This window comes from Microbacterium bovistercoris, assembly GCF_003387575.1.
In the GTDB taxonomy this organism is placed as follows: Bacteria; Actinomycetota; Actinomycetes; order Actinomycetales; family Microbacteriaceae; genus Microbacterium; species Microbacterium bovistercoris.
Genome location: NZ_QUAB01000048.1, coordinates 56,368 through 167,729 on the forward strand (window position 1 = coordinate 56,368; position 111,362 = coordinate 167,729).

Here is a 111,362-nt window from a genome sequence, read left to right on the forward strand (position 1 = left end):
CTCGTGGGCGAAGGCTGCGTCCGCGGCGATGACCCGCGCGGATGCCGGGCGCCAGGTGCCGGTGGTCAGGTCGGCCTTCGCAGGTTGTGGCAGTGCCGACCAGATCATCCCTTGACGCTGCCCTCTTCGACGCCCTTGAAGAACTGCTTCTGCAGCACAGCGAACAGGATGATGATCGGCACCAGGGCGATCATCGTTCCCGCCGCGATCACGCGCGGGTTCTGCCCGAACGTGGAGTTCAGGTAGTCCATGCCGACGGTCAGCGTGTAGTTCGCGGGATCGGACAGGACCACGAGAGGCCAGAGGAACTCGTCCCACGATCCGATGAACGCGAACAGGGCGACCACCGAGACCATGCCGCGGATGTTCGGCCAGACGATGTGACGCAAGCGCTGCAGGGTGTTCGCGCCGTCGATGGTGGCCGCGTCGAGCGTGTCCGCCGGGATCATGCGGCACGCGGCCGCCATCAGCAGCACGTTGATCGCTGCGATCGCCCCAGGCAGGAACACGCCCCACAGGGTGTTCGCGAGTCCCAGCGACTTGACCGTGAGGTACTGGCTGGTCAGTGTGACCTCGCCGGGGAGCAGCAGTGTGGAGAAGAAGATCGCCATGACGATGCCCTTGCCGCGGAACTTCAGGCAGCCGAGCGCATAGCCGCCCAGAGTGGCGAAGATCACGTTCGTGATCACGGTGCCGACGCCGATGAGCAGTGAGTTGCGGGCGTAGTCGAGCACCGGAATGGTGCGGAACACCTCGGCGTAGTTGTCCCAGTTGGGTGCGCTCGGGATGAGCGAGGGCGGGAACGAGTAGATGTCTTCGGCGTTGCCCTTGAACGAGGTGGACAACTGCCACACGAACGGGAAGACCATGATGACGAAGATGGCCAGCAGCAGCGCGTACTTGCCGATCAGGCCGCCGAGCGACGGCTTCAGGATGTCGGCGGAGCCCTTGGTGCGATAGGGCTTCTCGCGGTGCCGGGGCTCGCGCGGGGCGCGTCCCTTCCGCACGGCGTTCTCGGTCTGCTCCAGCAGTGCCGCGTTCTCGCGGGAACCCATCAGGCTCATGCCGACACCTCCTCAGCGCGCTTCGCGGCGCGCTGCGCACGGCGCACGCGGCGATTCGTCGCCATCTCCTTCAGGACATCGCCGTTGTTGGCGATGCCGACCACGAGCAGCGGCACCAGGGTCAGCAGGAACAGCACGATCGAGATCGCCGAGGCGTAGCCGATCTGACCGTTCAGGCCCTTGCCCATCGACTGGATGAGCATCACCATGCTCATCGACTGGCCGCCCGGCCCGCCGGAGCCGTGCGAGAGCACGTACAGCTCGGTGAACACGCGGACGGCGGCCACGCAGATCAGCACCGAGACGAGCATCATCGGGCCGCGCACGCCGGGAACCGTGACCGACCAGAATCGGCGCCAGGCGCCGGCGCCGTCCATCGCAGCCGCCTCGTGCAGCTCGCGCCCCACGTTCCCGAGCGCGGCGAGGTAGACGACCATGTAGTAGCCGAGGCCCTTCCAGACCGTCAGGCCGATGGCGCAGAAGATCAGCAGCCAGCGATCGGAGAGGAACTCGATCGGCCGGTCGGCGAGGCCGAAGAACTTCAGCGCCGAGTTGATGGTGCCTGTGCTGGAGAAGAGGAACTCCCAGACGATCGCGACCACGACGGCCGAGGCGATCACCGGGAAGTAGAAGGTCGTGCGGAAGAACCCGATCGCCGGGATCTTGCGGTGCACGAGCAGTGCCAGCAGCAGCGGGATGAACGTCAGCAGCGGCACGCAGACCACGACGTAGACGAGCGAGGTCGTCAGAGCGAAGCCGAAGCGCTCATCGGTGCCGAGCTTGGCGAAGTTGTCCAGTCCGACGAACTGGACGGGACGGAGAGGGCGAGCATCGGTGAATGCGAGGAACACCGTGTTCAGGAACGGCCACAGTGCGAACACCAGGACCCAGATCACGCCGGGCAGTACCAGGAGGTACGGCGTGTACCAGCGCTGTCGTCTCATCAGCTCACCCTCTCCGCTTCACGTCGGTTTACTCGGTGACGTTCTCGTTGGCGTAGTCCTGCCCCTTGGTCAGGGCCTCCTTCGCCGAGATGTCACCGCGGACCGCGAGCGCGATCTGCTGCTTGGCGTAGGTGTTCATCGCCTCGGTGAAGCCGGGGGCACCCGGGATGCGCGCGGCGTCCATCTGCTCGGCCGCGTACTTCGTCGCCTCAGCCTGCTCGGGGTTCTGCGCGGTCTCGGCGAACTTCGACGGGTCGGCGTTCGCCTCCTTGGTGCCGGGGAAGAAGCCGGCGGCCAGCTTGACGAACTCGATCTGGTTCGGGGTGTTCGTGACGAACTCGGCGAAGGCCAGCGCGGTCGCGGCGTTCTTCGACTGCGACGAGACGCCGATGCCCTGCAGGAACAGCGGAGCGTCGCCGAAGCCGCCGCTCACCTTGACGTTCGGCAGCAGGGTCGGGGCGTTGACCGCGAGGTTCTTGTCGATGTAGTTCGGGCCGGCGGTGGTCCACGCCACGGTGCCCTTGTTGAAGTTGTTGACGTTGTTGTTCGCCTCACCCGCGCCCTGAAGCGCTTCAGGGCTCACGCCGCCGGCCTTGTAGAGCGCCGCGTAGCGCTCGATGATCTTCTCAGCCTCGGGGGTGTCGAAGACGAACTCGCCGTCCTTCTGGAAGGGGTACTCCCCGCCCATGTCCGAGACCATCCACTGCAGCGCCTTGACGTCGGGGATGTCCGACATGGTCTGCACACCGGCCGCGGCGAGCTTGTCCGCGTCGTCGAGCGTCGTGGCGAAGTCGGCCGGCGGAGCGGTGATGCCGGCCTTGCCGAGCAACTCCATGTTCCAGTAGTTCAGGTTGGTGCCCAGGTACCAGGGGAACGCGTACGTGCCCTCGAGACCGTCGTAGCTGTAGCCCTCGACACCGCCCTCGACGTAGTCGCCGAGCACCTCGGAGTCCTTCTTCAGGTCGACAAGCTGGCCGACCTTGGCCAGTTCAGCGGCGAATTCCGGAGGCAGGTTGACGACGTCGGGCAGTTCGCCGGACTCGGCCTGCTGCAGGATCTTGTCCTCGTAGCCGTCGGCCGGCTGGTCGATCCAGTTGACCTTCACGCCCTCGTGCTCCTTCTCGAACGCCGCGATGACGTCCTCGAAGTACGGGGTGAACTTGTCGTTCTTCAGCGACCACGTCTGGAACGTGATGTTCCCCGTGATCTCGCCGTCCGTCGAGCCACCGCTCTGCGGGGCGCCGCCACCGGTGCAACCGGCGAGGACGACGGCGACCGACGCCGCGACACCCGCGGCGAGAATCGATCGGATCTTCATGGGCATTCTCCTTCGAAGTGGCCGAGGACCCCGTCGCAGTCGCGCTCCGGCATCCTTTACTAAAGCGATATAGTACGGTAAGTATGACACAACGTCTACCGAGGGGACAACGATGACCGGCGACCGCCGCCCGAACTTCGTGTTCGTGCTCACCGACGACCACGCACCCAACGCGATCAGCGCGTACGGATCGGTCGTCAACAGCACGCCGGGCATCGACGCCGTCGCAGACGCCGGGATGCGCTTCGACCGCGCACTGGTCGAGAACTCTCTCTGCACCCCCAGCCGCGCCACGATCCTCACCGGCACCTACAGCCACACCAGCACGGTGACCACGCTGGCCACCCACCTGACGAACGATCACGAGACGTTCATCACCGCGCTGCAGGCCGCCGGCTACCGCACCGCGATGTTCGGCAAGTGGCACCTCGGCCACGGCGAGGGCTACGACCCCGCGGGCTTCGACCACTGGGAGGTGCTTCCCGACCAGGGTGAGTACTTCGACCCCGAACTGATCACCGCCGAGGGCCGCGTGCGGCACGAGGGCTACGTCACCGACATCCTCACCGAGCACGCACTGGCCTGGATGGCCGAGCAGGGCGACGAGCCGTACTGCGTGCTGGTCTGGCACAAGGCTCCGCACCGGTCCTGGCTGTACCACCCCCGGCACGCGGAGCTCTTCACCGACCCGATCCCCCTGCCCCCGACGTTCGACGACGACTACTCCGGCCGGGGCACGCCCGCGCACAGCGCGACCATGCGCATCGCCGATCACCTCTACGACATCGACCTCAAGCAGGACCCACCCGCAGAGCTCGCCTATGAGGAGCGCGCGGTGTGGAAGTACCAGCGCTACATGCAGGACTACCTGCGCTGCGTCGCCGCCGTCGACGAGAGCGTGCAGGCGCTCACGTCGTTCGTCGCCGAGAGCGACCACGCCGACGACACCGTCACGATCTACGCCTCGGACCAGGGGTTCTACCTCGGCGAGCACGGCTGGTTCGACAAGCGGTTCATGTACGAGGAATCGCTGCGGATGCCGCTCATCCTGAGCTATCCCGCCCGCGTGCCCGCGGGGCAGGCATCCGAGAACCTCGTCTCGAACGTCGACATCGCGCAGACGATCCTCGACTTCGCCGGCGTCGAGGCGCCCGCCGGTATGCAGGGCACCAGCCTCGCACCGATGCTGACCGGTGAGGACCCGGCTCCGGTGCGCGACGCCCACTACTACCGGTTCTACGAACACGACGATCACATGCACCACGTCTGGGCCCACTACGGAATCCGCACGGATCGCTACAAGCTCATCTACTTCTACGCCGACGGGATGGAACTGCCGAACACCGGCAACCTCACCTTCCCGCCGGAGTGGGAGCTGTTCGACCTCGAGAACGACCCCCACGAGCTGCACAGCGTGCACCTCGACCCCGCCTACGCGGACGTCCGCCGCGAGCTGACTCTCAAGCTGTGGGACTTGCAGCTCGAGCTCGGCGACACCCCGCATCCCCGCCAGCCCGCTCCGGAAGGACGCACGCGATGATCACCCCTCTGCGTTTCGGCGCCAACTACACGCCGGCCACCGAGTGGATGCACTCGTGGATGTCGCTGGACCTCGATGACGTGCGCCGCGATTTCGCCGGCCTGGCGTCGCTCGGGCTCGACCACGTGCGCATCTTCCCGCTCTGGACGGTGCTGCAGCCGAACCGCACCCTGATCCGCGAACAGGCCGTCGCCGATGTGCGCGCGGTCGTCGATGTGGCTGCCGAGTTCGGCCTGGACGCCAGCGTCGATGTCATCCAGGGGCATCTGTCGAGCTTCGACTTCGTGCCCTCCTGGCTGTTCACCTGGCACGACAAGAACATGTTCACGCACCCCGATGCGCTCAGCGGGCAGGTCGCTCTGGTCGAGCGGCTCGGCGAGGCACTCGGCGGGGCGGAGAACTTCCTCGGCTTCACCCTCGGCAACGAGACCAACCAGTTCTCCGCCGAGACGCACCCGCACCAGTGGCCGGTCACTCCGGACGAGGCCGCGAACTGGATCACCTCGCTGCTCGACGCCGCAGATCGCTCGGCGCCGCAGCAGCAGCACGTGCACAGCGAGTACGACGCCGCCTGGTACATGGACGGGCACGGCTTCACCCCCGCGCACGCGTCGCGTCTGGGTGCGATGACCACCGTGCACTCCTGGATCTTCAACGGCACCGCCCAGCGGTACGGCGGCCGCTCCGTGGCATCCGACCGGCACGCGGAGTACATGATCGAGCTGTCCCGCGCGTTCGCCACGGACCCGGCCCGGCCGATCTGGCTGCAGGAGGTCGGGGCGCCGTCGAACTGCCTGACGGCGGATGAGATGCCCGGGTTCCTCGAGGCGACCGTGCGCTCCTCGGCCCGGACCGAGAACCTGTGGGGCGTCACCTGGTGGTGCTCCCACGACGTCAGCCGGAAGCTCGCCGACTACCCCGAACTGGAGTACTCGCTGGGCCTGATCTCCAACGACGGCGACGTGAAGCCGATCGGGCGGCGGTTCGCCGAGATCATCCCGGAGCTGCGTTCGCGCACCGCTGCACCGGCGCGCACGCTCGGGATCGTCATCGACGTGGACGACGACGAGATCCCGGTCAGTCGTGGCGCGATGAGCCCCGGCGGCGCGATCTTCCAGGCCTGGGTCGACGCCTGCACCGACGGCCTCGACCCCGCGTTCGTGACGTCGAAGGATGCCGCGGATGCCGGCATCCTGGCCTCCCGCGGGATCACCGAGCTGGTGCGGCCCGACCTGTCGACGGGCGTGGGCACCTACTCCTCGAACAACACGGTGGTGAGCTGAGCATGAGCCGTCCGAACGTCGTCGTCATCTATGCGGACGACCTGGGCTACGGCGACATCGGATGCTTCGGCTCCGACGACATCCGCACCCCGCACCTCGACCGGCTCGCCGCCCGCGGCGTCCGGATGACGGACTGGTACTCGAACTCGCCGGTGTGCTCGCCGTCGCGCGCGTCGCTGCTGACCGGACGGCACCCGGTGCACGCGGGCGTGCAGGAGATCCTCGGCGGCAAGCGCGGCACCCCCGGCCTGCCCGAGCAGCCGACCCTGGCGTCGCGCCTGCGGGACGAGGGCTACCGGACCGGCATCTTCGGCAAGTGGCACCTCGGTGTGGGCGAGGGCTACCGCCCGATGGATCGCGGCTTCTCGCGGCACTTCGGGTTCCTCGCCGGCTGCGTGGACTACTACTCGCACATCTTCTACTGGGGTCAGGGCCTGAATCCCGTGCACGACCTCTGGGACGACGAGCGCGAGGTCTACGACAACGGCCGCTACCTCACCGAGGTCATCGCTGAGAAGGCGGTCTCGTTCATCGCCGCTGCGGAGGGCGAGCCTTTCTTCTGTTACGTGCCGTTCAACGCGCCGCACTACCCGATGCACGCGCCGAAGGAGTACGTCGACCGGTTCCCGGAGCTGCCCGACGACCGCCGCATCATGGCGGCGATGATCTCGGCGATGGACGACGGAGTGGGCCGCATCCTCGATGCGCTCGACGCCGCGGGCGTCGCCGACGACACCATCGTGTTCTTCTCCTCGGACAACGGACCGTCGACCGAGAGCCGCAACTGGCTGAACGGCGAGGAGATCTCGTACGAGGGAGGCTCCACCGGCGGACTGCGCGGCAACAAGGGTTCGCTGTTCGAGGGCGGCATCCGGGTGCCGGCGATCATCTCGTGGCCGGCTGGGCTGCCGCAGGGCGTCTCGTTCACGGCGCCCTCGGCCATGATGGACGTGCTGCCGACCGTGCTCGAGGCGGCGGGGCTGCCCACGGCCGATGGCATCGACGGGCAGAGCGTTCTCGAGCCGCTGCGCGGAGCGGATGCCGCGGAGCGCACCCTGTTCTGGGAGTACGGCCCGCAGCTGGCCGCGCGGTGCGGCCGGTTCAAGCTGACGCTCGCGGCCCGCGAGCACCTCGGCGGCCCGTTCGACCCGGCATCCAGCTTCCTCGCCGACCTCGACGCCGACCCTGCCGAGACGACCGACGTGTCGGTGCAGCATCCGGAGATGGCGGCGAGCCTGCGGGCCGAGCTGATGGCCTGGGCCGAGAGCTTCGACTGGGACCCGACCCCCTGGCTGCCCGCCGCCTGACGTCGACTGTCAGGTCGAATTGCGACCTGAACGAACGGATGCCGCGCACACCGGCACAAAGCGCGACCTGGCTGCGCGGGCGCCTCCGCTCAGGCGCGCGGGCGGGCCGTGCTCTCGCGCACAGTGAGCGTCGGCCGGGGGCCGGGGCGATCGCCGGGAGCATCCGGCGAGTCGAGCCGCTCGAGCAGCAGGTCGGCCGATCGAACGCCGAGCTCGAAGGTGTCTCGCGTGAGCGACGTGATCGACGGATGCACCAGACCCGTGACCACCGAGTCGTCGAAGGACGCCAGGGAGAGGTCGCCGGGCACGGCGACGCCCATCTCCTGGGCGACGCGCAGCCCGGCGATGCACATCACGTCGTTGTCGAACACGATCGCCGTCGGCCGCTCCGCTCGGCTGAGCAGCCGGCGTGCGGTGGCGGACGCCTGCACAGGCGAGAAGTCGGTGGCGATCGTCTCGCCGGTGACACCACGGGACTCCTGCCCTGCCAGCACGGCGGCGCGGATGCGGGTGTGCTGGAACTCGGCCGGACCGGAGACGTAGGCGACCCGCGTGTGCCCGAGGCCGGCGAGGTAGTCGAACACGGTGTGCGCGGCGTCGTCGTCGTCGAGCCAGATGACGGCTGTGTCGTCGTCGGTGTCCTCGGTCGGCATCCTGCTGCCGATGACGACCGCGGGCAGCCGCAGGTCACGCAGAGCCTCGAGCCGGGGATCGTCGTCGCGGGGGTCGAGCACGATCACGCCGTCCACCTGATTCGCGCTGCTCCAGCGCCGGTAGGTTGCGATCTCCTCCTCGATCGTGGGCACGACCACGATCTGCAGGCCGATGCGGCGGGTCGCGAGAGACGACTGCACGCCGGCGATCAGTTCGGTGAAGAACGCCTCGGTGCCCAGCGTGCGGGCGGGGCGGTTGACCGCGAGACCGATGACGCCGGCCTTCGCGCCGACCAGTGCCCGTGCCGTCGAGCTCGGCTGCCAGCTGTGCTGCTCGGCGATGGCGAGGATGCGCTGCCTGGTCTGCTCGCTGACACCGGGGCGCCCGTTCAGCGCGAAGGACACCGCGCCGGGCGACACTCCTGCCTCGCGCGCGATGTCCGAGATGGTGACACGCTTGGACCGTGACATAGACTCACCGTACTAGATCGTTTTAGTTGCTCGTTCCCCAGCGGCGAGCACACCCACATTCTGGCATCCGAAGGACAGACACCGATGCATGAAGACACCTCCCTCACCGTCGGCCGGGTGAAGCGCGTCCTGACCGAGCGCGTCGTCCCCGCCATCCACTCGGCACGCGTTCCGCTCGAGATCGCCGCCCATCAGCTGCCGGGCGAGCCCATCGCCCCCGTCGAGGGCCTCGCCCTCGACTTCGAGCCGTTCTCCGCGGGCAGCATGTGGGGTCCCGCCTGGGGCACCACCTGGTTCCGTCTTCGCGGCGAGGTGCCCGCCGAGTGGGCCGGCAAGAAGGTCGAGGCGCTCATCGACCTCGGCTTCGACGTGAACATGACCGGCTTCCAGTGCGAGGCGCTCGCGTATCGCCCCGACGGCACGCCGGTGAAGAGCCTGAACCCGCGCAACCAGTGGCTGCCGGTGGATGCCGAGGCCGGCCAGGCCGTGGAGTTCTACCTCGAGGGTGCGTCGAACCCGGTGCTGCTCGACTACCATCCCTTCCTGCCCACGCAGGAGGGCGACATCAAGACCTCCTCCCACGAGCCGCTGTACCGGGTGCGGCACATGGACCTCGCGGTCTTCGAGTCCGAGGTGTTCGAGCTGTCCCTCGACCTCGATGTCCTCCTCGAGCTGCAGGCCGAGCTGCCCGAGACCAGCCCCCGCCGCATGCGCATCCTGCAGGCCCTGGACGACGCGCTCGACGTGCTCGACCTGCAGCGCATCATCGAGACCGCGCCGGACGCCCGCGCACAGCTCGCCGAGGTGCTGGCGGCGCCCGCCGAGGCCAGCGCCCATCAGATCGCCGCGATCGGTCACGCCCACATCGACTCCGCGTGGCTGTGGCCGGTGCGCGAGACGGTGCGCAAGGTCGCCCGCACCACCTCTTCGATGACGACGCTCATCGAGGAGCAGCCTCAGTTCAAGTACGGCATGTCCAGCGCGCAGCAGTACGCGTGGATGAAGGAGCACCGCCCCGAGGTCTACGAGCGGATCAAGGCCGCCGTCGCCGAGGGCAAGTTCCTGCCGCTGGGCGGCATGTGGGTCGAGTCGGACACCGTCATGCCCACGGGTGAGTCCCTCGTGCGCCAGTTCTCGCACGGTCAGCGCTTCTTCGAGCGCGAGTTCGGCATCCGGTCGAAGGGCGTGTGGCTGCCGGACAGCTTCGGCTACTCGCCCGCGCTGCCGCAGCTGATGCGCCGTGCCGGCTTCGAGTGGTTCTTCACGCAGAAGATCTCGTGGAACCAGCGCAACGTCTTCCCGCACCACAGCTTCCTGTGGGAGGGCATCGACGGTTCGCGCATGTTCACGCACTTCCCGCCGATGGACACCTACAACTCGCAGCTGTCGGGCATGGAGGTCGCGAAGGCGTCGCGCCAGTTCAAGGAGAACCGCGTAGCGACCCGCTCGATCGCCCCGGTCGGCTGGGGCGACGGCGGCGGCGGCACCACCCGTGAGATGACCGGCAAGGCAGCACGCCTGGCCGACCTCGAGGGCTCCGCCAAGGTCGAGTGGAAGCACCCCGACGAGTTCTTCGACGAGGCGAAGGCCGAGCTGACCGACCCTGCGGTCTGGGTCGGGGAGCTGTACCTCGAGCTGCACCGCGGCACGCTCACCAGCCAGCACGCCACGAAGGCGCTGCACCGCTGGGCCGAGCAGTCGCTCATCGAGGCCGAGCTGTGGGCGGCGACCGCCGCCGTGCAGAAGGGCGTCGAGTACCCCCACGAGGAATTCGACCGGCTGTGGCAGATCGTGCTGCTGCACGAGTTCCACGACATCCTGCCCGGCACGTCGATCGCCTGGGTGCACCGCGAGGCCGTCGAGGTGCTCAGCGGCGTGCTGACGGATGCCGAGACGCTGTCCGCCGCCGCCCGGAAGGCGCTGGCAGGCGAGGGCGATCGGGTGCTTCGGTTCACGCCGACGTCGGTCGGCGAGGGGCGCGCACTCGGCGCGTCCTTCGACGATGGGTCCCTGAGCCTGTCGAAGGGCGAGATGGCCTCGCTCACCGAACTGCCCGACGGCTTCCGTCTCGAGAACGACCTCGTCGCCGTCACCGTCTCGGCCCAGGGGCTCATCACCTCGGCGGTCGACAAGGCGACCGGACGCGAGACGATCCCGGCCGGCAAGCCCGCGAACCTGTTCCAGTTGCACCAGGACTTCCCCAACATGTGGGATGCGTGGGACATCGACCGCTACTACAAGAACCGGGTCGACGACCTGACCGCCGTGGCCGACATCTCGGCCTCCATCGTCGACGGCGCCGCGACCGTGCTGGTCAAGCGCGAGTTCTCCGAGTCGCGGATCACGCAGACGATCGTGCTGCGCCCCGGTTCGCGGACCGTGATGCTGCTCAACGACATCGACTGGCACGAGACCGAGAAGCTGCTCAAGCTGGCCTTCCCGCTCGACATCTTCGCGCGCGAGACCCTGGCCGAGACGCAGTTCGGCTTCCAGCGCCGCGTCACCCACGTGAACACCAGCTGGGAGGCTGCGAAGTTCGAGACCTCGATGCACCGGTTCGTGCTCGCACAGGAGGACGACGGCTTCGGCGCCGCCCTCGTGAACGACTCGATCTACGGCTACGACACCTCTCGTGAGGTGGACGGCGACGACGTCACCACGACGCTGCGCCTGTCGCTGCTGCGCGCTCCGCGCTTCCCCGATCCCGACACGGATCACGGCCACCACGAGATCGAGGTCGGCTTCGTGATCGGAGCGGATGCTGCGATCGCCACCGCCGAGGGCATCCGCCTGAACGCCCCGTCGACGCTGGTCCGCGGTGCCGACGAGGTGGAGCCACTGGTCTCCGTCTCGGGCGACGGCCTCGTCGTGTCGTCGGTCAAGCTGGCCGATGACCGCTCCGGCGATGTGATCGTGCGCGTGTACGAGGCGCTCGGCCGCCGGGCATCCGGCGAGCTGACCGTGGGCTTCCCGCACTCCGGCATCCGCGAGGTGTCGCTGATCGAGGACGACCTCGACGACGCGCGCACCGGCGGTGCGCTGTCACTGCGGCCGTTCGAGGTCCGCACCCTGCGCATCGTCCGCGCCTGACGTCCGCATCCCCGCGTGGCGTTCGCGCCACGCGGGGATGCTGTACGTCAACCGTCCAGCTCGAGCAGGCGGATGATCTCCTTGACCTCGTCCTTCGGACGCCGTGCCAGCTCGACCACGATGCCGTTCTCATCAGGCTCCAGCGGTTCGAGGGTGGCGAACTGCGAGCCGAGAAGGCTCTGCGGCATGAAGTGATCCAGCCTGCTGCTGAGGCGAGCGGCGATCGTCTCCTGCGACCCTTCGAGGTGGACGAACACGACGCCGGGGCCCGCGAGGCGATCGCGGTAGGTGCGTCGCAGAGCGGAGCAGGTGACGACGCCCGGCGTCCCTGATTCGGTGTGCACCTGGATCCAGGCCGCGATCCTGTCGAGCCACGGCCGGCGGTCCTCGTCGGTGAGCGGAATACCGGCCGCCATCTTCGCGACGTTGCCGGCCGGGTGGAGGTCATCGCCCTCTTCGAGATCCCAGCCGAGTCGTCCCGCGAGCATCCCGGCCACGGTGGATTTCCCCGAGCCGGACACGCCCATCACGACGAGCACGATCGGCGGATCGCTGCGCTCCCCGATCGCCATGATCACACCACCAGGTCGAGCAGCAGCACGCCGGCGAGACCGACGACCGAGATCAGGCACTCGAGAACCGTCCAGGTCTTGAACGTCTGCGGCAGGTTCGTGCCGAGGTACTGCTTGACCAGCCAGAACCCGGCGTCGTTGACGTGCGACAGGAACACCGAGCCCGAGCCGATCGCGAGCACCAGCAGTGCCACCTCGGGCGACGGCAGCGTGGCGGCGACCGGCGCCATCAGTCCGGCAGCCGTGATCGTCGCGATCGTCGCAGAGCCGGTCGCGATGCGCACGAGCACGGCGACGACCCAGCCCAGCAGCAGCACCGAGATGCCGCTGTCGAGCACCGCCCGTGTGATGACCTCGCCGATGCCGGTGTCGATGAGCACCTGCTTGAAGGCGCCACCTGCACCCACGATCAGCAGGATGCCTGCGATGGGCGGGAGGCTGCTCTCGAGCGTCTCCGCGAGCGTGGTGCGATTCATCCGGGCGGGAACACCGAGCAGGAAGATCGCGGCGATCAGCGTGATCAGCAGCGCGATCGTCGGCGTGCCGACGAAGTCGATCGCCACCTTCCAGGGACCGTCGGCGTCCGGAGCGATGACGGCCATGAGCGCCTTGCCCATCATCAGCACGACCGGCAGCAGGATGCTGGTCAGCGCGGCGCCGAACGACGGGCGGGGTCGCGCGGCGATGTCCTCGCCTTTGTCCTCCGCGGTGACGAACATCGCGGGAACGGGTACGGGCGCCCATTTCGCGGCGAACCGGCTGAAGACCGGGCCGGCGACGATGATCGTCGGGATCGCGACGATCACGCCGAAGGCGAGGGTGGTGCCGAGGTTCGCGCCGAGCGCGTCGATCGCGATCAGCGGGCCCGGGTGCGGCGGGACGAGGCCGTGCATCGCCGACAGACCGGCGAGCGTGGGGATCGCGATGCGCATCAGCGACAGTCCGGAGCGGCGTGCGACAAGGATGATCACCGGGATCAGCAGCACGAGTCCGATCTCGAAGAACATCGGAAGACCGATCACGGCGCCGACGACGCCCATCGTCCACGGCAGCATCTTCGGGCTCGACCGCGCGACGAGCGTGTCGACGATCCGGTCGGCGCCGCCGGAGTCCGCGAGCAGCTTGCCGTACATCGCGCCGAGGGCGATCAGCACGCCGACGCCACCCATCGTGGCGCCGAATCCCGTCGTGAAGCTGGTCAGTGCCTGTCCGGTGTCCATACCCGCACCGAGCCCGACGCCGAGCGCGCCGATGGTGAGGGCGAGGAACGGGTGCACCTTCAGCCAGGTGATCAGCACGATGATCACGGCGAATCCGATCAGCGCCGCCGCGATGAGCCGCGCGTCCGATCCGACGGGCACGATCTCCGCGCCTGCCATCGGATGGAGAGTCAAGGGAACCATCATTGTTCCTCCGCTACGAGAGGCGCCGTGGAAGCCGCAGCGCTTCTGTCTGATATTTGAAAGCACTGTAATTGAATAATCCGACTATTACAAGTGTGGGGAGGAATTCATGTGATCATCGGCTCTAGGCTGACCTCATGCGTCAGACACGCCTGCACGATGAGATCGTCGAACGATGGGGGTCCGAGATCGGCTCGGGCCGTCGCCCAGCCGACAGCAGGATCGTCATGGAGGATGCGATCGAGGAGTTCGGCGCCTCTCGAAGCGCGATCCGCGAGGCGGTTCGCGTGCTCGAATCCGTCGGCATGGTGCAGTCGCGCCAGCGCGTCGGGATCACTGTCACTCCGGTCGAGCAGTGGAGTCCCTACGACTCGCGCGTGCTGCGCTGGCGGCTCGAGGGTCCGGATCGCGTCGCCCTGCTGCGCAGTCTGAGCGAGTTGCGCAGCGCCGTCGAACCACTCGCGGCGCGACTCGCCGCCGAGCGCGCGACACCCGAGCAATGCGGCGCGCTCACCGCGGCACTGGTCGGAATGGCGTCGACGGCGCGAGCCGCATCCGACGATGAATACCTTGCGCACGACGTCGACTTCCACAGCGTGCTGCTGGAGGCCTCGGGCAACGTGATGCTCACCGGCCTGCGCACGATCGTCACCAGCGTGCTGGAGGGTCGCACGCACCACGCGATGATGCCCACGACGGCGAACGCCGAGGCGCTGCGCCTGCACGGAGAGGTCGTGGCGGCGGTTCAGGCCGGCGACGGCGACCTCGCCGAGCGGTCGATGCGCGCGATCGTGACGGAGTCGACGGCTGCGATCTCAGCGATGGCGGAGGCGGCTTCATAACAGATCCGAAAGAAGCACACTTCTTTCAGTCACTCTCGCGCGAAAGACCCAACGATCACCCCTGAGACTGGTATCAAGCCACTCATTCAAGCCCAGGGAGATCCTCATGGACCGCGACGACAGCACTGAACTCTTCGACATCGACGCCCACCAGCACTTCGGCCGTCCGTACTGGTTCGACAAGCACCCCTCGCAGGCCGAGGGCGAAGACTTCTGATCGTCGCCCCGAACACTTCCCGCCCCGCCTGATCGCTGCCGATCACGCGGGGCGTCGGCTTTCCGGCGTCAGTACACGACGACGGATGCCGGGTCGCGCCGCGTCGCGAGGACGATCGCGAGCACGCCGAGGAACCCGGTCGCCGCGATCGAGATCAGCGTGAAGAGCCCGCTGACGGCCAGCAGAGCCGCCTGCCCGACAGCGAAGGACGCCACCACGATGATGTTCTGCAGCACCTGGACCGCCACTACGGCGGAGAGCGCCCACAGCGGCGCCCAGTTCCACGGGCGCGGCACGACACGGATGCGACCGATCTGGGTCACGGCGATGACCACCAGGATGAGGGCGACGACCTGACCGGTGGTGCCGAGCATCCGCATCGCGGCGAAGTACTCCTCATCGTCGGTGCCGGGGTAGGTGAACAGGCTCATCAGCCACCACGGCCAGACGAGGTCCCAGACCGCGAAGGCGATCAGTGCGCCCGTGCCCAGCGGGCGGCGCGCGGTGACGCTGCCGCCGCGGCCGAGCCCGATCGCGAAGATCACCAGCGACGCCGCGAACAGCAACTGCGGCAGCACACCGGTCCAGACGCCGGGCATCGTGTTCGTCACCACCTGGAGCAGCACGGATGCCAGCAGCAGCACTCCCGCGGTGATCCAGGTGCGCCGACGCTGGACGCTCGCTGCCCCGCTCGCATCGACGTCGATCATGCGCTCACCCTAGCCTCCGGCACCGCTGCGCGGCATACGTCATCACCCCCCACCTGGCGGACGGATCTGCAGACGGCGGATGCCGGATGCCGGAATCAGCCGCCGACCGCAGAATCCTCCGCCGGCTGCGACGATGCCGGATGCCGGGTCGCCCGCGCGCCGAGAACGATCGCGAGCACTCCGAGGAACAGCACGCCCACGCCTGGAAGTTCGAACAGGATGCGGCCGGCGACACGAGCCGCCCCGTCGGCCGTGACGAACCGGAGGGACGCGAACGACGAGATCGCCGCGATCGCGAGCACCCCGGCGGGAGCCCAGTTCCAGGGTCGCGGAACTGCGCCCGCCAGCCCGATCAGGATGACCGTCGCGACTGTGAGCACGAGCACCAGGCCCAGATACGGGAACGTGACGGCGATCTGGGCGTCCTCCTGCTCGTAGAGATTGTCGGGGATCTGCGGGACCAGGCTGCTCACGAAAGCAGCCGTGAGCGGGTTCGCGACCGCGAGCTGGAGCAGAACGGTGGTCGTGGCGAGCGGCCGGCGGCCCGTGATGCTCCCGGCACGCCCCAGCCCGATCACGAGCACCAACACGCCGAATGCCCAGAGCACGTTCTGCGCGGGATGCATCCACGCGCGCTCGAACCGGGCCACGAAGCCGACAAGCGCGGCGAGCACCAGCAGGAGGCCGCCGATCACCCAGGTGCGGCGCTGCGCTCGGGCATCCTTCGCGGCATCCTGATCGCTCATCCCGCTCACCCTACCCGGGCCCCGCCTTGCAGGCGGCGGAGCATTCTGCGCACGGCGGACGGCACGCGGCGGCATCCGCCGCCATCCGCCAATCGGTCCGCCACCCGCAAATGGCTAACCCCCGTACCGCGCGACGATCTCCTCGGTGAGCGGCGGCCAGATGCGCTTGTGCTCGTCGCTGAACGGGACTCCGGAAAGGAACGCGGCCGCGAGATCGCGAGACCGGTCGACGAACAGGAAGCTGCCCAGCGCTCCGAAATGCCCGGCCGTCTCGGGCGGGAACGAGTCCGCCAGCCAGTGCGGGCTCTTGACCCCCTTGAGCTCGAACCCGAGTCCCCACTGGCAGTCCGCGAAGCCGCCGTAGCCGGGCACGACGCCGCGCAGCCCCTGGTGCGAGACCGTGAGTGCCAGACCGCGCAGCGCGCCCGGCACCAGGGTCGGCCGCAGCACCTCGCGGGCGAAGATCAGCAGATCGTGGATCGATGAGCGGGCGCCGGCCGACGGACGGCCGCTGACGTCGGTGTCGTCCATGCCGAGGGGAAGGATCACCTCGCGCAGCATCCAGTCGGCGAACGGCATGCCCGCGGCATCCGCGACGTGCGCGCCGAGTGCGTCGATGCCGGCGTTGGAGTAGATGCGCCGCTCGCCTGGCGCGCGCTGCGGCTCGGCGCCCTCCATGGGCAGGCCGCTGGTGTGGTCGAGCAGGTTCAGCACGGTCGCGCCCGCCGGTCCGGCGTGCTCGTCGAGATCGATCAGTCCACGCTCGATCGCGACGAACACGCCCCAGGCGGTGAGCAGCTTGGTCACGGATGCCACCGGCATGACCACGTGCGGATCACCCTGCACTGCCAGGGTCTCGGCGGAGTTCGTGACCCCGATCAGGGCCGGATGCGGGAAGCCGGCGGTCGCGGCGAAAGTCGTGGTCTCCACTGTCCCATCGTTCCATGTCGCCCGAACTCCGGGTTGCGCCGTTCGTCGGCGAGCATCGCGCTGAGCGGGGAACGCGTCAGCGCTTCTCAGCACGCCGGGCGGGACGGTCCTTGAGCCATGTCGCGACGAAGAGCACCATGAGCACAGCGATGATCCCGCGCACGATCCACAGGCCGGGCTCCCACAGCACTTGATAGGGCCCGGGGATCCCGAGGATGGACAGGATGACCGGGATCGTGGCGGCCTTTCCGACGGTTGCGAAGTCGGTGGACAGGCCGCCGACGATGCACAGGGCTCCGATCAGCAGCAGCACGATCGGCCAGACGTACATCGCCGGTGCGCCCTCGCCGCGCAGACTCGCTCGAACCGCCTTCACCAGCAGAGCGACCGGGAACACGAAGAAGAACCAGACGACTCCGCCGAGGAGCAGTGCCACTGCGACGAAGATCGGAAGCCAGATCAGCATCCACGGGCCGTCGCCGAGGAAGTAGTCCGGTTCGCGCAGGATGGCGAAGACCGCCCCGGCGAGGACCCCCACCGGCAGCACGAGAAGGATCCACCACAGGAACGACCTGCTGACGCGCTGGGCGTCCTGCATCTCCTCCAGCGCCTGCATGGGGCGCTCGGCCCGGATGCCCGCAGCCGCCGACAGGTAGAACTGGACCACGATGGCTGCGGCGATCATCGGGATGCCGAACAGGGCGATCATCACCGCCGCGCCATCGTTGTCGCGCAGGTCGAGCACGACCAGCATCAGCAGGGCGACACTCAGCGCGAAGAGTACGACCGCCGCCGTGGGGCGGGCGATCGACACCGTCGGTGCAGGGTCGGCCGGGACAGTCCGGTTCCGCGCCCTCGGTTGCGTCACGGCAGGCGCCGCTCAGGCGCCGCGCAGGCGCTCCGCGAGGTAGGCGTGCAGGTTCGCGAGCGGCACGCGCTCCTGGCCCATGGTGTCGCGGTCGCGCACGGTCACGGCGTCGTCGTCGAGCGAGTCGAAGTCGACCGTCACGCAGAACGGGGTGCCGACCTCGTCCTGGCGACGGTAGCGGCGGCCGATCGCGCCGGCGTCGTCGAAGTCGACCGTCCACTGGCCGCGCAGGCCGTCGGCCACCGAGCGGGCCAGGGGCGACAGGCGCTCGTTGCGCGACAGCGGCAGCACGGCCACCTTGACCGGCGCGAGGCGCGGGTCGAGCTTGAGCACGGTGCGGGTGTCGGTGCCGCCCTTCGCGTTCGGCACCTCCTCCTCGACGTACGCGTCCACGAGGAAGGCCATCATCGCGCGGGTGAGGCCGAACGACGGCTCGATCACGTAGGGCGTGTACCGCTCGCCGGATGCCTGGTCGAAGTAGGTGAGCGACGTGCCGGACGCCTCGGTGTGCGACGACAGGTCGTAATCGGTGCGGTTGGCGACACCCATGAGCTCGCCCCACTCCTTGCCCGCGAAGCCGAAGCGGTATTCGACGTCGATGGTGCCGGCGGAGTAGTGTGCGCGGTCCTCTTCGGGAACGTCGAACTGGCGGATGTTCTCGGGGTTGATGCCGAGGTCGATGAACCAGTTCCAGCAGGCCTCGATCCAGTGCTCGAACCACTCCTGCGCCTCGGCCGGCGGCACGAAGTACTCGATCTCCATCTGCTCGAACTCGCGGGTGCGGAAGATGAAGTTACCCGGGGTGATCTCGTTGCGGAACGCCTTGCCGACCTGGCCGATGCCGAACGGCGGCTTCTTGCGCGAAGCGGTCAGCACGTTCGAGAAGTTGACGAAGATGCCCTGGGCGGTCTCGGGGCGCATGTAGTGCAGGCCCGACTCGTCGTCGACGACGCCGAGGTAGGTCTTCACCAGGCCGGAGAACGCCTTGGGCTCGGTGTACTGGCCCTTGTTGCCGCAGTTCGGGCAGGGGATGTCGGCCAGGCCGTTCTCGGCCTTGCGGCCCTTGCGCGCCTCGAAGTCCTCGATGAGGTTGTCGGCGCGGAAGCGCTTGTGGCAGCTCAGGCACTCCACCAGCGGGTCGGTGAAGGTCGCGACGTGTCCGGATGCCTCCCACACGCGCTTGGGCAGGATGATCGACGAGTCCAGGCCGACCATGTCGCCCCGGCCGCGCACGAACGTCTGCCACCACTGCCGGCGGATGTTCTCCTTCAGCTCGGTTCCGAGGGGGCCGTAGTCCCATGCCGAACGGGAACCGCCGTAGATCTCACCCGCTTGGAACACGAACCCGCGGTGGCGGGCGAGGGCGATGACCTTGTCAAGACGGGACTGTTCGGCCACGGTGGCTCCAATGGTCGGATGCTGCGGGAGAACGCCCGTGATCACGGGCTTCCTCAAGTCTATCCGCGGTCCTCTACCGCACGATCCCGCGAGGGCGCTAGCGTCGAGTGCATGACGACTGTTCGGGGGGAACGAGCGCGCGGAGACAAGGACACCCGGTTCTTCGGGCAGCCCTGGGAGCTCGCGCACATCTTCGGTGTCGAGATGTGGGAGCGGTTCAGCTTCTACGGCATGCAGGGCATCCTGCTCATCTACATGTACTTCTCGGTCGCCGACGGCGGCCTCGGCGTCGACAAGGGCGTCGCCACCGGCATCGTCGGCGCGTACGGCGGCACCGTCTACCTGGCGACGATCCTGGGCGCCTGGCTGGCCGACCGGCTGCTCGGGTCGGAGCGGGTGCTCTACTACAGCGCCTGGGTGATCATGGCCGGTCACATCGCGCTCGCTGTGCTGCCGAACGTCTGGGGCCTGGGTGTCGGCCTCATCCTGGTGGCGATCGGCTCGGGCGGTCTCAAAGCCAACGCCACCGCCGTGGTCGGCACGCTGTACAGCCCCGACGACGTGCGCCGGGATGCCGGGTTCTCGCTGTTCTACCTCGGCATCAACCTCGGCGCCTTCCTGGGCCCTCTCATCACCGGCATCCTGCAGGACAAGGTCGGGTTCCACTGGGCGTTCGGCGCGGCCGCGGTCGGCATGGCGCTGGGCCTGATCCAGTACTCGTTCGGGCGGAAGCAGCTGCCCGAGTCGGCCAAGGAGGTGGCCAACCCGCTCCCCGCGAACCGGTACGGCATGTGGATCGGCATCGCGGCTGCGGGCCTCGTACTCATCGTCGCGCTGGTGCTGACCGGCGTGATCCGCGCCGACAACCTCGCCGGCGTGGTGATCCTGGTGACGGCAGTGGCTGCCGTCGCGTACTTCCTCGTCATCGTCTCGTCGAAGCAGATCGACGGCACAGCACGGTCGAGGGTGATCAGTTTCATTCCGCTGTTCATCGTGAACGTCGGCTTCTGGTCGCTGTACCAGCAGCAGTTCACGGTGCTGACGATCTACTCCGACGAGCGGCTGGACCGCGTCGTGCTCGGTTTCGAGATGCCGATCTCGTGGATCAACTCGATCGCCCCGATCTTCGTGATCCTGCTCTCCGGCACCTTCGCCGCCATCTGGACCAAGCTCGGCGCCAAGGCTCCGTCGGCACCGGTGAAGTTCGCACTGGGCGCGATGATCATGGGCCTCGCGTTCCTGCTGTTCCTGCCCTGGGCGAACGGGGCGCCGCACTCCACGCCGCTGCTCGCTATCGTGCTGATCCTGTTCGTGTTCACCGTCGCCGAGCTGTTCATCTCTCCCCCAGGGCTGTCGGTGACGACCAAGCTCGCTCCCGAGAAGTTCCACACCCAGATGGTGTCGCTGTACTTCCTCTCGGTGGCGCTGGGCACTGCGATCGCCGGCTGGCTGGCACAGTTCTACGACCCCACGAACGAGGTGCCGTACTTCTCGATCCTCGGCGCCATCGCGATCGCGATGGGCATCGCACTGCTGCTGTGCGTCAAGCCGGTGCTGGCGCTCATGAAGGGCGTGCGCTGACATGGATCAGCGCGTGAGCTTCATCACCCTCGCGGTCGCCGATGTCGCGGCATCCCGCGCCTTCTACGTGGACGGACTGGGCTGGAAGCCGATCTTCGAGGCCGACGACGTGCTGATGCTGCCGGTCGCCGACCGGGTCATCCTGTCGCTGTGGAGCGTCGAGGGTTTCACGGCCGAGATCGGCGAGGCCCCGGCATCCGGCGTCGCCCCTCTGACTCTCGCGCACAACCTTGCCACGCCTGCGGAAGTGGATGCGGTGCTCGCCGAGGCGGCGGCGCTGGGCGCACGTGTGCACCCCGCGCAGCACAGGGAGTGGGGCGGATACTCCGGCTACTTCGCCGACCCCGACGGCTTCCGCTGGGAGATCGCGGTCAACCCGGGCGACACCGGGAAGTTCGTGCTGCCCACCTGACGGCTCAGCGGTTCGGAAACGCCTCGCCGCCGCCGGCGGCGAGTGCCTCGGCGACGATGCGGATGTGGTCCTCGCCCATCTCCTGCGGCATCTTCGGCAGCATCTCGTCCCAGAACGCGAGCGCCGCTCCGCGCCCCTGCATCATGCCGGCCGGGCGGGCCAGCGCCCAGAGGTGCAGATGCGCCGAGCCGTCGTTCCACCGCGCGAAGTGGCTTCGGGCAACGCCGGGGATGCTCTTCACCGCCTGGGAGATCCGCTGCATGAGCGGGCCGTAGGCGGCCAGCACCTCGTGCGGCGCATCCTCGAGAAGCCAGTGCTCGCGCGGCGAGATCGCCCCGACGAAGGGCAACCCGCCGATGTCCCAGCCGGCACGTACCTGCCAGAGGTCGTCCTGCCAGATGGTGTGCTCGCTGGGTCTGCACGACGAACAGTTCTCCGGGTCGGCCTCGCCCCCGCGCGGCTGCTCCGGCACGAGCATCGGCTCGAGCGGCCGCATCGTGATCTGCTCGAACGCCCACGGCAGCCCCTCGGTGAGCGGCGTCGCGTCGAGACGCGCACCGATCGGGAGACGGGCGTGGAAGGCGGTGTCGGCCGGATGCTGCGCGAAGGGCTCTGTCATGCCCCCCAGGATGGCATGCCGCCTTGGTGTCGCGCCCCGGGCCGTGAGGAGTTCAGGCGGGCAGCACATCGAGGTAGGGCCGGGGATCCGGTGCAGCCGCTGTGCCGTGCAATACGACGCTGTCGGCGCCGGCCTCGCCGAGTGCGCCGACGCGGTCGGCGATGCGTGCCTCCAGCGCATCCAGCCCGGGATCGAGCTCGGTGTAGACGATGATGCGCGTGCCGCCGGGACGGCCGCTGTGCGCCCTGCCCGCGTCGACGATCTCCTTCGCCGCGCGCACGATGGCGGCCTCGTCGCGCCCGTCGGATGCCGAGAGCACGACGCCGTCGCCCAGCTCGCCCGCCAGCCGCAGGGTCTTCTCGCCGGTCGCGCCGATCACGATCTCCGGTGCCGACACCGGAGGCCAGTCGAGGGCGACCCCGTCGAGCTGCACGTAGCGTCCTTCGACGTCGACCGTCTCACCGTCGAGCAGGGCACGCACCGCCGTCAGATATTCGCGCAGCAGAGTGAGGGGCGAGCTCTTGCGCGCACCGACCTGCCCCATCCAGGACAGCACGCCGTGCCCGAACCCGGCGATGAGCCGGCCCGGGGCGAGGCGTTCCAGGGTCGCCACCTCCATCGCCGCGAGAGCGGGGTTGCGCAGCGGGACCGGCAGCAGCCCGATCCCGACCCGCGTGCGCTCCGACCAGGCGAGCGCCGCGGCCGCCGAGGCGATCCCGCCTTCGAGGAAGCAGTCCTCCCACAGCCACAGTTCAGCGACTCCCGCCGTATCCGCCGCCCTCACGATCGGCTGCAGGTCCTCGGGCGGCGACTGCGGCCGGAAGGTGATGCCGACGGTGGGCTGCGAACCGGAGGGATGGGTGCCGCTCATGGCGTCAGCCTACGAGAGCTCGGGCCTGCGCTCACCGGGATCGGGTCAGACCGCGCGCAGGGCGTCGCGATCGAGCTGGTCGAACTCGGTGACTCCGGCGAGTCCGAGCCGCGACCCGGCGCGGAGGTCAGTGGGTGATCGTGCGCCCGTCGGGGTCGCCGGGGCGCATCGGGCGCAGCCTGTCGGGCAGGGGCCAGGGCAGGGTGAAGCGCTCGGTCGGCGGTCGCTGCATGTCGCCGAAGTCGTCGACCTTCACGACGATCCGGCCTGGTTCGGTTCCTTCCGAGGGCGTGACCTCGACGAACTTCACGCGCAGCGGCGCGGGACCCTCGCCCTCCAGCATCCAGGCGTCGGCCAGCCAGCGCAGGCCGACCTGCTCCAGCGCGTCCTCTGCGGCGAGCCAGTCCAGACCTTCGCCCGCAGTGCGGCCGAGCACGTCGATCGCGACCCAGTCGTCACCTTCGGCGCGAATCCATCCGATCAGCTCGCCGTCGTCACGGCGATGCGGGATCCAGTCTTCGGGAAGCATCCCTCGACCCTACTCGCGCGGACTCACCACCCGGTCTGCAGCAGCGTCTGCACGACGATGGCGAAGACGATCTGCACGGCCAGCGCGGCTCGCCGCACCCGGCCCGAGTACAGACTCAGCCCGAGTAGCGCCCACGGTACGAACGGCAGCCAGATGCGCTCGACCTCGGCCCTGCTCATTCCCGACAGGTCGGCGACCAGGACCATCGCCCAGCCGGCGAGCGTGAGCAGCAGCGCGGTCCGGATGCCGAGGTGCTCCCGCTCTGGAACCGCCGTCCTGTCGCGCGAGCGGGCGGCGGTGCCGATCGCTGCGGCGAGTGACGCGCCGACCATCGGACCGGCGCTGATCGCGAAGGCCGCGAGGTTGCCCCACAACCAGTACTCCGGCGGACGCCTCGACGCGACGCCGTCCCAGTAGCGCTGATGCAGCACCGGGAACGCCTCCCACCAGGCGAATCCGGCAGCGGCGAACGCGAGCACGACCGCGAGCGCCGCCCCGGCGGCGATCGGCAGGGGCCGCCATGAGCGACCGGCGATCAGCACCGCCACGGCGAGTACGCCCAGCAGAGGCAGACCGTACGAGAGCATCACGCAGTAGCCGAGCAGCAGCCCGGCGAGCACCGACCAGGCGGCCATCGCTCGGCGATCCGCCGCCCGCGCCGCGTGCGCGAGCGCCCAGATGCCCCAGGCCGCGACCGCGGCGAACATCCCGTCACCCGACACGGCGACCCAGATCGCGGCGGGCCCGAACACCAGCAGTGCCGCCGCCCGGCGTGCGAAGGTCTCCGCGCCGAGCGTGCGCATCGTGCCGAGGACGGCGACGGGTATGGTCACGCCGATCACGGTGACCACCACACCGGCGGCGAGGCCGCTGCCCAGCCCGATCCGCACCAGCACGTAGAAGAACAGCAGCGCCCCCGGCGGATGCCCGGCGATGTGCACCGGCCAGTTGTCCGGACTCGAATATGGGATGCGGGAGACGTACTCCCTCAGCGTCGCACCGAAGTCCGTGATCTCTCGGGCGGTGCCCAGGTACTCGTAGCGGTGGTTCAGGATCGATCCGATGCCGTCCAGCCCGTCCACCAGCGCGAGCGAGAGCAGCCAGCCGAGGGCAGCCGAGAACACCAGCGGCTGCAGCATCCGCCAGCTCAGACGGGTGGCGATGCGATCGCCGAAGACGATCGCGAGCACCCCGAGCGCGATCGCGACGGCGGTCGCGGGGCCGACCCGCGGCAGCCACTCGGCGTGCAGGGGCGGGAACCAGCGGACGCGCACGTTCCAGCCGGTCAATGCCGGAACGGCGACGGCGGCAGCGATCAGCACGCCGGCTCCCGCCCCGCCCCAGATCGCAAGACGGGCGCCGGGCCGCGCCCCCCGGTGACGGCCCGGCGCACTCATGGACGCCCCGCAGGGGGACGCAGCGCAGCGCTGGCGAATTCCCGCACTCCCGCGTCGAAGGGCACCTGCGGCCGCCATCCGAGTTCGGCCCGGATGCGGGCGGAGGACGCGGTGATGTGCCGCACGTCGCCCATCCGGAACTCCCCCGTCACGACAGGGGCGGGTCCGCCCATCGCCTGTGCGAGAGCTGCCGCGAACTCCCCGATCGTGTGCACCTCGCCGCTGGCGACGTTGAAGGCCCGCACCGTGCCAGCATCGACGCCGGCGGTCCAGTCCGCTGCGGCGAGGTTCGCTCCGGCGACGTCGCGCACGTGCACGAAGTCGCGCCGCTGGCGTCCGTCCTCGAAGACCCGCGGAGCTTCACCCCGCTCCAGCGCCGAGCGGAACAGCGAGGCCACGCCCGCGTACGGCGTGCCCTGCGGCATGCGCGGTCCGTATACATTGTGGTATCGCAGCAGGGCGGCGCGACCGCCCGTGCTCCGCGCCCAGTCCCTGGCGAGCAGCTCCTGCTCGTACTTCGTCGCGGCATACACGTTGCGCGGATCACAGGCCCGGTCCTCGTCGATGAGTGCCGGCTCCAGGGGCTCTCCCGAGCTCGACGTCGGTTCGAAGCGGCCGGCTTCGAGCGCCTCCCGGGCACGCGGAGGGGCCGCCACCAACCGGTCCCCGTCGCGGTAGAGGCCCTCGCCGTACACCACCATCGACGAGGCCATCACGAGTCGTCCGACCTGCGCGTCGCGCATTGCCGCGAGCAGCACGGCGGTCGCGAGCGAATTGGATGCGACGTAGTCGGGGGCGTCCGAGATGTCGACGCCGAGTCCCACCTTCGCCGCCTGATGACAGACGACGTCGACCTCGTGCAGGCAGCGGTCGACGACCCGCCGGTCGCCGACGTCGCCGACGACCAGCTCGGCGCCGGGCGTCTCCATGACGGCGTCGTACGAGTCGGAGGCGTGCACATCCGGCCGCAGCGAGTCGAGCACGCGCACCTGCCACCCCGCGGCGAGCGCGGCTGTGACCACGGCGCCGCCGATGAACCCGGCACCGCCGGTGACCAGCATCCGCGGGGCCATGGTCACTCCGCCGCGGGCTGAACGGGGCGGGCGAGGATGCCTGCGGAGACTTCGCCGGGCAGCATCGGGGCACCCGGAGGATCGAGCGGCAGGTCGGCGACGATGGCCTGCACGGCCGCGACCAGCCGGGGCGTGGCCGCCGCCATCACGGCGAACACGCGCTCCGCGGTGACGGACGTGTCCTCCCCGCCCCCGCCGTGCTCGGTGTCGGTGTCGGTGATGATCGCGATGTTGAGATGCGCCAGGCCGAGCTCGGCGGCGAGCGAGGCCTCGGGCAGCTGCGTCATGTTCACCAGCCCGGCGCCCATGGCCCGGTGCCAGTCCGCCTCGGCCCTCGTCGCGAAGCGCGGACCCTGGATGACGACGCTGGTGCCGTCGGGATGCACCCGTTCTCCGAGGCGCTGCAGCGAGGCGAGGGCCCGCTCGCGCAGCTCCCGGCTGTAGGGCTCGGCGAACGGCAGGTGCTGCACGCCGCCCTGCTCACCGTCGAAGTACGTGTCGGCTCTGCCGGTGGTGCGGTCGATGAGCTGGTCGGTCAGTGCCAGGTCACCGGGCCGCTGCGTGGGCAGCAGCCCTCCGACCGCGTTCGTGGAGACGAGCACGCGCGCACCGAGCGACGCGAGCGCCCACAGCTGCGCACGGCTGTTCAGCCGGTGCGGCGGCACCGCGTGCCCGGCGCCGTGTCGCGCGAGGAAGGCCACGCGTCGCCCGCCCAGCTCGCCGGTGGTGATCCCTGCGACCGGCCCGTGAGGCGTCGCCACCGGGTCGAGCGGCACGGCACCGCGCAGCGGAAGGGCGGAGAGGCCCGAGCCGCCGACGATGGCGACCTCGACCGGAGTGTTCGCGTGTTCCATGCATCCAGCCTGCGCCCCCGCCCCGCGCACAGGCGAGTGATTTCCTTACGCACCGGTGACAGCACCGGGTGCGCCGGGCGCACTGTCACCGGCTCGTAAGCGGATGCCCGGTGCCGCGGCGGCTCCCCGATCGCACACTGTGATCATGAGCGCGTCAACAGACCCCGCGACGGGGCGTCACGCATCGGTGACGGACCGGCTCTCGGGCGCGCTGCAGGGCCGAACCGCGAGGATGCAGCGGGTGCTCGGCTCTCCCGTGCGCGACACCAGGATGGCCGTCGTGCTGGGCAGGATCCTCGGGATCGCGTTCGCCCTCTGCTTCCTCACCGGCCTGTACAGCCATGTGCTGCAGAGCCCGCTGCCCTGGCTGCCGCTGCCGACACGACCGACCTGGCTGTACTCGTGGACGCAGGGCATCCACGTGATCGCCGGCACCGCGCTGGTGCCGCTGCTGCTGGCGAAGCTGTGGACTGTCTATCCGCGACTGTTCCGCTGGCCGCCGGTGCGCGGCCCGCTCGATGCGCTGGAGCGCGCGTCAGTGGCCCTGCTGGTGGCGACCGCGCTGGTCGAGCCTGTCACCGGCATCCTGAACGTGCTGCAGTGGTACCCGTGGTCGTTCTCGTTCCGGCGCACGCATTTCGCGTTGGCGTGGGTGCTGATGGGGGCGCTGCTGTGCCACATCGCCGTGCAGCTGCCCTCGATCCGGCGGTACTGGAGAGCCGGAGCCGCCGACGCGCCGGCCGATGAGGAGGCCTCGGATGCCCGATGAGCGGACCCGCATCTCACGGCGCCGGTTCCTCACCGGGGTCGCCGCCGGTTCGACCGTGCTCGGCACGCTCGCACTCACGCACACCGCACTGCCGTGGGGACCGTTCAGCCTCGACGAGCAGCGCCGCCGGCTGGATGCCCCGCAGCAGCTGCCGGTGAACCGATCCGCACGCGAAGCCGGCATCCGCACCGGCGACATCGACGACTCGTGGCGGCTGGTGCTGCGTCGTGGCGAGCGCACCGTCGCACTGTCGGCGGCGGACCTCACCGCGCTGCCGCAGCGCACCGAGGAACTGCCGATCGCGTGCGTCGAGGGATGGACGGCGACGGCGACCTGGCAGGGGGTCCGCCTCTCCGAGCTGATGATGCTCGTCGGCGCCGCCCCCTCGGACGATCTGCGGCTGCGCAGCCTGCAGCGCCGCGGTGCGTTCGGCGTGACCACCATGCCCGCCACGTACGTGCGGGACCCTCTGACGCTCATCGCGCTGCGGGTCAACGGAGAGCGGCTCTCGGCCGACCACGGCTACCCCGCGCGGGTGATCGCGCCGGGTCGGCCCGGCGTGCTGCAGACGAAGTGGCTGACCGAGATCGAGGTGATCTGATGCGCGCGACGCGGATCGTGCTGCTCGCCCTGGGTGCGGCGGGCATCGTCTACGGCGCCTGGCTGCTGGTGACGACGCAGCGGCCGGACCAGTTGCTCTCGGTGGCGCTCTGGCTGGCAGGCGCGATCATCGCGCACGACTTCGTGCTGGTGCCGCTGCTGACACTGGCCCGCGGCTCTCGCGGCTCCCGCGGCTCGGCCACGTCCTGACGCCGCTGTCTCCTTGAATGCTCCGGTCTCGATGGATGCGGCTCGTCCGGTGCCCACACCCGCAACGTGTGAGACCGGAACGGGGAATGCCCGGTCAGCGGCGCAGCCGCGCGAAGACCCGGCCGGAACTGACCCAGCGCTCCTGCACCCCGAGGCCGGCACGGCCGGCATAGCCGAGGAGGGCCCGGCGGCCGACCTCGTGCCAGGGGAACGGTGAGCTCGTCCGCCCGCCGGCGTCGACCAGCCGGGCGAGGAAGCCGCGATCGCGATCGCCGTCCTCGTGCAGCTCGGCGAGAATCGATCCGCCCGGAGCGAGCAGCGTCGCGCACCGCTCGAGCAGGGCGCCGGGGTCGCCGCCGATGCCGATGTTCCCGTCGATCAGCAGCACCGTGTCCCACTCCCCCTCTCTCGGCAGCGGGTCGAACACCGAGCGCCGCAGCACGGGCAGCCCCTGGGCCGTGGCGTGGTCGACCGCGGCGGCCGAGACGTCGAGCCCGAGGGTCAGATGGCCGGCGACGATCGCCGCGCGCACCATCCGGCCGGGTCCGCACCCGACGTCGAGCACGGTGCCACGCGCACGGTCGACGACCGAGTCGTCCGCGGCGTCGGCCGCGGCGAGGAACCGGCCGATCTCGACCGGCGACCCCGTGGGACCGTCGTGCTCGACGAGCTGCAGTGACCCGCCCCCGCTGCGCAGCGCGACGTCGTAGGGCGCGTCGCCGCCGGCGCCGAAGTGCCCGGATGCGGTGTGCGCACCGAATCCGGCCGCCGCGACGCGTCCCGCCACGACCCGTCCGGCATCCGCCTCCACGGCCCTCCGCATCATGATGCCCTCCGCATCCATGCATCCGACCCGCCGGCATCCGACCGCCGGGCGTCCGGCGCCTTCGCGCCGAACCCGCCGAGCTCCGCCACCACCGCCGCGACGCGACCGCCCTGGTCGACCAGCCGTCCGACGCGCGTCAGCGAACTGATGTCGTCGACGTCCTCGAGGGCGATCACGTCGTGCACGCGCAGGCCGGCGTCGACCAGCCGCGCGCGCATCATCGCGCCGGTGTCGTCCTGCGACATCGGCACGCCGCGCACGAGGTCACCGCGACGCCGGACGTGCCCGGCGAGGCCGAGCAGCCAGAAACCGCCGTCGACAGCCGGGCCGAACCAGGCGTCGACGTCAGCCGGCCACTGGTCCGCCAGCCGGGCAAGCAGGCCGGGGTCGAGCTGAGGGGTGTCCATGCCGATCAGCAGCACCGGCCCGTCGATCTGGTCGAGCACGGCGCCGATGCGCTCGTCGAGGCCGCCGTCCCCCTGCGCGACCTGCTCGAAACCCGGAATGCCAGGCAGGACGCCCTGCACGCACAGCACCCGCCGGTCACCGACGCGGCGGATCCGCGCGACCGTGTCATCCAGGCACGCCCGCGCCACGCGTGCGGCCTGCTCCAGGCTCAGCGGCGGGTGAAGCCTCGTCTTCACCCTCCCCGGCCGGCACTCCTTGGCCATCACGATCAGGGTGGTCATGCATACCTCCGCAGCATCCTCGACATGTCGCGCACCGCCTGCAGCGTGCCGCGAACCGTGCCGGTGACCTTCGACCTGCCGATGCGGGGCAGGTAGTCCACCGGAACCTCCCCGATGCGCCAGCCGGCCCGCCGCGCGCGCAGCAGCAGCTCGAGCGGATAGCCGCTGCGACGGTCCTCCAGGCCGAGCGCCAGCAGACGCGCCCTGTCACCGGCCCGCATCGGCCCGAGATCGTGCACGTCGACGTCGAGCCGGCGGCGCACCCACCACAGCAGCGCGGCGTTCGCGAATCGCGCGTGCACGGGCCAGGCTCCCGACCGGACGGGCACCCGTCGGCCGAGCATGAGGTCCTCGGTGCCGGCACGCACCGGCGCCACCACGCGCTCCAGCTGCCGCGTGTCGAACGAGCCGTCCGCGTCGCAGAACGCCACGATCGGCGCGGTGGCCGCCGTCAGCCCGGCGTGCACCGCCGCACCGTATCCGCGCTGCGCCGCCGGCACGACGGTCGCGCCGAGCCGGGCGGCGATCTCGGCCGATCCGTCGCTCGATCCGTTGTCGACGACGATCGCCCGCCATCCGACCGGGATGCCCGAGAGCACGCCCGGCAGCGCATCCGCCTCGTTCAGGCAGGGAAGCACGACGTCGACTGCGGAGTCCATATTCCGACCGTAGGAACATCCGCGTCGCCGTACCCCCGTCCATTCCTTACGAACCGGAGAAGCATGGTCGGAAAGGCGCCTCCAACCGGCATCCGCCGTCCTACGCTGGGGGCATGTCCCGCCCGCAGATCCCGGAGAAGGCGGCCGACCTCACCGATCGGCGCGTCCTCGTCGTCGAGGACGACGCGACAGTCGCCGAAGTGGCCGTGACCTACCTGCGCGCCGCCGGCTTCCTGGTCGAAGTGGCCTCCGACAGCTTCTCGGCGCTCTCGGCGGTCGAGCGAACTCGACCCGACCTGATCGTGCTGGACCGGATGCTGCCCGGCATCGACGGCGCCGAAGTGTGCCGGCGCATCCGCGCGACGTCGCAGGTGCCGATCATCATGCTCACCGCCCTCGGATCGGCGGAGGACCGCATCTCGGGACTCGAGGCGGGCGCGGACGACTACCTCGCGAAGCCGTTCTCGCCGCGCGAGCTGGTGCTGCGGGTGCAGTCCGTGCTGCGTCGCAGCCTCGCGCCGCACACGCCGGAGGCGCCGTTCGACATCGGGCCGTTCCATCTCGACGCCTCCGCGAGGCGGGTCGCGCGCGGCGGGGCGGACCTCGACCTGTCGGCTCGCGAGTTCGACCTGTTCTCGTTCCTGCTGAAGCATCCGCGGCAGACATTCGACCGGCAGACGCTGCTGCGCAGCGTCTGGGGCTGGGACTTCGGCGACCAGTCGACCGTGACGGTCACGACCCGCCGGCTGCGGGAGAAGATCGAAGCCGACCCCGCCAATCCGGAGATGCTCGTGACCGTGTGGGGCGTCGGATACCGTCTCGACGTCGGGGAGGCATGATGCCGCTCCCCGACCTGCTCTCGATCATCGGGATGTCGCTGGGTGTCGCCCTGCTGACCGGGGCCATCGGCCTGCTCGTCCTGCACGCGCTGCGCAGCAGGCGCCTGCTCGTGCAGCTGGTCGTGGTCGTGCTGGCCGAGGCGCTCACCCTCGCCTCCGGTGTGCTGGCGGTCGCGCAGGCGATGTACATCTCGGCGCATGACTTCCTCGTCGTGGTGGTGGTCACCGCCGTGTCGACGCTCATGGCGATCGGCATCGCGCTGGTGCTTGGGCTGCGGCTCTCCCGCGCTGCCCGTCGGCTGCAGGCGCTCACGCACTCGGTCGGCGACGGCGAGATCGTGGCGAGCGGGGATCCGCTGCCTGCCGGCGGTGAGCTGCAGCGGATCGCCGAGGAGCTCGCCACCACCAGCGCGCGCCTCGCCGAGGCGCGGGCCCAGGTGCGTGCGATCGACGAGTCCCGGCGCGAGCTGATGACGTGGATCTCGCACGACCTGCGCTCTCCGCTGAGCGGTCTGCGCGCGATGACGGAGGCGCTGGAGGACGGCATGGCCGAAGATCCCGCCCGGTTCCATCGCCAGATGCGGCTGCAGGTCGACCACCTCACCTCACTGGTGGACAACCTGTTCGAGCTCTCCAAGATCTCATCGGGCACCCTTGTGCTCACGCCGGTGCCCCTGTCGCTGCGCGACCTGGTCAGCGACGCCGCGGCCGAGCTGGCCCCGGTGGCGAGAGCGAAACGGATCGAGCTGGTCGAGAACACCAGCCCCGACCATGTCGTCGTCGCCGATCCGGCCGAACTGTCGCGCGTTGTGGCGAACCTGCTCATGAATGCGATCGAGCACACCCCCGAGGGCGGCGTGATCCGCATCCGCACCGAGCAGAGCGCCGACACTGTCACGCTGTCGGTGCACGACTCCGGCGCCGGCATCGCCGACGAGGACCTGCATCGCATCTTCGATCCCGGCTGGCGAGGCACGCGCGCGCGAACGCCTGACGCCGCCGGCGCCACGGGCGCAGGCCTGGGGCTGGCGATCGCGCAGGGCATCGTCGAAGCTCATAGCGGGCGGATCACCGCCCGGAACGAAGACGTCGGATGCCGCTTCGAGGTGGAGCTGCCGGTCTGACTCCTGGCCGGTCCGCACTCAGTGCGTGTACTCCATGAGCTCGACGCCGAGCGTGCGGAACGCATCGTGCGCACGCAGCCGATGGCTGATCGAGAGGTCGTCGAAGCAGACGATCAGGGCGTAGACCACTCCGGCGCGCGGGCCGCCGAGCACGCCGGCCTCGACGCGCACGCCGCGGTCGCGACCGGTCTTGTTGATGAAGAGCAGACCGTGCGCGTCCTGGTCGTGCGCGAACGGGTCGAGGCCGGTGGATGCCGCCACGAGGCTGAGGTCGTAGTTCAGGTTCAGCCATTCGGCGACCTGCGCGCTGACGGTCGCGTCGATCACGGCGGAGTTCACCAGCGACGAGAACAGCAGCGCCAGTTCCTGCGTGGTGCCGACGGCGACCTGCGGCGCGTCATCCGGTCCGCGCTGGTCGCGGAAGCGGTCGAGCAGTGCGGTGCGCGGCATCCCGAGCGAGGCGATCCGCGCGCGGATCCGCTCGTGTCCGACCCGCTGCAGCAGCGCGTTCACGGCGTTCGGGTCTCCGACGGTCGCGGCGAGCACCGCGAGGTCGACGATCGGCAGCGCGGGTGCGCGCAGATGCCGCCACAGCCCCGACGACGAGACGAGTTCGAGATCCGCCCTGTCGATGATCTCGAGGGCGTCGATCGTGCCGGCCTCGATTCCGGCCGCGACCTCGATCAGCAGCGGGACGATGCCCAGCCCTGCGATCGGCATGGTGACGTGGTCATCACCGCGCAGCACCGGCGTGGCGCTGTCCAGATCGGCGACGTGCACCGAGACCTGCGCTCCGGCATCCGCGAGTTCCTCGAGGGCGCGCAGCGTCGAGGTGAACGAGCGACGGCCCGCGGCGGCGCGCCGCGGCACACGGCGACCGCCACCACCGCGCGACGAACGCCGCACTGTCGTTGACGAGCCTTCGACGGGCTCAGGGACCGGGGCGGAGGAGGAACCCACGCTGTTCCTTCCACGTAGGGGGGTTGCGGAGGATGACGGGTGCCTGGGCGGCTTCCGCGCGTCGACGTGCGGAAATTCGTCCCCAGGCTCCTTCGCTATCGTAACCCCCGCCCGTGACCGTCACGGACGGGGGCCCAGGACGGTCACCAGATCGTGACGCGCTGCCCCTCGGGAAGGTACAGACGATCGCCCTCGGTCACGTCGAACGCGTCGTAGAACGCGCCGATGTTGCTGACGATCTGGTTGCAGCGGAACTCGTTCGGCGAGTGCGGGTCGATCGTGAGCAGGCGGATGGTCTCGGCGTCGCGGCTCTTCTGCTGCCAGACCTGCGCCCAGCTCAGCAGCAGGCGCTGCACACCGGTGTAGCCGTCGATCTCCTGGGCTGCTGAGCCTGCCGAAGCACCCAGCGCGATCTCGTACGCCTTCAGCGCGATGCCGAGGCCGCCCAGGTCGCCGATGTTCTCACCGATGGTGAGTGCGCCGTTGACCTTGTTCTCCTCGCTCAGACCGACCGGCACGAGCGCGTCGTACTGCGCGATCAGCGCCTTGGTGCGCTCCTCGAAGGCAGCGCGGTCTTCATCGGTCCACCAGTCCGCCAGACGACCCTCGTGGTCGTAGCGGCTGCCCTGATCGTCGAAGCCGTGTCCGATCTCGTGGCCGATCACCGCGCCGATGCCGCCGTAGTTCGCCGCCGCGTCGCGCTCGGCGTCGAAGAACGGGTACTGCAGGATGGCCGCCGGGAACACGATCTCGTTCATCAGCGGGTTGTAGTACGCGTTCACCGTCTGCGGCGACATGAACCACTCGTCGCGGTCGATCGGCCGGCCGACCTTGCCGATCTGACGGTCGTGCTCGAAGTGCGTCGCGTTGCGGACGCTGCCGATCAGGTCGGCCGCGTCGATCTCGACGGCGTCGTAGTCGCGCCAGGTCACCGGGTGGCCGATCTTCGGGCGGAAGGTGTCGAGCTTCTGCAGCGCGCGCTGGCGCGTCTCCGGGCTCATCCACTCGAGCTCGGTGATGCTCTGGCGGTACGCCTCGATGAGATTCGCGACCAGTTCGTCCATGGCCGCCTTCGCGGCCGGCGGGAAGTGCCGCTCGACGTAGATCTTGCCGACCGCGTCGCCGAGCGAACCCTCGACGAGCGAGACGCCGCGCTTCCAGCGCTCGCGGATGGTGGGCACCCCGGAGAGCTCGGTGCCGTAGAACGAGAAGTTCTCCTGCACGATGTCGTCGGTGAGGTAGGCGGCAAGACCGTGCACGACCTTGGCGCGCAGCCAGGCCTTCCAGTCGTCGAGACGCTCCTCGACGAGCAGCGAGCCGAGGCCCTCGAAGAAGCTGGGCTGGTAGGCGACGACCTCGGCGAACGCCTCGGGGTGCGCCACAGCGACCGCGTCGCGCCACGGCGACAGGTCGACGCCGACGAGCTGCTGCAGCTCGTCCCAGGTCTTCAGGTTGTAGGTCTTCACCGCGTCGCGGGATTCGACGTTGTCCCAGTGGTGGGCGGCGATCTCGTGCTCGAGCGAGAACGCGCGATCCGCCGTGGAGGCGGCATCCGCGACGCCCGCGAGCGTGAGCAGGCGCTCGAGGTGCGCGCGGTAGGCGGCGCGAGTGCCCTCGAAGCTGTCCTGACGGTAGTAGCTCTCGTCGGGCAGCGACAGACCCGCCTGCAGCACGAACGGCACGTACCGCTCGGGGTTGCCCGGGTCGGGCTCGACGAAGACGCCGATCAGGGCTGCGACGCCGTCGCGGTCGAACTCGCCGACGGCGGAGAGGAACGACGGGATGCCGTCGATCCCGTCGACCTTGGCGAGGGCCTCCTCGAGCGGGGCGACGCCGAGCGCGGCGATGCGCTCGGTGTCCATGAAGGCCGTGTAGAGGTCGCCGACCTTGCGAGCGAGGGTGCCGGGAGCAGCATCCTGCGACTCCTCGATGATCGCCCGCACGTCCTTCTCGGCCTGCTCGGCGAGCTGGTGGAAGGAGCCCCAACGGGCCTTGTCGTCGGGGATCTCGGTACGGTCGAGCCACGCACCGTTGACGTGGCGGTAGAGGTCGTCCTGGGGGCGGATGCCGGAGCTGAACTCGGACAGGGCGAGGCCGGAGGGCAGAGCGTCAGTCATGCGGTCCAGCCTATGCCGGGTGGCAGACAATCAGCCCGCGGCGCAGGCGGCCGATGCCTCGACTCCTTCGAGCCTCTCGGCGGTCCAGGCGAATGCGTCGTCCATCGCCGGCGAATCGGCCTCGACCAGGGAGAGGTGGCCGAGGTCGGGGTATGCACGGAAGTCGATGTACGTCCCCGCCCCGCAGAGCGCTCCGGCATAGCCGGACTGCATCGTGAAGTCGATCAGCTCGTCGGCCATGCCCTGCCCGAGCAGCACCGGGATCTCGGGCTGCGCGGGCGGGATGTTCTGCGTCAGCCGCTCGCCGAGCGGGCCGGTCGCCGGATCCTTGCGGAAGATCTCGGGGTCGTCGGTGAGCGCGAGCACGGACAGCACCGAGACGAGCATGTCGGGTGCGGCCAGGCAGCGCCGCGCCATCTCGCGCACGGTCACCTCGGCGCCGGGGCGGATGTACTCGCGGAACGTGACTTCGGGGTACACGCCGCTGTATCCGCTCATCACGAACGACGCGAACACGCTGCCGCCGGTCACGTCGGGCAGGTGCGCCACGAGCGCGGTGAGATCACTCGCGGGAGCGAGCGCGACGACGCCGTCCAGTGGCACGTCCGGGGCGTAGTCCTCTGCGATCGCGCTGCTCCAGAGCGCGGCGCCGCCACCCTGCGAGTGGCCCCAGGCGACGGTCTGCTCAGTGAGCCGCGTGCCGTCCATGTCGCGCGCTGCGCGCACGGCGTCGAGCTCGGCGCGGGCGCTGTCCTCGCCGATCAGGTACGGGTGCGGGCCTTCGGTGCCGAGGCCGATGTAGTCGGTGGCGACCATCGTCCAGCCGCGCGCGATCACGTCGTCGAGCACGAACATCGCCCCGGATCCGAACGGGTCGGTGGCCAGCGACGGCGCGCAGGACTCGTCGAAGCCGGTGGTGCCGTGATGCCAGGCGATCACCGGGTGCGCGTCGCCGTCGCCGGGCGCGACGACGATGCCGCTCGCGACCGCGGGGGAACCGTCGCCATGGGTGGTCGTGTAGAGGATGCGCCAGGCCACGGCGCCGTCGGGGATGCCGCGGGTGAACGCCTCCGCGCGGATCAGCTTCCCCGGTTCACCGGGCACCGTGCGCGGTGCGGCGTAGAACTCGTCGACGACCGGGCTGCCCTCGCGCAGTGTGACACCCGCGACGAGGGCGCCCGCGGCGAGCGCGATCGCGCACAGGGCGCCGATGGTGCGCATCCAGCGCCGCGCGACGGTCTCGGCGCGCGGCTCGTCGGGGCGCGGTTCATCAGGTGTGGATTCGTCCGGCGCGGAACCGTCGGATGCCGGTTCGCCGGATGCCGGGACGTCGGATGCCGCATCGCGGCGCTTCCGCCACAGCGCGACGAGCGCCCCCATGCCGGTGAGCGCCAGCGTCGCGCCGAACACGACGGCGACGACGAGCAGGGTGATGTCGGGCCAGACCAGGGCGAGGATGCCGAAGACGATCGCTGCGAGGCCGAGCAGCGTCTCTGCGATGCGCCGGTCGAGCGTGATGCCGCGCTCGGTGAGCGCGAGCACGGTGCCGATCGCGCCGCGCACGATCAGGGCGATCCCGACGACCAGCGCGAGCCCGCGCACGGTCAGCCCCGGCAGGCCCAGCACGACGAGCCCCGTGAGGACCAGGGCGATCGCGACAAGCATCCGCAGTCCAGTGCGGCGGATGCCGGGCAGCGCGAGTTCCAGGAGACCGGCGACGACGAGTCCCGCACCGAACAGCAGGGCGAGCACTCCGAGCGAGGTAGTCGGCCGCACGATCAGCACGGCGCCGAGCATGACGGCCGCAACGGCGAGGACGGCGCCGACCGGCCACGGCACGCGGGCGAGCCACTCCGTGGCGATGCGCCGGCTCCGGGTGATGATGCCGGCGCGGTCAGCGGGGTGAGAGGTCACTGCGTCAGCGGGATCCGGGGTCACGGCGTCAGCCTAACGGCCCGCCGGACACGGCCTGACCGGCGTGAGCGGCAGGCGCTCCGTCGTTTGCCGGGCGTCCGCAGTCAGCCGGCCAACAGAACCGCGACCAGCGCGCCGGCCAGCATGGACGGCCCGAACGGGAGTGAACCGCGCAGGGTGGTGCGCCTCGCCGCGAGCATGACGATGCCGATCAACCCACCGCAGATGAAACCGGCCAGCAGGCCGAGCAGCCAGGTGCTCAGGCCGAACCAGCCCAGCAGCAGACCGATCGGGGCGGCGAGCTTCACGTCGCCCATGCCCATCGACTTCGGCGAGATGATCGCCAGCAGCAGATACACGGCGAACATCGCCACGCCTCCGACGGCGGCCCACGCCAGGCGCAGCCAGTCGCCGGTCAGGGCGGATGCCAGCACGAGAGCGGGTGCGAGAAGGCCGAGCAGCCACAGGATCAGGGTGTTCGGCAACCGTCGCTCGGCGACGTCGACGATGCCCAGCATGGTGCCGAGGGCGGCGAAGATCAGGACGGCGGGCAGGATTGCGATATCCATCCGCCATGCGAGAAGGGCGAAGGATGCTGCGGCGAGGACGGCGGATGCGACGCGGGACGGCGTGCGGAGAGTGGCGGTCTTCACGGACGTGGTCGCCCAGACGAACAGGGGCCACCAGCCGAGGGCGGCGCCGGCGGCGGCCGCGCCGAGGGCGGCGGTGATCTCCGGGAGCATGGGAGTCATCCGGTGCGACTGAGCGCATCGATGATGCCGGCGACGGCCGGTGTCAACACCACGATGAACAACACCGGCAGCAGGCAGAAGATCAGCGGGAACAGGATCTTGACGGTCACCTTCTGCGCCTGCTCCTCGGCGCGCTGACGGCGCTTCAGGCGCATCTCGCCGGCCTGCACCCGCAGCACGTCGCCGAGCGCGATGCCGTAGGCGTCGGCCTGCACGACGGCGCGCACGAAGCGGCGCAGCTCTTCGACGCTGGTGCGCCACTCAAGCTCATGGAAGGCATCACGTCGAGTCCGTCCGAGCGCCATGTCCTGCTGCACGCGCACCAGTTCGTCCGCCAACGGCCCAGTACTGCCGCGCGCGGCCTTGACCATGGCCGCGTCGAATCCGAGACCCGCCTCGACGGCGATGGTCATCTGGTCGAGGAGGTCGGGCAGCGCCTTCCTGATCGTCTCCTGCCGGTCGTGGGCGCGGGAGTTGATCAGCACGTCGGGCAGGAAGAACAGTAGGACCACCGCGAAGAACACGAGGAACACCATCAACGGTGCTCCCCCGGTGCGGGTGAGCACCAGCATTCCGAGCACGACTCCGGACAGCGGCAGCAGGATCTTCCACACCGCCATCGCGTTCGGTGTCCACCCGGCGGGTCGGCCGGCGAGCACGATCTGCTTCTCGATCCAAGCGATGTATCCCTGCGGCGCGGCGGCGACCAGGCGCGCGCCGAGCGACGGCTGCTGCACCGGTCCGACCTCGGGCACGACGACGGCCCCGGCGGCCTCCGCCTCGGCGACCTCGGCAGCGGCCCCCTTCGGCTTCCCCTTCGGGAACAGCAGGAAGACGAACAGGCCGAACAGCAGGGCCGTGGCGACGGCGACGGCGACGGCGAGCACGGTGATCGGCATCAGAACTCCACCCGTACCGCGCGAGACACCCAGATGGTGCCGATGCTCAGCAGGATGAGCGCCACGATCAGGGCGATGATGCCCATAAAGTTCGAGAAGAAGAAGCCGACGTAGGCCGGGTTCAGCACCAGCAGGAGCAGAAAGACGCCGACCGGGAGGCAGACCAGGATGATGGCCGACAGCCGTCCCTCGGCGGAGAGGGCCTTCACCTGACGGCGGATCTGCCCGCGCTCACGGATGGTCGAACCGACCTGATCGAGCACCTCGGCGAGGTTTCCGCCGGTCTCCTGGCTGATCGCGATGGCCTGTGTGACCCACTCGAAGTCGGGGCTCTTCATCCGCTCGGCGACCGTGCGCAGGGCGTCCGCGAGCGGCCGTCCGAGGCGGGTCTCGTTGACGACGCGCGTCAGTTCTTCGGATGCCGGTTCCTCGGCCTCTGCGGCGACGGCGGCGATCGCCCGGTTCAGCCCGTGCCCGGCGCGCAGGCTGCCGGCGATCATCTGCACGAGGTCGTCGATCTGCTCGCCGAACTTCGCCTGCCGCGCGGAGGTGCGCGAGCTGACGATCAGTTTCGCGATCACCGGCCCGAGCAGGCCGAAGATAATCGCGAGCAGCAGGGGCGATCCGCTGGAGAGCCCGAGCAGGGCACCGAGCACCGCGAGTACGGCGGAACCGGCGATGACGAGGATGAGGAAGCCGGACGGCTCGGTCTTGATTCCGGCGAGTTCGAGCTCCTCCGCGCCGAACAGCCGCCGGCGGCGCTTCGCGCCCGCGGCATCCAGAGCATCCGTCGTGCGCTGCGTGAAACGCGTGAGCGCACTGACGTGCTCCTGTCCGGGGGCGAGCCTGCGCGACCGCGCCACGCGCGGCGCCGCTGGCGCGATCACCATGAACAGCAGTGCGAACAGCGCCAGCGTTCCGAGCAGGATGCCGCCGAACAGCAGCGTCGGGCTCATCGCGGCATCCCTGGCTGTGGGCTGTCGAAAACGTGCTCCTGGAACAGCGACATGGGCAGCGTGATGCCGGCGTCCGCGATGCGCTCCGCGAAGCGGGGCCGCACGCCGGTCGGCTTGAGTCGCCCGAGCACGCGGCCCTCGTGGTCGTAGCCGGCGGAGTGGTCGAAGGCGAAGGCGTCCTGCAGGGTGATGATCTCGCCCTCCATGCCGTGCACCTCGGTGATGTGCGTCACGCGGCGACCGCCGTCCTTGTGGCGCTGGATCTGCACGATCACGTCGACGGCAGAGGCGATCTGCTCGCGGATGGCACGCAGCGGCAGGTCCATGCCGGCCATCAGCACGAGGGTCTCCAGGCGGCTGATCGCGTCGCGCGAGGAGTTCGCGTGGATGGTGGAGATCGATCCCTCGTGACCGGTGTTCATCGCCTGCAGCATGTCGAGCGACTCGGCGCCGCGCACCTCGCCGACGACGATGCGATCGGGGCGCATGCGGAGGGAGTTGCGCACCAGGTCGCGGATGGTCACCTCGCCGCGACCCTCGATGTTCTGCGGGCGGGCTTCGAGGCGGACGACGTGCTCCTGCTGCAGCTGCAGCTCGACGGCGTCCTCGATGGTGACGATGCGCTCGTCGCCGGGGATGAAGGCCGAGAGCACGTTCAGCAGTGTGGTCTTGCCTGTGCCGGTTCCGCCCGAGACGATCACGTTGAGCTTGGCTTTGACCGCGGCATCCAGCACGGCGGCGACCTCGGGGGTGAGCGAGCCGAAGCGGATCAGGTCGCTCACGGTGTACGGCGTCGCGGCGAACTTGCGGATCGTGAGCGAGGAGCCGTCGACGGCGAGCGGCGGGATGACGGCGTTCACACGCGAGCCGTCTTCGAGTCGGGCGTCGACCATGGGCGAGGCCTCGTCGATGCGGCGGCCGACGCGGGCGACGATGCGCTCGATCACGCGGCGCAGCTGCGGCTCGCCGGTGAATCGCGTCGCGACCGGCAGGATGCGGCCGCGCACCTCGACGTAGATCTTGTCGAAACGGTTGACCATGATCTCGGTGACGTTCGGGTCGTCGAGAAGGGGTTCGAGCGGGCCGTAGCCGAGCACATCGGCGCTGATGTCGTCGATGAGGCGCTTGCGTTCGGCGACGGTGAGGGCGAGCTGCTCGCCGGCGACGATCTCGGCCAGCTCCTTGCGGGCGAGGTCGTGCAGCTGCTCCTCGGTGAGGGACGAGTCGTTAAGGCGGGTGCCGATCCGGCCGAACAGCTCCTGCGCGGCCTTCTCCTTGACTCCCGCGAGCGGGTCGACGACCGGCGCACTCGGGATCGCTGGGTCCCTGGGCTTGTCGAAGGGCCCCTCCCCCGAAGCTGGGTCACTGAGCTTGTCGAAGTGCCCCTCAACGTCTGGGTCTCTGCCCTCGTCGAAGGGCCGCGCATCCGTCACTTCCACCGGCGGCGGCAACGGCGTCGGCGCTCCGGTCGGAGGCGGCGGCATCGGTGCATCCTGCGGGGTGGGCGCCTCCGGTGCCGGGAGGGGGGAGAGCACCGGAGGCGCAGTCATCGCAGCATCCGTCGTCTGCGCGTTGCGGGCGGCGTTGAGCCGGTCGTAGAGGCTCATCGGCGGGCCTTCCTCGCTGATCGGGACTTCGCTTCGGGAGCGATCTGCGTGACGAGCGTCATCATCGCGCGCGCCGCGGCGTCGCGCGGGTCGTCGTCGATGAGCGGCACGCCACGGTTGCCGGCGAGGACGACGGCGCTCGATCGCGGGACTTCGACGCCCACGGGAGCGCCGATGATCTGCTCGGCGTCCTTCACGGTGATGCCGACGTTCTTCTCGCTCTGGTTGACGACGATGCGGCGGTTGGCGGGAAGCAGGCCGATGGTGCGCAGCATCTCCAGCTCGGTGCGCAGTGCGCGGAGTGCGGGCACGCCGAGGTTCGCGACGAAGACGGCGTCGGTGACGTGCTCGATGACGGTGAGGGTCTGCTCGCCGAGACCGGGCGTCGTGTCGACGACGACGTAGCGGAAGATGCCGCGCAGCTGCTCGATGAGCCGGCCGAGCGCCTCGGGCCGGATGGCGTCGCCGAGCTCTGGCGAGGGTGCGCTCGCGACGACGAAGAAGTCGCCGCGGTGGTGGGTCAGGGTCGTCTTCAGGATGAGTTCGTCGGATGCCGCATCCGAGGTGGCCTCGACGATGGTCCCTTCGGGGCGCAGGTCGAGGGCCGCGGTGATGTCGCCGAACTGGGTGTCGGCGTCGACGAGCACGACCGAGTTCGGCGCGATGCGGGCGAGGCCCGCGGCGAGGTTGATCGAGACGGTGGTCTTTCCCTGGCCGCCCTTGGGGGCGACGACCGCGAAGGCCTCGGGGCGCTGGTCGGACTCGAGGGGAGGGAACTCCCAGACCTGAGCGGGGGCCTCGGGTTCGGGTTCGGGTTCTGGCTCTGGCTCCGGATCGGGATCCGTAGGGATGCCCATGAGCTCGGCGAAGGCGCGCGCGTGCGGGTCGATGCCGGCGGCGCGCGGACGGAACTCGTCCATGGTCGCCTTGCCCTCGACGATGAGCCAGCGCACGACATCGACGATGAACATCTTCAGTTCGTCTTCACCGGCGAGCGGGCTGACGACGGCGTGCAGCTGCAGTTCGTCGGCCCAGTCCTCGAGGTCGCTGCTCTGCTCGCGCACGACAACGAGGGCGACATCGGGGTAGCGAGCGTGGAGTTCATCAGCGACGGATCGGGTCTCGTCGAAGTTCACCACCGGGCCGATGAAGGCCACGCGCGGCTCTTCGACGACCTGCGCGATGGTCGCCTCGGCTCCGAAGGCGAGGAACGCCCCAGGTACCACGGCCAACCGTCCGCCGAGCAGTTCTCGCAGGCGCGTCTCGAACTCGGCGGATCGGCTGATGAGGAGGAACGGCGTGGTCACCAGGCGTTCGCCCCAGTCACCCAGCGGGTTCCGGAATTGTCGGTATCCGGGTTCTCGAGAGTCAGCCAGATGTCGACGTATCCCCGGTCTTCGTCCTCGTTGTCCCCCTCGGTGAACCACACCCACCGTTCTGCGTCGGGAGCAGAGAGCGCGATCGTGAGCATGATCTTGGAGCCCGCGGCCTGCTCGGCGGACTCCCCTTCCTTCGCGGGCTTGCTCACACCCTGCACCCTGGTGACGAGCACGTTGTGGAAGGCGAAGTGCGACTGCGGGTTGAGTACGTCCTCCGCGTCGCCAACCTCGTCGGGGTCTGCGGTTCCAATCATGCCGATGTAGTCTCCGGCTTTGATCTCACCACCGACGGCGCGATCGGCTGGAACGGTGAATGACAGCTTCTGCATGCCCTTGGGTACCGGGATCTCGCCCGTCGCCGCAAGACCCTCGGGGGTGACGAAGCGCGCCGAGCTCAACTGCTCTCCCGGAAGCAGCTTTGCCGAAGCGATGAGTCCCTCAAGATCGGCGAGATCCGTGACAGCGTCGGGTACCTCGTTGCGCTTGGGCACGGTGTCGGTGACCACGAAGTCCTTGACTGCTTCACCGGAGGTGCCGCGCGGGATCTCGGTCTTCACGACGTAGACCTCCGTGAGCTCCGCGCCCTTCTGGGCGCGGGCGTTCGCACCGTTCACATAGGCGATCAGGAAGAACGCCCCAGCGATCGCGAGGACGAGGGCGAGGACGGCGCCGATGATTCGGGTCTTCATTGAGCGTGGTGCTTTCGAGTAGGTCTGGAGTGGCAGCCGGTCAGGTCGTCAGCCGGGAGAGTTCGTCGTCAGTGATGATGAGCCGGACCACCTTGACCGTCGCAGACTCCTCGTCGCCGTCGCCGAGTGTGAAGTCGAGGTCGTCCACGGCGACGTACTTGACGAAGTTGCCCTGGAGGTAGCCATTCGCCTTGCCATCTGCGGGATCGCTCGCGTCAGCGTAGGGATCCTTCTCTGTGAAAGACCCCAGCTTCCCGCCGGTGAGATAGAACGCTGCGAACCGGCTCACGTGATAGCAGTGTTTCGGACCGTCGTCTGGCGTAGTCGCAGAACAAGCCGCGTTCGCTTTGATCCCCTTATAGTGATCGAAGACGGGGATCAGCATGACCGTGTGTAGCTTCTTTCTCAGGAAGGCATCGGCGTTGCCACAACCGGAGTCTCCACCGCCAGCGCCGTCGTTGCCCCCCAGCCACAGCTCGCTGTCCGGGCCCTCGAAGTTGATTTCCACTTCGCACGCGGCGGCGTCCAGCCATCCGAACCCACCCGGGTTGTCGGTGGGTTCGCAGCCTTCGCGGTCCTTGACGCCGAACTCAATCGTGACGCGATTCTCGGTGTCGCCCGGTTCGGAGAGCACGGCGTCTTCGAACTCACAGACGCCGAACCCGATGGGCAGGACGCCACCTGCTACGGGCACACCCCATTCGGCCGACCCAGAGGCGTAGACCTCCTCACCGTTTCCTTCGACACCAGGGAGTACCCCGGCGAGAAGGTGATGCACATTCCTTTTCGCGGTGACTGTCACGGTGTTCTCGCTGATGTCGGGGAGCGCCGTCAGAGTGACCTCGTCGGCAAGCTCGCCCCAGGCCACTGAGGCATTGGCATCAACGTAATCCTCGGCGACACTCGTCGCGTCCGCTCCACAAGCCGACTCGTCTTTCGCGCATTGCGCTGCGATCGCGAGCGCTGCACCGTCGACACCATTCTGGAGCTGCGCACGCTCGGCGTAGAGAGCGCCGACGTCGATAGCCAAGGCTGCGATGCCCAGAAGGGGCACGAGGAGAATCCCGACGAGGACTGCGGTGGCACCTCGCTCATCACGGAAGCGCTTGCTCAACCGCCGCATACCATCTGCCCCGATCCGGTGAGGGTCAGCGTGCTGGCTCCGCCCAAAAGCTTGAGGAAACCGGGAAACAGCAGTTCTGCGTGATACTTCACGTCCGCCGTGACCACACAGGGCTCCTGCTCTGTTGCCCCCACGGTCAACTGCACTTGATCGCGGCTAAGATCGGGCCCGATCACCGGGACGAACGCGCTGACCGCTGCGTCTTGTGCATTCCCCTCGGCACCGTCCTCACCTTCTTGTATCGCCATAACTCGCGCAGCCTCCCGCGCCGCATTGGAAACACTGACCTGCGCATTAAAGAGCAACCCGAACTGGATGATCCCGAGAACGATCAGCATCAGCGGCAGCATGATGAATGCGAATTCGACCGCAGCCGCGCCTCGCTCATTCCGCGTCCACGTCATGTTCCTCACCCGTACCTGCAATCTGCGAACAGCAGGAGGTCGGCGGCGTGAACTCGGTCCCACCACCGACCTCCGAGCAGCCATCAGGGAACGACGACCTCGCCGATCTTGTCCGCGATGTCCTGGAACATGGTGCTGAGGTTGCCGCCCAGGGCGATGACAGCGACGATGATTGCGACAGCGATGAGGCCGACGATGAGGCCGTACTCTACGGCGGTCGCGCCCTCCTCGTCCTCGACGACGCGACGAGAGTTCAGGTAGGCCTGCGCCTTTGCGTATGCCTTGAGCATGGGAAATGTCCTTTCGAGTGGGTTGGGTAACGCACTCTGCAGACCGACGCATATCCCCAGATACGCCAAACGTCCGGATCTCCCCGGCCCCCAGAGCCAGATCAAGACACCCGCTCCCCAGCGGGCCCTATCCCTGTTCAGCATCATGGACCTTGGAGTTCGCTGAAAGCAAGTTCCATTCGTAACTATCTTGTTTCGGCGGTCGCGCCGCCGTGACGTTAAGCAGTCTGATCTGGCGTTTCCCACCGAGCCCGCGGGCGGTCGTCGAGGGACGAAGGCAGCGGCACCTTCGGCGGGCGCCGCTTGACCCGTTTCGGCATCCGATCCGGCATGCCGGGGCGCTGCCAGCGGGCGGTGTCCATCGTGCCGTGCCGGACGGCGAGACTAATCAGCCAGTACGTGCCCCACAGCGCCAGGAACAGAATCCCGAGGTACAGCACCAGCATCACGAAGAAGCCCACGCCGGCGAGCATCCCGAGTACCGGCCAAGGGTCCGGCGCGTATTCGATCGGCGCGACCGGAGCAAAGAATAAGGGGCCTCGGCGTATGCCGGGCCCCTTATGAATAAGCACCGATCCGCGTGGCGTCCGGTGTTTGTGCCTCTAGTCTAGCCGGTATGCCGCCGATCGAGCCTGTGAGTTCACGTTTCGTCGGCGAACCACGGCTGCTGCGGCTGCTCGCGGACACCGACGGGGATCTGCTCCTATCCCAGGAGCTGTTCGCGTGGAACGTGCGCGCGTCCGGCGCCGCGATGGAGGCCATCCATGTCTTCGAGTTGATCCTGCGAAACGCGATCGACCGGGAACTACGCACCTGGAACGAGGGCATGGATGGCACGCCGGAGTGGCTGCTACACCCGCATCCGTACCTCTTGCGCGCCCTGAATCCGAGTGAACTATCGAAGACGGTGTCGCGGGCGCGCCGGATCGCCGCGGAGCACGGCCGGCCTGTGAACCACGACGACGTGCTCGCCCAGATGTCGCTCGGTGCGTGGCGGTACATCCTGCCGTCAAAGGCGAACAAGTCGAAGCAGAAGCTCTGGAAGGTGGCGATCAAGAACGCCTTCCCCGCCTGGCCCGGGAACTGGCCCGCCGAGAGCATAGTGACCCGTGTGGCAAACGTGCACGGTCTCCGGAACCGCGTCGCTCATCTCGAGCCTCTTCACCGCTACGACCTTCGGCGAGTCCGACGTGACATGCGCAGCGTGTGTCACGCCGTCGGGCCTGACGCCGCCCGGTTCTTCGTCCAGACCGAACGACTCCTGCCGATCATCGAATCGAACCCCGCGAGTCCGATCTGATCCCCGCTCCCCCGCTCACAGCGCTGCGTCACCCAGAAACATCAGCGGGATCGGGTGTTCCCGGAGCGCCTATGGGGAGGGCCGCTGACGGAACAACTATGCGCGTGCCACGATGTCCACATGAAAGCGTCAGAAATCGCGGCCCGCGTGAATGGGATCAGTACCCCGTTCGGCGGCATCTCCTGGACGCCTGCAGTCTCCGACGTACAGGTGGCCCGCAGAGCAATCGCCTTCATCGAAGTGCGGCGAGTGCTCTTCGGCACCTACGCGAACGAAGTTCCCGACCAATGCGTCCAATCGGTGATCGATATCCGCAATTTCCTCACCGAGGTCATAGGCAGCGGCGGCCTCGCAGCAGAGCTCGAACAACCGTTGCGGCTGGCGCGCGGCTTTTGCGTGCGCTTTCTCGATCGAGTCGGCGCGACAGAGCGCGCCCTGCCGGACGACGCTGGCGCACGTCATCTGTTCGCTCAACCCGACTGGCGGATGCACGACTATTGGTTCGGCGAGGCTCTTGGAGAACTACGCGCCGGCGTGGCCGTTCAAGTTGGATTCATCGCCGCACGATACAAGCTCGGAGTCGAAGACGACCTAGCTTCGATACTCCCAGACGCCACGTAGATCGACACTCATCAGTGTCGGCTGGCGTAGGAACGCACGCACATCCCCGCCGTTGTCATCGCCGCGCAAGCTGTCCCGTCAACGCCTCGACCACGGTCGGCAGGGCAGGCTTGTCGAACCCGCCGGGAACGAGCGCGAGCCGGTGAGCCTGTTGCTCGCCGTTCTCCGCACGCCCGTCATCGTGTCGATTCCTCTCTTCGACTCTTAGCAAGCCGAACCAGTCGAGGGTCTTGCGCGCTGAGGAGAAGACGTCCCTGTGAATGCCGTAGTTCTGCAACCGAACTTTCGGATCCATGACGAGTAGCCCTGGTTCCCGCCAGCCACCGCTCTCGCAAGCCACCATGAGAAGGATCGCGATCTCGGAGTCCTCGAGGACGTGGAGCCACCCGTTGGCGACGAACCCGCCGGGCATAGTGAATATCGACTCGGCCTTCGAGGGCACGCGGTACTCCTGCTGCTCCCCGACCGCGTCGACGCCGCGTTCATCGAGGAGGACGAACTTCTCAAAACGGTTGCGCTCGCTCAGCGCGCCCGGAATATCGACCAACCCGGCTTCCGCAAGAGCGATCAGCGCGTTCCGCACACTTCGTGCGCGCTTGTCGCGCGCCGTCAGGTAGACGCCACCTCGATTGCTGTTGGTCGCATCCGTGACGATCAGGTCGGCCCAACCGCGCGCAGTCCGGTGACCACCTACTTCGAACCCGAACTCGACCAACCTCGCTTTGGCTCCCGGTCTACGCGCGGTCTGCACGAGAGAGAGCAACGTCAACACAAACCGCAATGTCGCTCCACGGCTGCTCATGAGGCGCGTCGCCGGAGGACGCAGCTCGCGTGGTAGAGCCTTGCGGTCGGAGGCATTCGAGTCGGCAATTCCGTCCCGGAAGGAGAAGCCCGTGCGGAGCGTGAGGCCAGCGGGAGGCAACTTGCCGCCGATCGACTCGTAGACGCGATCGATCGCGGCGCGCTGTCCGGGTCTCTCTAGCCGTTCCAGCCTCGACTCAAACTTCGGACGCTCCTTCGCTGTCGGCGGCCGCGAGAAGTCAACAGAGATAGGCACAAGCAACACCTCTTACGTCGAATCAGTCTGAACGTCTTAACCAGCCAGAAGGCTCTCTACAGGAGTAGATCAAAGGTAGATTCCTGGCCGGTTAAGACGTGAACCAAGCATACCTGCAGAACCCCTCGCTCTGTGCGTTACTTGATGACCAGGAACGCCAAGTCCAGCGCAAAAGGAGGTGCATGTCGATGGGGGCGAAGGCCGCGACCAACACAGATCAGGGCCAAAAGATCGGGATGTGGACTGCTATCTCCGAAGCCGTCGAGGGCGGATGGGGATCCACATCGCGTCTCTTGGTGGTCTTCCTGCTTCGGGGCGTAATTATGCTCTGCATTGCCGTCGCCGTCGGCCACGGGGATCTCCCCGCGACGATCGCGAAGTTGTTCGGCGAATAACGGCTCCGACTTCCCCCGAGATCATGACGATTCCACAAAGCCCGAAGCGCGACGTCCGTTCGTACCGCAGCCCGTTTCGTCTCGCTCCCCCGCCGCTTGCTCAACGACCGAACGAACTCAACCACCCGAACGCCGCTCCCGCCAGCTCGCGACCTCGGCATCCACGTCGCGCGTCTTCGTCACGACCGGCGGCCCGCCCAGCAGCTGCCGCCGTGCGTCGATGACGCGCCGGTTGAACTCCTCGAGATACTCTCGCACGTCTTCCTCGCGCCGGAACTCGTCGAGCGTCTCCTGCATCCGCCGATCCTCGTCGCGCAGCATGATCGCCGGCGGCCCGAGGCCGGTGAGGTTCTCGGTCTCGATCTTGCGCCGGATCCACCAGTCCGGATCGTGGTGCGTTCCGAGCCCCTCGATCGGCTTGCCGGCGCCAGGCAGGTTGTCGAATGCACCCTGCCGGATGGCGATCTGGATCGCCGTCTCGACCTGCTCCGCCATGTTCTGCGCGTTCAGCGCCGAGCCATGAGGGGCCGATGCCGCAGCATCCTGCTCGTCCTTCGGATCCGTCATGACGCACCTCCGTGACCGCCAGCCTACGACGTCATCGACTGCGCCACTTCTTGACGAGAGCACCGCGTATCGACGTCGACAAGCGGTGTGCTCGACGGCAGGCGGTTCACTCGCGAGGCGCCCCGCACTCACCCCACGGATGCCTGCAGCAGATTGCTCCACGGATCGTCGAAGCTCACGGTGCGGCCGTCGTCGCGCACGGCGAAGCCGTGATCGCGCAGCCGCTCGCTCAGCGCGCCCAGGGCGTCCGCGTCGGGGAGCGTCAGATCGACGCGACCCAGACCGAGTGCAGGCATCCGTCGTCCCGCCCCGCGCGACTCCCACACGTTCATCGCCATGTGGTGGTGATACCCGCCCGCGCTGACGAACAGCGCGCTCGACCCCAGCGACGCCGTCGCATCGAAGCCCAGCGCGTCGACGTAGAAGCTGCGCGCCGTCGCGACATCGCCCACAGACAGGTGCACATGACCGACGGATGCCGCATCCTGCGCCGTCGATCCCTGGATGACAGCCTCGGTCAGATGCTCGCCGAGGTACGCGTTCGGGTCCAGGTGCAGCGTCGCCATCTCGACCTGTCCGTGCGTCCACGACCACTCGGTTCGCGCCCGGTCCCAGTACAGCTCGATGCCGTTCCCCTCCGGATCCGTGAAGTAGAAAGCCTGGCTGACCAGGTGATCCGCACTGCCGGTGAAGGTGCCGGGCGCGTGCCTGGCCACCGAGTAGACGGCGGCGGCCAGCGCCGCCTGCGATTCGAACAGGATGGCCGTGTGATAGAGCCCCGCGGAGCCGGATGCCGCGTGCCGCAGCTCTGCCGCATGGCGCAGCACGACGATCGGAACCCCGGCCCTGCCGAGCGTCACAGTGTCACCCTCGGCCCCGAGCACCTGCAGCGTGACGACGTCACGGTAGTACCGCGTCATGGCGTCGAGGTCACCGACGAGCAGGGTCACCGCGCCCATGCGGGTGGCGTCGGCGAGGCGGTCGGATGCTTCGGATTCCATACGCGTTGCAACCTCAGCCACCCTGGGCGCATTCCTCTGCATGGAGATCACCTGGGTCCGGCGATGTCTCACCCCCGCCGTAGTGTTGGCTCGAGGGGGGTGCGATGAAGAATCCACGGAGCGCGAAGGGCCGCCATCCGACGCTGGCGAGAAGCAGTTACGCGATAGGCGTCCTGGCACTCCTCGCCGCCCTCGGCCTGATCGGCATCACCACAGCCGGCGCAGACCTGCTGGACATCGCTCCTCGACGAGCGTGGGCCGGTTGGTTGCACTGGGCCTTCGACTCCGAGCCCTGGTGGTTCGCCCTCGCGCTGGGAATGGTATTCATCGGGGTGCAGATGCTGGCGTCGCCACGACTCCACGGCGGCGGCGCAGGCGAGCAATCAGTGCGCAACTGGATCGCCGGCATCACGATGGCAACCGCCGTCGGCACGATCGCCGCCTGGTTGTTGGCTGTGGTCGGGGGCATCTTCTGGGCTGTCACCGTTCGCCCGCTGACAGTGCTGCCCGTGGCCGCAGTCGTGTTCACCGGGTTCGCGACAGCACTGGTTGCCGCCGGCGGTGTGCTGGCCGGGCGGTATTACTTGCCGCGCGACTCGGCCGCGAGGCTCAGCGACGAGATCCGCGATCTGGAGCTCGAAGTCGAGTTCCGGGCAGAGGACCTCCGCCTCGTCTCCCGTGACCATCCCGTGCTGATGGTCTGCGGTGGGCTTGCAGTGTCGATCGCGCTGGTCGTGGGTCTCGCGTTCCTGTGGCATGTCACCGTACCGACACTCCCGGCGTCGACTGTCGGCATTGTGCTCGGATCGGTGCTCGCGTCACTCACCATGCTCATCGACACCCCCGGATACCCCGCGCAGCAGCGCGGACTGATCGGCGGGCTGGCATGGTTCTTGCACACCCTGTCGAGCGTCGGGGTCGCGTTTGTCGGCACGGCGGCGCTGGCGGACCCTTTGGATGACGCGCCGTTGTGGGTGGGCAACACGGCCGGAATCAGTGTCCTTCTCGGCCTGTTCCTCCTCTCGATGTGGGCCGGATACGCCGTCCAACGCGGAGCGCGGAACCACGGCTTCCAGAATCGGCTACTGACGTGGATATTCCCGTTCACCATGCTTCTCCTCTCGTCGGTGAGCGCGGCGAATCGATTGGCTGCGCGGAGAAGTGAACTGGCCGCTACCGTCGGAGGAGACAACACCGACTCCGACGAAGCAGAGCAGATCCGCGCATGGCTGACAGGTTGAAGTCATCGGCTCTCGACCAGATCTTCACCATTGACATTCGAAAATTTGTTCGATACTCTGGATGCATGACAACGCACCTGTCGGCACTTCTCGAGACCGTCACCGGTCTCGAGATGGCGTGGGCGGATGCTGCGGACGCGACTGAGATGACTCGCGATCAGCTGATGCGGGCGAGCGAAGAACTCACGCTGGCACGGCGCCAGATGGATGCACTGCTCGCAGAGGTCGCGGCCGAGATCTCGCACGAGTCCCGAGCCGAGCTCGGTCCGGAGGGCCTGGCGAAGCAGCAGGGATATCGCAGCACCACGCAGCTGATCGCGGCATCGACCCGCGGCACCACGGGTGAAGCGGCCCAGCTGGTCAGGGTCGGCGAGGCGATCGCGCCGCGCTCCAACCTGCTGGGCGAGAAGCTGCCGGCGAAGTACCCGTTCCTGCAGCGGGGAGTCGCCTCCGGCGAGCTGAGCATGGCCGCCGCCGCGCAGATCATCGCGCTCCTCGACCGCGTGCGCATCAAGATCGGTGCCGAGCGGACAGCCGAGGCGGAGCAGTTGCTGGCAGCCCGGGCAGCGGGGCAGTCGCTCGACAATGTGCGCAGGATGATCGTGCACGCCGAGGCGCACCTCGACCCTGACGGCATCGAGCCCTCCGAAGACGAGCGGCGTGCCCAGCGGTCGGCGACGATGTTCGAGCGCGACGGCAACCTGCACGTGCACCTGGTCACTCCGGCCGAAGAGGGCGCCGCGATCCGCGCAGCCGTGCAGGGCTATGTGTCCGCGCAGTTCGCCGCTCGCAAAGACGCAGTGGACCCCAACGGACCAGACGCCGACCACCGCACCGTGCAGATGATGCAGGCCGACGCCTTCACGCTGTTCTGCCAGCACATGCTCTCCTGCGCGCACACCGACGTTCCGCTGCACGGCGCGACCGTCATCGTGCGCATCGACCTCGAAGAACTCACCTCCGGCACCGGTCACGGCACGATCGACGGCACCGACGCCCCGATCAGTGTCAGCGCGGTGCGGCGGATGGCCGCCGGCGGCGGCATCATCCCGTGCGTGCTCGGCTCGGAAGGCGAGATCCTCGACTGGGGCCGTGAGCGGCGGCTTTTCACCAGGGCACAGAAGCTCGCGCTGGCCGAACGGGACGGCGGATGCGCGATGTGCGACCTTCCACCGTGCATGACCAAGGTCCATCACCTGCGATGGTGGCAACGCGACGCAGGTCCCACCGACCTCGACAACGGCATCCTGCTCTGCGAGAGCTGCCACCACCGCATCCACGACAACGGCTGGGAGATCCGCATCGACGGCACCGGCACGAGTGCCCGTGTCTGGTTCCTCCCCCCTCCGCACGTCGACCCGTCTCGCACGCCGCGCCTCGGCGGCCGGGCGCGCTACGCGATCGCGGCCTGACGCGACTGCCCCAGGCTCCTGAGCGAGCGATTCCGTTCACTGGGCCGGCGCCCAGCACCGGCTCCTGAGCGAGCGATTCCGTTCACTGGGCCGGCGCCCAGCACCGGCTCCTGAGCGAGCGGAGCGAGACGAAGGACCGGACCTGCGCTCGAATAGGCTCGTACCCGTGCCGAAACCGACCCTGAACCGCGAGATCCTGCGGCTCGCCGTGCCCGCGCTCGGCGCGCTCGTCGCCGAACCGCTGTTCCTCATCGTCGACGCCGCGCTGGTCGGTCACCTCGGCACCGTTCCCCTCGCAGGGCTCGGCATCGCCAGCGCCGTGCTGCAGACCATCGTCGGCCTGATGGTCTTCCTCGCCTACTCGACCACCCCCGCCGTCGCCCGCCGCTTCGGCGCGGGAAAGCCCGGCGACGCGGTCTCGGCCGGCATCGACGGGATGTGGCTCGCCCTCGGCCTCGGTGCGGTGCTCGCCGTCGTCGGCGCGCTCGCCTCACCATGGCTCGTCTCACTGTTCGGCGCTTCCGAGGCCGTGGCATCCCAGGCGATCACCTACCTCTCGATCTCGATGTGGGGCCTGCCGGCCATGCTCATCGTGTTCGCCGCCACGGGCCTCCTGCGCGGCATGCAGGACACCGTCACCCCGCTCTGGATCGCCGGCCTCGGCTTCGCTGCGAACGCCCTGCTGAACTGGCTGTTCATCTACGGCTTCGGATGGGGCATCGCCGGCTCAGCCTTCGGCACCGTGCTCGCCCAGTGGGGCATGGTCGGCGCCTACGCACTCGTCGTGCAGCGCCTCGCCCGTCGGCACGGTGCCTCGCTGCGCGCGCACCGCGACGGCATCCGCGGCACCGCCCGCTCAGGCGGCTGGCTGTTCCTGCGCACGGTCAGCCTGCGGGTCGCCCTGCTCGCCACGGTCGGCGTCGCGACCGGCATCGGCACCGACGAGCTCGCCGGCTGGCAGATCGTGTTCACCATGTTCTCCACCGCAGCGTTCGCGCTCGACGCCCTCGCGATCGCCGCGCAGGCGCTGATCGGCAAGTCCCTCGGCGCCGGCGACGACGGCGAAGTGCACCACGTGCTGCGCCGCACCGTCGCCTGGGGCGCCTGGTTCGGCGTCATCGTCGGAGCGATCATCGCCGCACTGTCCGGAGTGCTCGGGCTGCTCTTCACCGGCGATCCCACCGTCGCCGCCCTCATCCAGCCCGCCCTCATCGTGCTCGCGATCGCGCAGCCGATCGCCGGCATCGTGTTCGTTCTCGACGGCGTGCTGATGGGCGCGAACGACGCGAAGTACCTCGCGATCGTCGGCGTGCTCAACCTCGTGCCGTTCCTGCCCGCGCTCTGGATCATCGCCGCGACCGGCGTCGACGGCGCCGCCGGTCTCGTCTGGCTCGCGGTCGCCTTCTTCGGCGTCTACCTGCTCGCCCGCCTCGGCACGCTCGGCTGGCGGGTCAGGACGGATGCCTGGATGCGGATGCCCGCCTGACCCGAAGGCCAGACGGGCACCCGCCCGCAGTGACGCAGCGTGCCCAACTTCGGATGCTGCGGCGCGATCCGCCGGCGTCAGCAGCCATCCGCCGGCGGGTCGCCTCCCGGATCCGAAGCTGCGCACAGATTCCGCAGCCGCGCCTCCCGTCAGCGCCGCCTCACGCCTCCCGGCTCTCATGCAACTCGAGCTCATGCAGCAGGCGCGAGCGGAGCGCAGCATCCGCCTCGCGCCGCCCGGCGGCCTCCGGCTCGACCGTCGACTCCTCGGCCCGGTGCATCGCGTACCCCCAGGCAGCCAGCCCCAGCGCCGGACCCCACAGCCAGAACGGGAACACGATGAGGAACTCGATCTGCGCACCGGCACCGACCGGCGCGAAGCGCCCCTCCAGCACCGACGTCAGGAACTCCGCACCACCGGCGACGAACAGCACGGCCACGATCATCGCAGAGATCACCGGCAGGCCGACCGGCACGGTCCGCCCGCCGATGCCCGCGAACCATCGCGGGAACCGCTCGCCGAACGGAAGCACCAGCCCCAGCGTGAGCAGCCCGGCCATCAGCATCCCGAAGCCGAGCGAGAGCCCGATCACCATCACATCGGACGACTCTGCCAGCACCTCGGCACCAGGACCGAACAGCGGCCACGGCGTGAGCCAGGTCGCCCGCACGAACGCGTAGGGCGCCGCGCACGAGGCGGCGATCACCGTGATGGCGACGCGGTGCGCGAGCACCCACCGAGCGACCCCTCCGCGCCCCGTCCCGTCGCCGATCGCACTCAGCACGATGCCGGCGGCGAGCACCAGGTACGCACCGGTGACCGCGATCCGCGGAGCCTCGACGATCAGGCTCGCGAGCACGTCCGGCAGCAGTGGCTCGCCGCCCAGCCGGATCGTCGCGTACCCGCCGATCGCGACGAGCAGAGCGGCCACAGGGATCCCCGCGAACGGCCGCCGGATCGCCAGCAGCGCCGTCCCGACGATGACGAGTCCCATCGCGGTCAGGGCGAACGCGTAGCCGGCGACCGGGATCGCGTTACCCGGGGCGAGCACGAGTGCGGCGGCGGTGACGACGACTGCCGCGACTTCCATCGCGCCGGGGATCTCGCGGCCGCGCGCCCTGGCGAACAGCGCCAGCGAAACGACGACACCGACGGTGCCGACGAGCAGGCCGACCAGGGCCGCGAAGAACGGATCCACGACCCGGTCGAGCAGGCTCGGCGACAGTCCGGAGTACCAGGCCGCGAATTCCGGGGCCGCCAGCCGGAGCAGGGAGAGGGCCGCAATCGCCGCAGCGCACAGGGCGGCCAGCAGGGGCAGTGTCGTTCTCGTCCGAATGTCCATGACTCGACGGTAGGAATCAGCGGCATCTGCCCGCGTCGCCCTCGGGGGCGATCGTCCTCACCCTGGCGGGTGACTCCCCGGTTCACCGCCCGGCGCACCGCCGGGACGCAGGATCCCGTTCTCATAGGCCCAGATGACGACATGCAGACGATCGGGCAGGCCGAGTTTCGCGAGCACCGACTTCACATGCGTCTTCACCGTGTTCTGCGACACGAACAGCCGCTGCGCGATCACCTCGTTGCCGGCCCCGGTCGCCAGCAGCCGCAGCACGTCCTGCTCCCTCGGACTCAGCGCGGCGAGCGCGGCATCCGCGTTCCCTACTGCAGCCCCCTCGCGCACGAATCCCACCATGGCCGCGATCGCGGCATCCCCCATCGCCGCCTCGCCGTCCGCCACCGCGACGACGGCGTCGGCGACCGCCTGCGGCGTGGCGTCCTTGGTGAGGAACCCGCTCGCACCGGCGCGGATCGCGCCGAACACGTACTCGTCGAGGTCGAAGGTCGTCAGCACGAGAACCCGGGTGGAGGGGCGGATGCGGCGCACCTCGGCGGTCGCGGCGATGCCGTCGGTCCCCGGCATCCGCACGTCCATCAGCACCACATCGACCGCACGCGCGTGCACGAACGAGATCGCCTCGTCGCCGGACCCCACCGATCCGACGATCTCGATGCGCTCATCCCGCGCGAGCATCATCGCGAGCGCCTCGCGCAGCAGCTCCTGGTCGTCGGCGAGCAGTACCCGCACCGTCATGCGTCCTCCTCCACCGGCAGCACGGCGCGCAGCCGCCAGCCGTCCTCGGTCGGCCCCGAATCGAACGATCCTCCGGCCAGGCGCACGCGCTCGGCGATTCCGGCGAGGCCGGTTCCCGTTCCGAGCCCCGCCCCGGATGCTCCTGAGCCGCCGTCGTCGTCGATCGTGACCACCAGGTCCGATCCCCATTCCAGCCTCACCTGCACGGCACGCGGCGGAGCCGTGTGCCGGATCGCGTTGGTCAGCCCCTCCCGCACCACCGGCAGCAGAGCGAGCAGCACTGGCGCGGAGAGCACGCGGCGCGTGCCGTGCTCGCGCAGATCGATGCGGGTCTCCGGACTGCGTGCACCGGCGATGATGCCGCCCAGAGCGTCGAGGCCCGCGGCGGGCTGCAGCGGTGCATCATCCCGCACGATCCCCCGCATGCCGCGCAGGGCGCTGCGACCGCTGTCGAGCACGACGTCGAGGGCGCGCTCGCTCACCTCCGGCCGCTCACGCAGGAATCCGCGGGCGACCTCGGCCTGGGCGAGCATCACGGTCAGCGAGTGCGCGACGACATCGTGCAGCTCAGCGCTGATCCGCGTCCGTTCATCGGCGAGCGCCTCGCGCACCCGCGCCTCCTGCTGCTCCACCGCCTGGGCTCGGCGCAGCCGCTGCAGAAGCCCGAACGCCCATGCCGCGGCGTTCGCGGCGACGAGGCCGAGGAAGGCGCCGAGCTCCCAGATCGGGTCGATGAGTTCCGGAGCGGTGAGCACCACGAATCCCGCCCCGACGACGGCGGTGGCGATCGCGAGAAGCGCATACCGGCGGTCGCAGCGCACGGCGACCTGGTGCACGCAGACCAGATACGCGAGCGCCGACGGATAGAGGGCCGTGGTGACTCCGACGGCCACAGGGAAGACCGCGAGCAGCAGCATGATCGCGCTCGCGGCGACGAACGCGCCGAGCGGATACCGGGAGGCGAAGAACGAGACGACGTGCAGGGCGACGAACAGCGCGCCGGCAGCGAGCGCGAACGGCAGCGTGAGCGCGGTCGGCTGCTGGGCGAGCGCGACCAGCGACGCCGGAAGCAGGATCACCGCGAGCAGCCCGGGGACGAGCAGGTCGAGCCGGAGGGAGGCGCGCGGCATGCCCCCATGCTGTCATGCGCCTCGGCGCAGGTGCATCACCCCCGCGGGTGAGTGCGACTCGCGCTCCACATGCGCGAATACCAGGACGTCGTCCACGGAAAGGGTTCTCTCCGCGCTGTGCGCCCGCCGGCCCTGGCATCCTCGTTCACAACCGGTCATCATGAAAGGGTGCTGACCATTACCGAGCCCCAGGCGTGGACCCTGATCGGCGTCTTCGCCGCAGGGCTCTTCGGCATGATCACGCTGATGTCGACGATGTTCGTACGCATCATCAAGACCGAGATCGGCTCGGTCCGCAGCGAGATCGGCTCCCTGCGCTCCGAGATACACTCCGAGTTCCGCGGCGTGCACCAGCGCATAGACCGGCTCGACAGCGACGTCAACGCGCTCATGAAGCACACCTTCGGCATTCAGCGCGACTGATCCGTTCAGGAGTGCCGGCGGCACCACTCGTACATCACGACGGCCGCGGCGGCGCTCGCGTTGATCGAGCGGGTCGAGCCGTACTGGGTGATCTCGATGTGACCGGATGCCGCTGCGAGCGCCTCCTCCGACAGGCCGGGGCCCTCCTGGCCGAACAGCAGCACGCACCGCTCGGGCACCTCGGCCCGATCGACGGGCACGGCTTCGCCGACGTTGTCGACGGCGATGATCGGGAGGCCGGCACCCGTCGCCCAGGCGGCGAACGTCGCGACGTCCTCGTGGTGGACGACGTGCTGGTACCTGTCGGTGACCATCGCGCCTCGCCGGTTCCACCGGCGCCGGCCGATGATGTGCACGGTGTCGGCGAGGAACGCGTTGGCGCTGCGCACGATCGACCCGATGTTCATGTCGTGCTGCCAGTTCTCGATCGCGACATGGAACGGATGCCGCTTCGTGTCGAGGTCGGCGACGATCGCCTCCATGCGCCAGTACCGGTAGCGGTCGATCACGTTCCGGGTGTCGCCCAGCTCGAGCAGTTCGGGGTCGTACTGCGGTCCCTCCGGCCACTCGCCCTGCCAGGGGCCGACGCCGTATCCCGGCTGGGCGGTCGAGCCCGCGGGGGCGTCGGAGGTCTGCTCATCCATCCCGACCAGCGTAACCGCGGACGCACGAGGACTGACTTTTAGGTGCACCGAAAAGTGAGTAGGATTTCGGCATGCCTAAAACTGCGACGACGCCCTTTCCCGCACCAGCTCGCGGTGTGCGGCGTTCGCCGCTGCGCGGGATCTGGCTGCTCGGACCGGCGCTCGTCGCCGGCGTCGCCTATCTCGACCCCGGGAACGTCGCCAGCAACATGACCGCCGGCGCACGCTACGGCTACCTGCTCGTGTGGGTCGTGCTGGTGGGCAACCTCATGGCCTGGCTGATCCAGTACCTCTCCGCCAAGCTCGGCGTCGTCACCGGACGGAGCCTGCCCGAGGTGCTCGGCGAGCGCATCCGCAACCCCTGGGCGCGTCGCGCCTATTGGCTCCAGGCGGAACTGGTCGCGATGGCGACCGACATCGCCGAGGTGCTCGGCGGCGCGGTCGCCCTGAACCTGCTGTTCGACGTGCCGCTGCTGCTCGGCGGCATCATCACCGGCGCCGTGTCGATGGGCCTGCTCCTGGTGCAGTCCCGCCGCGGCCCCCGGCACTTCGAGTTCGTGATCATCGGCCTGATGTCGCTGATCGTGATCGGCTTCGTGGCCGGCCTCTTCGTCGCCCCGCCCGATCCGGCCGGCGTCGCGAGCGGCCTGATCCCGCGCTTCACCGACAGCGGCTCGGTGCTGCTGGCCGCCTCGATCCTGGGTGCGACGATCATGCCGCATGCGATCTATGCGCACAGCGCGCTCGCCCGCGACCGCTTCGGCGACCCCCGTGACCCCAACCCGCCGAGCATCCGCACGCTCATCACCGCGACCCGGTGGGACGTCACCGTCGCGATGATCATCGCCGGCTCGGTGAATCTGGCGATCCTGCTGCTCGCCGCGGCCAACCTCGCCGGCGTCGACGGCACGGACTCGCTCGAGGGCGCCTACGCGGCGATCAGCGAGAACCTCGGCGCCGTGATCGGCACCCTGTTCGCGGTGGGTCTGCTCGCCTCGGGGCTGGCATCCACCTCGGTCGGCGCCTATGCGGGGGCCGAGATCATGCACGGCCTGCTCTCCGTGCGGATCCCGCTGCTCACCCGCCGCCTGGTCACCCTGATCCCGGCGCTGTTCATCCTCGCCGTGGGGTTCGACCCCACGCTCGCGCTCGTGCTGAGCCAGGTCGTGCTGTCGTTCGGCATCCCCTTCGCGCTCATCCCGCTGGTCGCGCTCACCGCTCAGCGCCGCACCCTCGGCGGCTACGCGAACCGGCACCTGACCACCGTGCTCGGCGTGATCTGCTCCGTACTGCTGATCGCACTCAACACGACCCTGCTCGTCCTGATCGCGAGTGGCGCCTGAACCGGAGCGAGGCACGGCGCCCCGCTCGGCATCCCGCGGCTGCACCAGATCCTCGCGGCTGCACCAGCTGCCGTCGAGTGCACCGGTTATTGACGTCGACAGATGGTTCAGCGGTCGGCAAGTGGTTCAGCGCGGCGAAGTAGGCTTGTGGAGTGTCCGCCACCCAGAACCGAGACGACTCCGATGCGCGCCGCGCGATGCGCCTGTGCACCTGGTTCTCGCTGGGCACCGGTGCACTGGGCGTACTGCTGCTGTTCATGCCCTATCTGCTCCCGTTCGGCGGCCCGTGGGTGCAGCTGGCGCTGGGCGTGATCACCCTGATCCTCGCGTTCCGCGCGCGCCGCATCGGCACACAGGGCGTCGAGGACTACGACGGCCGCCTCTCGCTGCTGGCCGCGATGGCCGGCTTCGCGATCTGCTTCTTCGCCGGACAGGTGGCCTTCGGCGAGATCATGCGTCTGGTCGGACAGGGCTGATGGCCTCCCCCGCTGCGGACGACTATCTGAAGACCGTCTACTCGCACACCGAGTGGCAGGACGCGCCGATCACCCCGTCGCAGCTCGCCGCGAAGCTCGGCATCGCCCCGTCCAGCGTCACCGAGATGGTCAAGAAGCTGGCATCCGCCGGCCTCGTATCGCACGTCCCCTACGGGGCCGTGAAGCTGACGGATGCCGGGGAGCGCCGCGCCCTCGAGATGCTGCGCCGGCACCGGCTCATCGAGACCTGGCTGGTGCGCGAGTTCGGCTACGCGTGGGACGAGGTGCACGACGAGGCCGAGGTGCTCGAGCACACCATCAGCGACCGGCTGCTGGAGGGCATCGACGAGCGGCTCGGCCGCCCGCGGTTCGACCCGCACGGCGACGCGATCCCGGATGCCGCCGGACACGTCATCCGCGAGCCGTTCGTACTGCTGGCGGATGCCGCCCCCGGCCACGCCGGCCGCGTGCTGCGCGTCGACGACCGCGATCCGGAACTGCTGCGGGCGCTGGAGGCGCTCGGCATCGACGTGGCATCCGAGCTCGTCGTGACGGCCGCCGGCGTCGAGCGGGGCGGGCGCACCGTGGCGCTGCCCGAGGGCTCGGCGGGCGTGATCTGGCTGAGCGCCTGACCCGCATCGCACCGGATGGGCAGTTCTCCCCATCTGTCGGGTTCCGCACCTGGCCCTAAGCTGGACGGAACCGGGGGGTGCGTCTCAGTGACACAGGATTTCAGCGTCACGCTGCCAGTGCTGTCCACGCACCGTTCTGAACTCGAGATCGCGGCCCGCGAGCTCGGCTCGCAGATGGACACCGCGCACGCGTCGGACACGGGCGTCAAGGCGCCGGTGGGGCGCACCTCGCTCCGAGAGATGCTGGAGGGCGCGATCGGCGAGTCTCGGGCGCTGGTCCTCGCCGGACAGGACGACGTCGGCAAGGTGGTCGCCAGGCTGATGAACCTCGAGACCCAGTCACAGGAGCTCGATCTCCGTCTCGGGGCCGGCTGGGAGGACCTGCCGCTGTGACGACATCGCCCAAGGGATATCCGTTCGAGCACATCGAGTACGACGTCGGCCAGATGAACAGCCTGCACGGCAACCTGGAGGATGCTGCCGAGAAGGTCGACGTGATGCAGCTCGTGCTGCGCAACGTCACCCACCATCTCGAAGGACGTGGCCAGGCGCTGGACACGGCACGCAGCATCGCGGCAGAGGTCGCGGACGCGTTCGCCTCTCCGGGCGCGCAGATCCGTCGGCTCAAGAGCATCGTCATCGACTACGGAACGGCCGCGGAGGAGCACGGCGGATCAGCCAACCGCCTCATGTCCGCAGTCACCGACGCACAGACGTCGCTCGCGGCGGCGGAGTCCGACCTGCTGGACGCGAACACGGATCTCGGGGCGTGGGTGAACAGTGACGAGTACGCGTCGTGGCAGGCAGGTGAGGAGACGAGCAGGGCGGCCGGCACGCTGCGAGCTCAGGACACCCGCTATCGCGACGAGGTCGAGTCCGCCACGACGACCCGCGACACCGCCGCATCAGATCTCTCCGAAGCCTGGACTGCCTGGGAACGCTCCTTCGAGTCATGGGATGACGCGTACGCCAGAGCGGTCGCAGCTCTTGCGAGCATCGACCGGGGCTACGTGTCGGCGGCGGACGCCGCGACGCTGGCCGCACTCGCCGACGCGGATTCACCGGAAGAGGTCGCTGCCGTCTGGGACGCCCTCGGCGATGAGGAGAAGGCACTGCTCGCGTCGCGGTTCCCCAGTCTGATCGGCAATCTCGAGGGCATCCCCTACGAGTACCGGATCGCGGCGAACATCACCGCTCTCGAAGCCGCGAGCAAGACCTCATGGGGAGACCCCACCGACCATGAGATCGCCGTACTCCTCGATGAGCTGCGTCGAGGCGGCGTGCCGGTGTCGCTCAACCTCTTCGACAACAACCAGGGCACGGCGGCGATGCTCTACGTCGACGGCTTCAGCTATCAGGAGGGTACGTTCACCGACCCTTTGTCCGGCGTGGCGAACGTCAACGTGCTGCTCGGCGGGATGCTGACGGAGCTCGGCGGTCTCGGCGACTGGGGCACCACCGCCAGGACCATGAACGAGGCCGTGCCAGGGCGCAGCGCGACGATCGTCTGGTTCGGCTACGACACACCCAACTACGGCACAGTCGGCAGCCTGGATCAGGCGGTGACCGGTGCCCAGACCCTGACGAGCTTCCTGAGAGGGCTGGATCAGGTGTCGCCCGCCGATGCCGTGACGACCGTGATCGGGCACTCCTACGGCAGCACGACGGCGTTCCTCGCGGTCGGGAGCGCACCGGACAGCCTCGGCGTCGACAACCTCGTCGCCATCGGCTCCGCCGGCCTGACCGATCGCGCCCTCGGAGACGACCCCGATTCCCGCGTCGACTACTCGGGCACGAACATCTACGCCTCCACATCCCCCGAGGACCGCTGGGCCGAGAAGGGGCGCTGGGCCCCTCCGCTCACGAATCTGTTCACCTGGGGCACGCATCCGATCGATCCGGGCAGCCTCGACGGCGCCGTCAACTTCGACAGCAACGGCGGATACGGCCCCAACCTGGACGGGTCCGAGCCGACCGAGCAGCACCACGACGGTGAGCCGCTGGTGCAGACTCCCGGGCACGGAACCCACTCCGAGGGCGACTTCCCGATCGGGAACACGGACTACCCCGGCGGATATCTTCAGGACGGATCCGAGTCCTTCGCGAACATCGTGGAGATCATCAAGACGGGCGATCCCCTGACCACACCGGGCGGATACGGCAGCGACGACTGGTGGCTGTGGTGAGGCGCCCGTTCGCATGGAGACGACTGCTGGCGACGCTCGCGCTGGCGATGACAGGAGCTGTGATCTTGACCGGATGCGACACGGACGCCCCCGCACCTTCCGGCGACGCGCTCTACGCCGACGCCGAGCAGACCTACCTCGAGTACCGGGAGTTCGTGAACGGCGTGCAGTCCGTGCTGTCGACCGATCCGTGGACCATCGGGCAGATCGGCCGATACGGGATGCAGCCCGGCAGCTGCGACGGCGACACCGGTTACCAGTTCGATCTCGGTCGCACGCTGCAGCTCGGTCGCACGCTGCAGATGGATGCCGCCGACCGGGACGCGAACGCGGAGGCCGTCACCCGTCACCTCGAGGAGGCCGGGCTGTCGCCGCGACAGCGCACCCTCGGCGACGGGGACAAGTCCCTCGTGCAGGTCGCCGTGCGCGACGAAGGCGGATTCGAGCTTCTGCTCGTCGAGTTCGGCTACGACGGCACCGTTCGCGTCTCGGCCACCACGGCGTGCCGCCCCGGCGACGCGCTGGCGCTGTCGGATCTCATCTTCGGCGACGTGCGCTTCCTCGGCGGCTACCTGCCCGACGACGTCGAAGCCCCCACCGACCCACTGTTCTTCGGCATCACCCCGGGCGACCCGCAGTTCGTCCGCGAGACGCCCGCGCCCTAGCATCCGCAAATAGGCTGTGCGCATGGGAACGCGCTTCTTCGACGTCGGCACCGCGCAGCTCGCATTCGACGCTCATGGTGAAGGACCGGTCGTCGTCATCGCGCACGGCCTGACGATGAGTCGCGCTGCGGACCGCGAGCAGGCGCTCACCGAGTGGGACCGGCTCGTGAAGAAGGGATTCCGCGTCGTCGCGTACGACGCCCGTGGCCACGGCGAGACCGCCGGACGCGACGAGCCGGACGACTACCGCTGGGAGAACCTGGCGACCGACCTGCTCGCACTCGCCGAGGCGATCTCGCCCGACGAACCGGTGCACGCGATCGGCTCATCGATGGGAACAGCGACGATCCTGCACGCACTGACCCGCCGTCCGGAGCGCTTCCGCTCGGTCGCGCTCACCGCGCCGCCGACCGCGTGGGAGACCAGGAAACTCCAGCAGCGCGTGTACGAGGCGACCGCCGCAGCGGCCGAGACGATGACGCTCGACGACTTCGTGGCGGCATCCGCAGCAGCCCCCGTGCCGGAGATCTTCGCCGAGCGCTGGAACCCCGGCCCGCCGAGCATCGACATGGCCGTGCTGCCCGCGGTGTTCCGCGGCGCGGGCGTCAGCGATCTGCCCGCACAGGAGGAGGTCGCCCGCATCGAGACCCCGGCGCTGATCCTCCCGTGGGCGACGGACCCGGGGCATCCGCTCTCGACCGCGGAACGGCTCACGGAGCTGATGCCGCACGCCGAGCTCGAGGTCGCGGAGGACATCGCGACGATCAAGGCCTGGCCGAACCGCGTCGCGGAGTTCTTCACCGCGCACCCGTGACTCACGCGCCGCTCTAGGCTGGGCGTCATGGCAGAACGCTCCGAGATCGAATGCTGGCTCACCGACATGGACGGCGTGCTCGTGCACGAGAACGACGCCATCCCCGGGGCATCTGAGCTGCTCGCCGGCTGGGAGGAGGCCGGCCTGCCGTACCTGGTGCTGACGAACAACTCGATCTTCACCGCGCGCGACCTCTCCGCACGACTGCGCGCCAGCGGACTGCACGTGCCCGAGGACCGCATCTGGACCTCCGCGCTCGCCACCGCCGACTTCCTGGCCGCGCAGGTGCCCGGCGGCTCCGCGTTCGTGATCGGTGAGGCGGGCATCCTCACCGCCCTGCACGACGCGGGGTTCATCATGACCGAGACCGACCCCGACTTCGTCGTCGTCGGCGAGACCCGCAACTACTCCTTCGAGGCGATCACGAAGGCGATCCGGCTGATCGACGGCGGCGCACGGTTCATCGTCACGAACCCGGATGCCACAGGGCCGAGCGCCGAGGGGCCGCTGCCGGCGACCGGCGCGATCGCGGCGCTCATCACCAAGGCCACCGGCCGCGAGCCGTACGTGGTGGGCAAGCCGAACCCGATGATGTTCCGCTCGGCGCTGAACAAGATCGGCGCGCATTCCAAGCGCACCGGCATGATCGGCGATCGCATGGACACCGACATCGTCGCCGGGATCGAGGCGGGGCTGCACACCGTGCTGGTGCTGACCGGCATCAGCGACCGCGCCGAGATCGAGAAGTACCCGTTCCGTCCCGACGAGGTCGTGGGTTCGGTCGCCGATCTGCTGCCGGAGAAGCGCTGATGGGTGCGCTCGACGACGGCGAGCGCGTGGTGGCGGCCGATGCCGCCACCTGGCGCGCCTGGCTGACCGAGAACCACGCCACGTCGAAGGGCGCCTGGCTGGTGCGGCCGCGGCCGGGCAACGACGACGTGCTCATCGGCTATGAGGACTCGATCCTGCAGGCGCTGTGCTTCGGCTGGATCGACGGCCCGGTGCGCAGCTTCGACGAACGCATCGGGGGCCTGTGGTTCGCACCGCGCCGCGCGTCCAGCGGCTGGGCGGCGACGAACAAGGCCCGCGTCGCGAGGCTCGAGGCGGAGGGGCTGCTCGAACCCGCCGGCATCCGGGCGATCGAGATCGCGAAGGAGAACGGTGCATGGGAGGTGCTCGACGGCCCCGAGGCGGGCATCGAGCCCGCCGATCTGACGGCGGCGCTGGACGCCGCGCCCGCGGCGCGCGCCGGCTGGGACGCGTTCCCTGCTTCCTCGCGCAAGATGGGTCTCACGCAGATCGCGATGGCCAAGCGCGCAGAGACCCGCGCGAACCGCATCGCGAAGATCGTGGCGGATGCCGCAGAGGGGAAGCGCCCATGAGCCAGCAGGATCTGCTGTTCCTGGTGATGATCACGATCGGGCTGGCGACGCTCGCCGTCTTCGCCGTGCAGCTGCTCCGGCGGCCGAAGCGCGATGACAAGGGCGCCTGGTACGAGGGGCCCTGGGACGACGACGACAAGCCGCGCGGACCGCAGGGCGGCGACCGCTGACGGACGCGCTCCTTACAACGTTGGACAACGCTTTCCCGATCCTCTAGGTTGATCTGGAACCGCCGCCCCCACGACGCCTGGAGCACCATGATCACCGCCGCACCCTCCCCTCTCGCCCCGGTCATCGACCGCCGCATCTACGGCCAGTTCGCCGAGCACCTCGGCCGCGGCATCTACGAGGGCCTGTGGGTGGGCACCGACTCCCCGATCCCGAACCGCAACGGCCTGCGGACCGATGCGATCGACGCGCTGCGCGCGATCAAGGTGCCGGTCGTGCGCTGGCCGGGCGGATGCTTCGCCGACGAGTACCACTGGCTGAAGGGCGTCGGCCACCAGCGCGGCGCGATGGTCAACACGCATTGGGGTGGCGTCGTCGACCCGAACGAGTTCGGCACCCACGAGTACTTCGAGCTGCTGAACCAGCTCGACGCCGAGGCGTACATCAACGGCAACGTCGGCAGCGGCGCCGTGGCGGAGATGCAGGACTGGATCGAGTACATGACGCTCGACAGCCACACCGAGATGGCCGAGCTGCGCAAGCGGCACGGCCGCGAGCAGCCCTGGAAGGTGCAGTTCTTCGGCGTCGGCAACGAGAGCTGGGGCTGCGGCGGCAACATGACCTCGCTGCACTACGCGAACCTGTACCGCCAGTACCAGACCTATGTGCGGAACTACGGCGACAACCGCATCACGAAGGTCGCCTGCGGCGCGAATGCCGACGACTACGAGTGGACCGACGTCGTGATGGCGCGCGCCGCCGAGCACATGGACGCGCTGAGCCTGCACTACTACACGCTGCCCACCGGCGAGTGGGACGTGAAGGGCGCCGCGATCGGCTTCGGAGATGCCGACTGGTACGAGACGATCCGTCGCACCCTCATGATGGACACCCTGCTCACCCGGCACGGCCAGCTGATGGACAGGCACGACCCTGCGAAGCGCGTCGGCCTGTACGTCGACGAGTGGGGCACCTGGTACGACGTCGAGCAGGGCACCAACCCCGGCTTCCTCTACCAGCAGAACACCATGCGCGACGCGGTGGTCGCGGCGCTCAACTTCAACGTGTTCCACCGGCACGCCGACCGCGTGCGGATGACGAACATCGCGCAGATGGTCAACGTGCTGCAGGCGATGCTGCTCACCGACGGCGAGCGGATGCTGAAGACCCCGACGTATCACGCGTTCGCGCTGTACACCGATCACCACGACGCGACGTCGGTTCCGGTGCGCGGCGTGCTGCCCGCGCACACCGACCTCACGCTCTCGCATCGCGACGGCGCCTACACGGCGAGTGCCGTGAACTACGGCCTGGATCGTCAGGCCGAGATCGAGATCGTGCTGCCCGGCGCGATCGGCGAGCTGCTGCGCAGCGACATCCTCACCGCGGAGCAGGCCGACGCGCACAACACGTTCGAGGCGCCGGATGCCGTCGCGATCACCGGCTTCGACGCCGTGCGGATCGCAGGCGACCGGATGACGCTGACGCTGCCGCCGCGCAGCATCGTGACGGTGCGGGGGCGCGTCGCGGAGTGAGCCGCGCGCTCAGCGACCGCGGTCGCCGTTCGTCACGCATACCCGGCGTCAGAGCGGGGCGAGCTGCGACCTGAGCGGAGAGACGGCGCGCAGAGCGGGACGAACTGCGCCGGGAGTGCCCGCGGGGCCCGCAGACGGATGACGCCCGCGGCGCCCGCGACGCCGTCTACCGCAGCACGAACGCGGCGGCGCCGATGAGGGGGCCCTCGCCGGCGAGCCCGGAGCGCAGCACGCGGGTGCGGCGGGAGTAGGCGTGCACGGCGGATGCCGAGAGCGCATGCTGCACCAGGTCGACGTAGTCCACCGAGACGTGCGAGAAGCCGCCGCCGATCGCGACGACGTCGAGGTCGACCAGCGTCGCCGCGTCGGCCAGAGCCTCGCCGACCGCCTTCGCCGATCGCTCGATCGCGGCGCGCGCGATGGCGTCGCCGGCAGCGGCGTCGCGGGCGAGGTCCTCGCCGGTGTCGCCGGTCCATCCCTGCGTCCTGGCCCAGGCTGCGGATGCCGGACCAGAGGCGATCTCCTCGAGTGTGAGGCCGCCCTCGCGGCGCACCTGGCCGAGGTGACCGGCGTTGCCGCTCGCACCTGGGGCGTATTCGCCGTTCAGCACGAAACCGCCGCCGACTCCCGTCGACACGACGATCGACAGCGAGGCCTTGGCACCCTGCGTGGCGCCGAGCCACGATTCGGCGAGCGCGAGCGCTCCGCCGTCGTGCCCCAGCACGGCGTGCACGCCGCGGCCGAGTGCGGCGGATGCCGCTGCGCTCACCGCGGTCACGACGTCGAAGCCGTGCGCGAGGGGCATGTTCACCGGGGAGATCACGCCGGCGGACCGGTCGACGGGTCCCGCGCTGCCGATGCCCGCGCCGATCAGGTCGTCGTCCGTGGGCAGGACGGCGAGCGCCTCGGCGACGGCCTCGCGGACCGCGGTGTCCAGCGCCGCGGCATCCGCGTCACGACCGGTGGGCCGGCGCACGCGGCTCGCCGCGATGAGCGAACCGTCCTCCCGGACGAGTGCGGCCTCGAGCTTGGTGCCGCCGATGTCGACGGCGAGCGCGGTGCGGGTCACTGCGGGTCCAGGCCCAGGTCGTCGAGGTCGTAGGCGGCGAGCCACTGCAGCCCTTCGGCCTCGATCGCTGCCTGCGCCCCGGTCTTGCGGTCGACGATCACGGCGACCGCGACGACCTCGGCGCCCTCGCGGCGCAGCACCTCGACGGCCTTCAGCGCGGACTGGCCGGTGGTCGAGGTGTCCTCGAGCACGACGACGCGCTTGCCCTTGACCTCCGCGCCCTCGATCTGGCGGCCGCGGCCGTGGTCCTTGGGCTCCTTGCGCACCACGAACGCGTCCAGAGGGCGCTCGGGCGAATCCACCGAGGCGTGCATCACGGCGTTCGCGATCGGGTCGGCGCCGAGCGTCAGACCGCCGACGGCCACCACGTCGGTGTCCTTGATGAGATCGAGCATGATCCGCCCGATCGCCGGAGCGGCGCGGTGGTCGAGCGTGAGCTTGCGCATGTCGACGTAATAGGTGGCCTTCTTGCCGCTGGAGAGCGTGAAGTCGCCGTGGAACACCGCCTCTCCCTTGATCAGATCGAGCAGGGTCTGGCGGTCTGCGGCGAGGTCGGTCACGGCATCAAGTCTATTCAGGCGACGCCCCGCCGCCTATCGTGGCATCCGAGGAGGTCCTCCATGTTCTCTTACGATCCGTACGCCGCTCTCGCAGAGCTGCGCCCCGTCGCCCCGCTCGAACTGACCAGCCCGGACTTCGAGGCCGGCGGTCCGGTGCCCGTGTCGGCCTGGTCCGCCAGCCGAGGCGGTGAGGACCGGCATCCGACCCTGCGGTGGTCGCAGCCGCCGGCGGGCACGAAGAGCATCGCGATCTCCTGCTTCGATCCGGATGCCCCGACCGGATCGGGCTTCTGGCACTGGGCCGTCGGCAACCTGCCCGCCGACCTGAGGTCGCTGGACGCGGGAGACGGGGATGCCGCATCCCTGCCGGCCGGCGCCGTCGTGCTGCCGAACGAGGCCAGACTGCAGCGCTACATCGGCGCCGCTCCCCCGCCCGGAACCGGTGTCCACCGCTATTTCTTCGTCGTGGATGCGCTCGACGTCGAGGCGATCGACCTGGACGGCGACGAGACGCCCGCCTACCTGGGCTTCAACCGGCACTTCCACTGCCTCGCCCGCGGTGTGCTGATCGGCACGGCCGACCCCGCCGAGCGCTGACGCGCAGGTCCGCACGCGCCACACCGGAGGCGGTGTTCGGCGTGCACTGGGAGGGCACTGGACTTTTCTTGACATCAAGACATATACTTCCATCATGCGATACTCCAGTTTCGCTATGTGAATTCTTGACGGCCAAGGAAATGAGGAGACACCGATGTCCACCCACCGTCAGACCGCCGCGATCACCTACGAGACGGCGGCACGAGCGATCGCCATCGCCATGGAGGTCGGCGCTGAGCACGACGTGCGCGTCGTGGCCGCCGTGGCCGATCCGTCGATGACCCTGATCGCCTACGGAATGGCCGACGAGGCCACCCCGCACAGCGCCGAGACGAGCCGTCGCAAGGCCGCGACCGCGGCATCCGTACGGCGCCGCACCGCGCAGATCCCGGATGCCCTCGCAACCACCCTGCCGCTCGGAACGGGCGGCGCACTGACCACGATCGACGGAGGCGTGCCGATCGTCTTCGACGACCAGCACGTCGGCGGCCTCGGCATCGCCGGCGGCCCGCCCGCGGTGGATGCCGCGATCGCCATCGAGACCCTCACGCGCCTCGGCGCACGTACAGAAGGAATGGAAATATGACCTCGCATCTCACCCGCGCAGACCTCTCGGTCGCCGCGCCGATCGTCGAGTTCGCTGAGGCGTCGCTCGCCGAGTCCGGTCGCGACGTCGACGCGTTCTGGGCCGGAGCGAGTGCGATCGTGCACGACCTCGTCCCCCGCAACGCCGCCCTGCTCGCCAAGCGCGCCGAGCTGCAGGAGCGCATCGACGCGTTCCACAAGGCGAATCCGGGCGTTCCCGACAAGGACGCCTATCGCGCACTGCTGAACGAGATCGGCTATCTGGTGCCGGTCCCCTCAGACGTCACGGTCACCACCGAGGACGTCGACCCCGAGATCGCCACGATGGCAGGTCCCCAGCTGGTCGTGCCGCTGCTGAACGCCCGGTTCGCCATCAACGCCGCGAACGCCCGCTGGGGTTCGCTCTACGACGCCCTGTACGGCACCGACGCCATCGACCAGACCGGTGAGCTGGCCCCGGGCAAGGAGTTCAATTTCACCCGCGCCGCCGCCGTCGTCGCGCGCGGACGGCAGTTCCTCGACGAGATCGCCCCGCTCACCGAGGGATCGCACACGGATGCCACGGGCTACCGCGTCGACGCGGACGGCCTGGTCGTGCAGACCGAGGGCGGCGACCGCCGCCTCGCCACCCCTGCCGTGTTCGTCGGTTTCACCGGCGAAGCGGATGCCCCCACCGGCATCCTGCTGGTGCACAACGGCCTGCACGCTGAGATCGTCATCGACCGCGCGGGCCGCATCGGCACGACGGATGCCGCCGGCGTGCAGGACATCATCCTGGAGTCCGCCATCACCACGATCCTCGACCTCGAGGACTCCGTCGCCGCCGTCGACGGCGACGACAAGGCGCTCGGCTACCGCAACTGGCGCGGGTTCATGGACGGCACCCTCACCGAGAGCGTCACCAAGGGCGGTCGCACCTTCACCCGTGCGCTGAACCCCGACCGTGTCTACCGCACCGCCGACGGCGGCGAGGTGATCCTGCCCGGCCGCGCCGTGCTGTTCATCCGCAACGTCGGCCACCTGATGCGCACCCCTGCCGTGCTGGACCGCAACGGCGACGAGGTCTTCGAGGGCATCGTCGACGCGATCATGACCGCGCTGGGCTCGCTGCCCGAGCTGGAGGGCCCGAACAAGGGCGCCAACTCGCGCACCGGCTCGATGTACATCGTGAAGCCGAAGATGCACGGCCCGGAGGAGGTCGCGTTCGCGGCCGATCTGTTCGGCCGCGTCGAGGAGCTGCTCGGCCTGCCCGCACGCACCATGAAGGTCGGCATCATGGACGAGGAGCGCCGCACCTCGGCGAACCTCGCCGCCTCGATCGCCGCGGCGTCCGACCGCGTCGTGTTCATCAACACCGGCTTCCTGGACCGCACCGGCGACGAGATCCACACCTCGCTGCACGCCGGTCCGTTCCTGCCGAAGGCGCAGATCAAGCAGCAGCCGTTCATGAAGGCCTACGAGGACCGCAACGTGGCCATCGGCCTGGCATCCGGTCTCGACGGCCGCGCGCAGATCGGCAAGGGCATGTGGGCCGAGCCCGACCTCATGCACGACATGCTCGAGAAGAAGATCGCGCACCCACAGTCCGGTGCTTCGACCGCATGGGTACCGTCGCCGACGGCCGGCACGCTGCACGCGCTGCACTACCACCAGGTGAACCCGTTCGCCGTGCGCGCGACCCTGCCGCCGGTCGGCGAGGAGGCGCTCGACGCACTGCTGGTGCCGCCGCTCGCGGCTGAGGGCGACCTGACGGACGAGGTCGTCGCCACCGAGATCGACAACAACGTGCAGTCGATCCTCGGCTACGTCGTGCGCTGGATCGACCAGGGCATCGGCGTCTCCAAGGTGCCGGACATCCACGACGTCGGGCTGATGGAGGACCGCGCCACGCTGCGCATCTCCAGCCAACTGCTGGCCAACTGGCTGACCCACGGCGTGATCACCGAGGAGCAGATCGACGACAGCCTGCGCCGCCTCGCGGTCGTGGTCGACGCGCAGAACGCCGGCGACCCGAACTACGAGAAGCTCGCGTTCGCCGACGGTGAGAAGCCGGGCATCGCGTACACCGCGGCCCGCCGCCTGATCGTCGAGGGCGCCGCGCAGCCCAGCGGCTACACCGAGCCGCTGCTGCACGGCCTGCGCCGCGAGAAGAAGGCCGAGATCGCCGCGCGCTGAGCGACGTGAACGACGGAGGGGCGGATGCTGCACAGCATCCGCCCCTCCTGCATCTCTGCGCGCTGGCGCCACCACCCTCCATCCGGGTCGCGATTCGTCCCGGTGTCCCTGCTCCACCGACGTTCGGGTCGCACTTCGTCCCGCTCTCGTACCGTCATTCCGAGACGAACTGCGACTCGAATGATGCGGGACACCGCGAAACGAGCCGAAGTGCGACCTGTAGGCGAGCGGCGGTCGACGATCCGTGTCCGCCCCCGCCCGTAGGCTTGACCTTATGCGTCTGGCCACCTGGAACATCAACTCGATCCGCACGCGCGTGAGCCGCGCCGTCGACTTCGTGGTGCGCGAAGACATCGATGTGCTCGCGCTCCAGGAGATCAAGTGCAAGCCCGAGCAGTTCCCGTACGGGCCGTTCGAGGACGCCGGCTACCACGTCGAGGCGCACGGCCTGAACCAGTGGAACGGCGTCGCGATCATCAGCCGCGAGCCGATCACCGACGTCGAGACGCACTTCGCCGGGATGCCCGGCTTCGCGAAGGGCCACGAGGGGCCGGATGCTCCGCTCGAGGCCCGCGCCCTCGGTGCGACCGTCGGCGGCGTGCGGGTGTGGAGCCTGTACGTGCCCAACGGCCGCGCGCTCGGCGACCCGCACCTGGCCTACAAGCTGCACTGGCTGGACGCGCTGCGCGAGGCGACCGCCGCCGACATCGCGGCGAACCCCGACCGCCCCCTCGCCCTGGTCGGCGACTTCAACATCATCCCGTTCGATGCGGACAACGGCGACCCCGACATCGTCGTCGGCCGCTCCACGCACGTCTCGCCGGAGGAGCGCGCCGCGTTCTTCGCGCTCGAGTCGGCCGGCGTCACCGATGTCGTGCGCCCGCTCATCCCCGAGGGCTTCACCTACTGGGACTACCAGCGCCTGAAGTTCCCGCGCAACGAGGGCATCCGCATCGACTTCGTCCTCGGTTCCAAGCCGTTCGCCGATGCCGTGACCGGTGCGACCATCCACCGCAACGAGCGCAAGGGCGAGCAGCCCAGCGATCACGTTCCGGTGGTCGTCGACCTCGACCTCGGCGGCGCAGAGGACGACGACGACCTGCCGATGATCTTCGCCTGACCCTTCGTCAGGCTCAGCCCTTCGACAGACCCAGGGACCGATGTTCAGACTGATCGCGACCGACCTCGACGGCACGCTGCTGAACGAGCAGAGCACCGTCTCCGCACGCACGCGGGCCGCCCTGGATGCCGCTCGAGCCGCCGGCATCCGCACGGTGCCGGTGACCGCACGCCAGCCGATCGGCCTGCGGATGATCGCGTCAGGCGCCGGCTTCGACGACTGGGCGCTGTGCGGCAACGGCGCCTACGGCGTGCACCTGACCACCGGCGAGCACCTGTTCGCCGAGGAGATCCCGGCGCCGGTGCAGCAGCAGCTGGCCGAGGCGCTCGGAGCGGTCATCCCCGACCTCGTCTACGCGAGCGTGCGCGACGCCGGCGAGGCCTTCGTCGCGCAGCACGGCTATGCCGAGCTCGCCGACCTCAGCGATCACAAGCGCGACCCCGCGACGATGGGCGGCGTGCCGCTCGAGTCCGTGCTCGGCGAGCCGAGCCTGAAGCTCGTGATCCGGCATCCGTCTGTGCCGATCCCGGAGATCTTCGCCGCCCTGCAGGCCCTCGGGCTGACCGGGTTCGAGGCGACGCTGTCGGGAGCGCCGTTCGTCGAGGTGATGGCCGAGGGCGTCACCAAGGCGACCGGCGTCGCGCAGTTGTGCACGCACCTGGGCATCGACCGCTCGGAGGTGATCGCCTTCGGCGACGCCCTGAACGACCTCGAGCTGCTGCGCTGGGCCGGCCGCGGCGTCGCGATGGCGAACGCCGAGCCGGCCGTGCGCGATGCCGCCGACGAGCACGCGCCGTCGAATGTCGACGACGGCGTCGCCGTCGTGATCGAGCGGATGCTGGCGGGCTGAGCTACTCCCCCATCGTGCCCGTGCGCACCTCACCCGAATCCGGTGCGTAGCGCAGCAGCAGCACCCCGCCGTCACCGGATTCGGCGCTCAGCAGCTGCATGTTCCCGGGCGCCGCACCGTCGGGGAACACCTTCTTGCCCTGCCCGAGCACGACCGGGTACACCCACAGCTGCAGCTCGTCGTAGAGCTTCTCGGCGAGCAGGGTCTGCACGAAATCGATGCTGCCGATCACGTGCACGTCCCGGTGCTTCTCGCGCATCGCGGCGATCTCGGCCCGCAGGTCGTCACCGACCCTCGTCGACCCCTGCCAGTCCAGCTCGATCCCGGCATCCCGCGAGGCGACGTACTTGGGCACCCGGTCGAACAGCTGCCCGATGTACCCCTCCGGGCCCGTGGTGTGCTGCGGCCAGTACCCGGCGAAGATGTCGTAGGTGCGCCTGCCGAGCAGCAGCGCGTCGAGGGTCTCGAACCCCTTGTCGACGCTGCGCCCGACGGCCTCGCTCGGCAGCGGCGCCTGCCAGCCGCCGAAGACGAAGCCGTCGGAGGGATCCTCCTCGGGTCCGCCCGGCGCCTGGGCGACGCCGTCGAGCGTGGTGAACAGGTCGATGATGATGCGTCCGGTCATGAGAGAACTCCCATCGGTATCGGTGCGATGTGGAAGGCGGATGCGAACAGCTCCAGCATCCGCTCGTCGCCGCGCACCATGGCGACGAGGTCCTGGGCGACCGCCTCGGCGGCGGTCACCTCCCCCGCGATGAGTCGGCGGATGCCCGGTCCTGCGACGATCACCGCATCCGCCTCGCCGTCGGGGAGCCGGCCGCCGACAGGCGGGGCCGGCGGCGCGAGCTGGGCCACGATGAGCTCGCCCCCGGAGACCTGCGCGCGCAGCGCGACGTCTCCGACGTGCAGCTCGACGTCGAGGTCGTCCGCCCCGTCCTGGAACGACGTCCGCAACGCCATGGTGAGCGAGTCGGCGGTGACCACGTCACCCTCGTCCGGATCGCCCATCGCCTGGAACCCCCATCGGCCGAGGGCGAGCATGATCGGCTCGAGCGCCTTTCCGTACGGCGTCAGCTCGTAGACCAGCCCGCAGTTCAGCAACGGCACGCGCCGCACCACCCCACCCTCCTGCAGCTCCTTCAGCCGGGTGGACAGGATGTTGGTGGGGATGCGCGGCAATCCCTGCTTCAAGTCGGTGTAGCGCCGAGGGCCGACGAGCAGATCGCGGATGATGAGCATCGCCCACCGCTCCCCCACCAGCTCGACGGCCGTCGTGACTCCGCAGTACTGGCCGTAGCTGCGCGCCGCCATCTCAGGCCGATGCGTCCGCCTGCGAGGCCAGATACGCGTCGGGCCCCACCTCGACGGCGGCGGGCTCCATGAACAGGAACCCGAGGGAGTTGCCGTCGGGGTCGTCGAGGTCGCGGGAGTACATGAAGCCGTAGTCCTGGGCGGGCTTGGGCTCGACGCCGCCGGCGGCGAGGCCCTTGGCGAGGACGACGTCGACCTCCTCGCGGGAGTCCATCGAGAACGCGGTCGAGACCTGCAGGGTCTCATTCGGGTCGGCGATCGGCTTGTCGGTGAAGGTCGCGAAGTGCTCGCGGGTGATCACCATGAAGTAGATGTCGTCGCTCCACACGATGCAGGCGGCGTTCTCGTCGGTGAACTCGGGGCTGATGTCGCACCCCAGCGCCGTGTAGAACGCCTTGGCACGCTCGAGGTCGGCGGTGGGCAGGTTGACGAAGACCTTGGTCATGATGACTCCTCTGTCAGTGATGATGCATCAAGCTTGCAAAAAACAACCACGCTTGTCAATAGCAAGTGTCACCTCCGGCGCAGACCCACCGCCGCGAACACACCGGCGCCGGCGGTCAGGCCCGCGACGACGGCCAGACCCACGCCCGGCACGGATGCCGCACCCACCGCTCCGGCGACGAGCGGTCCGCCGGCATCCCCGAGCTCGCGGCCGAGCTCGGCACTGCCCATCGTGCGGCCCATCCGGTCGGCAGGAGTCGATGCGGCCAGATACGAGAAGGCGACCGGCGTCGCCATCCCGACGCCGGCGCCGACGAGAAGAGCGGATGCCACCAGTCCGGCGATCGCGAACCACGAGACGGATGCCGCGAACGCGGCCGCCGCGGCGAGCGCGACGCCCACCGCGATCAGCGCCAGCCCTCCCGCGGCGCCGGCGCGCACCGGCATCCGCCCTCTGTCGTGCCAGGCGCCGACGAGCGGCTGCGCGACGCTCGAGCACACGGCGAGCACGGTGACCAGCGCCATGCTTCCGATCGTGCCGATGCCGAGCTGCCGCCCGAGCAGCGGGAGGAAGCCGACCGCGACGGCGAGCGCACCGGTCGACGCGGCCAGCACGAGGGTCGGCAGCAGGAACCCCGGGGCGGTGAGTTCGCGGCCGAGGTCGGCGAGGGTCACCCGCCTGCGCGGCAGCACCGGCACCGACGGAACGGCGAGCAGCACCCATCCGGCGGCCGCGAGCCCCAGCGCGGCGAGGGCCCAGAACAGGGCCGGCAGCCCAGACCAGGCGACCAGCACCGCGCCGATCAGCGGTCCGAGCGCGTAGCCGAGGCTCTTCCACGAGCCGTACCGGCCGAAGTACCTTCCCCTCGACGAGTCGTCCGTCAGGCGCGCGACCGCCGACGACGACGCGGGCGAGAACGCGGATGCCGCGGCCCCCTGCCCGAACCGCGCCACGATCAGTCCGACCGTGCCGGGGAGCAGCGCGCCCACCACCGAGAACGCGGCGAAGGCGAGCAGCCCGCCGACGATCACCGGTCGCACGCCGATCCGGTCGCTGAGTGCGCCGAAGACCGGCTTCAGCAGCACCTCGGCGAGGTCGTACAGCGCGAGCGTCAGCCCGAACGCCAGCAGCGTCCAGCCGATGTCCCCGGTCTCGGCGCCGAGCGCCGCCGCGATGCCGTGCGCCCCGAAGGCGGTGGTGAAGCCGGCGAGATACAGGGGCGCGAGCCGCGGTCTGGTCACGCTCGATTCTCGCACCGGCATCCGCCTCGCGGGGGATGCTGCACGACCGGCATCCCCCCTAGCGTGGGAACCATGTCGTTCACCCGAACCCCCTCAGAGCGCAACCGGCGCGGCGACCTGCTGCTCGCCGGCGTGCTGTTCGTCGGCGGAATCCTCAGCGCCGCGCTGAGCTCCATCGCCGGGATCTACGGCGACGCGCAGGCCGATCTCTGGACTGCGCTCCCGTACGTCGTGATCGTCACCGCTCCGCTCGCCCTGCGCCGCCGGTATCCGGCCACCGTCGCGATCGTCGTCTCGGTCGCGTACTTCGTCGCCGTCACGCTGCGCATCCCCGAGATGTACGTCGGCAACATCGCCATGTTCATCGCGCTCTACACGGTCGGCGCGTGGATGAACGATCGGCGCGGCGCCGTGTACGTGCGCGTGGGCATCATCCTCGGCATGTTCGTCTGGCTGATCATCGTGATGTACCGCGACGCCATCCAGGAGGCCGAGAAGGCGGATGTCGCGGCCGGCCTGTTCTCGCCCTACGTGGCGATGATGATGCTGAACCTGCTCGTGAACGTGCTCTACTTCGGCGGGGCGTACTACTTCGGCGAGCGGTCCTGGCTGGCCGCGCAGGAGCGCGACACCCTCGCCCGCCGCACCGCGGAGCTCGAGGCCGAGCGGGAGGTCTCCGCCGCGCAGGCCGTCGCGCTGGACAGGGTGCGGATCGCCCGCGAGCTGCACGACGTCGTCGCGCACCACGTCTCCGTGATGGGCGTGCAGGCGGGGGCCGCCCGGCTGCTGGTCGACCAGGACCCCGAACAGGCGAAGCGGATTCTCGGAGGAATCGAAGAGGCGTCCCGGGCCGCGATCGGCGACTTCCGGCAGCTGCTGGAGACCCTGCGCGCCCCCGGCGGCGAGACCGACGACCCCGCGTCCACCCACACGCTGGACGACATCGCGCAGCTCGCCTCGTCGTCGACGGATGCCGGGCTCCCGACCGCGTACACGGTCATCGGCGACCCCGTCGACGTGCCCGACGTGGTGTCCGTGAATCTGTACCGGATCGCCCAGGAGGCGCTCACGAACGCACGACGGCACGCCGGCGTCGGCGCGACGGCCGACGTGCGCGTGCGGTACGAACCGGATGCCGTGGAGCTGGAGGTCGTCAACACCGGACGCACGATCACCGCCCTGCGCCCGGGTCTCGGCCAGCTCGGCATGCGCGAGCGCGCGCACGCCTCGGGCGGCACGATCGAGCTCGCCCCTCGCCCGCAGGGCGGATTCCGGGTACGGGCGAACGTGCCGCTGCGAGTGCTGGAGGGGACGCGATGATCCGGGTGCTCCTGGTCGACGACCACGCCATGCTGCGTGCGGGGTTCCGCACGATCCTCGGCACGCAGCCCGACATCGAGGTCGTGGGAGAGGCGTCTACCGGCGCCGAGGCCGTCACCGCGGCATCCGCTCTGCAGCCCGACGTGATCACGATGGACGTGCAGATGCCCGACATGGACGGCCTCGAAGCGACGCGCCGCATCGTCGCCGATCCGGCCGTGGCATCCGCCGTCGTGATCGTGACGACCTTCGATCGCGACGACTACCTCTTCGACGCGCTGGATGCCGGCGCGAGCGGATTCCTGCTGAAGAACGCCGGTCCCGAGGAGCTGCTCACCGCCGTGCGCGCGCTCGCCGCCGGCGACGGAATGCTCGCGCCCGAGGTGACCCGACGCGTGCTGACCCGGTTCTCGCACGCCCCGACAGGCTCCGCCACCCCGGCAGGGCCGGGCCCTGTGCGCGTGGTGGACACCCGCGTCCTCGCCGAGCCGCTCACCGAGCGCGAGGCCGAGGTGCTGGCCCTGATGGCGGATGCCCGCAGCAACGGCGAGATCGCGACGGCGCTGTACATCGGTGAGGCGACCGTGAAGACGCACGTGTCGCGCATCCTGCAGAAGCTCGGCGCCCGCGATCGCGTGCAGGCCGTCGTGCTCGCGCACCGGCACGGGCTGACGTAAGGCAGAGTCTCGATTCCCTTACTCTTGACCATTGCCCTTTCCGGGTTCATGCTTGAAAGACAGGAAGGAGCAGTCATGCCCAGCGCCACCATGACAAGCAAAGGCCAGTTCACGATGCCGAAGGAGATCCGGGATGATCTCCGCCTGGTCGCGGGATCCAAGGTGATGTTCGTCAAACTGCCCAGCGGCGAGTACGCGCTGTCGCCACGAACCGGCACAGTCGACGATTTCCTCGGAATGCTGCACGACCCGAATCGGCCCACGATGACGATCGAAGAGATGAATGAGGCCATCGCCGAGGGTGGGGCGGCCAGCGGCATGCGCGGAATCGAGACCCGGAGCTCCGAGTGAATGCCAACGAGCTCGAGCTCATCGGCATCGACACCAACGTGATCCTGCGCGCAGTCTTGCGCGATGACCCCCGGCAGTCAGCGGCCGCCGATGAGTTCTTCCGCGGGCTCGGTCCGAACCGCCGAGGATTCATCACGCAGCTCACGCTCGCGGAGGTCTACTGGGTGCTGTCGCGCACGGCGAGCCTGTCACGCGAGGAGAGCCTCGAGGTGATCCGACGGCTCATGCGCACCGAGGTCCTCGAATTCGACGACGGCGAATCGGTCGTCGAAGCGCTGCAGCTCGCCGCCGAGGGCGCAGATTTCGCCGACGCACTCATCAACGCGACGATGCGGATGTTCGGGACGACCGACACGTTCACATTCGACCGGGGCGCATCCCGTCGCCTCGGCTGGCGCCTGCTCGACGCCTGACCCGGCGCCGTTCCCCCGGCAGGCGGATGCCGCAGTATCCGCCGCGCGGGGGATGCCCGGCGGCAGCCGCCGTCAATAGCGTTGAGGCATGCGAACAGGAACGCTCCATCTCGAGGGCATCACCAAGAGCTACGGCTCGCGGCGCGTGCTCGACGACATCGGCTTCGACGTCGCCCCCGGGCGGCTCACCGGCTTCGTCGGCGGCAACGGCGCGGGGAAGACCACCACGATGCGCATCATCCTCGGTGTGCTCGCCCCGGACGGCGGCACCGTATCGCTGGGAGGAGCGCCCGTCTCGACCGCCGACCGGCGCGGTTTCGGTTACATGCCCGAGGAGCGCGGGCTGTACCCCAAGATGAAGGTGCTCGAGCAGGTCGTCTACCTCGCCCGGCTGCACGGCTTCGACAAGGCGGATGCCACGGCCCGCGCCACCGCGCTGCTGACCGAGCTCGGCCTGGGAGAGCGCCTGAACGATCTCATCGAGTCGCTCTCGCTGGGCAATCAGCAGCGCGCTCAGATCGCCGCCGCCCTCGTGCACGATCCCGAGGTGCTCATCCTCGACGAGCCGTTCTCGGGTCTGGACCCGCTCGCGGTCGACGTCGTCGCCGGAGTCCTGCAGGCGCGCGCGGCGCAGGGCGCCGCCATCCTGTTCTCCTCCCACCAGCTCGATGTGGTCGAGCGGCTCTGCGACGACCTCGTCATCATCGCGGGCGGCACCATCCGCGCGGCCGGCTCCCGCGACGCTCTGCGCGCCGCGCACTCCGCGCCGCGCTACGAGCTCGCCACCTCGGCGGATGCCGGATGGCTGCGCGCCGAGCCCGGCGTCACCGTCGTCGACTTCGAGGGCGGCGACGCCGTGTTCGACGTCGACAGCGCGGAGACCGCACAGCGCGTACTGCGCACCGCCGTCGAGCGCGGTGCGGTCACGAGCTTCACGCCGCAGCATCCGTCTCTCGCCCAGATCTTCAAGGAGGTCATCTCATGAGCACCCCCGCACCGGCATCCACGACATCCGCCGTCTGGCTCGTCGCCGAGCGCGAGATCTCGTCGAAGCTGCGCAGCAAGGCGTTCATGATCTCGACCGGCATCCTGCTGCTGATCGCGCTCGCGGGCGTGCTGATCGGCGGATTCGCGAGCAAGTCGCCCACTCCCGACGAGATCGCCGTGACTTCGCAGACCTCGGCCGTCGTCTCCGCCCTGCCGAACGTGAAGGTCGTCGAGGTGGCGGATCGCGCCGAGGCCGAGAAGCTGGTGAAGGCCGACGAGGTCAAGGCCGCGGTCGTGCCCGGTGAGGACGACGGCTTCGGCTTCGTGGTGCTGGCCAGGCAGGACGCCCCGCAGTCGCTCGTCGGCGCGCTGTCGAAGTCCCCGCAGGTCGTGATCCTGGAACCGGCCGGGACCAACCCCCTGATCCGCTACCTGGTGGCGATCGGGTTCGGCGTGATCTTCCTGATGGCGGCGTCCACGTTCGGCGGCACGATCGCGCAGAGCGTGGTGGAGGAGAAGTCCACCCGTGTCGTGGAGCTGCTGATCTCGGCCATCCCGACCCGCGCGCTGCTTGCCGGCAAGGTGATCGGCAATACCGTGCTCGCCATGGCGCAGATCCTGCTGCTCGCGGCGATCGCCGTCGTCGGGCTGATCATCACCGGGCAGAACGAGGTGCTCGGCGGCATCGGCGCGCCGATCCTGTGGTTCGCGGTGTTCTTCCTGTTCGGGTTCGTCCTGCTGGCCTCGCTCTACGCCGCTGCAGCCTCGATGGTCTCGCGACAGGAGGACATCGGCTCGACGACCATGCCGCTGATCATGCTGGTGATGGCGCCGTACTTCCTGGTGATCTTCTTCAACGACAACCCCGTGGTGATGACGGTCCTGTCCTACGTGCCGTTCTCGGCCCCGGTGGCGATGCCGGTGCGGCTGTTCGTCGGCGAGGCGCAGTGGTGGGAGCCGCTGCTCTCGCTCGTGATCCTGATCGCGACGTGCATCGCCGCGATCCTCGTCGCCGCGAAGATCTATGAGAACTCGCTGCTGCGGATGGGGGCACGCGTGAAGCTCGGGGAGGCCCTTCGGGGCTGATCCGGGCGACCGGAGGACGGATGCCCCGGAGCGCTGCTCCGGGGCATCCGCATGTCCAGCTCGGAATATCCATTCAGCCGCATGGGTTACAGTGTGCTGAGCGCGGACAAGGGGGTACCGCGGAGATCGCCACCCCGAAGGACCCCGATGACCACCGCCACCGCCGACCGCACCGCACCCACCGAGCACCCCGTCCTCGACGTGCTCGCCGATCGCTGGAGCCCCCGCGCCTTCGACGCCACCGCCCCGATCGACGAGGGCAAGCTGGCGTCGGCGCTCGAGGCGGCCCGCTGGACGCCGTCCGCCAACAACACCCAGCCCTGGCGCTTCATCGTCGCGCGCCGCGGCACGGCGCTGCACGAGCAGATCCACGCCGCCTTGATGGGGTTCAACCAGGCATGGGCCGGCAACGCCGCAGTGCTGCTCGTCGCCGTCGCCGAGACCGCCGACGCGCAGGGCACCCCGATCCCCCACGCGGTCTACGACCTCGGTCAGGCCGTCGCGCACCTCTCGGTGCAGGCCCACCACGACGGTCTCGTCGTGCACCAGATGAGCGGCTTCGTCGCCGAGCAGATCCGCGAGTTCGCGGACCTCGAGGAGCGCTTCGCGCCCACCACCGTGATCGCCCTCGGCGAGTTCGGCGACGTGAGCGCGCTGCCCGAGCCGCTGCAGGAGCGCGAGGTCGCCCCGCGCGTGCGTCGCCCGCTCGACGAGACGGTGCTGCTCAGCGCCTGACCCCTGTGCACCCCGGATGCCGCGGCCGTGATCGGTCGCGGCATCCGTCGTCTGTGCTGCGACGCCTCAGAGTTCGACCGGGGGCGACGGTTCGTCCTCGGCGACCTCGGGGTGCCGCACGAGGTTGACGATCGCCCCGACCAGGCCGCCCCAGATCGTCAGCGTGGCGATGATCATCATCACGACGGCGGTGGGGGTCATGCTCCCGCTCCCTTCTCCGCCGTCGTGCTCACCGCGACGGCGCCGGTCTCGGCGTCGGGTTCATACTGCTCCTCGGCGAGGAACCTGTCGTACTCGGGGTCGAGCTTCGCACGCGACCTGCCCTTCCATGGCAGCGCGGAGAGCAGCAGCGCCACCACGACGAGGCCGAGCACCATGCCCCAGCCGAACACCCAGAGGAACCACGCCGGATAACCGCCGTACGGCTCGGCGGTCTTGGCGATGATCTCGTTGACCAGCAGGTAGCCGAGCACGACCGGCGCGAGCACGCCCACGAGCAGGATCCACACCCGCCCGACCCGGAAGCTCGAGCGCCGGTTGAGGTGCTCCGCCAGCATGGGCAGGCGGCGCAGCAGCCAGGCGACCACGACGACGGCGACGAGCGCGACCGCCATGATCCCGAACGAGTTGACGAAGGCGTCCGCGACATCGAGCACCGCCAGAGCGGTGGTCGTCGAGAACAGCGCGATCGAGATCAGCGCGAGCGGGACGGTGACGGCGATCGTGGTGCGCACCCTGCCCCAGCCGAGCTTGTCCTGCAGTGCCGCCACGATCACCTCGAGCACCGAGATCAGCGACGTGACACCCGCGAACACCAGCGCGCCGAAGAACAGCACGCCGATGATCGATCCGCCTGTCGCCTGCGAGACGATCGTCGGGAAAGCGATGAAGGCCAGGCCGATACCGGAGGAGGCGACCTCCGAGACGGCTGAACCCTGCGCGGCCGCCATGAAGCCCAGCGCCGCGAACACGCCGATGCCCGCCAGGATCTCGAACGCGGAATTGGCGAAACCGACGACGAGGCCGGAGCCGGTGAGGTCGGTCCTGCGCTTGAGGTACGACGAGTAGGTCACCATGATGCCGAAGGCGACCGACAGCGAGAAGAAGATGTGTCCGTAGGCGGAGGCCCACACACCCGGGTCGGCGAGCGCCGCCCAGTCGGGTGTGAAGAAGCTGTTGAGCCCCTCCATCGCGCCGGGCAGGAACAGCGACTGCACGACGAGCACGATGAACATCACGGTCAGCAGCGGCATCAGGATCGTGTTCGCCCTGCCGATGCCGCGCTTCACACCGAGCGCCATGATCACGACGACCACCGCCCAGACCACGAGCAGCGGAATGCCGACCTGCGGCACGAAGACGGTGGAGACCCCGTCCTTCGCGACGTCGCCCATCTGCAGGAACTCGGTGAAGAAGAAGTCGTTCTCGTTGCCCGCTCCCCAGGAGAGCTGCGCGGAGAACCAGGTGTACATCGCGGCCCAGGCGATGATCACCGCGTAGTAGACGGAGATGATGACGCAGATGAGCACCTGCCACCATCCGAGCGGCTCGGCCGCCCGGTGCATCCGCCGGAACGCGAGCGGCGCCGACCCGCGGAACCTGTGTCCGATCGCGTAGTCGAAGAAGAGCAGCGGGATGCCGGCCGTCAGCAGCGCGCACAGATAGGGGATGAGGAACGCCCCGCCGCCGCCCTCGTAGGCGACGTACGGGAAGCGCCAGATGTTGCCCAGGCCGACGGCGGAGCCGATGGCGGAGAGGATGAACACGTTCCGGGATGCGAAGGCTTCCCTCTTCGGAGCGTCGGTGATTGCGTTCGCCATGTGCGGGACACTACCCGATGCGATCCGCCGGAGACATGGTCGCGACGACGCGGACTCGAGCATCCGCACTCGCCGACGAGCATCCGGCCGCCTATCGTGAAGGCATGTCCAGGGACACCACGCTGCTCATCCTCGGCGCCTCCGGCGATCTCACCTCGCGCCTGCTGCTGCCCGCCATCGGCCAACTGCTGCGCCGTGAGCCCGCCCGCAGGCTCGCGCTGCACGGCGCCGGATCGGACGACTGGAGCGCACAGCGCTGGCAGGAGGCGGTGCAGACCGCGTTCACGTCGGCGGATGCCGCGACCCAGCTCGATCGGGTCGCCGGCACCACGTACACGAAGGCCGATGTCACCGATCGCGACGCCCTCGCGGGACTGGTCGAGGGCGTCGAAGGGCCGCTGGTCATCTACTTCGCGCTGCCGCCGGCGGTCGCCGTCGCAGCATGCCAGGTGCTGCGCGACGTGAAGCTGCCGGAGAACACCGTGCTGGCGCTGGAGAAGCCGTTCGGCAGCGACCAGAAGAGCGCCCGCGAGCTGAACGACCTGCTGCAGCAGCTGGTGCCGGAGAAGCGCATCTTCCGGGTGGACCACTTCCTCGGGCGTTCGACGCTCCTGAACGTGATCGGCGTACGGTTCGCGAACCGTCTGGTCGAGCCGGTCTGGTCCGCCGATCACGTGCAGTCCGTGCTGATCCGCTACGACGAGTCGCTGGCGCTGGAGAACAGGGCCCGGTACTACGACCGGGCCGGCGCGATGATCGACATGATCCAGAGCCACCTGCTGCAGGTGCTGGCGATCCTGGCGATGGAGCAGCCCGCCGACCTCGACGAGATCGACCTGCGCGACGCGATGGCCGCAGCGCTGCGCGCCACGGTGATCTGGGACGACAACCCGGTGCGTTCGTCACGCCGGGGCCGGTACACCGCCGGCACCATCGGCGACAAGGAGCACCGCCGTGACGTTCCGTCTTATGTCGACGAGGACGGCGTGGACCCCGATCTCGGCACCGAGACCCTCGCCGAGATCACCTGCGAGGTGCGCACGGCGCGCTGGGCAGGAGTGCCGTTCACGCTGCGCAGCGGCAAGGCGCTGGCCGACCGCCACGCCGAGATCGTCGTGACGTTCCGCCCGGTGCGGCACATCCCCGAAGGGCTGACCGGCAGGCCGGACGACGGCGGCGTGCTCCGCTTCGTGCTCGGCCCCGATCGGATCGACCTCGAGCTCAACGTGAACGGCGGCGACGACCCGTTCGCACTGCGCCGCGATGTGCTGTCCACCAAGCTCGGCAAGGGCACGCTCCTGGCATATACAGAGGTCATCAGCGACATCCTCGACGGCGACGTCGCACTGTCGGTGCGGGCGGATGCCGCGGAGCAGTGCTGGCGCATCATCCAGCCGGTGCGGGATGCCTGGAACCGCGGTGACGTCCCGATCGAGGACTACCCCGCCGGGTCGACGGGCCCGAAGGGCTGGGCGACGTCCGCCTGACCCCCGCACCCTGAGCGAGCGCAGAGGGACGCAGGGACGAAGGCCGTCCTTCGTCTCGTCGCTGACGCTCCTCGCTCAGGAGCCGGTGCCGGAGCCGGACGCGGACCGGCTGAACAGTGCGACGATCTCCTCGTCGCGCACGTCGTCGAGTGCCGCGTCGAGCCGGCCGTCGGCGGCGAACCGGCTGACACCGTGCAGGGTGCTCCAGAGCAGCTCGGCGCGCACCGCGCGCTCGCGGGGCGTCTCACCGCCGACGGCGCGCTCGAACATCGCGAACCCCTGGCGCAGGAGCTCCGGCGTCTCGTCGGATGCGAACACGACACCCGTGCGCGCCGTGGTCATCACGTAGTAGACGGCGGGGTTCTCCCGCGCGAACGCGAGGTAGGCGGCGACGAGAGCCGCCAGTCCTTCGCCGTCGGCGCTGATCGCCGCGAGGAGCTCGGCGTAGCCGTCGATGACGACGCGCTCGACGATCTCGTCCCTCCCGCGCGGGAAGTGCCGGTACAGGATCGGCTGACTGAATCCGATCGCGTCGGCCAGGCGACGCACGGTGACGGCGGACCAACCCTCCTGCTCGGCGATCTCGCGCGCCGCGCGGACGATCTGCCGCTCACGGTCGCGGATCCGCTCGATGTCTTGCGCTGCTCGGGGCATGCAGTTACATTAGCATCGCTAACACTTAGCGTTGCTAACATCTAGACCACGGAGGAATCATGACCGTCATCATCGCCGCCACCGGAGCACTCGCCATCCTCGGCCTCGCCGTCATCTTCGGCGCCGACGTCGTCGGCCTTCTGGTCCAGCGCTCCGTCTACGCAGACCTCGACGACCGCACCCTGGTGCAGGCGGTCGGCCGCGGCCATTACTACGCCGACCGCCGGATGCCCGCCGTCGGCATCCCCGCCACGGTCCTCACCGCGGTCACGGCCGCAGCCGCCTTCCTGTGGGGCACCACCCTCTCCGGCATCCTCTCGGCGGCGGCCCTGGTCCTGCTGGTCACCTGGCTGCTCGTTTACGCGCGCCTCGCGAAGCCGATCAACACCACGCTGACCGCCGCCGCCCTCGCGGGCGAGGTGCCCGCCGACGCCCGCGCCTTGCAGGCGCGCTGGGAGTCGCTGCTCCCGCTGCGGGTCGTGTTGAACGGCGTCACCATCGCCCTGCTGGCGGCGACGCTGGCGCTGATCTGAGCGTCCGCGGCGAGATGACGCACGAGACCCCGAGCTCCGCACGAGACCCACGTCAGGAACGGGGGTCTCGTGCAGAACCCGGGGTCTCACCGAGATCTCGCGGAGCCGTCAGTGCTCGGGCCGGTCCAGCGCCACCTCGTTGCCGTCACGGTCGACGATCTTGCCGTCCACGATGGAGTCGCCGTCCTCGAACGCCTCCAGGTACGCCACCGGGATGCTGCGCGTCGGCGCGGCCACGAAGCTGTTGGCGCCCTTCGACGCCCGGGCTCCGAGGTGGTTGAACAGCAGGTTCAGCAGGATCGCGGTGACGGCGGCGGAGCTGATGCCGGAGTGGAAGATGGTCACGAACCAGGCCGGCATCTGGTGGTAGATCGACGGGATGGCGATCGGGAGCATGCCGACCGCGAGCGAGGTCGCCACGATGACGAGGTTCATGTTGCCCTTGTACTCGACCTTGGCGAGGGTGCGGATGCCGGATGCCGCCACCGAGCCGAACAGCACGAGGCCCGCGCCCCCGAGGACCGGCGACGGGATCGCTCCGACGACGCGGCCCAGCACCGGCAGCAGACCGAGCACGACGAGCACGATACCGCCGGCGGTCACCACGAAGCGGCTCTTCACGCCGGTGATCGCGACCAGGCCGACGTTCTGCGCGAACGCGGACTGGGTGAAGGTGCCGAAGACCGGCGAGACGGCGCTGGAGAGCATGTCGGCGCGCAGGCCCGCGGCGATGCGCTTCGAGTCGACCTTGGTGCCCACGATCTCGCTCACCGCGAGGATGTCGGCGGTGGTCTCGGTCAGCGTGACGAGGATCACGATGAACATCGAGATGATCGCGGCCAGTTCGAACGTCGGCAGGCCGAATCCGAAGACCGACGGGAAGGCGAAGACCGGGCCCTCGCCGACAGCGCTGAAGTCGGCCTTGCCCATGAACACGGCCACGATCGTGCCGAGCACGATCGAGAGCAGGATCGCGAGCCGCGAGATCGCCCCGACCGGGACCTTGCTGAGCACCAGCACGATGACGAGGGTGATGCCGGCGAGCAGCAGGTTCTCGGCCGTGGCGCCCTCGGCGGCGTCGTTGCCCGGACCGACGATCCAGCCGGCCGCCACGGGCAGCAGGCTCAGACCGATCGTGGTGATCACGGTGCCCGTCACCACGGGCGGGAAGAAGCGGATGACGGTCGCGAACACCGGCGCGATCAGCAGACCGATCACGGATGCCGCGATGACCGACCCGAACACCGCGGGAAGCCCTCCGCCGCTCGTGACGATCGCACCCATGGTCGCGACACCGGCGAACGAGACGCCCTGCACGAGCGGCAGCTGCGAGCCGAAGAACGGGATGCCCACGGTCTGCAGGATCGTGGCGAGACCGCCCATGAAGAGGCACGCGGCGATCAGCACGCCGATCTCGCCCTGGTTCAGGCCCGCGATCTGCCCGATGATCAGCGGCGGGGCGATGATCCCCCCGTACATCGTGAGCACGTGCTGTATGCCGTAGCCGATGGTGGGTCCGAGTGGGAGACGCTCGTCCTCGGGACGGGTGGGTGCGTTGTTCTTCTTGCTCATGTCGACCTCTTCGTCGTTGCGGGGTTTCGGATGATTTAGGAATGGCGGGCGAGCAGCGCGCGGGCCGCCTCGCTGTGGTGGCCGATCAGCTGGGGCAGGTCGAGTCCGACGATCTGCCCGTCGAGCACGCGCCAGGTGCCTCCGACCATCACGCGGTCGGCGCGCTCCGCGCCGCACAGCAGCAGTGCGGCGACCGGGTCGTGGCTGCCCGAGAAGCGCAGCTCGTCGAGCGTGAACATGGCCAGGTCGGCCTGCTTGCCCGGTGCCAGCACGCCGATGTCGTTGCGCCCGAGGGCGCGCGCGGATCCCGCGGTCGCCCAGTCCAGCGCGCGTTCCGGCGTGACGGATGCTGCGCCGTAGCGCAGCCGCTGCAGGTAGAGCGCCTGGCGCACCTCCTGGATCATGTTCGAGCCGTCGTTCGAGGCGGAGCCGTCGACGCCGAGCCCGACCGGCGCGCCGGCTTCCTCGAGCTCCACCGCGCGGGCGATGCCGGAGGCCAGACGCATGTTCGAGGTGGCGCAGTGCGACACGGCGGTGCCTGCCGCACCGAGACGGGCGATCTCGGCGTCGTCGAAGTGGATGCCGTGCGCGAGCCAAGTGCGATCCGAGAGCCAGCCCACGCTCTCGAGGTAGTCCACCGTGCGCAGGCCGAACATCTCGCGGCAGAAGTCCTCCTCGTCGAGCGTCTCGGCGAGGTGGGTGTGCAGGCGCACGTCGCGCCGGGCTGCGAGGTCCGCTGTGTCGCGCATGACGCCGGTGGTCACGGAGAACGGCGAGCAGGGCGCAAGCGCGATCTGCACCCGGGCGCCCTCGCCTCGTTCGTGGTACGCGCCGATCAGCCGCTCGCTGTCGGAGAGGATCGTGTCGGCATCCTGAACGGTGGTCTGCGGCGGCAGCCCGCCGTCCTTCTCGCCGAGCGACATCGATCCACGCGTCAGCGTGGCCCGCATCCCGAGGCTGCGCACGACCTCGACCTGCACGTCGATGCCCTCCTCCAGCCCGTTCGGGAACAGGTAGTGGTGGTCGGCCGCGGTGGTGCATCCGGAGAGCAGCAGCTCGGCGAGCGCCGCGGTGGTCGCGAGCTCGAGGTCGCGCGGGGTCAGCCCCGCCCACACACCGTAGAGCCCCTTCAGCCAGGGGAACAGCTCGGCGCTGACGACCGGCCGCCAGGCCCGAGTGAGGGTCTGGTAGAAGTGGTGGTGCGTGTTGATCAGGCCCGGGATGATCACGTGGCGCGAGGCGTCGACGACCTCGTCCACCGGCTGCGAGGGCTCGCCCCCGACCGGGACCGTCTCGAGCACGCGGTCGCCCGCGATGACGAGGCCGCCGCGGGCGTCGGCGCTGTCGCCGGTGTGGATGCCGAGCGGGTTCTTCAGCCAGATGCTGCGCTGCGGTGCGGACATTGTGGTGGCTCCATCCTTGGATCAGCGATGCCGGGCACGCCGGCGATGGTGTGCCAGCTCAGTTCAATCCCTGTCTGCTGATCCAGGGGCCTCCGGCGCTGGAAGCTCCTCAAGGTCTATCACGCGCCACTCCGCGCCGTCAACGATTTATTCCGAAATGCGGATGCATCATTCCGGACAACGGAATCATTTGAGGTCACTCCCATCCATCGCCACGGCGATGGATCCCCGGCATGCCGCGCCCTCCCATGACGGATCCGACCCATCTCCCGAGGCGGATCGACCGACCACCCCTAGCATCGGCACCATGACCGCCCTCTCCCGCCGCACCAGGGCCGGCTACGCCCTCGGCGGCATCGCCTCCGGCACCTACGGCACCGTGCCCGGGCTGATCCTCATGCCGTTCCTCACCGACCTGCTCGGCGTCGAGGCGGCCATCGCCGGCATGATCGTGTTCGCCCCGAAGGCCTGGGACTTCCTCCTCAACCCGATCGCCGGGCGCATCAGCGACCGCTCCCGGCATCCGCGCGACCGGCGCCGGCCGTTCATCCTGCGCGCCGGAATCCTGCTCGCCCTGGCGTTCCTCGCGATGTTCTTCGGTCCGACCGCACCTCCGGTGGCCGCGGCACTCTGGGTGCTCGTGCTGTTCCTCGCCTCCGCCACGGTGTACGCGTTCTTCCAGGTTCCATACCTGGCGATGTCGGCCGAGATCACCGACGACTACGCCGAGCGCACCCGGCTGGTCACGTGGCGGGTCATCGTCTTCACGCTCGCGATCCTCGTCTCCGGAGCGACCGCCCCCGCGCTCGTCGGAGCGCTCGGCGGCATCGCGGGCTACCGCGTCATGGCCGCGACCATGGCGGTGCTCATCCTGGTCGGTGCCTTCGGGGTGTGGTGGGGCACTCGCCGGGTGCCGCTGACGCGCACCGAGGACGCCGGCGGGCAGCTCTTCGGACAGCTCGCCATCGTGCTGCGCGACCGCGACGCCCGCACGCTGATCGTGTCGTTCGTGCTGCAGGCCGTCGGCATAGGCATGGTGCTCGGCGGCGTCGTCTACGTCGCCCGCCACGTCGTGCACGACCCGTCGGTGGCGACCCTCGCGTTCATCTGCTTCGTGGCCCCCGCCGTCGTGCTCACCCCGCTCTGGTCGGCGCTGGGGCGGCGGATCGGCAAGAAGAGCGGGTTCGCGGTGGCGACCGTCGTCATGACGGCCGGGCTGCTGGCACTTCTCACCGCTCGCAGCGGCGACGCGACCCCGATGCTCATCGCCGCCGGCGTGGTCGGCATCGGCTACGCCGGGGCGCAGCTGTTCCCGCTGGCGATGCTTCCCGACCTCGCCGCCGAGGACGCACGACGCAGCGGCACCAACCGGATCGGCATGATCTCGGGAGTGTGGTCCGGCTTCGAGCTGCTCGGCTACGCCTTGGGACCTGCTGCGCTCGGCCTCGTGCTCAGCATCGGCGGGTACGTCGCCTCGGCCGGCGTCGAGATGCCACAGTCGGACTCCGCGCAGTGGGCGATCGTGCTGGGAGTGTCGGTGATCCCCGCCGCGCTGTGTGCGATCAGCCTGGTGCCGCTCTCGCGCTACCGCCTCGACGCCCGGCTGCGCTCCGCCACCGTCCGGGGCCGCTGACCCGGCGCGCTCACCAGCGCAGCGGCACCCGCCCGGCCGAACGCCCTTCCGCGTCGAGCAGATGCCCGTTGCGCTTGATGCTGCGCAGCACCGTCCAGCGGTCGACGACCTCGACCTCGCTCCCCCATGACATCTCGATCCGCTGCAGATCGGTGAGCGAGCGCGCCCGCACGCACACGAACAGCGGGGCGCGTCCGACGAGGATGCCCACACGATGCGCCTCAGGGAGCCGTGCGGCGAGCCCGGCCGCCCCGTCGGCATCCGCCGCCCGCGCCCAGAGCACGGCCCCGCGGCGGTACCCCGCCGCGGGCATCGCCAGGTCGCAGCCCAGCCGCAGCTGCCCGGCGAAGACCGCGCGATCCACGGTGCGCCTGGCCGTCGCCTCGGAGACGCCGAGAGCCTTGGCGACGGCGGCGGCGGGCATCCGCGGGTCATCATCGAGCACCTCGGCGAGTTCGGCGACGACGTCGGGACGGGGCGGGCGCGCCTCGTCGGGCCGCCCGGCGTCGCGCAGCACGCGCTGCTGCTGACGGGAGAGCACCCGCAGCCGCCACTCGGAGTCCTCGGCGATGATCGCCGCGGCGACGTCCATCCGCCGCACCCGCGCACCCAGCGCCGCGATCTCGCGCACCCGCTCCCCGAGCAGCGGGAGTCCGCCCGCGCCCGCGACGAGCGCCAGGCATCCGGCCGACGTCTCGTCGAGGCTGAGCGCCCAGGGCCTGGCGGCGACCTCGTCGATCACGGCGGGCGTCGTGCGCGGGTCGAGCAGCACGACCGCGACGTCGGTGGTCGACGACCACCGCTCCGGTGTCGGCCATGCGGTCAGCCACGCGAGCGACTCGTCGCGCAGCGCCTGCCAATGCCGGGCCACTGTGGCCGCATCGGCGCCGACGGCTGCGGCGACACGGGTCCACGGCGCCCGCGCATCGATCTGCAGGGTGTGCACGATCGCGAGATCGAGTTCGCCCAGCATCCGGGGTCCGTCGGATTCGACAGCATCCATGTGACGAATCGTAGGAAGCCGGGCGCGAGATCTGAAGGATTCGAGGCGCGACAGGCCGAGCATCCGCCCTCTCCCTAGCCTCAGAGCCATGAGCATGACCGAAGAGGCCATCTTCACCACGATCGAGGATCTCGTCGCGATGGCGCCGCGCGCGACCGGGACGCCCGGCGGCGAGCGCGCCGCGCACTACGTCGAGGATCGCTTCGCCGCGGCGGGGCTCGACACCGAGGTGCTCGAGGTGCCGTCGTTCTCATGGCGGGCGGACTCCTGCGCGGTCGAAGTCGGCGGCGAGGCGGTCGCCTGCTCGCCGATCCTGCATTCCGCGCTCCCGGCGCACGACTGGACCGGCGCGGCGGAGCACGACCTCCGCGCCCACGTCGTCGACATCGGCGCCGACCGGGTGCGCCGGCACGATGTGCGCGGTGCGATCGTGCTCTTCGACCTCACCTTCGACATGACCGTGGCGCATTCACTGCCGCTCACCCTGTACCTGCACGACCCCGACCGACGCGTGCTGCGCAAGGAAGTGCTGAGCAGCCGCAACCCCTACGTCACCTCCCTCGCGCGCACCATGAAGGATGCCGCGGCCGCCGGCGCTGTCGGGGTGATCGGCGTGCTGCGCGACTACCCCGACTCGCGGAATTACCACAACGAGTACTACCGGCGGACGCTGTTCCCCCTCCCCGGAGCGTGGGTGACCCGCGCCGAGGGCGCGCGCCTGCGCGAACTGCTGCGCCGAGAACCGGCGGCGCGGCTCGCGCTCACGGTCACGCGCACAGAGGTGGTCTCGCGCACGGTGATCGGCGTGCTCCCCGGGCGCACCAGGGACGCCGTGATGATCCAGTCGCACCACGACTCGATCGGCCCCGGTGCGGTCGAGGACGCCTCGGGCACCGCGGAGGTGATCGCCCTGGCCGAGCACTACGGCGCCGCCGCAGCAGCCGGCATCGAGCGCGAGAAGACGCTGCTGTTCGTGACCTTCGACACGCACTTCACCGGCTACCAGGCCCACCGCGCGTTCGCGACCCGTCATGTCCTGGCCGCGGATGCCCCCTGGAACATCGTGCTGAACGCGACCGTGGAGCACATCGGACTGCGGGCGGTCGAGGGGCGCGACGGCGGCTTCGCCTCCACCGGCGAGACCGAGCCGCGTGGCATCTTCGTCAATGTGAGTCCCGCGTTCACCTGGCGCATCGGCCGGGCCGTCCGGCGCCACGGGCTGCACGGCACGAGCCTGATGGGCGCCGGGCTGCTTGAGCTCTTCGCCGGGGGCATCCCCACCGACGCCTCGTTCACCTTCGTCAGCGGCGTGCCGACGGTGAGCCTGATCTCGGGCCCGCTCTACCTGTACGACGACGCGGACACGATCGACCGCATCGACCGCGCCCAGCTGGTGCCGGTGGCGCGCTTCTTCGCCGACGTCGTCGACGACGCGGAGCGCCGCGACGGGCGCAGGCTCGGTGTGCTGCCCGCCGGCCTGCGCCGCCTGCTGCCGCGGGGGCGCTGGTGAGGAGCAGGGTCGTCGCCTTCCCCGCGACTTCGATCGACGGGGCGGCGCAAGAGCAGACGGGTCAACTGCAGGTGCCGTCGGGCGCTGCCCCGGCAGGCGGCTGGCCGGTCGTCGTGTACGGGCACATGACCACGGGCGGCTCGCCGCGCTCGGCCCCCAGTGCCGGCGGGCCCTCGCATCGGGAGTGGCGGCGCATGTCGCAGGGCGACGCGCTGTGCGCGGCGCTCGTCCACCGCGGGATCGTCGTGCTGCGGCCCGACTACGAGGGCATCGGCGGCCCCGGTGCCCACCCCTACCTGATCGGCTCTTCACTGGCGGCGTCGATGACCGCGATGCTGCGCGCCCGCGACTCGTTCAACGCCCGGCTGGGCGATACCTGGGTCGCCGCCGGCCATTCCGAGGGAGCGGTGGCGGCGCTGCACGCCTCTGTGGCTTCGGAGGCCGACGAACGCACCCGGCTGGTGGGAACCGCCGCGTTCGCCCCCGTCACCCGGATGGATCTCAGCATCCGTGCCGCCCGCCGGGTGCCCGGCCGCTACCCGGGGTCGGGCGTGGTCTCGGCCCTGATCGCCCTGATGCTGAGCGGGGCCGCGACGACCGACGCGCGGATGCGGGAGCTCCTCGCCGCGGACGGCCTGAGCACCCGCGCCGCGGAGCGCCTGCCCGACGTGGACCGGCTGTGCCTCACCGAGCTCGCGGCCGCGGAGTCCTGGGGCGGGATCGCGCCGTCCCGTATCGGCGGCCCCAGGGGGCGGGAGCTGTTCGCCCTGTTGGATGCGTCGTTCCGCGCGAACGAAGTGGCGGGCCTGACCGGTTTCCGCGCGCCGGTGCGCATCGACGCCGCCCGCTTCGACGAGGTCGCCCCCGCTGCGCTCTCTGCGCGGCTGCTGCGCACCTACCGCCGCGCCGGCGTCGCCCTGACCTCGCGGTGGTGGCCGACGCACCACTCCGGAACGATGCATCCGCAACACGCCCCGTCGGAGGCGGCCGATTGGATCGCCGCACGGCTCAGGGCGAGCGCCTGATCAGCAACCACGGGCCTGGGACGACGGATGCCGCAGACCGATCGGTCTGCGGCATCCGTGCGAAGGGGCGTCAGGCCGCAGCGCTGGTGAGCACCAGACCCGATCCGTCGGCCGCGACATCGACCCGCACCGTGTCGCCGTCGTGCACGTTGCCCGACAGCAGCGCGGTGGCGAGACGGTTCTGCACCTCGGTCTGGATGAGGCGGCGCAGCGGCCGGGCGCCGAACACCGGGTCGTAGCCGCGCTCGGCCAGCCAGGTGCGGGCGTCCGGGGTGACGGCCAGTTCGAGCCGGCGGTCGTGCAGCCGCCTCTGCAGCTGGTCGACCGACAGCGACACGATCTGCGCCAGGTCGTCCTCCGACAGGGCCTGGAACATCACGATGTCGTCGAGCCGGTTCAGGAACTCGGGGCGGAACGACTGCCGCACCAGCGCCATCACCTGCTCGCGCTTCACCTCCATCGACATGGTGGGGTCGATGAGGATCGGCGAGCCGATGTTGCTGGTCAGGATGAGGATGACGTTCGAGAAGTCCACCGTTCGGCCCTGGCCGTCGGTGAGCCGCCCGTCGTCGAGCACCTGCAGCAGCACGTCGAACACCTCGGGGTGCGCCTTCTCGACCTCGTCGAGCAGCACCACGCTGTACGGACGCCGCCGCACGGACTCGGTCAGCTGGCCGCCCTGCTCGTAGCCGACGTACCCCGGAGGGGCACCGACCAGACGCGAGACGGAGTGCTTCTCGCCGTACTCGGACATGTCGATGCGCACCATGGCGTGCTCGTCGTCGAAGAGGAACTCGGCGAGAGCCTTGGCCAGCTCGGTCTTGCCGACGCCGGTGGGGCCGAGGAACAGGAACGAACCGGTGGGCCGTCCGGGGTCGCTGATCCCCGCACGCGACCGTCGCACGGCGTCGGAGACGGCCTTCACGGCATCCTTCTGACCGATCAGCCGCCTGCCCAGCTCGTTCTCGAGATGCAGCAGCTTCTCGCTCTCGCCCTGCAGGAGCCGGCCGACCGGGATGCCGGTCCACGCGGCGATCACGCCGGCGATGTCCTCGTCGGTGACCTGCTCGTTGACCATGCGGCCCTCGCTGGAGACTGCCTGCTCGGCCTGCTCCGCCTCGGCGATGTCGCGCTCCAGGCGCTTGATGGTCTCGTACTCGAGCTTCGACGCCTTCGTGTAGTCGGCGTTGCGCATGGCGAGATCGCGCTGGGTGATCGCGTCGTCGAGCTGCTTCTTCAGCTCGCCCACGCGGTTCAGGCCCTGGCGCTCACGCGCCCAGCGGGCCTCGAGGCCCGCGAGCTCCTTCTCGAGCGCGCCGAGCTGCTCCCGCAGCGTGGCCAGCCGCTCCTTCGAGGCGTCGTCCTTCTCCTTCTTGAGGGCGAGCTCCTCGAGCTTCATCCGGTCGACCTGGCGCTTGAGCTCGTCGATCTCGACCGGTGAGGAGTCGATCTCCATCTTCAGCCGCGACATGGCCTCGTCGATGAGGTCGATCGCCTTGTCCGGCAGCTGGCGGCTCGGGAGGTAGCGGTTCGACAGCGCCGCCGCGGCGACGAGCGCGCTGTCGGCGATCGTCACTCCGTGGTGCGCCTCGTACCGCCCCTTGAGCCCGCGCAGGATGGCGATGGTGTCCTCGACGGAGGGCTCGCCGACGTACACCTGCTGGAAGCGGCGCTCGAGCGCCGCGTCCTTCTCGATGAACTCGCGGTACTCGTTCAGCGTGGTGGCGCCGATCATGCGCAGCTCGCCGCGGGCGAGCATCGGCTTGAGCATGTTGGATGCCGCGACCGACCCTTCGCCACCGCCCGCGCCCATCAGCACGTGCAGCTCGTCGATGAATGTGATGACCTTGCCGTCGGACTCGGTGATCTCCTTGAGCACGCTCTTCAGACGCTCCTCGAACTGGCCGCGGTACATCGCGCCGGCCACGAGGGCGGAGATGTCGAGACTGATCAGCTCCTTGTCCTTGAGCGATTCGGCGACGTCGCCCGCGACGATGCGCTGGGCGAGGCCCTCGACGACGGCGGTCTTGCCGACGCCGGGCTCGCCGATGAGCACGGGGTTGTTCTTGGTGCGTCGGGTGAGCACCTGGCTCACCCGACGGATCTCACCGTCACGGCCGATCACCGGGTCGAGCTTTCCCTGACGGGCACGATCGGTGAGGTTGATGCCGAACTGCTCGAGCGCGCTCTGCTGCTCTTCCTGCTGCTGACTGGGGTTGGTCATTCCGTTCCTCCTGAGGAGACTCCTTATCAAAGTTGAGTTGGGATGACTCAACTTTAGCATCTTGACCCCCGCGATTCCAGCGCCTAATATGTCCATTGGTCAGAACTGACTTTCCGAATCCCGGAAACTCGATGAAGAGAGGGAGCGTCATGCCGCACATCGATGCCTGCAGCCCCTCTTCCGAGCGCCCCTTCGCCTGGGGCAACTGGTACGCACACGGCGCCTGAGCAGGCCCGGAATCCCCCACGATTCCGAGCTGCCCCGTCCACGCCGCAGCGGCGTAGACTCACCGCATCCGCGCGCGCCGTCTGATCAGCCCGCCGGAGCGGGAACCTCGGGATCTCCAGATGGCACGTGAGGACGTGCCGCCAGCGCGCTTCGGCGCAGGACCTGAGGAGACACAGGATGACTGACATCGCTGTCACCGTTCCCGCCGTGAAGGTGAACGGGCAGAGCCGCCCCTTGGACGGGGTCGCGACTCATGCGACGGCACTGGACTGGCTGCGCGACACGGGCCTGTCCGGAAGCAAGGAGGGCTGCGCCGAAGGCGAGTGCGGCGCCTGCGCGATGCTGCTCGCGACCCCGGACGCCGACGGCGGCACGGCCTGGACCCCGGTGAACGCCTGCCTGGTGCCGGTGTACGCGCTGGACGGCCAGGAGATCGTCACCGCCGAGGGCCTCGGCACCGTGGACGACCTGCACCCCGTGCAGGAGAAGCTCGCCGAGGCCGGCGGATCGCAGTGCGGTTACTGCACCCCCGGCTTCGCCTGTTCTATGGCGGCCGAGTACTACCGCCCCGACCGCACCCCCGTCGCCGAGGACGACGAGACCTGCCCCGTCCACGACGCCGAGCACGGCCCGAACGGGTTCGACCTGCACGCCCTGAGCGGCAACCTGTGCCGCTGCACCGGGTACCGCCCGATCCGGGATGCCGCGTACGCGCTGGGCTCCCCCGAGGCGGACGACCCGCTGCAGCAGCGTCTCGCGGCACCCGCTCCCGCACCGGCCGCGACCGACGCCGTCGTCGACGGTTCCCGGTTCCTGCGCCCCTCCACTCTCGCCGAGACGCTGCGCATCCTGCGTGAGGAGCCCACCGCCCTCGTCGTCGCCGGCTCCACCGACTGGGGCGTCGAGGTGAACATCCGCGGCAGCCGCGCACCGTTCGTCGTCGCGATCGACCAGCTCGACGAACTGCGCGGCCTCACCGAGACCGACGAGTACGTCGAGATCGGCGCGGCCCTGCCGCTGTCCGAGGTGGAGCGCCGACTGAACGGCCGCATCCCGCTGCTGGCGAAGCTGTTCCCCCAGTTCGCCTCGCGCCTGATCCGCAACCGCGGCACCTTCGGCGGCAACCTCGGCACCGGATCGCCGATCGGCGACACCCCGCCGGCGCTGCTGGCCCTGGACGCGCGGCTCGTGCTGGCATCCGCGGACGGCGAGCGCGAGGTCGACCTCGCCGAGTACTTCACCGGTTACCGCCAGTCGGTGCGCGCGAAGGACGAGCTGATCACCGCCGTGCGCATCCCGCTGCCGCTGGCCGCGTACACCGCGTTCCACAAGATCGCCAAGCGCCGCTTCGACGACATCTCCTCGGTGGCGATCGGCTTCGCGCTCGACGTCGAGGGCGGCGTCGTGACCCGCGCACGGATCGGCCTGGGCGGCGTCGCCGCCACGCCGCTGCGCGCCCGTGCCACCGAGGAAGCCCTCATCGGGCGGCCGTGGGACATCACCACCGTCAAGGCGGCGTCCGCCGTGCTGCAGGGCGAGGGCACGCCGATGTCCGACCACCGCGCCAGCTCCGACTACCGGTCCCACATGCTGGGCACCGCACTCCTGAAGCTCTACAGCCAGACCGTCATCGCATCGAAGGAGGTGTCGGCATGAGCGCTCTCGCCGACCGCCCCGAGAACCCCGTCGTCGGCCGGCGCGCCGCACACGAGAGCGCCGCCCTGCATGTCACGGGAGCGGCGATGTACACAGACGACATCGCGGAGCAGACCGCGGGAGTGCTGACCGCGTGGCCGGTGCAGTCGACGAACGCGCACGCGAAAGTCACGATCGACGTCGCGCCGGCCTACGACGTGCCAGGCGTCGTCCGCGTGCTGACCGCCGATGACGTACCGGGACTGAACGATGCCGGCATCCGCAACGATGAGCCGCTGTTCCCGAGCGAGGCCATGTTCTACGGTCACGCGCTGGTCTGGGTGCTGGGCGAGACGCAGGAGGCCGCGCGCCTCGGCGCCGCCGCCGTCACCGTCGAGTACGAGCCGCTGCCCTCGCTGATCACCGTGCAGGATGCCCTGGAGGCGCAGTCCTTCCAGGGCACGCCGCGCACCGTGCAGCGCGGCGACGCAGCCGCGGGCCTCGCCGCATCCGCCCACGTCTTCGAGGGCGTGACCGAGTTCGGCGGCCAGGAGCACTTCTACCTCGAGACGCACGCCTCGTTCGCGGTGCGCGACTCCGAGGGGCAGTACTTCATCCAGTGCTCGACCCAGCACCCCACCGAGACCCAGGATCTGGTCTCGCACGTGCTCGGGATCCCGGCGAACGAGATCACCGTGCAGTGCCTGCGCATGGGCGGCGGCTTCGGCGGCAAGGAGATGCAGCCGCACGGGTTCGCAGCGATCGCGGCACTCGGCGCGAAGCTCACCGGGCGCCCCGTTCGGCTCCGCCTGAACCGCACGCAGGACATCACGATGACCGGCAAGCGACACCCCTTCCACATCGCATGGAAGGTCGGCTTCGATGAGGACGGCCTGCTGCAGGCCCTCGACACCACTCTGACCTGCGACGGCGGATGGTCGATCGACCTGTCCGAGCCGGTGCTGGGCCGCGCCCTGTGCCACCTGGACAACGCCTACTGGATCCCGAACGTGCACGCCTACGGGCAGATCGTGAAGACCAACAAGACCTCGAACACCGCGTATCGCGGTTTCGGTGGGCCGCAGGGCGTCTTCCTCATCGAGGACATCCTGGGCAGGGTCGCCCCGACCCTCGGCATCGATCCGCTCGAGCTGCGCCGGCGCAACTTCTACAAGCCCGGCCAGAGCACGCCGTACGGTCAGCCCGTCAAGGACGCCGACCGCCTGGAGACGATCTGGGGCCAGCTCTCGGGTGAGGCCGACGTCGCGGCACGCCGTGACGAGATCCGGGCGTTCAACGCCGCGAGCCCGCACGTGAAGCGGGCCCTGTCGATCACACCGATCAAGTTCGGCATCTCGTTCAACTTCGCCGCGTTCAACCAGGCCGGCGCGCTCGTGCACGTCTACAAGGACGGCTCGATCCTCGTCAACCACGGCGGCACCGAGATGGGCCAGGGGCTGCACACGAAGATGCTGCAGGTGGCGGCGACCGCGCTCGGCGTCGACCTACACCAGGTTCGCCTCGCACCGACCCGCACCGACAAGGTGCCGAACACGTCCGCCACGGCGGCATCCTCCGGCGCCGACCTCAACGGCGGCGCGGTGAAGAACGCCTGCGAGCAGATCCGCGATCGGCTCGCGAAGGTCGCCGGGCGCATGCTCGGCGTCGACGAGCGCGACGTGCGCTTCGGCGGCGGCTACGCCACCGCACTCGGCGCACCGGTGAACCGCGTGTCGTGGGCCGAGGTCGTCAAGGCCGCGTACTTCCAGCGCGTGCAGCTCTTCGCCGCCGGCTACTACCGCACCGAGGGCCTGCACTGGAACCCGGAGATCATGCAGGGTTCCCCGTTCAAGTACTTCGCGTACGGCGCGGCGGCCACCGAGGTCGAGGTGGACGAGTTCACCGGCGCCTACCGGGTGCGCAGGGTCGACATCGTTCACGACGTGGGCGACTCGCTCTCGCCGATGCTCGACATCGGGCAGATCGAGGGCGCCTATGTTCAGGGCGTCGGCTGGCTCACCCTGGAGGAGCTGCGCTGGGACGAGACCGACGGTCCGCACCGCGGCCGCCTCCAGACCCAGTCCGCGTCGACGTACAAGCTGCCCAGCTTCTCGGAGATGCCCGAGCAGTTCCACGTGCGGCTGTTCGAGAACGCCAGGGAGGAGGGCGCCGTGTACGGCTCGAAGGCCGTCGGCGAGCCGCCGTTCATGCTCGCGTTCAGCGCCCGCGAGGCGATCCGGGATGCTGTGGCGGCCTTCGGCCCCGCGGGGCACTCGGTCGAGCTGGCGTCCCCGGCGACGCCCGAGGCTGTGTTCTGGGCGGTCGAGACCGCCCGTGCCGCGGCATCCGCGGCATCCGGAACCGACCTCCTCGACGCTCAGGTCGCAGGTGATCCCGCTCTGACGCGCGCATAGCGGGACGAGCTGCGACCCGAACGGAGGATCATGGACTGGCTGGACGCCCTGCGCGACCTGCGTGACTCCCGCACCCCCGCGGTGATCGTCACGCTCGCCATGGTGCGCGGGCACGCGCCCCGCAACGGCGGCGCGAAGATGGTCGTCTCGCCGGAGCGGATGTTCGGCACGATCGGCGGCGGGAACCTCGAGGCGACCGCCGCCGATCGTGCCCGCGCCATGCTGGCCGCGGGCTCGGCCGAGCCCGAGCTGCTCACGCTCACGCTGAGCGACAGAGCGACGACCGACTACGGCGTGCAGTGCTGCGGAGGAGAGGTAACCATCATGCTCGAACCCGTCCGCGTCGTGCCCTCGGTGGCCGTCTTCGGCCTCGGCCACGTCGGCATCGAGCTGGCACGCATCCTGTCGCGGCACGAGCTCGACCTGCATCTGGTCGACTCCCGCACCGAGATGCTGGATGCTGCGCGCCTGGAGCCGGTGCGCACCGGCGCGGTCGCCCGGGTGCAGGTGCACCACGCGCCCGTGCCGGAGGCCGCACTGGCGGAGATCCCGGCCGGCGCGCATGTGCTGGTCATGACGCACGACCACGTCGAGGACCTCGCGATCGTCGATCAGGCGCTGCGCTCGGATGCACCGGCGTCCATCGGCCTGATCGGATCGGCGTCCAAGTGGGCCCGGTTCCGCAAGAAGCTCGGCGAGGCGGGGCACTCCCCCGCCGACCTGGAGCGTGTCACCACGCCGATCGGCGTTCCGGAGGTCTCCGGAAAGCAACCGGCCGTGATCGCCGTGAGCGTCGCGGCGCGAATTCTCCAATTGATCGAGGAGGCCGCGCCGGCGGCATCCGCCTGAATTCTTTTCGGCATTTCCCGCGGTGAAATCCACCGCGGGATATTTCGCATTATCTTTCATGCGGAATATGCAGAAAGACCCGGCCCCTTTCGGGACCGGGTCTTTTCTCGGTTGATCGGATTCAGCTCCCCAGCATCGCCTCGATCGGTCCGCGGACGAAGTACAGGGCGAAGCCCGCCGCGACCACCCACATCAGCCAGTGCACCTTGCGGGCACGGCCCGAGAACGCGTTCACCAGCGCCCACGAGATGAAGCCGATGCCGATGCCGTTGGCGATCGAGTAGGTCAGCGGCATCGTGACGATCGTGAGGAACGCCGGCAGCGCCACCGCGAACTTGTCGAACTTGATCTCGCGGATCTGCGCCATCATCATCGCACCGACGACCACCAGCGCTGCGGAGCCGACCTCGATCGGCACCACCAGCGTGAGCGGGGTGAGGAACATCGACAGCAGGAACAGCACGCCCACCACGAGCGAGGCGACGCCCGAGCGGGCGCCCTCACCGATGCCCGAGGCGCTGTCGACGTAGACCGTGTTCGACGAGGTCGAGGTCATACCGCCGGCGACGGCGCCGAAGCCCTCGACGACGAAGGCCGAGCGCAGACGCGGGAACGTGCCGTCCTTGTAGGCCAGGCCTGCGTTCTTGGCCAGGCCCGTCATGGTGCCCATGGCATCGAAGAAGTTCGAGAACACCAGGGTGAACACGAGCATCGTCGCCGACAGCACGCCCACGCGGCCGAAGGAGCCGAACAGGTCGAACTGGCCGATCAGCCCGAAGTCGGGGATCGTCACCCACGAGCTGGGCAGCTCGGGGATCGTCATGTGCCAGCCGTTCGGGTCCTCGAAGGAGGGCCCGAGCTTCAGCACCGACTGGGCGATCAGGGCCACGATCGTGGTGGCCACGATGCCGATCAGGATGCCGCCGGGCACCTTCCGCGCGACCAGGATGCCGATCAGCACCAGACCGAGCAGGAAGATGAGCGTGGGGACCGAGGTGATCGATCCGCCCGCACCCAGCTGCACCGGCGGACCGCCCTCGGTGCGGGTGACGAAGCCCGAGTCCACGAAGCCGATGAAGGCGATGAACAGGCCGATGCCGACCGTGATCGCCGCCTTCAGCGCCTGCGGCACGGCCTTGAAGATCGCCGTCCGGATGCCGGTGGCACCGAAGATCACGATCAGGATGCCGTTGATCACCACGAGGCCCATGGCCTCCTGCCAGGTGACCTGCCCGACGACGGACACGGCCAGGAAGGAGTTGATGCCGAGGCCGGCCGCGAGCGCGAACGGCAGCCGCGCGATCACGCCGAACAGGATGGTCATCACACCGGCGGTGAGGCCGGTCGCCGCGCCGATCTGCGCGGCATCCAGGGCGTTCCCTGCGACGTCGTCGACGCCGCCGAGGATCAGCGGGTTCAGGATGACGATGTAGGCCATCGTCACGAAGGTGACGATGCCACCGCGGATCTCACGCCCCAGCGTGGAGCCGCGACGGGTGATCTCGAAGAAGCGGTCGAAGGCGTTCTTCGGCTCCCCCTCGACGGTGGTGGTCGCCCCTGTCGACAGGGGCGGCAGCTCCTCCTCGCTGCGGGTGAAGAGCCCTGTCGCGTCGTTGCCGGCTACGGCGTTCGACGAGGTGTCAGGGGCGGAAGGGCGTGTGGAAGCAGGGCGTTCTGAAGACATCATCGGCTCCGGGTTGTCAGTACGTTTCGGTTACGCGTCAGTACTCGACGCGATGGAGGGGTCGCGCGTCAGTACTCGATGCGCGTGGTGTTGAGGCTCCACTCGGTGAAGGGCGCGACGCGCTCCTCGGGCGGCAGCGGCTCCTGTGCGACCGGCAGGATCTCGCGATCGGCTGCGTCGCCCTCGAAGTAGCGGTAGAACACGGCGTCGTCGAAGCCTCCGTCGGCCGCGTCGTCACGGCTGGCCGCGAAGTAGACCTTGTCTATCCGGGCCCACAGCGAAGTTGCGAGGCACATCGGGCAGGGCTCGCAGCTCGTGTAGAGCGTGGCTCCGGAGAGGTCGAAGGTGCCCAGCCCCTGGCAGGCGTTCCTTATGGCGGTGACCTCGGCGTGCGCCGAGGGGTCGAGGTTCGCGGTGACGCGGTTGACACCCTCGAAGACCTGACCGTCCGCCGAGACGACGATCGCCCCGAACGGGCCGCCCTCGTTGCGCACGTTGTCGACGGCTATGCGGACCGCCTGGGCGAGGTACTCCGCCGGCGTCTGCTGCGTGGCGGAATCGGATATGGCAGTGCTGTGCACGGAAAGCTCCCTTGCTGTCGTCGCAGTGATACGGCTTATCGGGTCGGACCCGGATCGGGCCGTTCCACGAGATATACGTCGAACCGCTAGGTTTTGCTTCACGCCGGGCGCCCTTTGTGTGCGCTGCGGCCTGTTGAGCATAACAATCGATTCGCGCGTCGTCCAGTGTTTTTGAAAGACGAATATCGCATCGCGGTATTATCTTTTGCGCTTCCGCATCTGCGGATGTAAGATCCCTGCCATGACGCATTTTCGGATCGCTGAAGCCGCGACCCTGCTCGGCGTGAGCGACGACACCGTGCGGCGCTGGGTGCGGGACGGGCTGCTCACCGTGTCGCACGATGCAGCCGGCCGCCAGGTGGTGCCCGGCGACGAGCTGGCCGCGCACGCGCAGTGGCTCGCCAGCGCCGCGAACGAGGACGGCGACAGGCAGCTCAGCGCTCGCAACCGGTTCGTCGGCCTGGTCACCCGGGTCGAGATCGAGGGTCTGATGGCCCAGGTCGAGCTGCAGTGCGGGCCGTTCCGCGTGGTGTCGCTGATGTCGGCCGAGGCCGCACGCGACCTGCGCCTCGAGGTCGGAGATCGCGGAGTCGCGATCGTCAAGGCCACCACCGTCATCATCGAAACGCACCGGAAGGACGACGAATGAGACCCCCCTGCACCGGCATCCTCGCCGTCGCTGCCGCGCTGCTGCTGACCGGATGCTCCTCCGGGGCGCCCGCCGACTCGGCGACGCCCGACGGCCTCAGCGGCGACCTGACCGTATACGCCGCGGCGTCGCTGTCGGGGGCCTTCGATGAGCTCGCGGAGGAGTTCACGGCCGCGCACCCCGGCGTCACCGTGAAGCCGATCAGCTACGACGGATCCTCGGTGCTGGCGACGCAGCTGATCGGCGGCGCCCCGGCCGACGTGTTCGCCTCGGCCGACGAGAAGAACATGGCGAAGGTCACGGATGCCGGGCTCGCCGACGCCCCGGTGGACTTCGCCGCGAACGTGATGCAGATCGTGACGGCTCCGGGCAATCCGCTCGGCCTGACCGACCTCGGATCGCTCGCCGCGAACGACGTCACCGTCGTGCTGTGTGCCCCGGAGGTCCCCTGCGGCACCGCGTCACAGACCCTGCTGAAGAATGCCGGCGTGACCGTCGCCCCGGCCAGCGAGGAGCAGAACGTGACGGCGGTGCTGACGAAGGTCACCAGCGGCGAGGCGGATGCCGGACTCGTGTACGTGACCGACGTCGAAGCCGCGGGCGACGCGGTCACCGGCGTCCCGATCGACGGGGCGGATGCCGCGACGAACGTGTATCCGATCGCCGCGCTGAAGGACGCCCCGAACCCCGACGCCGCCGCCGCGTTCGTCGACTTCGTCACCGGCGCGAAGGGTCGCGCGGTGCTCGAGGAGTTCGGATTCGAGGCGCCGTGATCGATCACGTCTCACGCCGTGGCCCGACCCGGCCGATCGCCCGGCCCGTCGCAGGCGTCACCCTCCGGCCCGCCGCACTCGAAGGGCTCGGGGAGTGCGCGGAGTTCGGAGACGAGGCGTCATGATCGCCGCATCCGGCCCGATCGGCCGAGTCGTTCCCCGGACCGGAATCCGTCTGCCGGTCTGGCTGATCGTGCCCGCGGCGCTGGGCACAGCGCTGCTGGTTCTGCCGTTCGTCGCACTGCTCGCGCGACTGGACTGGGCGGGCGTGCCGGCGGCGATCACCTCGGAGGCGGCGCTGCAGGCGCTCGGCCTCTCGCTGGGCACCGCGACGACGGCGACCGTGCTGTGCCTGCTGCTCGGGGTGCCGCTCGCGATGCTCATCGCCAGGGCGCCGAGCTGGCTGGCCGCGGTGCTGCGCACCCTGACGACCCTGCCGCTGGTGCTGCCGCCGCTCGTCGGCGGCATCGCACTGCTGGCACTGCTCGGGAGGCAGAGTGCGCTCGGCGATCTGCTCGCCGAAGTCGGCATCCGGGTGCCGTTCACGACCGCCGCCGTCGTCATCGCGCAGACCTTCGTCGCCATGCCCTTCCTCGTGATCTCGGTCGAGGGATCGCTGCGCACCGGCGGCACGGAGCACGAGCTGGTCGCCGCGACGCTGGGTGCCGGGCCGTTCACGGTGTTCCGCCGAGTGACGCTGCCGCTGGTGGCCCCTGGTCTCATCGCCGGGACGGTGCTGTGCTTCGCGCGGGCGCTCGGCGAGTTCGGCGCGACGGCGCTGTTCGCGGGCAACGCCGCAGGCGTGACCCGCACGATGCCGCTCGCGATCTACACCGCGTTCAACGGCGCCGGCGTCGGGGAGGACACCGCGATCGCCCTGTCGCTGATGCTGATCCTGGTGGCGATCGCGGTGCTCGTGCTGATGCGCGGCTGGCGAGCGGATGCGGTGCGATGAGCGGTTCGACACGGGTCGCGGCCGGCCGCGCCGCCGCGTCGGCCCGGAGCGGCGACCACACCGCTTGCCGACGAGAGCACCAGGTATCGACGTCTGCGGGTGGTTCACTCGGCGGCAGGCCGTGCGCTCGGCGGGGTGGGGTTCAGCCGGCAGTGCGCGGAGGTGCGCGATGACGCTCTCCGCGGACTTCCGCGCGCACGCCGGCGCGTTCCGCGTGGACGTGGCGCTGGATGCTGCTCCGAACGAGGTGCTCGCAGTCCTGGGTCCGAACGGATCCGGGAAGTCGACCCTGCTCGCCGCGCTCGCCGGGCACCTGCCGATCGACGACGGTCACGTCGCTCTGGACGACCGCGTGCTCGACGGCAGGGACCCGGACAGCCGCGCCGTACGCGTGCCGCCCGCGCAGCGCCGCATCGGCCTGCTCGGCCAGCGACCGCTGCTGTTCCCGCATCTGTCTGCACTCGAGAACGTCGCGTTCGGCCCGCGTGCACAGGGGGTGCCACGCGCGGAGGCGCGGAAGGATGCGGGGAGCTGGCTCGAACGGGTGGGGCTCGGCGACCTCGCCGGACACCGCCCCGCGCAGCTGTCCGGAGGGCAGCAGCAGCGCGTGGCACTCGCCAGGGCGCTCGCGGCGCGGCCGGCCGCGCTGCTGCTCGACGAGCCGTTCGCCGCGCTCGACGTGGAGACCGCGGCGCAGGCCCGGCGACTGGTCGCCGAACAGCGCGACAGCGCCGGCATCCCGCTCGTGCTCGTCACGCACGATCCGCTCGACGCGGTCGTGCTCGCCGCACGGACGGCGATCGTCCACGACGGCCGGATCGTGCAGCAGGGGGTGACTGCCGAGGTGCTCGGACATCCGCGGTCGACGTTCGTCGCGGCGCTGGCCGGGGTGAATCTCGTACCGGTTCTCGGCGCGTCGGACGGCACAGTGCGCGGCACAGGATCGGTGGCGGATGCGGCGGCGAGCTCCTCCGACGCCGCATCTGCCCGCACCATGCCGGATCCCGCCGACGCGACTCACTCCGTGCTCGACGCGCAGCCCGGACCGGGCGACACCATCGTGTGGCGGGGCGTCGGCGACGACGTACCGGCCGGCGCGGCCGCCACGGTCGCGTTCGCGCCGGGGTCGGTGCGCATCCAGCAGTCGGATGCCATAGGGCCGGCCACCCCGAACACCTGGGTGGGCACGGTCTCGATGCTGGAGCCGATCCCCGGCGGCATGCGCCTGCGCACTGCGGAGCAGCCCGGCATCGCCGTGGACTGTCCGTCGACCGTGGCCGTGGCCGTCTCCGTCTCCCCCGGATTGCGGTTGCGCTTCACCGTGCATCCCGACGTCGTCTCGGTGCGCCGCGCGTGAGCCCAGCCGACTCCGCTCACGTCTCACTTCGTCCCGAAATCCGCGCGCCAGAGCGTGCCGAACTGCGACCTGAACCGGCACCGTCCAACCACAACGGGCCGAACTGCTACCTGAGCACGAAGGCCGGTGCGACGAGGATCATCCGGCTCCCGTGGCATCCGGCACTCGGAAACCGGTGCTACCGTTGCGATCCGTAAGGGGGTGACCGATGTCGATCACACACAACGACCGTTCCGACGGCGCCGTGAGGCTGCCGTCCACGGGCATGCCCCTTGCGCTGACCGATCGCTTCCGCAGGCCGCTGCGCGATCTGCGGATTTCGATCACCGACCGCTGCAACTTCCGCTGCGTGTACTGCATGCCGAAAGAGGTATTCGGTCGCGATTACGCATTCCTCGATCGGAATGAACTGCTCTCCTTCGAAGAGATCACACGGATCGCACGGGTGGCTGCGGCCCACGGCGTGCACAAGATCCGGCTCACGGGCGGCGAACCACTGCTGCGCCGCGGCATCGAGGAACTCATCTCCCAGCTCGCCGAGCTGCGCACGCCCGAGGGCGACAGACTCGACATCGCGCTGACCACGAACGGATCAGCACTGACCGTGAAGGCCGCGGCTCTCAAGGCCGCCGGCCTCACCCGCGTGACCGTGTCGGTGGACTCCCTCGACGACGAACTGTTCCAGAAAATGAACGACGTCCGCTTCCCGGTGAGCCGGGTGCTGGACGGTATCGACGCCGCGCATGAGGCCGGCCTCGGACCGATCCGCCTGAACATGGTCGTCAAGCGCGGACTCAACGACGGCGAGATCATCGACATGGCGCACCGGTTCAAGGGCACGCCGTACACGCTGCGTTTCATCGAGTACATGGACGTCGGCAACACCAACGGCTGGTCGCTCGACGAGGTCGTCCCGTCATCGGAGGTCGTGGAGCGCATCAACGCGGTGTTTCCGCTCGAGCCGCTCGGTGAGGCCGTGCACGGCGAGACGGCGAAGCGCTGGCGGTACGCCGACGGTTCGGGCGAGATCGGCCTGATCTCCAGCGTGACGAACGCGTTCTGCGGCACCTGCAACCGCGCGCGCATCTCCACCGAGGGCAGGCTGTTCACCTGCCTGTTCGCTTCGGAGGGACACGACCTGCGTGCCCTGCTGCGCGGCGGAGCATCCGACGACGAACTGTCCGCGGCGATGGCGTCCATCTGGGGCGGTCGCGAGGACCGCTACTCCGAGATCCGCTCCACCCTCACCCCCGAACTGCGCGAGCAGCGCAAGCGCATCGAGATGAGCTACATCGGGGGCTGATCTCCCCCAGCTGTTCCGGTCTCACTCGTTGCGGGTCCGGCACCCCGAACACCCGCAACCGTTGAGACCGGAGCAAGAAGGCAGTCAGAGGCCGACCCACTCCGAGACGCCGTCGTCGTAGTGCTGGCGCTTCCAGATCGGCACCTCGTGCTTGATGATCTCGACCAGGCGCTCGCAGGCGTCGAACGCCTCGGCGCGGTGCGGAGCGGATGCCGCGGCGAACAGCGCCACGTCGCCGATGCGCAGATCGCCCACCCGGTGCGATGCGGCCACCGCGAAGCCGGTCTCCTCGCGGATCCGCGTCACGCAGGCCTCGAGGAAGCGCGCCGCATCCGGATGCGCGCGGTAGTCGAGCGACCGCACCGGCTTGCCGCCGTCGTGATCGCGCACGACGCCGCAGAACATCACCACCGCCCCGCTCGCATCGGCCTCGACGGCCCTGCGGATCGCCACCTCGTCGAGAGGCGTCTCTGAGATCAG

111 protein-coding genes (2 of these 111 only partly in view) are annotated in these 111,362 nt (G+C 69.5%); 54 read left to right on the forward strand and 57 right to left on the reverse strand.

Annotated elements, in window-relative coordinates; genetic code table 11:
- The 4 genes in view from DY023_RS16340 to DY023_RS16355 are tightly spaced (at most 28 nt apart) and all read right to left on the reverse strand, a layout consistent with a single transcriptional unit that may run on beyond the window.
- Nucleotides 1–108 carry the start of a family 20 glycosylhydrolase gene (locus DY023_RS16340; protein ID WP_116243412.1) on the reverse strand. It extends 1,347 nt beyond the left edge of the window, so the window shows 108 of its 1,455 coding nt (coding positions 1–108); the start codon lies at nucleotides 106–108; the stop codon falls past the left edge of the window.
- Complete coding sequence (locus DY023_RS16345) at nucleotides 105–1,064, reverse strand: carbohydrate ABC transporter permease (protein WP_245958750.1); 960 nt, start codon at nucleotides 1,062–1,064, stop codon at nucleotides 105–107. Before DY023_RS16345 ends, DY023_RS16340 begins: the two co-directional genes overlap by 4 nt.
- Nucleotides 1,061–2,008 (reverse strand): carbohydrate ABC transporter permease, encoded by a 948-nt coding sequence (locus DY023_RS16350; RefSeq protein ID WP_116243413.1) that lies wholly within the window; start codon nucleotides 2,006–2,008, stop codon nucleotides 1,061–1,063. The genes DY023_RS16345 and DY023_RS16350 overlap by 4 nt, the downstream gene beginning before the upstream one ends.
- Nucleotides 2,009–2,036: 28 nt before the next feature.
- Complete coding sequence (locus DY023_RS16355) at nucleotides 2,037–3,326, reverse strand: ABC transporter substrate-binding protein (RefSeq protein ID WP_116243414.1); 1,290 nt, start codon at nucleotides 3,324–3,326, stop codon at nucleotides 2,037–2,039.
- A 112-nt stretch (nucleotides 3,327–3,438) separates the two neighbouring features.
- On the opposite strand from DY023_RS16355, the gene DY023_RS16360 reads away from it, so the two are divergent.
- From DY023_RS16360 to DY023_RS16370, 3 genes are read left to right on the forward strand one after another with little or no spacing between them, the layout of a single operon-like run.
- Nucleotides 3,439–4,866: a sulfatase family protein gene (locus DY023_RS16360; protein WP_116243415.1), complete on the forward strand. Its 1,428-nt coding sequence runs from the start codon at nucleotides 3,439–3,441 to the stop codon at nucleotides 4,864–4,866.
- The gene (locus tag DY023_RS16365) at nucleotides 4,863–6,149 is read left to right on the forward strand and encodes a glycoside hydrolase 5 family protein (protein ID WP_116243416.1); all 1,287 of its coding nucleotides are present in this window, start codon (nucleotides 4,863–4,865) and stop codon (nucleotides 6,147–6,149) included. Before DY023_RS16360 ends, DY023_RS16365 begins: the two co-directional genes overlap by 4 nt.
- A gap of 2 nt (nucleotides 6,150–6,151) precedes the next feature.
- On the forward strand, nucleotides 6,152–7,456 hold the full coding sequence (locus DY023_RS16370) for a sulfatase-like hydrolase/transferase (RefSeq protein WP_116243417.1): 1,305 nt from the start codon (nucleotides 6,152–6,154) through the stop codon (nucleotides 7,454–7,456).
- 89 nt (nucleotides 7,457–7,545) lie between these two features.
- On the opposite strand, the gene DY023_RS16375 is transcribed toward DY023_RS16370, so the two are convergent.
- Nucleotides 7,546–8,580, reverse strand: coding sequence for a LacI family DNA-binding transcriptional regulator (locus tag DY023_RS16375; protein WP_116243418.1), 1,035 nt, complete (start codon nucleotides 8,578–8,580; stop codon nucleotides 7,546–7,548).
- A gap of 84 nt (nucleotides 8,581–8,664) precedes the next feature.
- Between DY023_RS16375 and DY023_RS16380 the strand changes: the two genes are divergently transcribed.
- Nucleotides 8,665–11,670 (forward strand): alpha-mannosidase, encoded by a 3,006-nt coding sequence (locus DY023_RS16380; protein WP_116243419.1) that lies wholly within the window; start codon nucleotides 8,665–8,667, stop codon nucleotides 11,668–11,670.
- A 47-nt stretch (nucleotides 11,671–11,717) separates the two neighbouring features.
- Here the strand turns inward: DY023_RS16380 and DY023_RS16385 are convergent, their stop codons facing one another.
- Both DY023_RS16385 and DY023_RS16390 read right to left on the reverse strand, forming a co-directional pair.
- Complete coding sequence (locus tag DY023_RS16385) at nucleotides 11,718–12,242, reverse strand: gluconokinase (protein ID WP_116243420.1); 525 nt, start codon at nucleotides 12,240–12,242, stop codon at nucleotides 11,718–11,720.
- A 2-nt stretch (nucleotides 12,243–12,244) separates the two neighbouring features.
- Nucleotides 12,245–13,621, reverse strand: coding sequence for a GntP family permease (locus tag DY023_RS16390; protein WP_116243421.1), 1,377 nt, complete (start codon nucleotides 13,619–13,621; stop codon nucleotides 12,245–12,247).
- Nucleotides 13,622–13,782: 161 nt separating this feature from the next.
- Between DY023_RS16390 and DY023_RS16395 the strand changes: the two genes are divergently transcribed.
- The gene (locus tag DY023_RS16395; RefSeq protein WP_116243422.1) at nucleotides 13,783–14,487 is read left to right on the forward strand and encodes a FadR/GntR family transcriptional regulator; all 705 of its coding nucleotides are present in this window, start codon (nucleotides 13,783–13,785) and stop codon (nucleotides 14,485–14,487) included.
- A 285-nt stretch (nucleotides 14,488–14,772) separates the two neighbouring features.
- Here DY023_RS16395 and DY023_RS16400 read toward each other — a convergent pair whose 3' ends face one another.
- From DY023_RS16400 to DY023_RS16420, 5 genes are all read right to left on the reverse strand, one after another.
- Nucleotides 14,773–15,414, reverse strand: a complete 642-nt coding sequence (locus DY023_RS16400; RefSeq protein ID WP_116243423.1) for a hypothetical protein — start codon at nucleotides 15,412–15,414, stop codon at nucleotides 14,773–14,775.
- A gap of 95 nt (nucleotides 15,415–15,509) precedes the next feature.
- Nucleotides 15,510–16,160: a hypothetical protein gene (locus DY023_RS16405; protein ID WP_147303317.1), complete on the reverse strand. Its 651-nt coding sequence runs from the start codon at nucleotides 16,158–16,160 to the stop codon at nucleotides 15,510–15,512.
- Between the two features lie 114 nt (nucleotides 16,161–16,274).
- Entirely contained in the window at nucleotides 16,275–17,090 is an 816-nt protein-coding gene (locus tag DY023_RS16410; RefSeq protein WP_116243425.1) for a serine hydrolase domain-containing protein, read from the reverse strand.
- A 76-nt stretch (nucleotides 17,091–17,166) separates the two neighbouring features.
- Nucleotides 17,167–17,904, reverse strand: coding sequence for a hypothetical protein (locus DY023_RS16415; RefSeq protein ID WP_116243426.1), 738 nt, complete (start codon nucleotides 17,902–17,904; stop codon nucleotides 17,167–17,169).
- Nucleotides 17,905–17,970: 66 nt separating this feature from the next.
- The gene (locus tag DY023_RS16420) at nucleotides 17,971–19,356 is read right to left on the reverse strand and encodes a glycine--tRNA ligase (RefSeq protein WP_116243668.1); all 1,386 of its coding nucleotides are present in this window, start codon (nucleotides 19,354–19,356) and stop codon (nucleotides 17,971–17,973) included.
- 111 nt (nucleotides 19,357–19,467) lie between these two features.
- On the opposite strand from DY023_RS16420, the gene DY023_RS16425 reads away from it, so the two are divergent.
- Both DY023_RS16425 and DY023_RS16430 read left to right on the forward strand, forming a co-directional pair.
- The gene (locus tag DY023_RS16425) at nucleotides 19,468–20,937 is read left to right on the forward strand and encodes a peptide MFS transporter (protein WP_116243427.1); all 1,470 of its coding nucleotides are present in this window, start codon (nucleotides 19,468–19,470) and stop codon (nucleotides 20,935–20,937) included.
- Between the two features lie 13 nt (nucleotides 20,938–20,950).
- Complete coding sequence (locus DY023_RS16430; RefSeq protein WP_342771005.1) at nucleotides 20,951–21,349, forward strand: VOC family protein; 399 nt, start codon at nucleotides 20,951–20,953, stop codon at nucleotides 21,347–21,349.
- A 4-nt stretch (nucleotides 21,350–21,353) separates the two neighbouring features.
- On the opposite strand, the gene DY023_RS16435 is transcribed toward DY023_RS16430, so the two are convergent.
- The 6 genes from DY023_RS16435 to DY023_RS16460 all read right to left on the reverse strand — a co-directional run bounded on the left by DY023_RS16435 (nucleotide 21,354) and on the right by DY023_RS16460 (nucleotide 26,692).
- On the reverse strand, nucleotides 21,354–21,968 hold the full coding sequence (locus DY023_RS16435) for a hypothetical protein (protein ID WP_116243429.1): 615 nt from the start codon (nucleotides 21,966–21,968) through the stop codon (nucleotides 21,354–21,356).
- Nucleotides 21,969–22,020: 52 nt separating this feature from the next.
- Complete coding sequence (locus DY023_RS16440) at nucleotides 22,021–22,839, reverse strand: LLM class flavin-dependent oxidoreductase (protein ID WP_116243430.1); 819 nt, start codon at nucleotides 22,837–22,839, stop codon at nucleotides 22,021–22,023.
- A gap of 127 nt (nucleotides 22,840–22,966) precedes the next feature.
- Complete coding sequence (locus tag DY023_RS16445; protein WP_116243431.1) at nucleotides 22,967–23,368, reverse strand: hypothetical protein; 402 nt, start codon at nucleotides 23,366–23,368, stop codon at nucleotides 22,967–22,969.
- Nucleotides 23,369–23,391: 23 nt separating this feature from the next.
- Complete coding sequence (locus DY023_RS16450; RefSeq protein WP_220347352.1) at nucleotides 23,392–24,690, reverse strand: hypothetical protein; 1,299 nt, start codon at nucleotides 24,688–24,690, stop codon at nucleotides 23,392–23,394.
- Nucleotides 24,691–24,761: 71 nt separating this feature from the next.
- Nucleotides 24,762–25,838 (reverse strand): NAD-dependent epimerase/dehydratase family protein, encoded by a 1,077-nt coding sequence (locus DY023_RS16455; RefSeq protein ID WP_116243432.1) that lies wholly within the window; start codon nucleotides 25,836–25,838, stop codon nucleotides 24,762–24,764.
- Between the two features lie 2 nt (nucleotides 25,839–25,840).
- A complete protein-coding gene (locus tag DY023_RS16460; protein WP_116243433.1) occupies nucleotides 25,841–26,692 on the reverse strand; it encodes an MTAP family purine nucleoside phosphorylase in 852 nt (283 codons plus the stop codon).
- Between the two features lie 145 nt (nucleotides 26,693–26,837).
- Here DY023_RS16460 and DY023_RS18335 point away from each other — a divergent pair, with 145 nt between their 5' ends.
- From DY023_RS18335 to DY023_RS16470, 3 genes are read left to right on the forward strand one after another with little or no spacing between them, the layout of a single operon-like run.
- Nucleotides 26,838–27,461: a cytochrome b/b6 domain-containing protein gene (locus tag DY023_RS18335; RefSeq protein WP_245958751.1), complete on the forward strand. Its 624-nt coding sequence runs from the start codon at nucleotides 26,838–26,840 to the stop codon at nucleotides 27,459–27,461.
- The gene (locus DY023_RS18340) at nucleotides 27,451–28,062 is read left to right on the forward strand and encodes a molybdopterin-dependent oxidoreductase (RefSeq protein ID WP_245958752.1); all 612 of its coding nucleotides are present in this window, start codon (nucleotides 27,451–27,453) and stop codon (nucleotides 28,060–28,062) included. Before DY023_RS18335 ends, DY023_RS18340 begins: the two co-directional genes overlap by 11 nt.
- Nucleotides 28,062–28,271, forward strand: a complete 210-nt coding sequence (locus tag DY023_RS16470; protein WP_116243434.1) for a hypothetical protein — start codon at nucleotides 28,062–28,064, stop codon at nucleotides 28,269–28,271. Before DY023_RS18340 ends, DY023_RS16470 begins: the two co-directional genes overlap by 1 nt.
- 94 nt (nucleotides 28,272–28,365) lie before the next feature.
- Here DY023_RS16470 and DY023_RS16475 read toward each other — a convergent pair whose 3' ends face one another.
- From DY023_RS16475 to DY023_RS16485, 3 genes are read right to left on the reverse strand one after another with little or no spacing between them, the layout of a single operon-like run.
- Nucleotides 28,366–29,097: a class I SAM-dependent methyltransferase gene (locus tag DY023_RS16475; protein WP_245958753.1), complete on the reverse strand. Its 732-nt coding sequence runs from the start codon at nucleotides 29,095–29,097 to the stop codon at nucleotides 28,366–28,368.
- Complete coding sequence (locus DY023_RS16480; RefSeq protein ID WP_116243435.1) at nucleotides 29,094–29,786, reverse strand: TIGR04282 family arsenosugar biosynthesis glycosyltransferase; 693 nt, start codon at nucleotides 29,784–29,786, stop codon at nucleotides 29,094–29,096. Before DY023_RS16480 ends, DY023_RS16475 begins: the two co-directional genes overlap by 4 nt.
- On the reverse strand, nucleotides 29,783–30,445 hold the full coding sequence (locus DY023_RS16485) for a glycosyltransferase family 2 protein (RefSeq protein WP_116243436.1): 663 nt from the start codon (nucleotides 30,443–30,445) through the stop codon (nucleotides 29,783–29,785). The genes DY023_RS16480 and DY023_RS16485 overlap by 4 nt, the downstream gene beginning before the upstream one ends.
- 113 nt (nucleotides 30,446–30,558) lie before the next feature.
- Between DY023_RS16485 and DY023_RS16490 the strand changes: the two genes are divergently transcribed.
- Nucleotides 30,559–31,284, forward strand: coding sequence for a response regulator transcription factor (locus tag DY023_RS16490; protein WP_116243437.1), 726 nt, complete (start codon nucleotides 30,559–30,561; stop codon nucleotides 31,282–31,284).
- Entirely contained in the window at nucleotides 31,284–32,408 is a 1,125-nt protein-coding gene (locus DY023_RS16495) for a sensor histidine kinase (RefSeq protein ID WP_245958754.1), read from the forward strand. The genes DY023_RS16490 and DY023_RS16495 overlap by 1 nt, the downstream gene beginning before the upstream one ends.
- An 18-nt stretch (nucleotides 32,409–32,426) precedes the next feature.
- On the opposite strand, the gene DY023_RS16500 is transcribed toward DY023_RS16495, so the two are convergent.
- The 13 genes from DY023_RS16500 to DY023_RS16565 form a co-directional block, all read right to left on the reverse strand.
- Nucleotides 32,427–33,314, reverse strand: a complete 888-nt coding sequence (locus DY023_RS16500) for a serine hydrolase (RefSeq protein WP_245958755.1) — start codon at nucleotides 33,312–33,314, stop codon at nucleotides 32,427–32,429.
- Between the two features lie 197 nt (nucleotides 33,315–33,511).
- Nucleotides 33,512–35,485, reverse strand: a complete 1,974-nt coding sequence (locus tag DY023_RS16505; RefSeq protein ID WP_116243440.1) for a M13 family metallopeptidase — start codon at nucleotides 35,483–35,485, stop codon at nucleotides 33,512–33,514.
- A 30-nt stretch (nucleotides 35,486–35,515) separates the two neighbouring features.
- Entirely contained in the window at nucleotides 35,516–37,423 is a 1,908-nt protein-coding gene (locus DY023_RS16510) for a lipase family protein (RefSeq protein ID WP_220347354.1), read from the reverse strand.
- A gap of 80 nt (nucleotides 37,424–37,503) precedes the next feature.
- Entirely contained in the window at nucleotides 37,504–38,151 is a 648-nt protein-coding gene (locus tag DY023_RS16515; protein ID WP_116243441.1) for a prepilin peptidase, read from the reverse strand.
- Entirely contained in the window at nucleotides 38,148–39,050 is a 903-nt protein-coding gene (locus DY023_RS16520; protein ID WP_220347356.1) for a type II secretion system F family protein, read from the reverse strand. The genes DY023_RS16515 and DY023_RS16520 overlap by 4 nt, the downstream gene beginning before the upstream one ends.
- Nucleotides 39,050–40,006: a type II secretion system F family protein gene (locus DY023_RS16525; protein WP_116243442.1), complete on the reverse strand. Its 957-nt coding sequence runs from the start codon at nucleotides 40,004–40,006 to the stop codon at nucleotides 39,050–39,052. Before DY023_RS16525 ends, DY023_RS16520 begins: the two co-directional genes overlap by 1 nt.
- Nucleotides 40,003–41,613 (reverse strand): TadA family conjugal transfer-associated ATPase, encoded by a 1,611-nt coding sequence (locus tag DY023_RS16530; protein WP_116243443.1) that lies wholly within the window; start codon nucleotides 41,611–41,613, stop codon nucleotides 40,003–40,005. Before DY023_RS16530 ends, DY023_RS16525 begins: the two co-directional genes overlap by 4 nt.
- A complete protein-coding gene (locus DY023_RS18095) occupies nucleotides 41,610–42,920 on the reverse strand; it encodes a CpaE/TadZ family protein (RefSeq protein WP_181905881.1) in 1,311 nt (436 codons plus the stop codon). Before DY023_RS18095 ends, DY023_RS16530 begins: the two co-directional genes overlap by 4 nt.
- The gene (cpaB, locus tag DY023_RS16545; protein ID WP_116243444.1) at nucleotides 42,917–43,681 is read right to left on the reverse strand and encodes a Flp pilus assembly protein CpaB; all 765 of its coding nucleotides are present in this window, start codon (nucleotides 43,679–43,681) and stop codon (nucleotides 42,917–42,919) included. Before cpaB ends, DY023_RS18095 begins: the two co-directional genes overlap by 4 nt.
- A 40-nt stretch (nucleotides 43,682–43,721) precedes the next feature.
- Nucleotides 43,722–44,795, reverse strand: a complete 1,074-nt coding sequence (locus DY023_RS16550) for a TadE/TadG family type IV pilus assembly protein (protein ID WP_181905882.1) — start codon at nucleotides 44,793–44,795, stop codon at nucleotides 43,722–43,724.
- The gene (locus DY023_RS16555) at nucleotides 44,792–45,208 is read right to left on the reverse strand and encodes a TadE/TadG family type IV pilus assembly protein (RefSeq protein ID WP_181905883.1); all 417 of its coding nucleotides are present in this window, start codon (nucleotides 45,206–45,208) and stop codon (nucleotides 44,792–44,794) included. Before DY023_RS16555 ends, DY023_RS16550 begins: the two co-directional genes overlap by 4 nt.
- A gap of 83 nt (nucleotides 45,209–45,291) precedes the next feature.
- Nucleotides 45,292–45,498 carry a Flp family type IVb pilin gene (locus tag DY023_RS16560; protein WP_116243447.1) on the reverse strand — a complete coding sequence of 69 codons (207 nt, stop codon included), beginning with the start codon at nucleotides 45,496–45,498 and terminating at the stop codon, nucleotides 45,292–45,294.
- A 218-nt stretch (nucleotides 45,499–45,716) separates the two neighbouring features.
- Nucleotides 45,717–45,971 (reverse strand): hypothetical protein, encoded by a 255-nt coding sequence (locus tag DY023_RS16565; RefSeq protein ID WP_116243448.1) that lies wholly within the window; start codon nucleotides 45,969–45,971, stop codon nucleotides 45,717–45,719.
- A gap of 143 nt (nucleotides 45,972–46,114) precedes the next feature.
- On the opposite strand from DY023_RS16565, the gene DY023_RS16570 reads away from it, so the two are divergent.
- Nucleotides 46,115–46,798 (forward strand): hypothetical protein, encoded by a 684-nt coding sequence (locus DY023_RS16570; RefSeq protein ID WP_220347359.1) that lies wholly within the window; start codon nucleotides 46,115–46,117, stop codon nucleotides 46,796–46,798.
- 120 nt (nucleotides 46,799–46,918) lie between these two features.
- A complete protein-coding gene (locus tag DY023_RS16575) occupies nucleotides 46,919–47,419 on the forward strand; it encodes a DUF6650 family protein (protein WP_116243450.1) in 501 nt (166 codons plus the stop codon).
- A 55-nt stretch (nucleotides 47,420–47,474) separates the two neighbouring features.
- Here the strand turns inward: DY023_RS16575 and DY023_RS16580 are convergent, their stop codons facing one another.
- The 3 genes from DY023_RS16580 to DY023_RS16595 all read right to left on the reverse strand — a co-directional run bounded on the left by DY023_RS16580 (nucleotide 47,475) and on the right by DY023_RS16595 (nucleotide 50,439).
- Nucleotides 47,475–48,476, reverse strand: a complete 1,002-nt coding sequence (locus DY023_RS16580; RefSeq protein ID WP_147303319.1) for a hypothetical protein — start codon at nucleotides 48,474–48,476, stop codon at nucleotides 47,475–47,477.
- A gap of 512 nt (nucleotides 48,477–48,988) precedes the next feature.
- Complete coding sequence (locus tag DY023_RS16590) at nucleotides 48,989–49,438, reverse strand: DnaJ family domain-containing protein (RefSeq protein ID WP_116243453.1); 450 nt, start codon at nucleotides 49,436–49,438, stop codon at nucleotides 48,989–48,991.
- Nucleotides 49,439–49,566: 128 nt separating this feature from the next.
- A complete protein-coding gene (locus DY023_RS16595) occupies nucleotides 49,567–50,439 on the reverse strand; it encodes a VOC family protein (protein WP_116243454.1) in 873 nt (290 codons plus the stop codon).
- Between the two features lie 104 nt (nucleotides 50,440–50,543).
- On the opposite strand from DY023_RS16595, the gene DY023_RS16600 reads away from it, so the two are divergent.
- The 3 genes from DY023_RS16600 to DY023_RS16610 all read left to right on the forward strand — a co-directional run bounded on the left by DY023_RS16600 (nucleotide 50,544) and on the right by DY023_RS16610 (nucleotide 54,578).
- Nucleotides 50,544–51,680 (forward strand): hypothetical protein, encoded by a 1,137-nt coding sequence (locus DY023_RS16600; RefSeq protein ID WP_116243455.1) that lies wholly within the window; start codon nucleotides 50,544–50,546, stop codon nucleotides 51,678–51,680.
- A 65-nt stretch (nucleotides 51,681–51,745) separates the two neighbouring features.
- Entirely contained in the window at nucleotides 51,746–53,092 is a 1,347-nt protein-coding gene (locus DY023_RS16605) for an HNH endonuclease signature motif containing protein (RefSeq protein WP_116243456.1), read from the forward strand.
- Between the two features lie 166 nt (nucleotides 53,093–53,258).
- The gene (locus tag DY023_RS16610) at nucleotides 53,259–54,578 is read left to right on the forward strand and encodes an MATE family efflux transporter (RefSeq protein WP_116243457.1); all 1,320 of its coding nucleotides are present in this window, start codon (nucleotides 53,259–53,261) and stop codon (nucleotides 54,576–54,578) included.
- A 160-nt stretch (nucleotides 54,579–54,738) separates the two neighbouring features.
- On the opposite strand, the gene DY023_RS16615 is transcribed toward DY023_RS16610, so the two are convergent.
- The 3 genes from DY023_RS16615 to DY023_RS16625 are packed head-to-tail and all read right to left on the reverse strand — an operon-like array spanning nucleotide 54,739 to nucleotide 57,800.
- On the reverse strand, nucleotides 54,739–55,920 hold the full coding sequence (locus DY023_RS16615) for a hypothetical protein (RefSeq protein ID WP_116243458.1): 1,182 nt from the start codon (nucleotides 55,918–55,920) through the stop codon (nucleotides 54,739–54,741).
- 57 nt (nucleotides 55,921–55,977) lie between these two features.
- Nucleotides 55,978–56,670 carry a response regulator transcription factor gene (locus tag DY023_RS16620; protein ID WP_116243459.1) on the reverse strand — a complete coding sequence of 231 codons (693 nt, stop codon included), beginning with the start codon at nucleotides 56,668–56,670 and terminating at the stop codon, nucleotides 55,978–55,980.
- Nucleotides 56,667–57,800, reverse strand: a complete 1,134-nt coding sequence (locus tag DY023_RS16625; protein ID WP_116243460.1) for a sensor histidine kinase — start codon at nucleotides 57,798–57,800, stop codon at nucleotides 56,667–56,669. Before DY023_RS16625 ends, DY023_RS16620 begins: the two co-directional genes overlap by 4 nt.
- 168 nt (nucleotides 57,801–57,968) lie before the next feature.
- On the opposite strand from DY023_RS16625, the gene DY023_RS16630 reads away from it, so the two are divergent.
- Nucleotides 57,969–58,223: a hypothetical protein gene (locus DY023_RS16630; protein WP_245958756.1), complete on the forward strand. Its 255-nt coding sequence runs from the start codon at nucleotides 57,969–57,971 to the stop codon at nucleotides 58,221–58,223.
- Between the two features lie 5 nt (nucleotides 58,224–58,228).
- On the opposite strand, the gene DY023_RS16635 is transcribed toward DY023_RS16630, so the two are convergent.
- Nucleotides 58,229–58,867 carry a TrmH family RNA methyltransferase gene (locus tag DY023_RS16635; protein ID WP_116243461.1) on the reverse strand — a complete coding sequence of 213 codons (639 nt, stop codon included), beginning with the start codon at nucleotides 58,865–58,867 and terminating at the stop codon, nucleotides 58,229–58,231.
- Between the two features lie 71 nt (nucleotides 58,868–58,938).
- Here DY023_RS16635 and DY023_RS16640 point away from each other — a divergent pair, with 71 nt between their 5' ends.
- The 11 genes from DY023_RS16640 (at nucleotide 58,939) to DY023_RS16685 (ending at nucleotide 68,068) form a co-directional block, all read left to right on the forward strand.
- Nucleotides 58,939–60,210, forward strand: a complete 1,272-nt coding sequence (locus tag DY023_RS16640) for an Nramp family divalent metal transporter (protein WP_116243462.1) — start codon at nucleotides 58,939–58,941, stop codon at nucleotides 60,208–60,210.
- Nucleotides 60,211–60,362: 152 nt separating this feature from the next.
- Nucleotides 60,363–60,686, forward strand: coding sequence for a hypothetical protein (locus DY023_RS16645; RefSeq protein ID WP_245958757.1), 324 nt, complete (start codon nucleotides 60,363–60,365; stop codon nucleotides 60,684–60,686).
- A complete protein-coding gene (locus tag DY023_RS16650) occupies nucleotides 60,686–61,318 on the forward strand; it encodes a metal-dependent transcriptional regulator (RefSeq protein ID WP_116243463.1) in 633 nt (210 codons plus the stop codon). The genes DY023_RS16645 and DY023_RS16650 overlap by 1 nt, the downstream gene beginning before the upstream one ends.
- 87 nt (nucleotides 61,319–61,405) lie before the next feature.
- Entirely contained in the window at nucleotides 61,406–61,711 is a 306-nt protein-coding gene (locus tag DY023_RS16655; RefSeq protein WP_147303320.1) for a hypothetical protein, read from the forward strand.
- Entirely contained in the window at nucleotides 61,708–63,504 is a 1,797-nt protein-coding gene (locus tag DY023_RS16660; RefSeq protein ID WP_116243465.1) for an alpha/beta hydrolase, read from the forward strand. The genes DY023_RS16655 and DY023_RS16660 overlap by 4 nt, the downstream gene beginning before the upstream one ends.
- Nucleotides 63,505–63,569: 65 nt before the next feature.
- Complete coding sequence (locus DY023_RS16665) at nucleotides 63,570–64,169, forward strand: hypothetical protein (protein ID WP_147303321.1); 600 nt, start codon at nucleotides 63,570–63,572, stop codon at nucleotides 64,167–64,169.
- Nucleotides 64,170–64,191: 22 nt separating this feature from the next.
- Nucleotides 64,192–64,983: an alpha/beta fold hydrolase gene (locus DY023_RS16670; protein WP_116243467.1), complete on the forward strand. Its 792-nt coding sequence runs from the start codon at nucleotides 64,192–64,194 to the stop codon at nucleotides 64,981–64,983.
- 27 nt (nucleotides 64,984–65,010) lie between these two features.
- Nucleotides 65,011–65,793, forward strand: coding sequence for an HAD-IIA family hydrolase (locus tag DY023_RS16675; protein WP_116243468.1), 783 nt, complete (start codon nucleotides 65,011–65,013; stop codon nucleotides 65,791–65,793).
- Nucleotides 65,793–66,365, forward strand: a complete 573-nt coding sequence (locus DY023_RS16680; RefSeq protein ID WP_116243469.1) for a YdeI/OmpD-associated family protein — start codon at nucleotides 65,793–65,795, stop codon at nucleotides 66,363–66,365. Before DY023_RS16675 ends, DY023_RS16680 begins: the two co-directional genes overlap by 1 nt.
- A complete protein-coding gene (locus DY023_RS18100; protein WP_181905884.1) occupies nucleotides 66,362–66,535 on the forward strand; it encodes a hypothetical protein in 174 nt (57 codons plus the stop codon). Before DY023_RS16680 ends, DY023_RS18100 begins: the two co-directional genes overlap by 4 nt.
- Nucleotides 66,536–66,622: 87 nt before the next feature.
- A complete protein-coding gene (locus DY023_RS16685) occupies nucleotides 66,623–68,068 on the forward strand; it encodes an alpha-N-arabinofuranosidase (protein WP_116243470.1) in 1,446 nt (481 codons plus the stop codon).
- Between the two features lie 166 nt (nucleotides 68,069–68,234).
- Here DY023_RS16685 and DY023_RS16690 read toward each other — a convergent pair whose 3' ends face one another.
- Both DY023_RS16690 and pyrE read right to left on the reverse strand, forming a co-directional pair.
- Nucleotides 68,235–69,137: an ROK family protein gene (locus DY023_RS16690; RefSeq protein WP_116243471.1), complete on the reverse strand. Its 903-nt coding sequence runs from the start codon at nucleotides 69,135–69,137 to the stop codon at nucleotides 68,235–68,237.
- Nucleotides 69,134–69,697, reverse strand: a complete 564-nt coding sequence (gene pyrE / locus DY023_RS16695) for an orotate phosphoribosyltransferase (protein WP_116243472.1) — start codon at nucleotides 69,695–69,697, stop codon at nucleotides 69,134–69,136. The genes DY023_RS16690 and pyrE overlap by 4 nt, the downstream gene beginning before the upstream one ends.
- A 60-nt stretch (nucleotides 69,698–69,757) precedes the next feature.
- On the opposite strand from pyrE, the gene DY023_RS16700 reads away from it, so the two are divergent.
- From DY023_RS16700 to DY023_RS16720, 5 genes are all read left to right on the forward strand, one after another.
- Nucleotides 69,758–70,294: a YbhB/YbcL family Raf kinase inhibitor-like protein gene (locus DY023_RS16700; protein WP_116243473.1), complete on the forward strand. Its 537-nt coding sequence runs from the start codon at nucleotides 69,758–69,760 to the stop codon at nucleotides 70,292–70,294.
- A gap of 154 nt (nucleotides 70,295–70,448) precedes the next feature.
- Nucleotides 70,449–70,880, forward strand: coding sequence for a GlcG/HbpS family heme-binding protein (locus DY023_RS16705; protein WP_116243474.1), 432 nt, complete (start codon nucleotides 70,449–70,451; stop codon nucleotides 70,878–70,880).
- Nucleotides 70,877–73,054, forward strand: a complete 2,178-nt coding sequence (locus tag DY023_RS16710; protein WP_116243475.1) for a malate synthase G — start codon at nucleotides 70,877–70,879, stop codon at nucleotides 73,052–73,054. The genes DY023_RS16705 and DY023_RS16710 overlap by 4 nt, the downstream gene beginning before the upstream one ends.
- A gap of 274 nt (nucleotides 73,055–73,328) precedes the next feature.
- On the forward strand, nucleotides 73,329–74,174 hold the full coding sequence (locus DY023_RS16715; protein ID WP_116243476.1) for an exodeoxyribonuclease III: 846 nt from the start codon (nucleotides 73,329–73,331) through the stop codon (nucleotides 74,172–74,174).
- Between the two features lie 40 nt (nucleotides 74,175–74,214).
- A complete protein-coding gene (locus DY023_RS16720) occupies nucleotides 74,215–75,024 on the forward strand; it encodes a Cof-type HAD-IIB family hydrolase (RefSeq protein WP_116243477.1) in 810 nt (269 codons plus the stop codon).
- 1 nt (nucleotide 75,025) lies between these two features.
- Here the strand turns inward: DY023_RS16720 and DY023_RS16725 are convergent, their stop codons facing one another.
- From DY023_RS16725 to DY023_RS16740, 4 genes are all read right to left on the reverse strand, one after another.
- Nucleotides 75,026–75,649 (reverse strand): dihydrofolate reductase family protein, encoded by a 624-nt coding sequence (locus DY023_RS16725; RefSeq protein WP_116243478.1) that lies wholly within the window; start codon nucleotides 75,647–75,649, stop codon nucleotides 75,026–75,028.
- Nucleotides 75,646–76,335, reverse strand: coding sequence for a winged helix-turn-helix transcriptional regulator (locus DY023_RS16730; RefSeq protein WP_116243479.1), 690 nt, complete (start codon nucleotides 76,333–76,335; stop codon nucleotides 75,646–75,648). Before DY023_RS16730 ends, DY023_RS16725 begins: the two co-directional genes overlap by 4 nt.
- A 1-nt stretch (nucleotide 76,336) precedes the next feature.
- Nucleotides 76,337–76,780 (reverse strand): VOC family protein, encoded by a 444-nt coding sequence (locus DY023_RS16735; protein WP_181905885.1) that lies wholly within the window; start codon nucleotides 76,778–76,780, stop codon nucleotides 76,337–76,339.
- A 68-nt stretch (nucleotides 76,781–76,848) separates the two neighbouring features.
- Complete coding sequence (locus DY023_RS16740; RefSeq protein WP_342771006.1) at nucleotides 76,849–78,021, reverse strand: MFS transporter; 1,173 nt, start codon at nucleotides 78,019–78,021, stop codon at nucleotides 76,849–76,851.
- A 72-nt stretch (nucleotides 78,022–78,093) separates the two neighbouring features.
- Here DY023_RS16740 and DY023_RS16745 point away from each other — a divergent pair, with 72 nt between their 5' ends.
- The 7 genes from DY023_RS16745 to DY023_RS16775 all read left to right on the forward strand — a co-directional run bounded on the left by DY023_RS16745 (nucleotide 78,094) and on the right by DY023_RS16775 (nucleotide 83,590).
- Nucleotides 78,094–79,341: a sensor histidine kinase gene (locus tag DY023_RS16745; protein ID WP_181905886.1), complete on the forward strand. Its 1,248-nt coding sequence runs from the start codon at nucleotides 78,094–78,096 to the stop codon at nucleotides 79,339–79,341.
- The gene (locus tag DY023_RS16750) at nucleotides 79,338–80,018 is read left to right on the forward strand and encodes a response regulator (protein WP_116243483.1); all 681 of its coding nucleotides are present in this window, start codon (nucleotides 79,338–79,340) and stop codon (nucleotides 80,016–80,018) included. Before DY023_RS16745 ends, DY023_RS16750 begins: the two co-directional genes overlap by 4 nt.
- A 75-nt stretch (nucleotides 80,019–80,093) precedes the next feature.
- Complete coding sequence (locus tag DY023_RS16755) at nucleotides 80,094–80,369, forward strand: AbrB/MazE/SpoVT family DNA-binding domain-containing protein (RefSeq protein WP_245958758.1); 276 nt, start codon at nucleotides 80,094–80,096, stop codon at nucleotides 80,367–80,369.
- On the forward strand, nucleotides 80,366–80,782 hold the full coding sequence (locus DY023_RS16760) for a type II toxin-antitoxin system VapC family toxin (protein ID WP_116243484.1): 417 nt from the start codon (nucleotides 80,366–80,368) through the stop codon (nucleotides 80,780–80,782). The genes DY023_RS16755 and DY023_RS16760 overlap by 4 nt, the downstream gene beginning before the upstream one ends.
- A gap of 88 nt (nucleotides 80,783–80,870) precedes the next feature.
- On the forward strand, nucleotides 80,871–81,767 hold the full coding sequence (locus DY023_RS16765; RefSeq protein WP_116243485.1) for an ABC transporter ATP-binding protein: 897 nt from the start codon (nucleotides 80,871–80,873) through the stop codon (nucleotides 81,765–81,767).
- On the forward strand, nucleotides 81,764–82,855 hold the full coding sequence (locus DY023_RS16770; RefSeq protein WP_116243486.1) for an ABC transporter permease: 1,092 nt from the start codon (nucleotides 81,764–81,766) through the stop codon (nucleotides 82,853–82,855). Before DY023_RS16765 ends, DY023_RS16770 begins: the two co-directional genes overlap by 4 nt.
- 147 nt (nucleotides 82,856–83,002) lie before the next feature.
- Nucleotides 83,003–83,590 carry a nitroreductase family protein gene (locus tag DY023_RS16775; protein ID WP_116243487.1) on the forward strand — a complete coding sequence of 196 codons (588 nt, stop codon included), beginning with the start codon at nucleotides 83,003–83,005 and terminating at the stop codon, nucleotides 83,588–83,590.
- A 66-nt stretch (nucleotides 83,591–83,656) separates the two neighbouring features.
- Here DY023_RS16775 and DY023_RS16780 read toward each other — a convergent pair whose 3' ends face one another.
- On the reverse strand, nucleotides 83,657–83,791 hold the full coding sequence (locus tag DY023_RS16780; RefSeq protein WP_116243488.1) for a methionine/alanine import family NSS transporter small subunit: 135 nt from the start codon (nucleotides 83,789–83,791) through the stop codon (nucleotides 83,657–83,659).
- Nucleotides 83,788–85,410: a sodium-dependent transporter gene (locus DY023_RS16785; protein ID WP_116243489.1), complete on the reverse strand. Its 1,623-nt coding sequence runs from the start codon at nucleotides 85,408–85,410 to the stop codon at nucleotides 83,788–83,790. The genes DY023_RS16780 and DY023_RS16785 overlap by 4 nt, the downstream gene beginning before the upstream one ends.
- 104 nt (nucleotides 85,411–85,514) lie before the next feature.
- Here DY023_RS16785 and DY023_RS16790 point away from each other — a divergent pair, with 104 nt between their 5' ends.
- Complete coding sequence (locus tag DY023_RS16790) at nucleotides 85,515–86,897, forward strand: glucose-6-phosphate dehydrogenase (protein WP_116243676.1); 1,383 nt, start codon at nucleotides 85,515–85,517, stop codon at nucleotides 86,895–86,897.
- 75 nt (nucleotides 86,898–86,972) lie between these two features.
- Here the strand turns inward: DY023_RS16790 and DY023_RS16795 are convergent, their stop codons facing one another.
- Nucleotides 86,973–87,551: a TetR/AcrR family transcriptional regulator gene (locus tag DY023_RS16795; RefSeq protein WP_116243490.1), complete on the reverse strand. Its 579-nt coding sequence runs from the start codon at nucleotides 87,549–87,551 to the stop codon at nucleotides 86,973–86,975.
- Nucleotides 87,552–87,610: 59 nt separating this feature from the next.
- Between DY023_RS16795 and DY023_RS16800 the strand changes: the two genes are divergently transcribed.
- On the forward strand, nucleotides 87,611–88,084 hold the full coding sequence (locus DY023_RS16800; protein WP_116243491.1) for a DUF1772 domain-containing protein: 474 nt from the start codon (nucleotides 87,611–87,613) through the stop codon (nucleotides 88,082–88,084).
- 108 nt (nucleotides 88,085–88,192) lie between these two features.
- Here the strand turns inward: DY023_RS16800 and DY023_RS16805 are convergent, their stop codons facing one another.
- The gene (locus DY023_RS16805; RefSeq protein ID WP_116243492.1) at nucleotides 88,193–89,656 is read right to left on the reverse strand and encodes a nucleobase:cation symporter-2 family protein; all 1,464 of its coding nucleotides are present in this window, start codon (nucleotides 89,654–89,656) and stop codon (nucleotides 88,193–88,195) included.
- 35 nt (nucleotides 89,657–89,691) lie between these two features.
- On the reverse strand, nucleotides 89,692–91,059 hold the full coding sequence (locus DY023_RS16810) for an 8-oxoguanine deaminase (RefSeq protein WP_116243493.1): 1,368 nt from the start codon (nucleotides 91,057–91,059) through the stop codon (nucleotides 89,692–89,694).
- A gap of 307 nt (nucleotides 91,060–91,366) precedes the next feature.
- On the opposite strand from DY023_RS16810, the gene DY023_RS16815 reads away from it, so the two are divergent.
- The gene (locus DY023_RS16815) at nucleotides 91,367–92,692 is read left to right on the forward strand and encodes an MFS transporter (protein WP_116243494.1); all 1,326 of its coding nucleotides are present in this window, start codon (nucleotides 91,367–91,369) and stop codon (nucleotides 92,690–92,692) included.
- 10 nt (nucleotides 92,693–92,702) lie between these two features.
- Here the strand turns inward: DY023_RS16815 and DY023_RS16820 are convergent, their stop codons facing one another.
- On the reverse strand, nucleotides 92,703–93,695 hold the full coding sequence (locus DY023_RS16820; protein ID WP_181905887.1) for an AsnC family transcriptional regulator: 993 nt from the start codon (nucleotides 93,693–93,695) through the stop codon (nucleotides 92,703–92,705).
- A gap of 88 nt (nucleotides 93,696–93,783) precedes the next feature.
- Here DY023_RS16820 and DY023_RS16825 point away from each other — a divergent pair, with 88 nt between their 5' ends.
- Together DY023_RS16825 and DY023_RS16830 are read left to right on the forward strand one after the other, a co-directional pair.
- A complete protein-coding gene (locus tag DY023_RS16825; protein ID WP_116243496.1) occupies nucleotides 93,784–95,205 on the forward strand; it encodes a M28 family peptidase in 1,422 nt (473 codons plus the stop codon).
- Nucleotides 95,202–96,230, forward strand: coding sequence for an alpha/beta hydrolase family protein (locus DY023_RS16830; protein WP_116243497.1), 1,029 nt, complete (start codon nucleotides 95,202–95,204; stop codon nucleotides 96,228–96,230). The genes DY023_RS16825 and DY023_RS16830 overlap by 4 nt, the downstream gene beginning before the upstream one ends.
- Nucleotides 96,231–96,300: 70 nt before the next feature.
- Here the strand turns inward: DY023_RS16830 and DY023_RS16835 are convergent, their stop codons facing one another.
- Complete coding sequence (locus DY023_RS16835) at nucleotides 96,301–98,454, reverse strand: ATP-dependent Clp protease ATP-binding subunit (protein ID WP_116243498.1); 2,154 nt, start codon at nucleotides 98,452–98,454, stop codon at nucleotides 96,301–96,303.
- 405 nt (nucleotides 98,455–98,859) lie between these two features.
- Here DY023_RS16835 and DY023_RS16840 point away from each other — a divergent pair, with 405 nt between their 5' ends.
- Genes DY023_RS16840 through xdhC form a run of 3 tightly spaced genes read left to right on the forward strand, consistent with a single transcriptional unit; the run spans nucleotide 98,860 to nucleotide 103,580 of the window.
- The gene (locus DY023_RS16840; protein ID WP_116243499.1) at nucleotides 98,860–100,338 is read left to right on the forward strand and encodes a xanthine dehydrogenase small subunit; all 1,479 of its coding nucleotides are present in this window, start codon (nucleotides 98,860–98,862) and stop codon (nucleotides 100,336–100,338) included.
- Nucleotides 100,335–102,731: a xanthine dehydrogenase molybdopterin binding subunit gene (gene xdhB / locus DY023_RS16845; RefSeq protein ID WP_116243500.1), complete on the forward strand. Its 2,397-nt coding sequence runs from the start codon at nucleotides 100,335–100,337 to the stop codon at nucleotides 102,729–102,731. The genes DY023_RS16840 and xdhB overlap by 4 nt, the downstream gene beginning before the upstream one ends.
- Nucleotides 102,732–102,761: 30 nt before the next feature.
- Complete coding sequence (gene xdhC / locus DY023_RS16850; RefSeq protein ID WP_116243501.1) at nucleotides 102,762–103,580, forward strand: xanthine dehydrogenase accessory protein XdhC; 819 nt, start codon at nucleotides 102,762–102,764, stop codon at nucleotides 103,578–103,580.
- Between the two features lie 121 nt (nucleotides 103,581–103,701).
- Here xdhC and DY023_RS16855 read toward each other — a convergent pair whose 3' ends face one another.
- Both DY023_RS16855 and DY023_RS16860 read right to left on the reverse strand, forming a co-directional pair.
- Nucleotides 103,702–105,264, reverse strand: coding sequence for an NCS2 family permease (locus tag DY023_RS16855; protein WP_116243502.1), 1,563 nt, complete (start codon nucleotides 105,262–105,264; stop codon nucleotides 103,702–103,704).
- Nucleotides 105,265–105,332: 68 nt separating this feature from the next.
- Entirely contained in the window at nucleotides 105,333–105,845 is a 513-nt protein-coding gene (locus DY023_RS16860) for a nucleoside deaminase (RefSeq protein ID WP_245958759.1), read from the reverse strand.
- A gap of 241 nt (nucleotides 105,846–106,086) precedes the next feature.
- On the opposite strand from DY023_RS16860, the gene DY023_RS16865 reads away from it, so the two are divergent.
- From DY023_RS16865 to moaA, 5 genes are all read left to right on the forward strand, one after another.
- Nucleotides 106,087–106,494 carry a TOBE domain-containing protein gene (locus DY023_RS16865; protein ID WP_116243504.1) on the forward strand — a complete coding sequence of 136 codons (408 nt, stop codon included), beginning with the start codon at nucleotides 106,087–106,089 and terminating at the stop codon, nucleotides 106,492–106,494.
- Nucleotides 106,491–107,267: a molybdate ABC transporter substrate-binding protein gene (gene modA, locus DY023_RS16870; RefSeq protein WP_116243505.1), complete on the forward strand. Its 777-nt coding sequence runs from the start codon at nucleotides 106,491–106,493 to the stop codon at nucleotides 107,265–107,267. The genes DY023_RS16865 and modA overlap by 4 nt, the downstream gene beginning before the upstream one ends.
- A gap of 121 nt (nucleotides 107,268–107,388) precedes the next feature.
- The gene (locus tag DY023_RS16875; RefSeq protein ID WP_116243506.1) at nucleotides 107,389–108,222 is read left to right on the forward strand and encodes an ABC transporter permease; all 834 of its coding nucleotides are present in this window, start codon (nucleotides 107,389–107,391) and stop codon (nucleotides 108,220–108,222) included.
- Nucleotides 108,223–108,391: 169 nt separating this feature from the next.
- Entirely contained in the window at nucleotides 108,392–109,579 is a 1,188-nt protein-coding gene (locus DY023_RS16880) for an ABC transporter ATP-binding protein (protein ID WP_181905888.1), read from the forward strand.
- 208 nt (nucleotides 109,580–109,787) lie between these two features.
- Nucleotides 109,788–110,882, forward strand: a complete 1,095-nt coding sequence (gene moaA / locus DY023_RS16885) for a GTP 3',8-cyclase MoaA (RefSeq protein ID WP_116243508.1) — start codon at nucleotides 109,788–109,790, stop codon at nucleotides 110,880–110,882.
- A gap of 84 nt (nucleotides 110,883–110,966) precedes the next feature.
- On the opposite strand, the gene DY023_RS16890 is transcribed toward moaA, so the two are convergent.
- Nucleotides 110,967–111,362, reverse strand: partial view of a molybdenum cofactor biosynthesis protein MoaE gene (locus tag DY023_RS16890; RefSeq protein WP_116243509.1) — the 3' portion only. The gene runs 12 nt beyond the window's last position; only the last 396 of its 408 coding nucleotides appear in the window; the start codon falls outside the window, past its right edge; its stop codon occupies nucleotides 110,967–110,969.

What these genes read in the sequence shown, in the direction of transcription:
- DY023_RS16460 (WP_116243433.1), bottom strand. Translation starts at nt 26,692, where the DNA reads ATGGAACACGCGAACACTCCGGTCGAGGTCGCCATCGTCGGCGGCTCG.
- DY023_RS16780 (WP_116243488.1), bottom strand. Translation starts at nt 83,791, where the DNA reads ATGACCCCCACCGCCGTCGTGATGATGATCATCGCCACGCTGACGATC.
- DY023_RS16730 (WP_116243479.1), bottom strand. Translation starts at nt 76,335, where the DNA reads ATGGCGGCGCGCAGCTACGGCCAGTACTGCGGAGTCACGACGGCCGTC.
- DY023_RS16600 (WP_116243455.1), top strand. Translation starts at nt 50,544, where the DNA reads ATGAAGAATCCACGGAGCGCGAAGGGCCGCCATCCGACGCTGGCGAGA.
- DY023_RS16785 (WP_116243489.1), bottom strand. Translation starts at nt 85,410, where the DNA reads ATGGCGAACGCAATCACCGACGCTCCGAAGAGGGAAGCCTTCGCATCC.
- DY023_RS16810 (WP_116243493.1), bottom strand. Translation starts at nt 91,059, where the DNA reads ATGTCCGCACCGCAGCGCAGCATCTGGCTGAAGAACCCGCTCGGCATC.
- DY023_RS16800 (WP_116243491.1), top strand. Translation starts at nt 87,611, where the DNA reads ATGACCGTCATCATCGCCGCCACCGGAGCACTCGCCATCCTCGGCCTC.
- DY023_RS16455 (WP_116243432.1), bottom strand. Translation starts at nt 25,838, where the DNA reads ATGGCCCCGCGGATGCTGGTCACCGGCGGTGCCGGGTTCATCGGCGGC.
- DY023_RS16775 (WP_116243487.1), top strand. Translation starts at nt 83,003, where the DNA reads ATGACCACCGCCACCGCCGACCGCACCGCACCCACCGAGCACCCCGTC.
- DY023_RS16570 (WP_220347359.1), top strand. Translation starts at nt 46,115, where the DNA reads ATGCCGCCGATCGAGCCTGTGAGTTCACGTTTCGTCGGCGAACCACGG.
- cpaB (WP_116243444.1), bottom strand. Translation starts at nt 43,681, where the DNA reads ATGAAGACCCGAATCATCGGCGCCGTCCTCGCCCTCGTCCTCGCGATC.
- DY023_RS16855 (WP_116243502.1), bottom strand. Translation starts at nt 105,264, where the DNA reads ATGTCTTCAGAACGCCCTGCTTCCACACGCCCTTCCGCCCCTGACACC.
- DY023_RS16515 (WP_116243441.1), bottom strand. Translation starts at nt 38,151, where the DNA reads ATGACTCCCATGCTCCCGGAGATCACCGCCGCCCTCGGCGCGGCCGCC.
- DY023_RS16840 (WP_116243499.1), top strand. Translation starts at nt 98,860, where the DNA reads ATGACTGACATCGCTGTCACCGTTCCCGCCGTGAAGGTGAACGGGCAG.
- DY023_RS16440 (WP_116243430.1), bottom strand. Translation starts at nt 22,839, where the DNA reads ATGAGCGGCACCCATCCCTCCGGTTCGCAGCCCACCGTCGGCATCACC.
- DY023_RS16750 (WP_116243483.1), top strand. Translation starts at nt 79,338, where the DNA reads ATGATCCGGGTGCTCCTGGTCGACGACCACGCCATGCTGCGTGCGGGG.
- DY023_RS16700 (WP_116243473.1), top strand. Translation starts at nt 69,758, where the DNA reads ATGTTCTCTTACGATCCGTACGCCGCTCTCGCAGAGCTGCGCCCCGTC.
- DY023_RS16705 (WP_116243474.1), top strand. Translation starts at nt 70,449, where the DNA reads ATGTCCACCCACCGTCAGACCGCCGCGATCACCTACGAGACGGCGGCA.
- DY023_RS16735 (WP_181905885.1), bottom strand. Translation starts at nt 76,780, where the DNA reads ATGACCAAGGTCTTCGTCAACCTGCCCACCGCCGACCTCGAGCGTGCC.
- DY023_RS16385 (WP_116243420.1), bottom strand. Translation starts at nt 12,242, where the DNA reads ATGGCGATCGGGGAGCGCAGCGATCCGCCGATCGTGCTCGTCGTGATG.
- DY023_RS16575 (WP_116243450.1), top strand. Translation starts at nt 46,919, where the DNA reads ATGAAAGCGTCAGAAATCGCGGCCCGCGTGAATGGGATCAGTACCCCG.
- DY023_RS16505 (WP_116243440.1), bottom strand. Translation starts at nt 35,485, where the DNA reads ATGACTGACGCTCTGCCCTCCGGCCTCGCCCTGTCCGAGTTCAGCTCC.
- DY023_RS16390 (WP_116243421.1), bottom strand. Translation starts at nt 13,621, where the DNA reads ATGGCAGGCGCGGAGATCGTGCCCGTCGGATCGGACGCGCGGCTCATC.
- DY023_RS16685 (WP_116243470.1), top strand. Translation starts at nt 66,623, where the DNA reads ATGATCACCGCCGCACCCTCCCCTCTCGCCCCGGTCATCGACCGCCGC.
- DY023_RS16380 (WP_116243419.1), top strand. Translation starts at nt 8,665, where the DNA reads ATGCATGAAGACACCTCCCTCACCGTCGGCCGGGTGAAGCGCGTCCTG.
- DY023_RS16790 (WP_116243676.1), top strand. Translation starts at nt 85,515, where the DNA reads ATGTCCAGGGACACCACGCTGCTCATCCTCGGCGCCTCCGGCGATCTC.
- DY023_RS16475 (WP_245958753.1), bottom strand. Translation starts at nt 29,097, where the DNA reads ATGATGCGGAGGGCCGTGGAGGCGGATGCCGGACGGGTCGTGGCGGGA.
- DY023_RS16820 (WP_181905887.1), bottom strand. Translation starts at nt 93,695, where the DNA reads ATGGATGCTGTCGAATCCGACGGACCCCGGATGCTGGGCGAACTCGAT.
- DY023_RS16435 (WP_116243429.1), bottom strand. Translation starts at nt 21,968, where the DNA reads ATGACAGAGCCCTTCGCGCAGCATCCGGCCGACACCGCCTTCCACGCC.
- DY023_RS16445 (WP_116243431.1), bottom strand. Translation starts at nt 23,368, where the DNA reads ATGCTTCCCGAAGACTGGATCCCGCATCGCCGTGACGACGGCGAGCTG.
- DY023_RS16745 (WP_181905886.1), top strand. Translation starts at nt 78,094, where the DNA reads ATGTCGTTCACCCGAACCCCCTCAGAGCGCAACCGGCGCGGCGACCTG.
- DY023_RS16825 (WP_116243496.1), top strand. Translation starts at nt 93,784, where the DNA reads ATGAGCATGACCGAAGAGGCCATCTTCACCACGATCGAGGATCTCGTC.
- DY023_RS16395 (WP_116243422.1), top strand. Translation starts at nt 13,783, where the DNA reads ATGCGTCAGACACGCCTGCACGATGAGATCGTCGAACGATGGGGGTCC.
- DY023_RS16495 (WP_245958754.1), top strand. Translation starts at nt 31,284, where the DNA reads ATGCCGCTCCCCGACCTGCTCTCGATCATCGGGATGTCGCTGGGTGTC.
- DY023_RS18100 (WP_181905884.1), top strand. Translation starts at nt 66,362, where the DNA reads ATGAGCCAGCAGGATCTGCTGTTCCTGGTGATGATCACGATCGGGCTG.
- DY023_RS16865 (WP_116243504.1), top strand. Translation starts at nt 106,087, where the DNA reads ATGACGCATTTTCGGATCGCTGAAGCCGCGACCCTGCTCGGCGTGAGC.
- DY023_RS16555 (WP_181905883.1), bottom strand. Translation starts at nt 45,208, where the DNA reads ATGACGTGGACGCGGAATGAGCGAGGCGCGGCTGCGGTCGAATTCGCA.
- DY023_RS16650 (WP_116243463.1), top strand. Translation starts at nt 60,686, where the DNA reads ATGGCCTCCCCCGCTGCGGACGACTATCTGAAGACCGTCTACTCGCAC.
- DY023_RS16795 (WP_116243490.1), bottom strand. Translation starts at nt 87,551, where the DNA reads ATGCCCCGAGCAGCGCAAGACATCGAGCGGATCCGCGACCGTGAGCGG.
- DY023_RS16605 (WP_116243456.1), top strand. Translation starts at nt 51,746, where the DNA reads ATGACAACGCACCTGTCGGCACTTCTCGAGACCGTCACCGGTCTCGAG.
- DY023_RS16710 (WP_116243475.1), top strand. Translation starts at nt 70,877, where the DNA reads ATGACCTCGCATCTCACCCGCGCAGACCTCTCGGTCGCCGCGCCGATC.
- DY023_RS16755 (WP_245958758.1), top strand. Translation starts at nt 80,094, where the DNA reads ATGCCCAGCGCCACCATGACAAGCAAAGGCCAGTTCACGATGCCGAAG.
- DY023_RS16530 (WP_116243443.1), bottom strand. Translation starts at nt 41,613, where the DNA reads ATGAGCCTCTACGACCGGCTCAACGCCGCCCGCAACGCGCAGACGACG.
- DY023_RS16490 (WP_116243437.1), top strand. Translation starts at nt 30,559, where the DNA reads ATGTCCCGCCCGCAGATCCCGGAGAAGGCGGCCGACCTCACCGATCGG.
- DY023_RS16590 (WP_116243453.1), bottom strand. Translation starts at nt 49,438, where the DNA reads ATGACGGATCCGAAGGACGAGCAGGATGCTGCGGCATCGGCCCCTCAT.
- DY023_RS16815 (WP_116243494.1), top strand. Translation starts at nt 91,367, where the DNA reads ATGACCGCCCTCTCCCGCCGCACCAGGGCCGGCTACGCCCTCGGCGGC.
- DY023_RS16805 (WP_116243492.1), bottom strand. Translation starts at nt 89,656, where the DNA reads ATGAGCAAGAAGAACAACGCACCCACCCGTCCCGAGGACGAGCGTCTC.
- xdhC (WP_116243501.1), top strand. Translation starts at nt 102,762, where the DNA reads ATGGACTGGCTGGACGCCCTGCGCGACCTGCGTGACTCCCGCACCCCC.
- DY023_RS16355 (WP_116243414.1), bottom strand. Translation starts at nt 3,326, where the DNA reads ATGAAGATCCGATCGATTCTCGCCGCGGGTGTCGCGGCGTCGGTCGCC.
- DY023_RS16370 (WP_116243417.1), top strand. Translation starts at nt 6,152, where the DNA reads ATGAGCCGTCCGAACGTCGTCGTCATCTATGCGGACGACCTGGGCTAC.
- DY023_RS16875 (WP_116243506.1), top strand. Translation starts at nt 107,389, where the DNA reads ATGATCGCCGCATCCGGCCCGATCGGCCGAGTCGTTCCCCGGACCGGA.
- DY023_RS16375 (WP_116243418.1), bottom strand. Translation starts at nt 8,580, where the DNA reads ATGTCACGGTCCAAGCGTGTCACCATCTCGGACATCGCGCGCGAGGCA.
- DY023_RS16405 (WP_147303317.1), bottom strand. Translation starts at nt 16,160, where the DNA reads ATGAGCGATCAGGATGCCGCGAAGGATGCCCGAGCGCAGCGCCGCACC.
- DY023_RS16350 (WP_116243413.1), bottom strand. Translation starts at nt 2,008, where the DNA reads ATGAGACGACAGCGCTGGTACACGCCGTACCTCCTGGTACTGCCCGGC.
- DY023_RS16565 (WP_116243448.1), bottom strand. Translation starts at nt 45,971, where the DNA reads ATGCTCGCCGGCGTGGGCTTCTTCGTGATGCTGGTGCTGTACCTCGGG.
- DY023_RS16680 (WP_116243469.1), top strand. Translation starts at nt 65,793, where the DNA reads ATGGGTGCGCTCGACGACGGCGAGCGCGTGGTGGCGGCCGATGCCGCC.
- DY023_RS16615 (WP_116243458.1), bottom strand. Translation starts at nt 55,920, where the DNA reads ATGGACATTCGGACGAGAACGACACTGCCCCTGCTGGCCGCCCTGTGC.
- DY023_RS16625 (WP_116243460.1), bottom strand. Translation starts at nt 57,800, where the DNA reads ATGCCGCGCGCCTCCCTCCGGCTCGACCTGCTCGTCCCCGGGCTGCTC.
- DY023_RS16470 (WP_116243434.1), top strand. Translation starts at nt 28,062, where the DNA reads ATGCGCGCGACGCGGATCGTGCTGCTCGCCCTGGGTGCGGCGGGCATC.
- DY023_RS16715 (WP_116243476.1), top strand. Translation starts at nt 73,329, where the DNA reads ATGCGTCTGGCCACCTGGAACATCAACTCGATCCGCACGCGCGTGAGC.
- DY023_RS16620 (WP_116243459.1), bottom strand. Translation starts at nt 56,670, where the DNA reads ATGACGGTGCGGGTACTGCTCGCCGACGACCAGGAGCTGCTGCGCGAG.
- DY023_RS16880 (WP_181905888.1), top strand. Translation starts at nt 108,392, where the DNA reads ATGACGCTCTCCGCGGACTTCCGCGCGCACGCCGGCGCGTTCCGCGTG.
- xdhB (WP_116243500.1), top strand. Translation starts at nt 100,335, where the DNA reads ATGAGCGCTCTCGCCGACCGCCCCGAGAACCCCGTCGTCGGCCGGCGC.
- DY023_RS16770 (WP_116243486.1), top strand. Translation starts at nt 81,764, where the DNA reads ATGAGCACCCCCGCACCGGCATCCACGACATCCGCCGTCTGGCTCGTC.
- DY023_RS16560 (WP_116243447.1), bottom strand. Translation starts at nt 45,498, where the DNA reads ATGCTCAAGGCATACGCAAAGGCGCAGGCCTACCTGAACTCTCGTCGC.
- DY023_RS16480 (WP_116243435.1), bottom strand. Translation starts at nt 29,786, where the DNA reads ATGACCACCCTGATCGTGATGGCCAAGGAGTGCCGGCCGGGGAGGGTG.
- DY023_RS16635 (WP_116243461.1), bottom strand. Translation starts at nt 58,867, where the DNA reads ATGGATGAGCAGACCTCCGACGCCCCCGCGGGCTCGACCGCCCAGCCG.
- DY023_RS16360 (WP_116243415.1), top strand. Translation starts at nt 3,439, where the DNA reads ATGACCGGCGACCGCCGCCCGAACTTCGTGTTCGTGCTCACCGACGAC.
- DY023_RS16675 (WP_116243468.1), top strand. Translation starts at nt 65,011, where the DNA reads ATGGCAGAACGCTCCGAGATCGAATGCTGGCTCACCGACATGGACGGC.
- DY023_RS16765 (WP_116243485.1), top strand. Translation starts at nt 80,871, where the DNA reads ATGCGAACAGGAACGCTCCATCTCGAGGGCATCACCAAGAGCTACGGC.
- DY023_RS16485 (WP_116243436.1), bottom strand. Translation starts at nt 30,445, where the DNA reads ATGGACTCCGCAGTCGACGTCGTGCTTCCCTGCCTGAACGAGGCGGAT.
- DY023_RS16670 (WP_116243467.1), top strand. Translation starts at nt 64,192, where the DNA reads ATGGGAACGCGCTTCTTCGACGTCGGCACCGCGCAGCTCGCATTCGAC.
- DY023_RS16520 (WP_220347356.1), bottom strand. Translation starts at nt 39,050, where the DNA reads ATGCCGATCACCGTGCTCGCCGTCGCCGTCGCCGTCGCCACGGCCCTG.
- DY023_RS16725 (WP_116243478.1), bottom strand. Translation starts at nt 75,649, where the DNA reads ATGACCGGACGCATCATCATCGACCTGTTCACCACGCTCGACGGCGTC.
- DY023_RS16345 (WP_245958750.1), bottom strand. Translation starts at nt 1,064, where the DNA reads ATGAGCCTGATGGGTTCCCGCGAGAACGCGGCACTGCTGGAGCAGACC.
- DY023_RS16595 (WP_116243454.1), bottom strand. Translation starts at nt 50,439, where the DNA reads ATGGAATCCGAAGCATCCGACCGCCTCGCCGACGCCACCCGCATGGGC.
- moaA (WP_116243508.1), top strand. Translation starts at nt 109,788, where the DNA reads ATGTCGATCACACACAACGACCGTTCCGACGGCGCCGTGAGGCTGCCG.
- DY023_RS16720 (WP_116243477.1), top strand. Translation starts at nt 74,215, where the DNA reads ATGTTCAGACTGATCGCGACCGACCTCGACGGCACGCTGCTGAACGAG.
- DY023_RS16400 (WP_116243423.1), bottom strand. Translation starts at nt 15,414, where the DNA reads ATGATCGACGTCGATGCGAGCGGGGCAGCGAGCGTCCAGCGTCGGCGC.
- DY023_RS16425 (WP_116243427.1), top strand. Translation starts at nt 19,468, where the DNA reads ATGACGACTGTTCGGGGGGAACGAGCGCGCGGAGACAAGGACACCCGG.
- DY023_RS16365 (WP_116243416.1), top strand. Translation starts at nt 4,863, where the DNA reads ATGATCACCCCTCTGCGTTTCGGCGCCAACTACACGCCGGCCACCGAG.
- DY023_RS16835 (WP_116243498.1), bottom strand. Translation starts at nt 98,454, where the DNA reads ATGACCAACCCCAGTCAGCAGCAGGAAGAGCAGCAGAGCGCGCTCGAG.
- DY023_RS16525 (WP_116243442.1), bottom strand. Translation starts at nt 40,006, where the DNA reads ATGAGCCCGACGCTGCTGTTCGGCGGCATCCTGCTCGGAACGCTGGCG.
- modA (WP_116243505.1), top strand. Translation starts at nt 106,491, where the DNA reads ATGAGACCCCCCTGCACCGGCATCCTCGCCGTCGCTGCCGCGCTGCTG.
- DY023_RS16640 (WP_116243462.1), top strand. Translation starts at nt 58,939, where the DNA reads ATGCCTAAAACTGCGACGACGCCCTTTCCCGCACCAGCTCGCGGTGTG.
- DY023_RS18340 (WP_245958752.1), top strand. Translation starts at nt 27,451, where the DNA reads ATGCCCGATGAGCGGACCCGCATCTCACGGCGCCGGTTCCTCACCGGG.
- DY023_RS18335 (WP_245958751.1), top strand. Translation starts at nt 26,838, where the DNA reads ATGAGCGCGTCAACAGACCCCGCGACGGGGCGTCACGCATCGGTGACG.